66 protein-coding genes and 2 tRNA genes are annotated in these 86,810 nt (G+C 35.6%); 28 read left to right on the top strand and 40 right to left on the bottom strand.

Annotation, left to right across the window (positions count from 1 at the left end):
• Nucleotides 1–337: 337 nt before the first annotated feature.
• On the top strand, nucleotides 338–1,387 hold the full coding sequence (gene thiL, locus M0051_RS15010) for a thiamine-phosphate kinase (protein WP_306742317.1): 1,050 nt from the start codon (nucleotides 338–340) through the stop codon (nucleotides 1,385–1,387).
• An 85-nt stretch (nucleotides 1,388–1,472) separates the two neighbouring features.
• Here the strand turns inward: thiL and M0051_RS15005 are convergent, their stop codons facing one another.
• The 5 genes from M0051_RS15005 to M0051_RS14985 form a co-directional block, all read right to left on the bottom strand.
• Nucleotides 1,473–2,447, bottom strand: coding sequence for a DUF5700 domain-containing putative Zn-dependent protease (locus M0051_RS15005; protein ID WP_306742316.1), 975 nt, complete (start codon nucleotides 2,445–2,447; stop codon nucleotides 1,473–1,475).
• A gap of 129 nt (nucleotides 2,448–2,576) precedes the next feature.
• On the bottom strand, nucleotides 2,577–3,359 hold the full coding sequence (gene lpxA / locus M0051_RS15000) for an acyl-ACP--UDP-N-acetylglucosamine O-acyltransferase (protein ID WP_306742315.1): 783 nt from the start codon (nucleotides 3,357–3,359) through the stop codon (nucleotides 2,577–2,579).
• A gap of 67 nt (nucleotides 3,360–3,426) precedes the next feature.
• Entirely contained in the window at nucleotides 3,427–4,818 is a 1,392-nt protein-coding gene (locus tag M0051_RS14995) for a bifunctional UDP-3-O-[3-hydroxymyristoyl] N-acetylglucosamine deacetylase/3-hydroxyacyl-ACP dehydratase (protein ID WP_306742314.1), read from the bottom strand.
• 41 nt (nucleotides 4,819–4,859) lie between these two features.
• Nucleotides 4,860–5,900 carry a UDP-3-O-(3-hydroxymyristoyl)glucosamine N-acyltransferase gene (gene lpxD / locus M0051_RS14990; RefSeq protein WP_306742313.1) on the bottom strand — a complete coding sequence of 347 codons (1,041 nt, stop codon included), beginning with the start codon at nucleotides 5,898–5,900 and terminating at the stop codon, nucleotides 4,860–4,862.
• A gap of 216 nt (nucleotides 5,901–6,116) precedes the next feature.
• On the bottom strand, nucleotides 6,117–7,376 hold the full coding sequence (locus M0051_RS14985) for an HD domain-containing protein (protein WP_306742312.1): 1,260 nt from the start codon (nucleotides 7,374–7,376) through the stop codon (nucleotides 6,117–6,119).
• A gap of 345 nt (nucleotides 7,377–7,721) precedes the next feature.
• Here M0051_RS14985 and rimP point away from each other — a divergent pair, with 345 nt between their 5' ends.
• The 6 genes from rimP to M0051_RS14955 all read left to right on the top strand — a co-directional run bounded on the left by rimP (nucleotide 7,722) and on the right by M0051_RS14955 (nucleotide 15,283).
• Nucleotides 7,722–8,186 carry a ribosome assembly cofactor RimP gene (gene rimP / locus M0051_RS14980; RefSeq protein ID WP_306742311.1) on the top strand — a complete coding sequence of 155 codons (465 nt, stop codon included), beginning with the start codon at nucleotides 7,722–7,724 and terminating at the stop codon, nucleotides 8,184–8,186.
• A gap of 11 nt (nucleotides 8,187–8,197) precedes the next feature.
• Entirely contained in the window at nucleotides 8,198–9,439 is a 1,242-nt protein-coding gene (nusA, locus tag M0051_RS14975) for a transcription termination factor NusA (protein ID WP_306742318.1), read from the top strand.
• Nucleotides 9,440–9,507: 68 nt separating this feature from the next.
• Nucleotides 9,508–12,507: a translation initiation factor IF-2 gene (gene infB, locus M0051_RS14970; RefSeq protein WP_306742310.1), complete on the top strand. Its 3,000-nt coding sequence runs from the start codon at nucleotides 9,508–9,510 to the stop codon at nucleotides 12,505–12,507.
• A gap of 446 nt (nucleotides 12,508–12,953) precedes the next feature.
• Entirely contained in the window at nucleotides 12,954–13,493 is a 540-nt protein-coding gene (locus M0051_RS14965; RefSeq protein WP_306742309.1) for an RNA polymerase sigma factor, read from the top strand.
• Nucleotides 13,471–14,073, top strand: a complete 603-nt coding sequence (locus tag M0051_RS14960; protein WP_306742308.1) for a hypothetical protein — start codon at nucleotides 13,471–13,473, stop codon at nucleotides 14,071–14,073. Before M0051_RS14965 ends, M0051_RS14960 begins: the two co-directional genes overlap by 23 nt.
• Nucleotides 14,074–14,077: 4 nt before the next feature.
• Nucleotides 14,078–15,283, top strand: coding sequence for a hypothetical protein (locus M0051_RS14955; RefSeq protein WP_306742307.1), 1,206 nt, complete (start codon nucleotides 14,078–14,080; stop codon nucleotides 15,281–15,283).
• 61 nt (nucleotides 15,284–15,344) lie between these two features.
• Here the strand turns inward: M0051_RS14955 and gcvH are convergent, their stop codons facing one another.
• The 15 genes from gcvH to M0051_RS14880 form a co-directional block, all read right to left on the bottom strand.
• On the bottom strand, nucleotides 15,345–15,719 hold the full coding sequence (gene gcvH / locus M0051_RS14950; RefSeq protein ID WP_306742306.1) for a glycine cleavage system protein GcvH: 375 nt from the start codon (nucleotides 15,717–15,719) through the stop codon (nucleotides 15,345–15,347).
• Nucleotides 15,720–15,924: 205 nt separating this feature from the next.
• Nucleotides 15,925–23,397, bottom strand: a complete 7,473-nt coding sequence (gene sprA, locus M0051_RS14945; protein WP_306742305.1) for a cell surface protein SprA — start codon at nucleotides 23,395–23,397, stop codon at nucleotides 15,925–15,927.
• 99 nt (nucleotides 23,398–23,496) lie between these two features.
• Entirely contained in the window at nucleotides 23,497–24,078 is a 582-nt protein-coding gene (gene ruvA, locus M0051_RS14940; protein WP_306742304.1) for a Holliday junction branch migration protein RuvA, read from the bottom strand.
• 143 nt (nucleotides 24,079–24,221) lie between these two features.
• A complete protein-coding gene (pdxA, locus tag M0051_RS14935; RefSeq protein WP_306742303.1) occupies nucleotides 24,222–25,280 on the bottom strand; it encodes a 4-hydroxythreonine-4-phosphate dehydrogenase PdxA in 1,059 nt (352 codons plus the stop codon).
• A 180-nt stretch (nucleotides 25,281–25,460) separates the two neighbouring features.
• Entirely contained in the window at nucleotides 25,461–26,900 is a 1,440-nt protein-coding gene (locus tag M0051_RS14930; protein WP_306742302.1) for a M17 family metallopeptidase, read from the bottom strand.
• A 133-nt stretch (nucleotides 26,901–27,033) separates the two neighbouring features.
• The gene (locus M0051_RS14925) at nucleotides 27,034–27,414 is read right to left on the bottom strand and encodes a hypothetical protein (protein WP_306742301.1); all 381 of its coding nucleotides are present in this window, start codon (nucleotides 27,412–27,414) and stop codon (nucleotides 27,034–27,036) included.
• A gap of 4 nt (nucleotides 27,415–27,418) precedes the next feature.
• Complete coding sequence (locus tag M0051_RS14920) at nucleotides 27,419–28,414, bottom strand: DUF4837 family protein (RefSeq protein ID WP_306742300.1); 996 nt, start codon at nucleotides 28,412–28,414, stop codon at nucleotides 27,419–27,421.
• A 28-nt stretch (nucleotides 28,415–28,442) separates the two neighbouring features.
• Nucleotides 28,443–29,888, bottom strand: coding sequence for a lytic transglycosylase domain-containing protein (locus M0051_RS14915; protein ID WP_306742299.1), 1,446 nt, complete (start codon nucleotides 29,886–29,888; stop codon nucleotides 28,443–28,445).
• Between the two features lie 165 nt (nucleotides 29,889–30,053).
• Nucleotides 30,054–30,254, bottom strand: a complete 201-nt coding sequence (locus M0051_RS14910; protein ID WP_306742298.1) for a twin-arginine translocase TatA/TatE family subunit — start codon at nucleotides 30,252–30,254, stop codon at nucleotides 30,054–30,056.
• A gap of 53 nt (nucleotides 30,255–30,307) precedes the next feature.
• Entirely contained in the window at nucleotides 30,308–31,660 is a 1,353-nt protein-coding gene (rseP, locus tag M0051_RS14905; RefSeq protein ID WP_306742297.1) for an RIP metalloprotease RseP, read from the bottom strand.
• 131 nt (nucleotides 31,661–31,791) lie between these two features.
• A complete protein-coding gene (locus tag M0051_RS14900; RefSeq protein ID WP_306742296.1) occupies nucleotides 31,792–32,940 on the bottom strand; it encodes a 1-deoxy-D-xylulose-5-phosphate reductoisomerase in 1,149 nt (382 codons plus the stop codon).
• Nucleotides 32,941–32,960: 20 nt separating this feature from the next.
• Nucleotides 32,961–33,833, bottom strand: a complete 873-nt coding sequence (locus tag M0051_RS14895) for a M23 family metallopeptidase (protein WP_306742295.1) — start codon at nucleotides 33,831–33,833, stop codon at nucleotides 32,961–32,963.
• Between the two features lie 120 nt (nucleotides 33,834–33,953).
• Nucleotides 33,954–34,026: transfer RNA gene (locus M0051_RS14890), tRNA-Met, on the bottom strand.
• An 83-nt stretch (nucleotides 34,027–34,109) separates the two neighbouring features.
• A tRNA-Met gene (locus tag M0051_RS14885) sits at nucleotides 34,110–34,182 on the bottom strand.
• A 161-nt stretch (nucleotides 34,183–34,343) separates the two neighbouring features.
• Nucleotides 34,344–34,793: a DUF4268 domain-containing protein gene (locus M0051_RS14880; protein ID WP_306742294.1), complete on the bottom strand. Its 450-nt coding sequence runs from the start codon at nucleotides 34,791–34,793 to the stop codon at nucleotides 34,344–34,346.
• A 130-nt stretch (nucleotides 34,794–34,923) separates the two neighbouring features.
• On the opposite strand from M0051_RS14880, the gene M0051_RS14875 reads away from it, so the two are divergent.
• From M0051_RS14875 to rnhA, 6 genes are all read left to right on the top strand, one after another.
• Complete coding sequence (locus tag M0051_RS14875) at nucleotides 34,924–36,069, top strand: metallophosphoesterase (RefSeq protein WP_306742293.1); 1,146 nt, start codon at nucleotides 34,924–34,926, stop codon at nucleotides 36,067–36,069.
• Between the two features lie 12 nt (nucleotides 36,070–36,081).
• Nucleotides 36,082–36,759, top strand: a complete 678-nt coding sequence (locus tag M0051_RS14870) for a DUF4956 domain-containing protein (protein WP_306742292.1) — start codon at nucleotides 36,082–36,084, stop codon at nucleotides 36,757–36,759.
• A 33-nt stretch (nucleotides 36,760–36,792) separates the two neighbouring features.
• Nucleotides 36,793–37,875: a hypothetical protein gene (locus M0051_RS14865; RefSeq protein ID WP_306742291.1), complete on the top strand. Its 1,083-nt coding sequence runs from the start codon at nucleotides 36,793–36,795 to the stop codon at nucleotides 37,873–37,875.
• 62 nt (nucleotides 37,876–37,937) lie between these two features.
• Nucleotides 37,938–38,537: a ribonuclease HII gene (locus M0051_RS14860; RefSeq protein WP_306742290.1), complete on the top strand. Its 600-nt coding sequence runs from the start codon at nucleotides 37,938–37,940 to the stop codon at nucleotides 38,535–38,537.
• Nucleotides 38,538–38,803: 266 nt separating this feature from the next.
• Entirely contained in the window at nucleotides 38,804–40,981 is a 2,178-nt protein-coding gene (locus M0051_RS14855; protein WP_306742289.1) for a S46 family peptidase, read from the top strand.
• A 168-nt stretch (nucleotides 40,982–41,149) separates the two neighbouring features.
• Nucleotides 41,150–41,608: a ribonuclease HI gene (gene rnhA / locus M0051_RS14850; protein ID WP_306742288.1), complete on the top strand. Its 459-nt coding sequence runs from the start codon at nucleotides 41,150–41,152 to the stop codon at nucleotides 41,606–41,608.
• Between the two features lie 7 nt (nucleotides 41,609–41,615).
• Here the strand turns inward: rnhA and M0051_RS14845 are convergent, their stop codons facing one another.
• From M0051_RS14845 to M0051_RS14795, 11 genes are all read right to left on the bottom strand, one after another.
• Nucleotides 41,616–42,014, bottom strand: coding sequence for a hypothetical protein (locus M0051_RS14845; RefSeq protein WP_306742287.1), 399 nt, complete (start codon nucleotides 42,012–42,014; stop codon nucleotides 41,616–41,618).
• Nucleotides 42,015–42,148: 134 nt separating this feature from the next.
• Entirely contained in the window at nucleotides 42,149–43,174 is a 1,026-nt protein-coding gene (locus M0051_RS14840; protein ID WP_306742286.1) for a TrkA family potassium uptake protein, read from the bottom strand.
• A gap of 16 nt (nucleotides 43,175–43,190) precedes the next feature.
• Nucleotides 43,191–43,547 (bottom strand): S-adenosylmethionine decarboxylase, encoded by a 357-nt coding sequence (locus M0051_RS14835; protein WP_306742285.1) that lies wholly within the window; start codon nucleotides 43,545–43,547, stop codon nucleotides 43,191–43,193.
• Complete coding sequence (locus M0051_RS14830; protein ID WP_306742284.1) at nucleotides 43,547–45,085, bottom strand: polyamine aminopropyltransferase; 1,539 nt, start codon at nucleotides 45,083–45,085, stop codon at nucleotides 43,547–43,549. The genes M0051_RS14835 and M0051_RS14830 overlap by 1 nt, the downstream gene beginning before the upstream one ends.
• 82 nt (nucleotides 45,086–45,167) lie before the next feature.
• Nucleotides 45,168–46,040 (bottom strand): DUF350 domain-containing protein, encoded by an 873-nt coding sequence (locus M0051_RS14825; protein WP_306742283.1) that lies wholly within the window; start codon nucleotides 46,038–46,040, stop codon nucleotides 45,168–45,170.
• Between the two features lie 31 nt (nucleotides 46,041–46,071).
• Nucleotides 46,072–46,914 carry a hypothetical protein gene (locus M0051_RS14820; RefSeq protein WP_306742282.1) on the bottom strand — a complete coding sequence of 281 codons (843 nt, stop codon included), beginning with the start codon at nucleotides 46,912–46,914 and terminating at the stop codon, nucleotides 46,072–46,074.
• Between the two features lie 87 nt (nucleotides 46,915–47,001).
• Nucleotides 47,002–47,541 (bottom strand): DUF4178 domain-containing protein, encoded by a 540-nt coding sequence (locus M0051_RS14815; protein WP_306742281.1) that lies wholly within the window; start codon nucleotides 47,539–47,541, stop codon nucleotides 47,002–47,004.
• A 133-nt stretch (nucleotides 47,542–47,674) separates the two neighbouring features.
• On the bottom strand, nucleotides 47,675–48,379 hold the full coding sequence (locus M0051_RS14810; protein WP_110362140.1) for a PspA/IM30 family protein: 705 nt from the start codon (nucleotides 48,377–48,379) through the stop codon (nucleotides 47,675–47,677).
• A gap of 21 nt (nucleotides 48,380–48,400) precedes the next feature.
• Nucleotides 48,401–48,796 (bottom strand): molecular chaperone Tir, encoded by a 396-nt coding sequence (locus M0051_RS14805; protein WP_110362139.1) that lies wholly within the window; start codon nucleotides 48,794–48,796, stop codon nucleotides 48,401–48,403.
• A gap of 321 nt (nucleotides 48,797–49,117) precedes the next feature.
• The gene (locus tag M0051_RS14800) at nucleotides 49,118–50,269 is read right to left on the bottom strand and encodes an acyltransferase (RefSeq protein WP_306742280.1); all 1,152 of its coding nucleotides are present in this window, start codon (nucleotides 50,267–50,269) and stop codon (nucleotides 49,118–49,120) included.
• A gap of 136 nt (nucleotides 50,270–50,405) precedes the next feature.
• Nucleotides 50,406–51,281, bottom strand: coding sequence for an AraC family transcriptional regulator (locus tag M0051_RS14795; RefSeq protein WP_306742279.1), 876 nt, complete (start codon nucleotides 51,279–51,281; stop codon nucleotides 50,406–50,408).
• A gap of 631 nt (nucleotides 51,282–51,912) precedes the next feature.
• Here M0051_RS14795 and sucC point away from each other — a divergent pair.
• The gene (gene sucC / locus M0051_RS14790; protein WP_306742278.1) at nucleotides 51,913–53,082 is read left to right on the top strand and encodes an ADP-forming succinate--CoA ligase subunit beta; all 1,170 of its coding nucleotides are present in this window, start codon (nucleotides 51,913–51,915) and stop codon (nucleotides 53,080–53,082) included.
• On the top strand, nucleotides 53,082–53,957 hold the full coding sequence (gene sucD, locus M0051_RS14785; protein ID WP_306742277.1) for a succinate--CoA ligase subunit alpha: 876 nt from the start codon (nucleotides 53,082–53,084) through the stop codon (nucleotides 53,955–53,957). Before sucC ends, sucD begins: the two co-directional genes overlap by 1 nt.
• Before the next feature lie 47 nt (nucleotides 53,958–54,004).
• On the opposite strand, the gene M0051_RS14780 is transcribed toward sucD, so the two are convergent.
• Nucleotides 54,005–55,267, bottom strand: a complete 1,263-nt coding sequence (locus M0051_RS14780) for a Fic family protein (RefSeq protein ID WP_306742276.1) — start codon at nucleotides 55,265–55,267, stop codon at nucleotides 54,005–54,007.
• A 112-nt stretch (nucleotides 55,268–55,379) separates the two neighbouring features.
• On the opposite strand from M0051_RS14780, the gene M0051_RS14775 reads away from it, so the two are divergent.
• The 3 genes from M0051_RS14775 (at nucleotide 55,380) to M0051_RS14765 (ending at nucleotide 60,625) form a co-directional block, all read left to right on the top strand.
• A complete protein-coding gene (locus tag M0051_RS14775) occupies nucleotides 55,380–56,654 on the top strand; it encodes an OmpP1/FadL family transporter (RefSeq protein ID WP_306742275.1) in 1,275 nt (424 codons plus the stop codon).
• A 140-nt stretch (nucleotides 56,655–56,794) separates the two neighbouring features.
• The gene (locus M0051_RS14770) at nucleotides 56,795–58,693 is read left to right on the top strand and encodes a tetratricopeptide repeat protein (protein ID WP_306742274.1); all 1,899 of its coding nucleotides are present in this window, start codon (nucleotides 56,795–56,797) and stop codon (nucleotides 58,691–58,693) included.
• 12 nt (nucleotides 58,694–58,705) lie between these two features.
• Nucleotides 58,706–60,625, top strand: a complete 1,920-nt coding sequence (locus M0051_RS14765; protein ID WP_306742273.1) for a tetratricopeptide repeat protein — start codon at nucleotides 58,706–58,708, stop codon at nucleotides 60,623–60,625.
• On the opposite strand, the gene M0051_RS14760 is transcribed toward M0051_RS14765, so the two are convergent.
• The 5 genes from M0051_RS14760 to M0051_RS14740 all read right to left on the bottom strand — a co-directional run bounded on the left by M0051_RS14760 (nucleotide 60,609) and on the right by M0051_RS14740 (nucleotide 65,965).
• Nucleotides 60,609–61,550: a mevalonate kinase gene (locus M0051_RS14760; protein ID WP_306742272.1), complete on the bottom strand. Its 942-nt coding sequence runs from the start codon at nucleotides 61,548–61,550 to the stop codon at nucleotides 60,609–60,611. The two genes, M0051_RS14765 and M0051_RS14760, sit on opposite strands and share 17 nt — an antisense overlap.
• Nucleotides 61,543–62,592: a diphosphomevalonate/mevalonate 3,5-bisphosphate decarboxylase family protein gene (locus tag M0051_RS14755; protein WP_306742271.1), complete on the bottom strand. Its 1,050-nt coding sequence runs from the start codon at nucleotides 62,590–62,592 to the stop codon at nucleotides 61,543–61,545. Before M0051_RS14755 ends, M0051_RS14760 begins: the two co-directional genes overlap by 8 nt.
• 14 nt (nucleotides 62,593–62,606) lie before the next feature.
• Nucleotides 62,607–63,527 carry a GYDIA family GHMP kinase gene (locus M0051_RS14750; protein ID WP_306742269.1) on the bottom strand — a complete coding sequence of 307 codons (921 nt, stop codon included), beginning with the start codon at nucleotides 63,525–63,527 and terminating at the stop codon, nucleotides 62,607–62,609.
• A gap of 1 nt (nucleotide 63,528) precedes the next feature.
• Nucleotides 63,529–64,851 (bottom strand): hydroxymethylglutaryl-CoA reductase, degradative, encoded by a 1,323-nt coding sequence (locus M0051_RS14745; protein WP_306742268.1) that lies wholly within the window; start codon nucleotides 64,849–64,851, stop codon nucleotides 63,529–63,531.
• A gap of 121 nt (nucleotides 64,852–64,972) precedes the next feature.
• Nucleotides 64,973–65,965 (bottom strand): isopentenyl-diphosphate delta-isomerase, encoded by a 993-nt coding sequence (locus tag M0051_RS14740; protein ID WP_306742267.1) that lies wholly within the window; start codon nucleotides 65,963–65,965, stop codon nucleotides 64,973–64,975.
• A gap of 290 nt (nucleotides 65,966–66,255) precedes the next feature.
• On the opposite strand from M0051_RS14740, the gene M0051_RS14735 reads away from it, so the two are divergent.
• On the top strand, nucleotides 66,256–66,696 hold the full coding sequence (locus M0051_RS14735) for an NfeD family protein (protein ID WP_306742266.1): 441 nt from the start codon (nucleotides 66,256–66,258) through the stop codon (nucleotides 66,694–66,696).
• Between the two features lie 142 nt (nucleotides 66,697–66,838).
• Here the strand turns inward: M0051_RS14735 and M0051_RS14730 are convergent, their stop codons facing one another.
• Both M0051_RS14730 and M0051_RS14725 read right to left on the bottom strand, forming a co-directional pair.
• Nucleotides 66,839–67,186, bottom strand: coding sequence for a rhodanese-like domain-containing protein (locus M0051_RS14730; protein ID WP_306742265.1), 348 nt, complete (start codon nucleotides 67,184–67,186; stop codon nucleotides 66,839–66,841).
• A 104-nt stretch (nucleotides 67,187–67,290) separates the two neighbouring features.
• Nucleotides 67,291–67,683: a carboxymuconolactone decarboxylase family protein gene (locus tag M0051_RS14725; RefSeq protein WP_306742264.1), complete on the bottom strand. Its 393-nt coding sequence runs from the start codon at nucleotides 67,681–67,683 to the stop codon at nucleotides 67,291–67,293.
• Between the two features lie 499 nt (nucleotides 67,684–68,182).
• On the opposite strand from M0051_RS14725, the gene M0051_RS14720 reads away from it, so the two are divergent.
• The 9 genes from M0051_RS14720 (at nucleotide 68,183) to M0051_RS14680 (ending at nucleotide 86,233) form a co-directional block, all read left to right on the top strand.
• Nucleotides 68,183–69,046, top strand: a complete 864-nt coding sequence (locus tag M0051_RS14720; RefSeq protein ID WP_306742263.1) for an ABC transporter ATP-binding protein — start codon at nucleotides 68,183–68,185, stop codon at nucleotides 69,044–69,046.
• 7 nt (nucleotides 69,047–69,053) lie between these two features.
• Entirely contained in the window at nucleotides 69,054–72,401 is a 3,348-nt protein-coding gene (locus tag M0051_RS14715; protein WP_306742262.1) for a hypothetical protein, read from the top strand.
• Nucleotides 72,402–72,418: 17 nt separating this feature from the next.
• On the top strand, nucleotides 72,419–73,912 hold the full coding sequence (locus M0051_RS14710; RefSeq protein ID WP_306742261.1) for a TolC family protein: 1,494 nt from the start codon (nucleotides 72,419–72,421) through the stop codon (nucleotides 73,910–73,912).
• Between the two features lie 41 nt (nucleotides 73,913–73,953).
• The gene (locus M0051_RS14705) at nucleotides 73,954–75,003 is read left to right on the top strand and encodes an efflux RND transporter periplasmic adaptor subunit (protein ID WP_306742260.1); all 1,050 of its coding nucleotides are present in this window, start codon (nucleotides 73,954–73,956) and stop codon (nucleotides 75,001–75,003) included.
• A gap of 6 nt (nucleotides 75,004–75,009) precedes the next feature.
• Nucleotides 75,010–78,150 carry an efflux RND transporter permease subunit gene (locus tag M0051_RS14700; RefSeq protein ID WP_306742259.1) on the top strand — a complete coding sequence of 1,047 codons (3,141 nt, stop codon included), beginning with the start codon at nucleotides 75,010–75,012 and terminating at the stop codon, nucleotides 78,148–78,150.
• A gap of 112 nt (nucleotides 78,151–78,262) precedes the next feature.
• The gene (locus M0051_RS14695) at nucleotides 78,263–83,005 is read left to right on the top strand and encodes an efflux RND transporter permease subunit (protein WP_306742258.1); all 4,743 of its coding nucleotides are present in this window, start codon (nucleotides 78,263–78,265) and stop codon (nucleotides 83,003–83,005) included.
• An 85-nt stretch (nucleotides 83,006–83,090) separates the two neighbouring features.
• Nucleotides 83,091–83,798 (top strand): hypothetical protein, encoded by a 708-nt coding sequence (locus M0051_RS14690; RefSeq protein WP_306742257.1) that lies wholly within the window; start codon nucleotides 83,091–83,093, stop codon nucleotides 83,796–83,798.
• Nucleotides 83,799–84,149: 351 nt separating this feature from the next.
• Nucleotides 84,150–84,515, top strand: a complete 366-nt coding sequence (locus M0051_RS14685; RefSeq protein ID WP_306742256.1) for a BlaI/MecI/CopY family transcriptional regulator — start codon at nucleotides 84,150–84,152, stop codon at nucleotides 84,513–84,515.
• A gap of 23 nt (nucleotides 84,516–84,538) precedes the next feature.
• Nucleotides 84,539–86,233: a M56 family metallopeptidase gene (locus M0051_RS14680; RefSeq protein ID WP_306742255.1), complete on the top strand. Its 1,695-nt coding sequence runs from the start codon at nucleotides 84,539–84,541 to the stop codon at nucleotides 86,231–86,233.
• Nucleotides 86,234–86,295: 62 nt separating this feature from the next.
• On the opposite strand, the gene M0051_RS14675 is transcribed toward M0051_RS14680, so the two are convergent.
• Nucleotides 86,296–86,649, bottom strand: coding sequence for a rhodanese-like domain-containing protein (locus M0051_RS14675; protein WP_306742254.1), 354 nt, complete (start codon nucleotides 86,647–86,649; stop codon nucleotides 86,296–86,298).
• Between the last annotated feature and the right edge of the window lie 161 nt (nucleotides 86,650–86,810).

Genomic DNA, 86,810 nt, shown 5'->3' with positions numbered 1-86,810 from the left:
GATATACTATCTACAAAAAGTGGCACAACTTAGACCGAAATCAGTGGCACACTTTGCTCCGATATGAGTGGCATAAGTTCGAGCGATTTATCCACTAAAATTTTGGGTTTGAGGTCAAAAAATTATTGTTAACATTAAACAGCACTTGATAAGCCATAGAAACCTTTCAGGTCTGATCTAATATTTTTTCTACCTTTGCAAGCAAATTCTAAATTTAGAAATCAGCATATCATACCGATTATTAAATGAATATAGCCTTAAGTTCATTTCATTCCTTCACGCTTATCATTTATATATCGGCATGCTATCACAATAAATTTACCTTACAGGCAATATCATGCAGGAAAACAAAGCACAAGGAACCGATATCTCAACATTGGGAGAGTTTGGTTTAATCAAGCAATTGACAAAGGGCATCGAGATAAAAAATAGCAGTACAAAAGTTGGTGTTGGCGACGACGCTGCAGTACTGGATTATCAGAACAAAAAGACAGTTGTGACTACCGATTTGTTGGTAGAGGGAATCCATTTCGATTTAATGTACACGCCATTAAAACACTTGGGATACAAGAGTATTGCCGTAAATGTTTCTGACGTGTATGCCATGAATGCTTGCCCAAAGCAGGTTACTGTTTCCATTGCCATTTCGAAGCGCTTTACCGTTGAAGCCATTGAAGAAATTTACGATGGCATTCGTTTGGCCTGCGAAAATTACAATGTCGACCTGGTTGGTGGCGATACTACATCTTCTTTAACTGGTTTGTGCATTTCTGTAACAGCCATTGGCGAAGCTGAAGAAAATGAATTGACTTACCGAAGTGGTGCTAAAGTGAACGACCTAATCTGCGTAAGCGGAAATTTAGGTGCTGCCTATGCTGGCTTGCAATTGTTGGAGCGCGAAAAAGCAATTTTCGAAAATAATCCAAACATGCAGCCTGATTTATCGGGTCACGATTACATTTTGGAACGCCAGCTGAAACCTGAGGCCAGAAAAGACATCTACGAAAGATTAAAAGAAGCCCAAATTGTTCCAACTTCTATGATTGATGTTTCCGATGGATTGTCATCGGAATTGATGCACATTTGTGAGGAATCGAAAGTGGGCTGCCAGATTTACGAAGAGAAAATTCCTGTAGATTACGAAACTCATAAAATGGCCGAAGAGCTAAATATGAACTACAGTACTTTCTCGCTAAATGGAGGTGAAGATTACGAGCTGCTATTTACGGTTCCGTTGGATAAATTCGATGATGTTGAGAAAATTGAAGATGTAAAAGTAATCGGCCACATTACCGAAGCATCGAAAGGCATTTATTTGATGACTCGCGATAATACTGAGATTGCTTTACAGGCTCAAGGTTGGAATCCTTTGAAGGAGGAGAAATAAATAAAAGTAACAACACATAAATGTAGCCCCAAGTAAATATCTTGGGGTTGCTTTTTCCATATCCTTTAATCGCAAAGGCAAGCTTTTATTGTTTTTTTAAGCTCAAATAACTATTGATAAAATCCTTAGGATCTTTTTTTATCAAATTCACCAACTCTTTCCTGCCCAGTTCTTCGTCTATGGTTCTTGCCATCAAGGCACCTACTCTATACCACAACCTCTTCCCATTTGAAAGAGATGCAATCAATTTCCAATCACTGTCTTTAAAATCTCTATCAGGTTGATTAAAAAAGTGGTAATAGATTTGAAAATACTCCTTTTCTAAATTCTGCATCATCAAGGAATCATTCAAACAAACATAGTCAGCATCGGATTTCATGGCATTTTCTTTTAATCTTACTTTTAGTGGAACATAGGTAGCCATACCCTCTAATTGTGTTGCCAAAGCTATAAAATCAATTGCATCTGAATATTTCTTTAAATCTAAATGAGGCATGGGTTTATTGCTACATTCAAAAAAACCTGCATGATGCAGCTCATGTAGCATATAATATCGAATTTCACCAGTTTGACTTAAGTAGTGTGAATGAGCAAGATTGACACTTGCATTTTTACCGTATACAACCCCCAAATCGTAACCGTAAGTAAAAAACAAGCTCCCTGTAAATTGGAATTCATCTGGCAAAAACTCTTTACATCGCTCATAAATGAAATTATCATGCAATACCTGTTCTTTTGCATTCTTCAGATTTCGTTTAAATCGATCCAGCTTTAATCTTTCTTTATCCAAAGGATGGAGTAAATATTCAACCAACTCCCTATTCGAAGATTTAGGCACATTATAATTGAACTTCTTGGCATGATTCATAATATGATCTACAGCCTCTAATCGAGATATTTTAGCTAAAATACATGTGTCGCCAGTTTCGAGATATCGAATCGCCATCTCAGCAAAAGAGAAATCATATTTTAACTGTCCTTTCTGAATAATGGAATTCTTATCACAAAATGCATTTGAACATACAATCAATAGCAGTGTTAGAATTAAAAATTTTCTCATTCTGTTTATCTGATTTTTTCATTTTAAGACGCCCCGTAAAATAAATCGGTTACACATATTCAGAACAAAAAAAGGTGAGACCCTCATACGAAGATCTCACCTTTTTAAATATCCTAGCTGTTGTATAATTTACTCAGGGAAGTATCCTCTCATGATACCACGCTTAGAGTTCTTCACAAACAGAATAATTTCGTCACGCTCTGGTGAAGCAGGCATTTCAGCTTCGATAGCTTCCAATGCTGTAAAGTTGTTCATACCTTTTTGGTACAAGTAACGGTATACATCCTGAATTTCGCGGATCTTTTCGTTACCAAACTCGCGACGACGCAAACCAATTGAGTTTACACCGATGTATGAAACCGGCTCGCGACCAGCTTTTACATATGGAGGAATATCTTTACGTACCAAAGATCCACCCGATACCATAACGTGAGAACCAATGTGCACAAACTGGTGAACAGCTACCAAACCACTTAAAATTGCAAAGTCGTCGATTACAACCTCACCTGCAATCTGAGTTGCATTACCAATGATACAGTTGTTACCCACAATACTATCGTGTGCAATGTGTACGTAAGCCATTAAAAGACAGTTGCTACCAACAATGGTTTTGCCTTTAGCTGCAGTACCACGGTTAATGGTCACACACTCACGAATGGTTGTGTTATCTCCAATTTCAACAGTAGTTTTCTCACCACGGAATTTTAAATCCTGTGGAGTAGCACCAATTACTGCTCCAGGAAATACATTACAGTTTTTACCAATTCTGGTTCCTTCCATAATGGTTGCATTAGAACCAATTCTGGTACCCTCTTCAATTACTACATCCTTATCGATAGTTACGAATGGCTCAATCACTACATTATCAGCGATTTTTGCCTCGGGATGTACATATGCTAACGGTTGCTTCATTTTTTTATTTGTTACGTGTTACACAAACTTCGACCACACCCGAAGTTTGCCTTGTAGTAGTTAAATTTTATTTGTTCTTTGCGATTTGAGCCATAAACTCACCTTCAGCAACAACTGTATCGCCAACAAATGCTAAACCGCGCATGTTAGCAACTCCCCTACGAATTGGTGACAAAAATTGCAATTTAAAAATCAGAGTATCTCCAGGAACAACTTTCTTTCTAAACTTGATGTTGTTCTGAGTTAAGAAGTAAGTAGAATAGTTTTCAGGGTCTTCTACCTGACTTAACACCAGGATACCACCACATTGCGCCATCGCCTCTACCATAAGAACACCTGGCATTACTGGTTCTCCTGGGAAGTGTCCTACGAAGAAAGGTTCGTTCATAGAAACATTCTTTACACCTACAATTGTATCATCCTGGATGTCGATAATTTTATCAACCAATAAGAATGGAGGACGGTGAGGTAACAATTTCATTACCCCGTTAATGTCTAAAACAGGCTCTTTGTTTGGATCATAAGCCGGAACTGAATCTTTTCCCATTTCTTTTTTTATTCGTTTGATTAATAATTTTGCCATTTGGGTATTTGGGCCGTGACCAGGACAAGAAGCAATTACTTTTCCTTTGATGAACTTACCACACAAAGCAAGGTCACCAATCACGTCTAATAGTTTGTGTCGAGCACATTCATTTTGAAAGTAAAGTTCCAGATTACTTAAAATCCCCTCCTTTACTTCTACACGCTGATGGTCAAATAGGTCGGCAATACGATCCAACTCTTTTTGTTCCATCATTTGGTCCATAATAACAATCGCGTTATCAAGATCTCCTCCTTTAACCAAATTGTTATTCAATAAAAATTCCAATTCGCGTACAAAAACAAAGGTACGACACATCGAAATTTCATCTTTATAATCATTCAATGATGTCAATCGTGCATACTGATTACTCAACACTTTCGAGTCGAATGAAATCATGGTATCCACACTATATTCACTATCTGGAAGGATTGTTAATTCCGAACCACGAGCTTCATCTTTGTAAACAATTGGTTCTTTAACAACATAGTATTCACGCTTCGCCTCCTGCTCAACAATTCCTACACTTTCAATTCCTTCTACATAGAATTTTGCACTTCCGTCTAAAATTGGAGGCTCTGGAGAATTCATCTCAATCATACAGTTGTCAACCCCCATTCCGTACAATGCCGATAAAGCATGCTCGATGGTTTGTACTTTGCATTCTCCTTTTTCAAGAACAGTTCCTCTTGATGTATCCCCTACGTATTCAGCACTTGCATCAATTACAGGTTCTCCTTCAAGGTCCACTCTCTTGAACTTGTATCCATGATTTTCAGGAGCAGGTACAAACTTGATTGATACTTCCAATCCAGTATGCAGTCCTTTTCCTGTTAAAGTAAATTCTTTCGCTAATGTTCTCTGCTTATCAGCCATAAACTTTCAATATTTTTTCTGTTTCCGGAAAATGGAATCTCCTATTTTTCCTCTTCCAGCTTCTTTACTTGCTTCTCTAGATCCATAATCTGCTCTCTCATCTTGGGCAGATTTTTAAACAGCACATATGATTTTTGATATGGTCCGAATTCAAAAGCAGGTGATCCCTGAAGAACCTCTCCTTTTTTCTTGATATTTCTTCCAATACCCGATTGTGCAGCAATCTTCACTTCATCAGCAATCGACAAGTGACCAGCAATTCCAACCTGACCACCAAACATACAATGTTCGCCAACCTTAGAACTTCCTGCAATACCTGTTTGCGATGCAATTACAGTATTTTCACCAATCTCAACATTATGAGCAACCTGAATCAGGTTATCCAACTTCACTCCTTTACGGATAATAGTTGATCCCATGGTTGCACGGTCAACACAAGTGTTAGCACCAATCTCAACATGATCTTCTAAAATCACATTACCAACCTGTGGAACTTTCTTGTAATCATTCGCTGATGAAGGTGCAAAACCGAAACCATCAGCTCCAATTACCGAACCTGAATGAACGATACAATCTTTACCGATTTTACAGTTTTCATACACCTTAACTCCTGAGTTCAGAATGGTATTGTCACCAATAATTACATTATCACCTATATATGTGTGCGGATAAATTTTTACGTTATCACCAATTTTTACATTGCTGCCAATGTATGCAAATGCACCAACATAAATTTTATCTCCAATGGTAGCAGATTTACTTACAAAAGAAGGCTCTTCGATACCCACTTTTTGCGGTTTGCTCTGCTCATACATTTCCAACAACTGGGCCAAAGCCTGGTAAGCATCTTCTACGCGAATTAAAGTAGCTTTTACTTCTTGAGCTGCTTTAAAATCTTTGTTCACTAAAACAATAGAAGAGTTTGTTGTGTAGATATGATGTTCGTACTTGGGATTTGCCAAAAAAGAAAGAGTTCCCGGTTTACCTTCCTCAATACGAGATACATTGTTTACGGCAACTGACCCGTCACCATCAACTTCACCGTTTAGAAACTCTGCAATATCTTGCGCTGTAAAATTCATTTGTTCTGGTTTTATATCAGATAACAAGCTCTTTTTATTAATAAGAAAACTCGTTTTTTATTGAGCACACATCGTCCAATATATCTGATTAATACGAAAAAAATTTCTGCAAATCTAACAATTATTTCATGCACATAAAATTTTTTTGCTTTTCAGACCCCATCACAAATTTACTTTCTTTTGATTATCTAACAGTTATAAGGTTCAAATTAAACATTACAGAATCTTAATTTTTGGGTAACACAAGTAGAACTTTTTAACCGTTTTCGAAAGCACATCAATGTTCATCATATCCGATGCTTCTGCAATATCGCAAACTGATCCATCCTTATGAAGGATGTTGATGTGATCTTCAGAAGTATAAGCATTGTTGCTGATCATCCCATTAATCACAATAAAATCCAGAGCATGTTCAGAGCAACCGAAATATTCCTTAATCCCTGATCTTACTTTATGGATATAGGCCTGCGAAAATGGTTTTTTCTGTATTTCAATTTTAAACAACTGACGATCTCGTATGCACCTGCATAAATAAGCTAGAACTTTATCCGAATGATTCGACCACACCTTAATTGATACCATGATATCATCATCATCCAAAGCTGCAAAAATATCTAATGCATTTTTTCCATCGAGCAAAGGAGCTTCACTTTCGAAGGCCTTAATTCCTATTTTGTTGTAAAGAAAATATCGTAAGGCTGGGGTTGCAAATAAATCCTCGCCTCGCTCAGCCAAATATTTTGCACGCTTTAATATATATACCAACATCTCTTCCGCAGCAATTACTGTTTTGTGCAAATAAACCTGCCAATACATCAACCTGCGAGCAATTAAAAATTTCTCAATAGAATAAATTCCCTTCTCCTCCACTACCAAATTATCACTCCGAACATCCAACATTTTAATGATCCTGGCCGAGCCAACAACCCCTTCGGTAACTCCTGAGAAAAAACTATCTCTCCTCAAGTAATCCAGGCGATCCATATCAAGCTGGCTAGAAACCAACTGATTTAGAAACCTTTTGGGATACTCGTTTTTAAAAATTTGAATTGCTGTATCCAATTCTCCTTCGAACTGTTTATTTAAACGACTCATAAACAGCTCCGAAAGTTTTTCATGAGTTATGCCATTTACAATACTGTATTCTAAAGCATGCGAGAAAGGACCATGACCAATATCGTGCAATAAAATGGCTGCATGAACGGCTTCTGCTTCCTTTTCTGTAATTTCGTTGCCTTTTGATCGCAATACCTCAATGGCCATACCCATTAAATGGGTAGCGCCCAAAGCATGCTGAAAACGATTTTGAAAAGCTCCAGGAAAAACCAAATAAGTCAACCCCAATTGTTTAATTCTTCTCAGTCGCTGAAAATAGTGGTGCTCCACCAACTCGTGTGATATCCCTATAGGGATATGAATAAAACCATGCACTGGATCGTTTACAATCTTTTTCTTAGGAGTAAATTGTTCTGACATAAACAGATGGATATTGGTTGTAAACAAATGTATAAAAACCCATTATAAAAGCCTATACATGAGAAATTCAATAATTAGTTTTCTTTTTTGAAATACCAATCACAGAATCTCTTCAATTTGATAATTATTTATCGGACTGTTCATTATAGATTTTTAATCCGTTGGATTTGATAATAATTAGCAATAAAATATCAAAAAAATTTTCTTTAGCAGTTAGAATACAATAATTTAGAGGAATGTCATTTGTTTTTTAAAACATTTATCTCTAATTTTGCATCGAAAAGTAAGAATAACGTGTACTTTAGGGGGCAGGAAGTCCCCTATTTTATTGACATTAACCGATATATGATTGATAAAAGAATTGTACTTGAAATTGTTGAGAAAGAAATTGCCGACACAGATTTGTTCGTCGTGGAGGTTACTGTTTCTACAAGTAATGCAATTTCAGTAATGATTGATAGTATGAAAGGTGTGCCAATTAACACCTGTATTGAGTTAAGTCGTGCAATCGAAAAGAACTTTGACCGCGATGTTGAAGACTTTGAACTTCAGGTAGCTTCAGCAGGAATTGGTCAACCCTTTCAAGTAATTCAACAATACCACAAAAACATTGGGAAAGAAGTTGAAGTACTTACCACCGAAGGTGTAAAACACAAAGGAAATTTAATCACCGTAGGTGAAAACGAGATAGAAATTGAAGTTGAAGAGAAAGTAAAAGTTGAAGGTAAAAAGAAAAAACAAATTGTTGTTAATACCTACCGTTTTGCTTTTGATCAAATTAAATCAACAAAAGATATCATTACTTTTTAACAAGTAAACAGCTGAATAACATGAATCTTATTGAGACTTTTTCAGAATTTAAAGAATTGAAAAACATCGATCGTGCTACCATGATGAGTGTTTTGGAAGATGTATTTAGAAATCTTCTTTTAAAGAACTATGGTACCGATGAAAATTTCGATATTATTATCAACCCAGACAAAGGTGACCTTGAAATCTGGAGAAACCGTGAAGTAGTTGCGGATGGAGAAGTAGAAGATTCAAATCTTCAGATTTCTCTTTCGGAAGCTAAGAAGATTGATGAAGATTATGAACTTGGCGAAGAGGTAACCGACGAGGTGAAATTCCTTGACTTTGGAAGACGTTCTATTTTAACATTGCGTCAGAACCTTTCGGCTAGAATTTTAGAATTAGAGAAAGATAATATCTTTAATAATTATAAGGACAGAATTGGTGAAATTGTAACTGGTGAAGTTTACCAAATCTGGAAAAAGGAAATCTTGATTTTGGATGACGAAGGAAATGAATTGATCCTTCCAAAAACAGAACAAATCCCTTCTGACTACTTCCGTAAAGGAGAGTCAATTAGAGCTGTTGTAATTCGTGTAGAGGTGAAAAACAATAGTCCTCTAATTATTATTTCAAGAACTTCTCCAGTATTCCTTGAGAGATTATTTGAGCTTGAGGTTCCTGAAATCTTTGATGGATTGATTACCATCAAGAAAATCGTTCGCATACCTGGTGAAAGAGCAAAAGTTGCTGTTGAATCGTATGACGAAAGAATTGATCCGGTTGGAGCATGTGTTGGTATGAAAGGTTCAAGAATTCACGGTATCGTTCGTGAGTTAAGAAACGAAAATATTGACGTGATCAACTTCACTGCCAATAAGCAATTATATATCACAAGAGCTCTTAACCCTGCAAAAATATCTTCTATCCAAATTAATGAAGAAGATGCTCGCGCAGATGTTTATCTGAATCCAGAAGAAGTATCATTGGCAATTGGTAAAGGAGGTTTAAATATTAAACTTGCGAGTCAATTAACAGGATACGAAATTGATGTATATCGTGAGAAAACAGAGGAAGAAGCTGAGGAAGATGTAAATCTTTCAGAATTTACCGACGAAATCGAAGCTTGGATTATCGATGAGTTAAAGAAAATTGGTTGCGATACCGCAAGAAGCGTATTGGAACTATCAGCTGAAGAACTAGAGAAAAGAACTGATCTTGAAATAGAGACTATTAACGAAATTTTAGATATTTTTAGATCCGAATTTGAATAGTCGGATTTTTAAGGACAGTTCCTCACAAATTATTGAAAACGGCACATTTTAACAGTTAACTTCAAAATATGGCAAAAGTCAATAAAAATAAAAGACTTAGTAAACTAGCAAGAGAATTCAATGTTGGGATATCTACTATTGTCGATTTTCTGAATAAAAAAGGTATTGAGATTGATTCAAATCCAAATACCAAAGTTTCAGATGACGCTTATGATATTCTGGCAAAAGAGTATAGCTCTGATTTGAACCTTAAGAAAGAATCGGAGAAAGTAAATTTGAAAAGTACCCGAGAAAAGAAAGAAACTGTTTCTATCGATCCGAAATCGGAAGAAGGTACAAAAGAAGCAACTGTTGAAAAAACTGAAGAAGAAGCTCCGGCAAAAAAACCTGTTAAAGTTGTAGGTAAAATCGATTTAGATGCATTGAAACCGAAAGCAAAACAGGAAAAGCCAGAAAAAACAGAAGATAAAGCTCCTTCGAAACCTGAAGAGAAGCCTGCCAAAGCAGAAGCTCCTAAGGTTGAGGAAAAACCTCAGACCGTTAAAAAAGAAGTAACTGAAAAACCATCAGAGCCGGCTACGCCTGCTAAAGATGCTCAAACTGTTAAAATGGAAAGCCCTAAAAAAGAGGAAGCAGCTCAAACCGAAAAACAAGAAAATAAGGAAGAGCTTAAAGTAGTAGGGAAAATTGATTTAGATTCTTTAAATCAGAAAACAAGACCTGCTAAAAAGACAAAAGCGGAGAAAGAAGTGGAGAGAAGAGAAAAGCAAAAGTCAGCTCCTCAACAAAAGCAACCTGCTAAGGAACAATCTACTGAGCCAGAAGCTCAAGAAAAAACAGTAGAAAAAGAAGAAATTTTTAAATCTTCTACTCAGAAACTTTCTGGTCCTACTGTTATTGGAAAAATTGAATTGCCTGTAGAGAAAAAGTCTACCAACAAAGACAAGCAAGGTAACCAACAACGTAAGAAACGCAAAAGAATTAAAAAGGATAGCGAAAAAGTTAACGTTGGAAATCAGCAAGGCGGTCAACAAGGAAGACAGCAAGGTGGCCAGCAAGGAAAACAACAAGGTGGTCAGCAAGGCAGACAACAAGGAAAACAGCAAGGAGCTCAAGCTAACAAGTTCAAAAAACTGAAGAAGAAAAAAGCAGTTAAGAAAGAGGTTAGCGAAGAAGATGTACAAAAGCAAATTAAAGATACACTTGCAAGATTAACTTCGAAAGGTGGTAAGTCGAAAGGTTCGAAGCACCGTCGTGAGAAGAGAGAACAGGCAAGTGCTAAGCAAGCTGAATTGGCTGAACAGGCTGCAGCAGAAAAGAATGTATTGAAGTTGACCGAGTTCGTTACTGTAAACGAATTGGCAACAATGATGGAAGTTCCTGTAACCAATATTATTGCAACTTGTATGGGACTTGGTTTATTCGTGTCGATCAACCAGAGATTGGATGCTGAAACCATTGCCATTGTTGCGGATGAATTTGGATACAAAGCAGAATTCGTAAGTGTTGAACTTCAAGAATCTATTGAAGAAGAAGAAGACAAAGAGGAAGATTTGGTTGAACGTCCACCGATTGTAACAGTAATGGGTCACGTTGACCACGGTAAAACTTCCCTTTTGGACTACATTCGTCATGCTAACGTAATTGCCGGAGAGGCCGGAGGTATTACTCAGCACATTGGTGCATACAATGTATCATTGGACGATGGAAGAAAGATTACTTTCCTTGATACTCCAGGTCACGAAGCCTTTACGGCGATGCGTGCTCGTGGTGCTCAAGTAACCGATATTGCAATTATTATTGTTGCTGCTGATGATAACGTGATGCCACAGACAATTGAGGCAATCAACCACGCAAGTGCAGCAGGTGTACCAATTGTATTTGCAATCAACAAAATTGATAAGCCGGGAGCTGATCCTGAGAGAATCAAAGGTGAATTGGCTAACATGAACTATTTGGTTGAAGACTGGGGTGGTAAATATCAGTGTCAGGAAATTTCAGCAAAGAACGGTATCAATATTGAAGACTTATTGGAAAAAGTATTGCTTGAAGCTGAGTTATTGGAAGCTAAAGCAAATCCAAATAAACGTGCAGTTGGTTCTGTAATCGAATCATCTCTTGATAAAGGTCGTGGTTACGTTACAACTTTATTGGTACAAGCAGGTACTTTGAAAGTTGGTGATGTATTACTTGCAGGTAGCTACACAGGTCACGTTAAAGCTATGTTTAACGAACGTGGCAACAAGATTGACGCTGTTGGGCCATCAGAACCAGCATTGATTCTTGGTTTGAATGGTGCTCCACAGGCTGGTGACAACTTCAACGTAATGGAAAGTGAGAAGGAAGCTCGTAACATTGCTAACAAACGTGAGCAATTACAGCGTGAGCAAGGTCTTCGTACTCAGAAGCACATTACTCTTGACGAGATTGGTCGTCGTATTGCAATCGGAAACTTCCAGGAGTTGAACGTGATTGTGAAAGGTGACGTGGATGGATCTATCGAAGCACTTTCTGACTCATTGATCAAGCTTTCTACTGAAGAAATTCAGGTGAATGTAATTCACAAGGCTGTAGGTCAGATCTCAGAATCTGATGTAATGCTTGCAACTGCTTCGAACGCAATTATTGTTGGTTTCCAGGTACGTCCTTCAGTTGGAGCACGTAGATTGGCAGAGAAAGAAGAGATCGATATCCGTCTGTACTCAATTATCTACGATGCAATCGAAGAGTTGAAATCAGCAATGGAAGGTATGCTTTCTCCTGAAATTAAAGAAGAAATTGTAGCAACTGTTGAGGTACTTGAAACATTCAAAATCTCTAAGGTTGGTACCATTGCCGGATGTATCGTTCGTGATGGTAAGATCAAGCGTAGCTCTAAGATCCGCCTGATTCGCGACGGTATTGTAATCTATACCGGAGAACTTGGTTCGTTGAAACGTTTCAAAGACGATGCGAAAGAAGTTGTGAAAGGTTACGAATGTGGTTTGAATATCGACAAGTACAACGATATCAAAGTTGGCGATATGGTTGAAGCATTCGAAGAAGTAGAGGTTAAGAAGAAATTGTAAAAAACAATTCCTATCATATAGAAAAGCAGTCCAAATTGGACTGCTTTTTTTGTTTAAGTATTCTCCTCAATTGGTTGAAGAGGTCATTTACTCAACAAAGTTCCTCCTCAACTGACTGATCAGATCGTTTTCCCAAAAAAGAAGCTCCTCAAATGGCTGAGCATATCATTTTCCAAAAAAATTAGTTCCTCAATTGGCTGAGCATATCTTTTTCCGAAAAAAGAAGTCCCTCAACTGGCTGAGGAAATCCTTTTTTCAAAAAAGTAACTCCTCAATTGACTGAGCAGATCGTTTTCTAAAAAATGTAGTTCCTCAGTTGGTAAAAGAGATAAGCATTTCAAAAAAAATAATATCCGTGCAGCGTTTTGCATTTCTTATGTATTCTATATGTAAATTGCAAAAACTTATCATATCCTCAATATTGGTAAGATGCTAAATGAGCACGAATGAAGAAACTTTTTCTAAAAAATAAGAAGACCATTTTCAATAAGATTTATGAGAATCATTCTCAACCATTGTTTTTATTGATTCTTCGATATGTTGTATCTCAATTCGATGCTGAAGAAGTCCTACAAAGGGGATTTATTAAAATATACGATGCTTTAGATGATTTTACCTATGAAAATGATAAAGCTAGCTTAGGATGGTTAAAACGCATCATGGTAAACGAAAGTTTACTTTTTTTAAGGGAACAAAAGCGCTTGACATTATCTGAGAATATTTCTTTTATTGAAAATTTCCCCAACCAATCGCCCGAAGTGGAAAACAAACTTGGTATGGACGATTGCTTAAATCTCGTAAGAAATTTACCTGATGGATACCGTACTGTATTCAATCTTTATGTTATTGAAGGATATGCACACAAAGAAATTGCAGATATTCTTCATATTAGTGAAAGTGCCTCACGATCGCAACTCACCAGGGCACGAAACATTTTAAAAACACAATTAAAAACATTGAATTATGCAACCGAACTCGTTGGATAGTATCATTAAAAATAATTTGGAAAACCAGTCGGAATTGCCCTCAAATGTACATTTCGACAAGGAGAGACTACGTTCTTCAATCGATAAACGAATCAATCAGCAACCGAAGGAGCGAAAGTGGAAACTTGCAGCGGCTGTATTGATCCTATTGCTAGGATCCTCTATCTACCTGCATTATCAGCAATACAACACGATAAAAATACAAAATCAAAATATACGCAATCAAGAGCAGCTAATTTCCTCGCTACAAAGCGAAAATGAGAATATTAAAAGTAAAAATTATTTACTGATCGATTCCATTTCAAAATCGAATATTGCCCAATTGGAAAAACCAAAGCACATTGCTTTACCACAACTTCCTACGATAGTTATCAATCAGCCTATCGTATTTCAAAATAAGGTTGAAGACAAACTATATATACAAATTGTCGAACGAATAAAAATAAAGGAAACAGAGAGCGAGATTCCGGAACTCGACCTGCCTGTTTACTATGAAAGTGATCGTTTGGCAAGCAACACAAATAACCAATCGAAAAGCAAATCATTTGCTAAAAAGATTGGCAAACTATTTAAAAATTAAGGTCATGAGAAAAATAATAATTGCATTCTTTCTAATCATATTAATCATTCCTTCTGTTCAATCACAAGGAAAGTGGCTTAATGCTCCAAAAAATTATCAATATGGATTTTCAAACAAAAGAGATACTCTTTACATAGATTATGGTAATGGAAAGAAAATTGAATTCAGCTATTCTTGGCACAATATTTTTGGTTCCATAGATAATGACTTTTCCACCAAACATTTTTGGAATCCGTTAAATCTGGAATTAAAGATCCTGAAGGAGAAGATTAAAGAAATCCCTTTAAAAGAGGATAAAAAATACCATATAACACTTCACTCACAGAGACCTAATCTATACTCTGCTGAATTTTTTGAAGCGATAAAACTTAACAATAAAGAAGCAAAAGAATCAGGTCTGTCGAAAGAAAAAAGAGACAGCTTATTACAAGTTACTTTTAAAAACTATTACAAAGGTAAAATCAAGAAAAAACATAAACTTACGGTTAATGAAAGAAAAACTTCGGAAGAGAATCGAGAGTATATAATTGTGCAAAACAAACTCTACAACAAAGCACAATGGCAACATATCATAGAAATTAAAGAATTGCTTTGGAGTGTAAAGTTTTACATAACCAACCTTAACGAACTTAAAGAATTCGATATTAACGAAATTCAAACTTTTATGGCAAGTGAGAAAGACAGATTCCTAAAAAGAAGATATTACCAGTATTTCTCAAAGCTACATTATAAGAAAGAAAATGGTGAATTTAGATATGAGCGAACTCTTGGAGAAAAAAGAGAGAAAAGACCACGATTTCTAAAGCTAGGTTTTGATGCAGGCTTCGGTAGTTCTGTAATTAAAAGTAAATTATCGGCAGACGTAAGTGCAGGCATCAATCTCTACTTTAATGAAAATTTACAGTATGCTGCCAAACTAGGTATAAGAACTCAAGCCAAATCTTTTGGAATTGATAATAAAATCCGAAACAATGTTTTTATTGATGCTTTAATGGATATTAATATTGCTGAAAGCTTTAAAAAAGAACAGTGGATCGGTGCCGGATTTGGTTACCTGGTAAAGAGAGAAGGAGATATTTATGGAAAAGATACGGCCAGGGCATTTTTTAAGTATGGTTTCACAAATGGAATTGCAATCCAGCCCGAATTAAACTACTCATTTCATGATGAAAAATTTCTTTTAGGAATTGGTGTTTCCTTCAACTTCTAATACACAAACAAAAAACCCTCACACATTAGTGCGAGGGTTTCTCTATATTTTCAGAATACTCTTAAAGTAATTCTTTGTAAGCTTCAGCAGAAAGTAATTCTTCAAGCTCAGCAGCATCATCTAATTTAATTTTGATGATCCAACCTTCACCATAAGGATCAGAGTTGATTAGATCTGGAGCATCTTCCAACTTCTCGTTGAATTCCAATACTTCACCACCAACTGGCATAAACATGTCAGATACAGTTTTTACAGCTTCGATAGTTCCGAAAACTTCTTCCTTATCTAATTCTTCGCCTTCAGTTTCTACTTCAACAAAAACGATGTCTCCTAGTTCTCCCTGAGCGAAATCAGTAACACCAATAAAAGCTTCTTCGCCTTCTACACGTACCCATTCGTGATCTTTAGTGTACTTCAAATTTTCTGGTACATTCATGATAGTATGTTGTTTTAAAAGAGGTTTATAAACTGCTCCAAATTTACAGTTTTTTTTCAATAATAAAATATTAGTAATTGAGTAAATCAACTAATGATTGTATGATCTTTATCACATTATAGATCAATATTATACAAGAAACCTATTGAATATTAACACTTCTAAAAAAAATATTCTTGTTTTCAACCTGCTCTTAAACACTTTATTAATTTGCCAATGTAAATCGGATACTTGCACCAAATTCAGTTGTTGTAGTTGGGTAAGATAACGACACATATGGAGTATTTACAATTCTATCGTAATACAATCGCAAGTTGAATCTGTTACTTAAAACATAGTCTGCACTAAACTTTAAAGTAACCACCTTTTGACCAGATGTTAACTGATCCACTTCATCAACAATTTTTCGGATAATGGTACTATTTTTTCGAACCGATAAATCTGCTCTTAAATTCAAGTCTGAATTGTACTTCTTCTGGCGAGAACCAGATCCAATTATCATTCCGAAATTATCAAATCGATATCCCATACCAAAAATCATTTCGTTTGAAGCTACTTCGGTTAACTGAGTGTTCGAAAGACTCAAAATCAAATTTCGGGTACGCTTGATTTCAAAACTCGTTGAGAAATTGTTTTTCCAAATCATATCAACATTAATCAATGGATTAAATTGCTCATTTATAGATATTGAATTCACATCGTACAAATTGTAAAAATTACCCGTAATCTTATTGATTTCAAGAAATCCATCCTCATCTACTTCGGCTGCTAAATTTGTGGTATAGGAACCCACATCATAAGTTGACGTGTATGCATGACTTAAGTTAATGGATTTGAAATAACGTCTGATAAATGGAATTTTAGACAAGCCTTCAAATGACACTCTCCAGTTTGGTTTCATTTTAGCAATACCAGGGAACAATTTGTTGAACCCACTTCCTACATTTCCATATGCTTTAAGGAAAGCTGGAATTAGCACTTCCTGAGAAGTTGAAGTAAATCCTTTGTAATATCCTGTACCTTCATTATTATCATCCAAAATTTCTTCATTCTCATATGATGCACCATAACGCTGTTGAGCTAACCTTAAAGATTCAGATTTGCGATTTTCCAGAAACTTGGTGAAATATTCCGATGAATAATCTCCAGTATTTCCTATGGTAAAAAATGCCGATTTTAAACTTAAGAAACTCATGCTAAAGTTTCCTGATTTTACCAGATTCTCATTGTTAAATCTATCGCTTTCCTTATCGTAGATGTAATACTCACTTCTATTTCTAGAATAATTTCTATTGGCAGTCAGATCAATTTTCAAGCCTTTAAAAGGTTCAATTGTACTGCGAATTGAGAAATTCTGGGTATGACTCATCACATACGGATCATTCATCGTAGGATCTTTTGTCATCCAACCTTTATCGGCAGCTTCACGTGCAAAGTTTTTATCTTGCTGACCTGTTAAGAAACTAAATCCAGGAGCTTTTGTTCCATTGTATGATTCTCCACCAAAATAATTTGTTTGTGGTAAATATCCAGGCAGAGTTGTAGAGTTAATTTCAGAATAATTAACACTGATATTTCTCACGCTCATTAAAGTTCTCAGAAAGTTTTCTCCAATAACAACAAATACGTTATCCTTTTCTGTAACTTTTCCAGTAACTCTAACCCTTACATCTTTAACAGTTCGAGATGCTGTTATTTTAGCACGATTTCCGGTAACAGGTTTGACCTTAATTTTCACCTCTTTCCCTAACTTATCGTATGCTCTAATGGTAATATCCTCGGTCATTAATTTGTGATAAATGGAAACAGGCACTCCTGCTTTCAATTCATCAACTTTACCATCATAATTCACCCTCTTATATGATTTGCTTTTCTTTTTATATTTACGGTTCGAATTGTATTTTCGATTGATCTTCTTTAAAACGCCAACTTTATTATATAAACTGGTCATTTTTAATTGACCATTCAGCTGAATATTATTTGAATTTCGAATGGTGTTACCCAACTCAATGGTATCGGCAGTAATTGCTCCTGCATTCCAATCATAAGCACCAGAATAACGTGCGTTAAGTGAAGTCCAGTTAAACAAAGGAATCTTATTAATCGGAACTGTATAGGTCACATTAAACTTATGGTGGTATTTAATGTTTCGACCACCATCCATTAAATTATTCCAAATCGAATCTTTCCAAATTTCATAAGCATCACGATCTCTGTGTCTGTCAACAATACCATCTGGTTCATCGATACGGGAGGTATTTGTTGCAGAAAAATCAAACTTTAAACCTTTCGTCAGGTTGTATTTTAAGTCGTAATATCTATACCAAATAAAATCTTTATCGTATGATGGATCAATCATTAATCCTGGCTCTTCAATATTTCTTTTTTCTATTTCATGATAATAACGTTGAATATCTGAGCGGAAAGACAATTGTGTCGGCATATAATAGAAGTTAAAATCCTTTAACAACCTAAACATAGGCTTTTGGAAAGCCTTTACCTTTTTAAATGGCTGAACAATTTTCGGACGCTCAGTGTAATTATAGCTAAGTACTCCACGATAATTTTTCTCTAAATCTCGAACGGTATTTACATCTCGCGAATAAGTTTCATTGTATGAGTAGGTCATCGACAAGTTCGAAACATCCAGCAACTTTGCTTTACCTTCCTTCTTTTCGATTCGAACATTGGTAAGATTAAAACTTTTGCGCTTGGTATACTCCTGCGAAATGTGTTTGATAGAGTCTCTTTCAGACTTCGAATCGGCATTCTCTAAGGCAACATCCAAAGGAATATCCGGATCTAACGGATTATATTCTGGACTTACTGTTTCTTCCGAAATTGCATAGTACATTGGAATTCGAACTCCAGATTTTTCTGGGAAAAATTTTCCTAATTCTAAACTCGCAGAAAAATCATATTGAAAAATATCATCTTTATATCGCTCATTTACTCCATCCTCTATGCCTCCAAAACCTGAGGTAATTTGACTTCCAGACCAAGTTACTGTACCTAAGTCAGCCAATTTGGTAGTTACTCTTAAATTTGCAGCCCAACCTCCATCTTCATCAAAATCAGACAAACGCAATTCGTTCATCCAAACTTCTACTGATTTTGGCTGATCATCATCACTTCCTGTAATATCTTCAAGTGGGTTTTTAATCCCTATCATTATGGTTCTCACATTGGCAAGATTCGGATTACCCTTTATTCTAACCCTGTGTCCTTCTTTTATAGGATCATTATCATTGGATAAATCATTTACAGCAGCATCATAAACAGTAAGGTAATCAACACTTGACCCAGCAGATCTCATAGCATCATTACGTAATTGTTTAATAGTTTGGAATAATCTAAGTTTAAAATCAAACCTATTCTCATCTGGCCAAACTGCTAACCTATCATTTTCATTATCCCCATTATAAACACCTGGAGCAGTTAATTTCAGAGGTATTTCATATTCATAGTAGTTATCCTGATAATCTGATCCTAATCGAATAAAGGCTGTAACTTCATTATCCCTTAAAGGCAAACCACTAATTTCTTCGGCATGAACATCCATTTTAAGTTTTCCATACTTACGAACGTCCATATTAAGTGTTTTGTAAGCTCCTTTTCCTTTTCCATTTTCAAGGTCAGTAACTTTTAATAGAATGGCTTGCTCATTCAACTGGATCAATTGTGGATTACTAGGATCTACAACTCTATCTATACCTGGAGGAAGCACATAATTTACTGGTTCTTTTGAGGCATTTTCTTCAATATTAATTGCAGTAATATCAAAGTTCGCATCTGAAACAACAGCATCATCTTTATCCTCATTTAAAGCTTGTTCATACTTTCTCCAATCATCACGAACTAAATCCAAAGTTGCAAAACGCATAATAACATCCTCTTCGAACCCTTTCAGAAACATTCTCATAAAACGAATCGACGTGAAATCAGAAATATTTCCAAATTGATCCTCGAACTCATTTACAGGAATTTTGAATTGATACCAATCGACTGTTCCTTGCTCACCATTCGCCAAATCGACAGTACTGGTAATTTTATCGGTAATAAAATTCTTACCAACTTCCATTCCTGTTGGTTCAAGACGTACACGATACTGATAATAAGCTTCTGTTTCACTTAAAGTTTGGTCATTATTAATATCTTCAACATTAGGTAATGTTGTTGCTGAAGTTGGATAAGGTTCAGTTGACAATTCAGAAGTTGGTGAATTTCCTTCTGGTCCATTATATCTCTTGTATCTTTCCAGGATACCAACTTTATCAGCATCATAGTCGCTTCCTCTAAAATAGTGATAATCATCTCCAGAAGGGTCATTTATCGCATTTACATAAGCACCAGAACCAACTCCTAAATTGGCAGATAATTCAATTTGCTGAATATACTCATCAAAAAAACTGATTTCTTCTTCAGAGTTAAGCCCATCCAGACCAACATCCTGATACTTCCTGGAATTCGTATTATTATCAAATGCAATCACTTGTGATTGTATTTTAGGAACACGTCCCCAAACTGTAGAATCAACCAAGGTAACATCCTCATCTGTAGGCAATCCATTCTCAAATGATTTTCTTGAATCTCTAAGGATATCCTCCGAAACATTACCCAAATTGAAATATAAATCTCCCCCTTTATGAGCCTTATCATATACAAATGGATCCATCATCCAGAATTCGATATATGCAATATTTGCAGCTTCGAAATCGTTGGTTTCTATTCTTCTCATGATCCCTCCCCAACGTGTTTCCGGAGCTTCTAATGTTCCATCAGGATTCATACCCTGTGAAACGCCTGCTTGTCCATCTACATCATAATTATAGGGTCCCTTTTCGTCAGGGTAATATGCAAGGTTTAAAACTGAAATATTCGTTGGTACACCTGATGCCCTTTCTTTATTGGGCCAAATTTCTTCTTCAAAAATCTCACGTACAAAATGATTCGACTGTTGTTCCTTATCTGCTTTTATGTGCCCTGGAGTTGCCGAATTGTTACGCAAGAATAATGGATCAATTACATACCATGCCAATTTTGCACGATTAAAACCATATGCTAAATCACTGTTTAGGTTTCCCTCAGGGAAGAGCACATCGTTATTTTGCGGAGTACTAGCCAATACCCAAGAACTTAAACTCTTCATATCTATAGAGGTTTGAGCCCCTTCAAAATCGTCAATATATGCAGTTCCTGAGCTTCCAATTGATTTATTATGACCAGGTCTTAATTGTGCAAATTCACCTTCAACAGAAATTTTAGATGGTTCTTTCGTCTCAATAAATGGCAATTTGTCAACCATTCTGGTTAAGAACATCGATTCTGTTTCGTAACTTCCATTTAATCCCCAAATGGTATTCGATATTGGTTCATCTCCTATATTCACCTTCTGAGTTAATGGTTGTTCAGACAAATGCATTACAGTTGCTCCCAGATTGAAATTATCATGAACCTGATAGTCCATCTGAACTCCTAGAAGAGTTTTTGTTTGAATATTGAACAGTGAATTATTTTCAGAATCTATGCTAATTGGTGTGTTTGACTCCAATAACGCTTGATTGATAATTTTAACACGACCTAAAGTATAATCAACTGTATAATCGATATTTTCAACCAATTCTCTTCCTCCAGCCTTTACTCTTACTGAACCAGGCTGAACATTTAATGCGTTCAATGAAATTTCTGAACTTGAAGAAGATTGGTAACTACCTTTCAAAGAGTATTTATTCTTTTCTGCTAACTGTTGAGCTTCGTTTTGTGTCAATTCATAAAGATCTTCAAAGACATACTTATCAGCAATAGCATCATTCCCAATCTTCTCTCTTAAATAAGATCCAAATGGTTCAATGATCGGGAATATAACCCTACCATTATTACTGTAAATGGTAATACCATTAATAAAATCGAACATCCCATCGGCACCAGGATCCAGTTGAGAATTCAACCTATCCAAATTCATAACTTTCAGCAGTATTTCATTCTTGATATCTCCTTCAGGCAAAAAGTTAACCTTTGTTCCCGCCTGATCATTCTGATACATGATGTTTAAAACAAAATCTTCCTGATTTACCTGATAAGCTCCAATGTTGTAAATATTCTTCATCATCAGCTTCCATGTTGGCATTTTAGGACTAAGGTTAGTCCCTTTCAAAAGCTTCATTACCAAAGATTGTGGTGCACTAACACCATCTGAAGTAAATTCTCCAACACGATAAACTTGACCACGATTAGTATATTCATATGCCACCGCCAAAACTTCATCGGCATTCAGAGCTTGGTTTAGGGATATATATCCTAATTTCTCATTGATAGTATATTCAGAAGGCGAAAGTTTGCGAGCGTTTTCTACTTTTTCATAGTCATTACCACTTGAAAAACCTGGCGCTAAAGGTCCAAGAGTTTCAGTTACTTTATTAACATCCCTAATGTCTGAGTAGGTCTCAGTCATTTGCTGATAAACATCATTTAAATCATTATCTGGCAAAACTCCAGTCCCTGTCTGCGAAAAAAGTGTGTTACTAATATTCGTAGCACTTTCACCAAGATCTACAAAGGCGACAACATTTCTTGAATCCTGAAAATTCGAAGTTTTATTGGTAACCCAAACTTCAACCTTATTAATTGCTATCCCCGAGTTGATAACAGGTAAATTCTCCAATGTTTTATCATAGGTATCGTAAAAATACTTCGACAAGAAAAAGTGACGGTTTGCTTCGTATTGATCAACAGAGATCTCAAACTCATTTTTTTGCGCACCATTTTCCAAGTTAACTACTGCAGTTTCACCTTTTTGCTGAGAAAAAACAGAAGTAACACCTAACTTCCCAAATTGCATTTGGGTTTTTACACCAAACAGATTCTGACCACCAGTGATCAACGTATTAGAAATTGGCATAGAAACATTACCCGCCTCTACCTTTTTGATAATTTCATCTTCATCACCAGTATATTCTAAACGCATCTGGTTTTCGAAATCAAAAGTAGCCTCAGTGTTGTAATTCACATCCATCTTCAACTTTTCTCCAACTGTACCGGTAACGTTCATTTGGATTTTTTCATCAAAGTCAAAACTGGTTGTTTTCCTCAAATTTTCTGGTAAGGTTGGATTTTCAACATTGGTAGTACTAATTCCAAATGTCAATTCCGCCGATCCTTGAGGTTTTATTTTTATCGTATTGCTTCCAAATATCTTATCAATAAACTGTCCCCCAAAATTCATATCAGGTACCAATTCATTATTCCCTCCAGCTCCATCGTTTCTACTTCTTTGCATCCAATAATCCCGAATGGAGTTTTCCGCAACATATTGCTCATATTCTTCCGCTGTCATGGTAATTGCACGGCGATAAGTCATATCTCCAATGGTTTTTACCAAAATGTAATTGCCAGTTGCGGGATCGTACTTGATAGAAGTTTTAATATTACTAGGGTCCTTCAAATATAGCGGAGATTGCTGTTGCGAACCATATTCAAGGTTATCATTTTCATCATCAAAAGGATAACGTAGAGAATCATTCTTTGCGTTTGGATTATCTTTATTAAAAGGTGATCTTGAATTTATAATCCTTTTATTTTCATTTCCTGAACGAAGGGTTGTGTCTTGCTGTTGAAATGCACCAAATTCCGAATCAACCTGATAAGCATACGCATTAACCGATTGATTACTCTTTATCACAAAATAAAATATTACTACACAGAGACTTAGAGTATATTTGAATAGTTTTTTCAATTAAATTAGATTTCCTTAGGTTAGTAAAGCAAATACGTTCTTAGTTTATAATTGTTTCAGAGCCAATTTTATTAAATCCTCAACACTCGATGTTGGATTAGCAGTATAGATTTTATCAACCACTTTATATACAGCATTCTTTGCAAAGCCCAACATCACTAAAGCAGATAACGCTTCTTCTTTGTTGGTATTGTTCTGAGGAAGAGAAATTTCTAATATCTCCGAATCTTTTCCTAGTTTATCCTTTAATTCAATAATAATTCGTTGTGCAGATTTTGCTCCAATACCTTTTACTCCTTGCAAAGTTTTGGCATTATTCGACAAAATTGCCGTTTGAATTTCGGCCGGGCTTAAAGAAGAAAGCATCACTCTGGCAGTATTTACACCCACTCCCGATACAGAAATTAAATGACGGAAAATTTCTCTTTCTCTGGTATCTATAAAACCATATAACATATGAGCATCTTCACGAACCACCTGATGAAGGTACAGTTGAACAGTTTTATGCCCTGATAACTGACTGTATGTGTTTAACGAAATGTGAATGAAATATCCAATGCCATTATTTTCTATAATAGCTGATGTAGGTGTTAAATCGGCGAGTTCACCTTTAATGTACTCAAACATAAATTAAGAATTAGATTATTCTGGAATTTAAGGATTTTAAAATATGCAAAATTATGCAATTTTAATAATGAAAGATAGGCTTTTAACAAAAAAAGAAAGAGCGATTAACATTTAACCGCTCTTATTATAATTTTGTTAATTCTTTATTGTACGTTTTTCACATTCTCAGCAGGCTTAAGAGGATCTTTACTCATCTGCTTATACATGCGTCTATTTTTATAAACATCCAATGCCAAATACAATGCTTCACGGAAAGAAACTTCGGATGCAACATTAGTTCCAGCAATTGAATATGCTGTTCCATGAGCTGGTGAAGTTCTTACTCCTGAAAGCCCCGCTGTAAAGTTAACTCCTGAATCAAATGCTAATGCTTTAAATGGAGCTAATCCCTGATCATGATACATCGCTAAAATCGCATCGAACTTTGTATAGTCATCCGAACCAAAAAAGCCATCAGCAGGGAATGGACCTAAAGCCATGATTCCTTTCTCTCTTGCTGTATTTAAAACAGGAATAATGATCTCTTGCTCTTCGGTACCTATCAAACCATTATCACCAGCGTGTGGATTTAGACTTAGAACCGCAATTTTTGGTTTTTGAATGCCAAAATCTTTTAGCAGTGACTCATTCAAAATCTCAAGCTTCTCAAGAATTGCCTCTTTGGTAATTTTTTCAGAAACTTTTGAAATCGGCACATGACCAGCAACCACACCAACTCTCAATTTATCACTAAGCAATAACATTAATGATTTTCCAGATTCCAACTTCGCTTCCAAATATTCGGTATGACCAGGAAATTCAAAATCTTTCGACTGAATGTTCTTCTTGTTTATTGGTGCAGTAATCAAAACATCAATTGCTCCTTTTTTCAAATCCGCAACAGCTGATTCTAATGCTTGAAAAGCAGAAGTTCCAGCAGCATTTGTAGATTTTCCAAGCTCTACTTTAATATTCTCGTCAACACAATTAATGATATTTGCACGCTTTGGATGTGCTTCATGTGCTTCTTTAATATTATTTAAGCTAAAATTATCGATATTTAGTGCTTTACGATGGTATGCTGCAACTTTTGGAGAGCCATAAATAATAGGAGTACAAAGTTCAAACAATCTATTATCCATTAAGGTTTTAATGATTACTTCGTAACCAATTCCATTAATATCTCCGTGAGTTATTCCGACCTTTATTTTGGTATTCTTCATGAGTTTAAAGTATTTGGTTTGGTATGTGTTACTTGTCAAACTCAAGTTAATCACATCACAAACAGTATTAGAACTTAATCAGTTCACAAGTGCAAGATATTGTATTCCAAATAAAAACTTAGCTTGCGATTACAAAAATAGAAAGAATCCCTTAATCCTAACTATCTTTTTAATGATTCCTTATGATTGGTAATTTTTTATAAAATCGTACAACAAACGAACACCAACACCAGTGCCTCCTTTTCCTCGGTAATTATCAGTTGCACCAAGGAAAGCAGGGCCTGCAATATCGATATGAACCCAAGGATAGTCTGTAAAGTGTTCAAGAAATTTCCCAGCAGTTATAGCTCCTCCATCACGACCACCAATATTCTTCAAATCTGCAATATCTGATTTTATTAGCTCTCCGTATTCTTCCCAAAATGGAAACTCTACCACTCTTTCATAAGTCTTGTTTCCAGCATTTTTAAGTTGTTCCATCTTATCGACACTTTCTTCATTCCCCATGGCTACAACACCATATTTTCCAATTGCAACCGCAGCAGCTCCTGTTAAAGTTGCCAAATCAACCACAAATTCAGGATTATATTTTTTTGCATAACTCAAAGCATCAGCAAGAATTAATCTTCCTTCGGCATCGGTATTTAAAACCTCAACATTTAGCCCATTGTGCATTTTAATAATATCTCCTGGTGCATAGGCATTTCCTCCCGGACGATTGTCTGTAGCAGGAATTAAACCAATTACATGAACGGGAAGTTTTGCTTTTGCAATTGCATACAAAGCACCAGCTACCGATGCAGCTCCTCCCATATCAGATTTCATTAAATCCATACTGTCCTTGGTTGGCTTTAAACTCAAACCTCCTGTATCATAAACAATTCCTTTACCAACAAAGACAATTGGGTTTGTATTCTTTGCATTTTCAGGCTTCCATTCTAAAATCGAAAAAGTTGGATCATCAATACTTCCCTTATTTACAGCCAAAAGACCTCCCATTTTCAAGCTTTGAATTTTAGTCTTTTCAAAAACTTCAACACAAAAGCCTGATTCATCAGCCATTCTTTTGATCTCCTCGCTTAATTTTTGCGCCGTTAAATAACTTAATGGTTCATTTACCAGATTGCGTGCATGTTTTACCGCTTCGCATACTGCCTGCAATTCTTCAATGTCTTTTTCTTCCAACACATCGCTTTGAACATGAACTTCGCTTAAATAATGCTTTACTTTTTTAGTTTCCTTTAAATATTTTATAAACTGATAGTTACTTAAAGACAAGCCTTCAAGAATTGGTAAAATCAATTCTTTGTTCAAAGAAAAATCAACAACTACAAGTTCTGAGATTTTACTTTCCTGAACTTTTGAATGAAGAGAATTACCAAGCTTTCTCATCTTCTCATAATCTTTGTACTTCGGCTCTTCTGTTGAACTTACATGCACAAAAATCTTTCTAGTATATTGATTGAGTTCTATCAATAAAACTTCATTCTCAACCTGTTTCGTAAGATATTGAATTTCATTTTCGGCAAGAGGAAGGTTTTTGTAGTTGTTTATGCTTGTCAAGTAGAATACATTCTTTTTTTCTACTGAAATATTCGGTGAAAGTATATCTATATTCATGTGCTAAAATTTAAGGTGAAAATGGTTTTGTATCAAAACCATTTTTGAAGTTAAGTAAAAATACTAAAAATCTTTTCTTTGCTTCATATCTATTCAAAAGAAAAACCGCAGCTTCAGAGCTGCGGTTTCTAATTTATAATTTATCAGGATTCTCTTTAAAGTAATTTCTTATCAGAACTTTTTTCAACTCACGAAGAATCACCAATTCGGCGAGCAGATCTGATTTTGGTACATCAGGATATTGAGCTTCGGCTTGCATAACTTGCTTTTCACTCAAATCAATCTGGTATAGCAATAAAACCAAACGATGATAATCACGATCCAAGAGCCAAATTAAATGTTCTTTCAATTGAGAAAACAATTCTTCATATGCATAATCCACTTCGCCCGAAAATTGTACCTCTAAACCAAACTGAGCGAAATCTTTCTCAATTTGTGCGGCAACTTGTCGAATTATTTCTTCGCGATTGCGATATGGTTCGATGCTTAAATTTTTATAATCGGGCAAACTCATTTTTTTACTTATTAGTGTTATCGTATGAATACATAATTGCTTCCAACTCACGCAGCATCTCACGTTTATTATTATTAGGATAATAAACATAGGAATCCATACAAATTACTCTATTATTCTTTTCATCAAGAAAGGTCACACTTACAAATGGTCCACCCATAAAGTCATTTTCAACTTTCCAAAGTCCACGAGTCTCATAAGCGTAATTCCCTTCAAAATCAAATTGTCTGGAAATAATTGGGTAAGACATTTCAGTTGCCATATAACTTCCTTCAGTAGGTCCAGGAACATATTTTTTCAATAAATTGTTTCTTCTTTTAATAAACTGATCTTTTGAGAACATATCTTCCGAAAGATAGTCGTATGAGTAGATAAACATTCCCTGACTAGTTGTTGGAGTTTCATTGCTTATCCAAAGAAAATCCGGCTCATCTTTATTGATTTTATATCCAGATGGAAACGAAAGCGTAAATTGATATTTTGATTTTACTTTTTCGAAGATTTCCTGAACTACATTTCTTCTAAAGGTTTTGATTTTTCTATTTCTCTCTCCCAAAAGGAAATAAGCAACAATTTTATTTCTATTCTCTTGCAATAATTCAATCATTGCTTTATTGTTTTTTGCTTCAATTTTCATGAATGACTGAGTCTTGGCATACAGTTCATCCTTAACAGCAAGATTGCTTTTTTCTACTTTAGCAGAAACTCTAAGATCTAGGATACTACGATGCGTTTTAAACATGCTGCTAAAAGCGTTGTGATTGATATGAATGACATCCAAAACCGGCTCATCTTGTGGCAACCCCAATTGAGTGTCATTAAGAATTGATTTTAGTGTATCGCCAACTGAACTTTCCCACAATGCGTCATTGATCAAAACCAAAATCTCGCCAGATCCTCCTGTCACAACTGGCCTTAAACCTTTTGTTGTCTTTTTACACGACACTGCACTTACTATAACAAGCGCACAAAGAAGCGTTATATTTATTATTTTCTTCATAATTAGATGTTTATTAGGAATTCACTTATTATTCGTATTGAACTATTTTTAATACCATACCTGGCTCAACTGCATTAGATTGACTCATGTTATTTACCTTAACCAAATCTTTGACAGACTCTACTTCAAACCTATTGGCAATTGATTGCAAACTGTCTCCTTCTTGTACCTCATAAAGTAAAAATTTACTCTTTTTTAACATCGGATCTCTTTTAGGCTTCTGAGAAATCTGCTCCGATGGTTTTACCCAAATTTTTAATCGTTGACCAATGTAAATATCATGATTATTCATGTTATTCCACTCCATAATATTGTGTGTAGTACAAGAATAATTCATAGCTATCTTATGAAAGTACTCTCCAGCTTTAACAAGATGATAAATCATATATTTCCCTTTGGTAGAAGAAAGTTCCTTTTGCAATTCAAGGTACTTTTTAGGCTCCTCTTTCATCGCATAAATTTCTTCTTCATTGTCGATAAACAAACCAATTTTTTCAACAGGAAGAATCAATTGTGCAGGCAATTCTCCTGCAGGAATTATACCTCGCTTGTAGACCGGGTTTAATTTTTTAATTTCTTCTATTGGAACATCAATTACTGTTGCAATATGTTTAAACAAGACACTTTTCTTCACATTCACCGGTGATACCCTAAAATAAGGATATTGATTAGGCGCAGCCACTATATTGTGTTCTCTGCTATAATTCAAAATATAATTTGCAGCTATAAAAATGGGCACATAGTTTCTGGTTTGCTGTGGCAAATATGGTGATATTTCCCAAAAATCAGTTTTACCTCCAGAACGCTGAATTGCTTCTCGTACAACACCAGGCCCTCCATTATAAGCAGCAATTGCCAATTGCCAATCCCCAAAAATACGATGCAAATACTGTAAATACTTGCAAGCTGCTTCGGTCGACTTCTCAGGATCCATTCTCTCATCAACATAGGAAGTAACCTTTAAATCGAACATTTTGCATGAGTTATACATAAACTGCCATAGGCCCATTGCTCCTGATCTAGATCTTGCTTTTGGATCCAAAGCCGATTCAATAACCGACAGGTATTTTAGCTCCAATGGTAAATCATATTTGTCTAAATACTCTTCAAATATTGGGAAGTATAATTCCGAACGCTCAATTATTTTTCCGGTTTTTTCGCGATGACGAACTGCATATGCCTCAATAAATCGGCGCACAACAGGTTTATAATCCAACTGTATTGGTGTTAGATCATTTAAACGTTTCATTCTTTCTTTGTATATCTCATCTGAAAAAACAGGAATATAGTTCGCATCTAAAATTTCATTCTCCGGAAGTGCCTCTTTTAATATCTCATCCGTAAAATACATCAGTCTTTGGTTAACTTCTTGTGTACTTTCTGGTTTCTCTTTTTGCAAAATACTAAATAAAGACTGAGCAGAGACTGCAGAACTTATAAGAGACATTAACAAAACAAGTATGAAATTCTTCATTCAAGTGGGCAGTTTAAGGTTTAGGCATTTTTAAATTCGAATTGAAAATAATTAATTTACAACTAGCATCCAAATGATTTTATAAGTTTTAAACTAATTTTTTAGTTGGTTTTGTTTTCAGAAATTTAGACATTAAAAAAGGCAGGTAAATTACCTGCCTCTCATCTATTTTTCTAAAGACTCTTTATCTTTGTTATTGTCCTTATCCTGGTCTTGATCTGTAGCCTTTTTAAACTCTTTCATTCCTTGACCAAGTCCCTTCATTAATTCTGGTATTTTTTTGCCTCCAAAAAGAAGTAAGATTACAAATACAATTATTACAATTTGCCAAGGACCAATCATTCCCGCTATTACAAAAAGATTCATATCAGTTGAGTTTTAGTATTTACAGTGCTAATATAGTATTTTTAATGTAATAATTACCAATTGGATACCCATTTCACCACATCATTGGCATTTGCAAAAATAAGCAATCCAAAAAGTAAAACCATTCCTGTAACCTGAGCATACTCCATAAACTTATCACCTGGTTTTCTTCCTGTAATTATTTCATACATCAAGAATAACACATGACCTCCATCCAAAGCAGGAATTGGGAGAATGTTCATAATAGCCAAGATAATAGAAAGAAATGCAGTTAACTCCCAGAATGCATGCCAATCCCAAACCGAAGGAAAAATGCTTCCAATGGTACCAAATCCTCCAATTGACTTGTATCCCTTGATATCTTTATCGAAGATTAAACCAAATTGTTTCAGGTACTCATTTAGTTTTTTAAATCCTTTTCCAATACCAGCAGGAATAGCTTGAGCAAAAGTATACTCTACCGCCTCGTATTTAAATTCGCTAAGATCTAATAAAGGCTGAAAACCTATTAAACCTTTATCGGTAGTAGTCAATTTTAAATTTAATTCCTGATTGTTTCTCGAAATTAAAACATTAATCTCTTTGCCTGCCTGAGTAGCTAAATATTCTTTATACTCATCGAAGTAGTTAAAATTCACTCCATTTACACTTACAATCTCATCATCTTTTTGCAATCCTGCCAATTTAGCTGGTGAATCTTTAGCAACTTTTCCAACTTTCATTGGGTGAAATGGATAACGAAGACTAATGGTTGGATCAACACCAAACTTTTTACTGCTTCGTTCAATTAATGCTGGAATATATGTTGTTGGAATTGAAACATCCACAGTTGCTTCATCACGAATTACTTGAATTGATGAAGGACGATTAAGAATAATTTCTGGCATAATTTGAGAGAACCTCTCTACTTTTTGATTATCCAGAGCAACAATAATGTCACCATCCTTCAAGCCTATACTTTCCGACAAAGAATCACAAACAATACCATACTTTGCATTTTCAGCAGGCAAATACTGTTCTCCCCAAGCAAACAATACAGCTGTATATATTATAAACGCCAAGACGAAGTTTACCAATACTCCTCCAATCATGATCAACAAACGCTGCCATGCTGGCTTTGATCTAAATTCATATGGTTTTGGAGGCAATGCCATTTGATCCTTATCCATCGATTCATCGATCATCCCTGATATTTTCACATATCCTCCTAGAGGAATCCAGCCAATTCCATATTCTGTCTCTCCTTTTTTAAATTTAAAAAGGGAAAATCCAGGATTAAAGAACATATAAAATTTCTCAACCCTTGTTTTGAACAATTTTGCAAATACAAAGTGTCCTAACTCATGCAAAACCACAAGAATAGACAAACTCAATAAAAACTGTCCTATTTTAACCAATACATCCATTCAAATATTTATTTGTAACAAGCAAGAAATCAAGAGTGAATCATTCACACTGCACTATACGAAATTTTTCTACTTGCTAATTATTAATTACTAATTGTTAATTTCAAAAGGTTGCCTAAGATAATTATTTTTTACAACATGGTCTCTGTTAATCTTCTCGCTTCTGAGTCAGATAAAACATAGTCTTCGTAGCTTGGTTTCTGAATAAAACTTGTTTTATTCATTACTTCTTCGATGATTTCGCTCATTTGTAAGAAACCAACTTGATTTTTAAGAAAAGCGTCTACCACAACTTCATTGGCAGCATTAATTATACAAGGCAAATTGCCTCCTTTATTCATGGCTTCGTATGCAAGAGCCAGGTTTCTAAAATTCTCTGTATCGGCAGGAGCAAAATTCAATTCTGGATAATCTAAAAAATTAAAACGTGGAAAATCAGTTTTCAATCTCTTTGGATAAGTAAGTGCAAATTGAATTGGCAATTTCATATCAGGTAATCCCATTTGTGCTTTCATCGATCCATCCTGAAACTGCACAATGGAATGAACAATTGATTGATGATGTACTATCACATCCACCTGATCAGGACGAAGATCAAACAACCATTTCGCCTCAATTGCTTCAAAACCTTTGTTCATCATACTTGCCGAATCGATTGTAATTTTAGCTCCCATATCCCAATTCGGATGCTTTAAAGCTTGCTTGGCCGTAACATTTTCAAGGAATTTTTTATCCTTTCCTCTAAACGGACCTCCCGAAGCAGTCAGATAAATTTTCTCAATCGGATTATCGAATTCTCCTAGCAAACATTGAAAAATTGCCGAATGTTCCGAATCAACAGGGTAAATACTCACACCATATTCCAATGCTAATCTCTGTATGATATCACCAGCAACCACCAATGTTTCCTTGTTTGCCAAGGCAATATTTTTTCTGGCTTTAATGGCATTTATTGTAGGTAATAATCCCGAGTATCCAACCATTGCAGTAACTACCACATCAATAGCACCCATTTGAACTACCTGAGCAATAGCTTCATGACCAGCATAAACCTTTATTGGTTCATCTTTTAAAGCTTCAACAAGCTGAGGGTATTTCTCTTCTTTGGCTATAACAACAACATCAGGCTTAAATTTCTTTGCTTGCTCTATTAGTAATTCTACTTGATTGTTTGCAGTTAAAACATCTACGACAAATTCTTCGGGATTTGCTTCTACCACTTCCAATGTTTGGGTTCCAATGGAACCCGTCGATCCCAGAATAGCAATATGCTTACTCATTAATAATTAGAGTTTTGTTTTTAAAATTTTATATAGTCTTCGGGATTTAAAGGTTGTCCGTTATGCCACAATTCGAAATGCAAATGCGGACCAGAAGTTAACTCTCCAGAATTTCCCAACAGCGCAATTGCCTCTCCAGCTTTAACATGCTCTCCTGCTTTTTTTAATAGCTCGGAATTGTGCTTATACACGGATAGTAAGTTATTTGAATGTTGAATCTGAATAACATATCCTGTATTCAAAGTCCACTCCGAAAAAATAACAGTTCCATCTAAAACGGAAGATATACGTTCATTTACACCTCCTACAATATCAGTTCCATAATGTTGCGATTTACTATCAAAATGATTTGAAATCATTCCCTTTATAGGTGAAAAGAAATGTGTATTTGACAATCCCCTTGATTTTGGAGCATCTTCAAGAGTTAAGTTGTATTTTTCATCCTCCTCATGGTCAAGACGGAATAGAGAATCAGATTCTGTTCTTGTAAAACTCAAATTCTTATACTTTGGATCGACAATGGAATCGGAAGCACTTTGAACCACATTATCAAAATCATTTCCTTCCACTATGTTTCGAACGCCTTGAAAAAAACGATCTCGTTTCTCCAATTCCAGAATCAATGAATCCACCAAAATGTCATTATTCTCAATATTTCTTCGCATTTCTCCATCAGGATAGCCTGGAATGTACTCTCGTAAAGGTGTAAAAGCAATCAATAAGGTTACTAATACTATTAATAGAACCGAAAACAAGCCTGTTACGGTAAATACATTTAATCGTGATAGTCGAATAGACAATACTTCATCAAACGTGGCTTCGTTGGATATTGTTAGTCTGTATTTATTCTTTAATTTTTTAATTAAAGGCTTTTTCTCATTTAAACTACTCATACTTACTGATAGTATCTGAAAAGATTTACGCAAAGGTAACAGAAATCAACGAAATTGTATGTTTTTTAAATCAGAAGGAATAAAAAAAGGCTTTGGAATAATCCAAAGCCTTAAACTTAGTAGCGGGGGCCAGACTCGAACTGACGACCTTTGGGTTATGAGCCCAACGAGCTACCAACTGCTCCACCCCGCAATATATTTTTAGAAATTATCTGTCTTAATCACTTGCCTTTCGGCGAAAAAATAAGCTTTGACTAAATCAAAGCTCAACCTTAGTAGCGGGGGCCAGACTCGAACTGACGACCTTTGGGTTATGAGCCCAACGAGCTACCAACTGCTCCACCCCGCAATATATCTTAAGACTTATCTCTTTCGTTTTGCGGTTGCAAAGATAAGAGCCTTTTATTCCAAAACAAAATTTTAGTGATATTTTTTTAATAATTCCAATAAAAACAAGGCTTACAAAAGCTTTTATACCTGTTAATCAGACCAATCTGTATTGAAAAAAAATTAATCATTCTGGACCACTTCTTTAATATCAAGGAAGGATTCCTCCAATAAACTCATTTTCTGAAATAAAAATTGATAATACTCCTCCCAGTTCTCCTTTTTATAAACCGAAGCTTCTTTCAACTGAAAATAGACAACACTTACCTCTTTAAAGCCTTTAATAAAGTAATTCTTATCCCAAACCAGATCATCACCACAAGTATCTTCCACAACTGGGCGGTACTTCATAAATTTATCAAACACAGAATAACGCTTACCATCTGACTTGCTATCAATTTGCAGCATTACAAATGCTCCATCTTCATTTAAATCAAATTTTAATTGTGCTTCCTTTATTTGTGTTCCTTTCAAAACCCAGGAAGTCATTTTTCGACCTTTCTTCTTCGAATATCGTTTGAAACCATCCCAAAACTGAATCCTAAACTCTCTCTTTTCCTCTTTCGTGTACATTCAAAAATCTATTTTACTGCAAAACTAATAGTTCTTTCTCACACTATAAGAAACTAACAATTAATTTGCAGCAAATTTTCAGAATAAAAAATAATCTTATCTTTAACTACTCTAAATTAGTTTGATTTTAATGAGATTATTCAATATATATTTTTCTTTTATTTCTCTATTTGTAATGATTTCTTGTAGTTTGGATGGATATTCCCAACAAGAAACTATGCCTGATAGCCTGTTGGTTTCTTCCTATGTTGAAGGACCTCATATCAGACAAACCTCAAGTAACCGAGTTGATGTTTTTTACATTCAACACGATAGTATTAAAAACAAAACCAAGAAAATATCCAGATCATATCGATACAAAAATGACACCTTAATATTTAAAGGTTTTGCAGGTGGCGATACATTAACCTATGTCATTCCTAAAACAATCAGACCAAGATCAGGAATTTTTGAAAAAGCCGATAAAATAATTGTTTTGGGTGATGTTCATGGAGAATTGGATGCTTTAACCAGTATTCTTCGTTACAACAAGGTAATAGATAATAGAAATCGTTGGATTTTTGGGGATGGACACATAGTGTTCACCGGTGATGTATTTGATCGTGGCAATAAAGTAACCGAATGTCTTTGGTTAATTTTTCAGTTGGAAATTCAGGCTAAAAAAGCTGGAGGAAGGGTTCATTATATAATTGGCAATCACGAAATGATGGCCTTATTGTTTGATGACCGATACGTAAATAAAAAATACAAGCATGCAGCACGTCATTTAAAATATCATTACTCTCATTTTTTCGACAAGTTCACGGTTCTCGGAAGCTGGTTGCGTTCTAAAAACACTCTGATGCGAATCGGTGATCAGCTCTTTGTTCACGGAGGAATTTCGCCTAAATTTCTCGAGAAAAAAATGAAAATTGACGATGTGAATATAAAAATGCGATATCATTTAAACAATTATACTCAACTTGAAGATACTACATTAGTCGATTTATTCTTATATTCATATAGTCCTTTATGGTATAGAGGATATTTGTCAAGAACACCAAGTTACGATAGAATTTCTCTTGCCGAAGTAATTAAGACACTAGATTTTTATGAATCAATGGTAATAATATTTGGTCATACGCCGGTTGCGAGAGTTTATCCATTTTATTCTTTTAAACTCATTGCCATGGATGTTCCTATTGGCGATCCAAACTTCATTGACCAAGCCTTACTGATTGAGAATCAAAAATATTATCGGATATTTGCACACAAAGAGAAAGAAAGATTACGTTAAAGCTTACAAACAATGGAACTACTCAATAGTCTAAATACTGTAAATGTACCAAGCACTGTTATCCTTTCCAATAACATGGTTGAACTTTTGCTAAGGTTTCTACTAAACATGGTTGTAACCATTTTTGTTGTCAACTATGTATATTTTAAGACAACAGGAAAAAGAACTTACGTTTTTACTTATATCATGATAAGTACAACGGTATTTTTCCTATGTTTCTTATTAGGAAACATAGACTTACAACTTGGTTTTGCTCTTGGTCTTTTTGCAATCTTCGGTATTATTCGTTATCGTACTGATACCATTCCAATTCGGGAAATGACATACCTGTTTTTGGTAATTACCATTTCTATTATCAATGCTTTAGCAAGAAGAGATGTTAGTTTGGGGGAAATATTAGTTACCAATGTAGCATTCATGCTTACTACCTATATCATGGAAAGAATTTGGATGCGCAGACACATGGCTCGAAGAACCATCATTTACAATCGAATGGATTTAATCCATCCAGATAAACATGATTTATTAAGAAAAGATGTAGAGGAAAGAACTGGTCTGATAATCAAAAAATTTAAAATTGGTCAGATTGACTTAGCTAAAAATAGCATCAGATTAACTGTTTTTTATAATGAAGTGGCAGGCAATAATATCTTAACCGATGCTGAATTAAGCGATAAAGGCATGGAATAAAAAGCAATTCAAACCAACAAACCCACTGTATATATGAATTCGAAAATCCGTTATATCGTGTTTTCATTTCTACTAATGCTCTTTAGTAGTATAAATTCACTTTGCCTATCTCAAAACAACCAAGATAGTGTTAGCATATTCAAAGCACCGAATCTATTTGAATCAGATACTTTAATAAAATTATCGATCACTACAGACTTAAGAACTTTGGTAAGAGATATAGGTAAAAAAAATAAATATCATAAAGGACGACTTTCTTACCACTTGGGAGATTCAATTGTTTCAATGAGTGTACAATTAAAAACCAGAGGTAATTTTAGAAAGGATAGAAGTATTTGCCCTTTTCCTCCAATCCGCATAAAGTTTAACAAAGCTGAATCGAGCTATTCTCTTTTCCATGGACAAGGAAAACTTAAAATGGTTACCCACTGCCATAACAAAAGCGAAAAGTATCAGCAAATGCTCATTCAGGAATACCTGATCTATAAAGCCTACAATTTATTTTCGCCAGAAAGTTTCAATGTGCGCCTTGCCGAGATAACATACAAAGACAGTAAAAATCAAATGGGTCCATTGAAAAAATATGCCTTTTTCATCGAAGATTTTGAAGATATGGCTGGCAGAAATGGTAAAATTCCCAGATATGAGAAAAAAATTCATCAAGACCACACACTTATTGGTAAAGTAACCAAGTTAGCCGTATTTCAATACATGGTAGGCAATACCGATTGGGGAGTTCCAACCCTTCACAATATCAAACTTATTGCCAGAACTCCAACATCCAGACCTGTACCGGTTCCTTATGATTTTGATTGGGCAAGTTTGGTAAATGCTCCTTACGCTGTACCTAATCAAAAACTGAATATCAAATCCATTCATGAAAGGTTGTATCGTGGATACAAAAGAACTGCCGAGGATTTGGAATATATTTTTAGGGAGTTCCGAATGAAAAAAGAAGCGCTTTATGAAATATATACAAGCTGTCCTTACCTAAATGACAAGGAGAAAGAGCGTGTACTAAATTATTTCGATGAATTTTATGAAATCATAAATGATCCTAGGAGAGTTAAAAGAGAGTTTATTGATAATGCACGCACCATTAAGTATAAGGAATAACTTAACTGACTTACTAAATTGTATTTGAACTATATTTGTCGAAATTTTAATTTTCAACAGATATGCTTGATTCATTTTTACATGACAATACCATTGAAGCTGGTTGCGACGAAGCTGGCCGAGGTTGCCTTGCAGGCCCGGTTTTTGCTGCAGCTGTAATTCTTCCTACCAATTTCAGCAATGAAATGTTGAATGATTCGAAGAAATTATCAGAAAAGAAACGATATCTCTTAAGAGAAACCATAGAAAAGGAAGCTATTGCATGGGCAGTAGGAATTGTTGATCATGAAGAGATTGACAAAATTAATATCCTTAATGCTTCTTTTCTTGCAATGCACAGAGCTGTTGATCAATTAAAAACCAAACCTGAGCATCTTCTTATTGATGGCAATCGATTTAATCCATACAAGAATATCAAACATACTTGTGTAATAAAAGGAGATGGAAAATACGCATCAATTGCTGCAGCTTCAATACTTGCAAAAACCTACCGTGATGATTTCATGATGAAAATACATGAGGATTTTCCGTATTACGACTGGAATAGCAACAAGGGATATCCTACAAAAAAACATCGAATTGCAATTCGTGAACATGGAATTAGTCCATTTCATCGTAAGAGTTTTGGTTTACTACCTGATCAAATGGAACTAAAATTCTAACAAACACATGATTAACAGTCTATTATAGCGCAATTTTAACGAGAAAATCCATGTGTTCATCTAATTTTATCGAAACCACATGAGAATATATAGCTGATTTTCTGACAAATACACAACAAGCTTTAATTGGGATTTTCTATAGGATTTATAAAATACATAGAATAATACTAACTTTGCTTGCCAACAAAATAATTGGACACAACAAACGCTCCAAGTGCTTACTTATTAGCAACAACTTGGGGCATATTTAAAATTATTCAACTAAAATGAGAAACTTAAGATCATTAGTATTGGGATTAAGTCTTTTGCTTTGCTTCTCTACTGTAAGAGCAGACGAAGGAATGTGGCTTTTATCTCTTTTAAAAAAGAACACTGCAGAAATGCAGGAAAAAGGCTTTAAGCTTACAGCTGAAGATATTTATAAAGTAAACGAATCTTGTTTAAAAGATGCAATTGTTGGTTTAGGAAGCGAAGGAAGACCATTCCGCCATTTCTGTACTGGTGAGATTATTTCTGATCAAGGTTTATTCTTAACCAATCACCACTGTGGATTCGGAGCAATTCAATCTCACTCAACTCCTGAGCATGATTATTTATCAGACGGATTTTGGGCTTACAGCAAAAAAGAAGAGCTAACCAATCCTGGTATTACTGCTTCTATTTTGGTAAGAATGGAAGATGTAACAAAAGATGTTTTAAAAGGAGTAAAAGACGATATGTCGGAAGAAGATCGTTACAAAGCGATTGAAGAAGCTGCAACAGCTATTGAGAAAAAAGCTGAAGAAGGTACTCACTTGAGAGCTAATGTTAAAAGCATGTTCAATGGCAACCAATACTTTGTTTTCATTTATGAGATTTACAAAGATGTTCGTTTGGTAGGTGCTCCTCCGCAATCAATGGGTAAATTTGGTGGTGATACTGACAACTGGATGTGGCCTCGTCATACTGCTGACTTCTCAATGTTCCGTATTTATACTGGTGCTGATGGCAAACCTGCTTCTTACTCAGAAAACAACGTACCTTTGAAGCCTAAGCATCACTTACCTATCTCTATTAAAGGAGTTGAAGAAGGTGATTTCGCTATGATTATGGGATTCCCTGGAACTACAAATCGTTACCTAACTTCTTATGGTTTGGAAGAAACCATGAAGATTACCAACAAGAACCGTTACGATATCCGCACAGTAAAATTGGATATCATGATGAATGATATGTTGAAAGATCCTAAGGTAAGAATTCAATACGCTTCGAAACATGCTAGCAGTGCGAACTATTGGAAATACTCAAATGAGCAAAACAAAGCATTGAAAAAGCTGAACACAATGGGTCACAAAAAAGAAATCGAAAAAGAATTCTTGGAGTGGGCTAACGCTAAACCAAAACGTGCAGCGAAGTATGGCGAAGCTTTAAATATGATTAAAAAAGTTTATGCTGAAAGAAAAGATGCAGCTTACCAAGCTTCATACATTGGCGAAGCTTTGGATAGAGGTGCCGAAGCTCCTGGTTTTGCTTCAAGAGCAGGTAAGTTATTAAAACTTCTGAAAGCAGAAACTCAAGATGCTGAAGCAATTGAAAAAGCGATTGCTGCATTAAAAGCTTCAGGTAAGAGATTCTATAAAGATTATAACGCTCCTACCGATCAAAAATTAATGGCTGGTTTATTTGCATTCTATGCAGATCATATCGCAATGGAAAACCGTCCATCAATTTTTGAAACAATCGAAAAAGAATACAACAACGATTTCAAAAAATTTGCTGAAAACGTGTATGCAAATTCAGTATTCGCAACAGAAGCTAAATTCGACAAATTCCTTGAAGCTCCTGAAGCTGAAGTATTGGAAAATGACTTCTTATACAAAACTGGTGCATCTATTCAGGAAGCATACTACAAAATTTACAAAGCTGCATACAATGGTTCTGAAGATTTGAACAAAGGAAGACGTTTGTTCGTTGATGGTTTGCTACAAATCAACAAAAAGAAATTAATGGCTCCAGATGCAAACTCAACAATTCGTTTAACTTACGGTAATGTTGGTGGCTATGAGCCAAGAGATGGTGCTTACTACTACCACTACACCACTTTAAAAGGTGTAATGGAGAAAGAAGATCCAACAAGTCACGAATTCCAGGTTCCTGCAAAATTGAAAGAGCTTTATGAAGCTAAAGATTACGGACAGTATGCAGATAAGAATGGTAAATTACCTACTTGTTTCCTAACAAACAATGACATTACAGGTGGTAACTCAGGTTCTCCGGTAATTAACGGAAATGGTGAATTAATTGGTACTGCTTTCGATGGTAACTCAGAAGCTATGTCTGGTGATATCGACTTCGAAGAAAACCTTCAAAGATGTATCAACCTTGATGTACGTTACACCCTATTCATCATCGATAAATTTGCTGGTGCTAAAAACATCATTGACGAATTGACCATTGTGAAGTAATAAACCACTCACAAAATAATATCAAAGGATGCTCGAATTTTTGGGCATCCTTTTTTTATAAAAAAGCTTTGAACAGTTTAAAAGTTATAGAGTCGAAAAGTCCAATTCTTTGCGTAAACCCGTTTTTATTTTTTTTACTTTTGATCTATAAAACCTAAACAAAACAAGATGTCAACAAAAATTACAATGTTTACCGATGGTGCAGCAAGTGGAAATCCAGGTCCGGGAGGATACGGAGTTGTTTTAATATCGGGAAAACATCGTAAGGATTTGAATCAGGGATACAAACTAACTACCAACAACCGAATGGAATTGATGGCCGTTATCGTAGGATTGGAAGCTCTTAAGACCCCAGGTTGTGACGTTACCATCTACTCCGACTCAAAATATGTAATTGACTCAGTAGAGAAAAAATGGGTATTTGGTTGGGTAAAGAAGCGTTTCAAGGGAAAAAAAAATGCTGATTTATGGATGCGTTTTCTTGAAATATACAAGAAGCACAATGTGAAATTTGTTTGGGTAAAAGGACATGCCAACATTCCAGGCAACGAACGTGCCGATGAACTAGCCGTATTGGCCTCACAAGCTCCGAATTTACTTGATGATGTAGGTTATCAACCTGAATAAAACTATGTTAGTCAGGCAAAGTTCTACCTGAAATTTCTACTCTTCCATCTTTGATAAGTATAATATTAGGCTCGTCATTAGTTAGCGCATCAGTTTCCGATTGCTCTGCACCTCCTTCAGGCGTCCAAGTTGCCGTGATACTTAATGACCCTTTATAAGGAACATCACCATAGGCTGCCGCCTCCAATCCAAGACCTGCTCTTACTCTAATGTCAATCGTCCAAGGTGAAGTTACATCAAGTAACTCTACGAGTTCACCTTTACCATCTCTGTATTCCACTTTATTAATCGTAGCTCCATTTGAAGCCACAACTGTATAGGTAATGTCATACATTAATCGATTAGGTTCATCCTTCGAACAAGAGAACAATAAAATAATGGATGCAATAAATAATATTCTTTTCATATTCTTGCGTTGATATATTACTTGCAAAAGTACTCATACAAGCATTAAAAATCAACACTTCTGCTAGTAACACTTTTACATTCATTTAATGCAAAAACATGTTTAATCACTTTAAATACTTAGAAAATATGCCTCTACTCCCCCTCTTTTACGCCAAAAAAGTTTTCCAAGGCTTTTTTACTGTCTCCGCTCGATATTAAAATCAGGTAATTATTAGTTTGCACATTGGTTCCTTTAACAGGATTTTTGATGATTTTACCATCTTGTACCAAACCAATCAATATGGCATTAAAGTCTACTTTCAATTTCAGGAAAGCATCCATATAATCCGATCCGGAGAACTGGCATTCTTCGGTAATCAGGTATTGTTGGATATCCGAATCCTCATCGGAAACACTAGTTGCAATTAAATCTTCGGTGTAAGTGGCAACATGTGGCTCGAACAGATAGGATGCAACCAGTTTGGAAGCTACCTCGTTTTGTGCAATCACATGATCGATTCCAGCATTTAAAAAGGTTTCTTTCAAACTAGGATTTGCACAACGCACAACCACATTCGACTGTGGATATTGCTTTTTCAGGTTGATCACAAAAACTAAAGTCTCAGAGTCACTCTCAAAATTGACAAATACTCGTTTCGATTGTGATACATTCACTTTTTGGTAAGCTTCAATATTAGAATAATCAGCAAAAAGAAAAAACACATCTTTCGATGAATAAAGATCAGCAATTAAATCCAAATCTGCTTTAGAGTTGGTAACAACGGCAACTTTTTGCCCTGCATTAATAATTTCATTTGCCACTTTTTGAGCAAATTCATTCCAACCAATAATCACATAATGATTCTCGAAATCGGTTCCCCAAAAACCACTTTTTTTCTTTTCCATATACTGATTAAATCTTACCGTTATTTCACCAATTAAAAATCCCAATATTCCTAAGCTACCTATAATTACAAGCAAACCGATAATCTTACCCGGTAACGTTACGGGATAAAAATCGCCATAACCAACCGTGGTTAGCGTAACAATTGCATACCAAAATGCATCGCCAATGGTCTTAATGTTCGAATCGGGCGATTGACTTTCAAACCACTGTATCGACAATATTGCCAATACATATACCAGAAATGCCGCCAGATATACCAGTTTTTTTTTCATGCCTTTTTATCCGCTTTTAATTCTCCGTTGGCTTACAAATTTCTATCCCTTCACCATTCCAATTCACTTGCAAATCGCTCTCTTCAATCAATTTCTTAAAATGCTCCGATTTACCCTGATTGCAAGAACTTAACTCCACATAGGTATATCCTTTATCTGGGAATGTGTGAATGGCCAAATGCGATTCGGCCAACATCCATAAAGCGGTATATCCCTGTACAGGAAAATGATGATCAGAACAATTCAAAATCACAAAACCCACCTTTTTCAGATAGTTCTGAAACCTCACCTTTAAAAGCATTGGATCACAATCAGTAACCCAAAACCTTAAATTGTGAATTCTTGCGTCAAGTATTTTTGTTTTCTCTTCCATTAGTACAAATCCCAATTTCCTTTTAAATAATACTTATAAAGTACTGGCTCATGAATTCTATTAACTAAAACTGTATCTTTTTCCCAAGGATAATAATCCTTTCCAAAAGATGTGATCAAAGCCATTGCCTCATTGTTGATCCAACGAGTTGGTATCTCAAACTCGAGTTTTCTTAAACTCTTCTTCACATCACCATTAGCTTGTTTAACGCCCAAACTCCATCCCCATTCGCCAAGTGTAATCACCTGGTTGTGCATTGGAACCGTTTCGAATCCTGCACTTTTCATGGTTTCCACAATACATGAAAAAGCACGCGTAGCGAAATATGGACTTCCTGCCTGAGTAACAATCACACCACCCGGTCGCATGTGTCGGTAACATTGTTTGTAAAATTCATAGGAATACAAACGACCCAACTCTACCGAGCGAGGATCGGGAAGATCGATAATTACCACATCATAGTAATCTTCATTCTCTTGCAAAAAAGTAAACCCATCGGCATTATTTACATCAACCTTCTCGTGATGAAGCGAATTCTCATTCAGTTTGGTTAAAATCGAATGTGTTTTTCCCAATTCTGTCATGGCAGGGTCTAAATCAACCAAAGTAATCTTCTCAACTTTCGGATACTTTAAGATTTCGCGAACCGCACAGCCATCACCACCACCCAATACCAAAATATTTACAGGGTTTGGATGCAAACTCATGGCCGGATGCACCAAAGGTTCATGATACATCACCTCATCGCGAGTACACAATTGCTGGTTTCCATTCAGATATAACCAATAATCATTTTTCCACTGGGTAATTACAATCCGTTGATATTTGGTTTGCTCGGCATAAACTACCTTATCGGCATATTTTAGTTGCTCTCCATAACTAATCACCCTGTCGGCAATGGCTGTTCCAGAAGTAAGAAATACCAAAATAAAAACTGCTATCCCTGATAATTTTCTTCGTTCACCTGCTTTAAAAAGATCCCATAAGAAAATCATAACAACAATTGAAACTGTAAAATTTACAAACCCAAGAATAAATGGTGTATAAATTAAACCAAAGAAAGGCAAACCAATAAAAGCGAAAAATATTCCACCTAGTAAACTACCGTAATAATCGTTCTCCAGAATATTAGAAATATTGAATCGTAATTTCTCGTACTCATCATTGATTCGAATCACCAAAGGGATTTCCATTCCGATCAGCAAACCAACCAATACTGCCAACGAATAGATTATTATTCCAATTGCTTGAGTATATGCTGATGCCGTATAAACCAGTAAAGGTGCGAATGAAACCAGAATTGACAGTGTAAACTCAAGAAGCAAAAACACTTTCAATAAGTTTTTCTCGAAAATCTTACTGAAACGAGCACCAAGTCCCATTGAAAATAGCATCAGCGAGATGGTCATCACCCATTGCAGGGTTGAATCACCCAAAAAATAGGTTGCCAGTGTAGATAGAATATACTCTGCTACTACTCCAGAAAATCCGGTAGCAAAAATTGCTGCCTTTAATAATGTTGATTTACTCTTAAACAAAACCTCTTAATTATAAATTATAAATGATGAATTATGAATGAAATCACCCTAACTCATAATTTATAATGCTGAATTCATAATTCTATAAACACCATGTAATCAATACCGATCCGCCAATATATGCAAAAGCCTCTACCAAGGCAGCCCCTACATTTGGTCTCTCCTGATTGATAATTTCATCCGTTAATTTTTCTCCTGGAAGCAAAATCTTATCAGTAATTAAACGCATTACCGGAAGAAGAATTAAACCTACCACCAATTCAAATCCCGTCTCGGTAAAGGAAGGAAGCCATCCTTCAAAATCTCCTACTAGTCCGAATCTGATCAAGTTACCAATGGCAATAATTGCTCCTGCAAAACCAATCCCTACAGCAACATTGTCTTTTTCTATATGATCATGAATATTGTAAGGTGTAATCCAATTGTAGAAACGTGTTGTAAGAATTAAGGCCAACTGACCAAATGCCCAAAACACCACTGCTGTTAGAATTCCGAAAAGCATATCGCCACTTTCGCCTGAAACAGCGCCAAAAATGATTAAACCTGATGCAACAGAAACAGCACCTTCGATAATTCCTGTTCCGGCATTTTGATCTTCAATAATCTCTTTTCGAATAGAGAAATTACGAAGCATTAAATAATCCGAAAGGAAGATGGAACAGTTTAAAAGAACAATTGCCAACAATCCGTAAACTGCAATATCAATAATGTCGTTAACCAAGCCATTTGAAGGACCAACAATGGCACTACCAATAGCCAATAACAAGCCAACATAGTAACCAACATGTGCAATGGCAAAAGCAAAGTTGTCTTTTTTTACCAATTCTTCTTTTACCTTAAAGGATGGATGAAGTAACTGATAAACAAATTTTCCAATTAGGAAAATGGCAAATGCCACGGCGATATAAACCACAGCATCGTAAATGATATAAGAAATCTCTGATAATGAAATCATATTTTTTAATTCTATGAATTATACACCAATTTTATTTACCAAATCCACCACTGCGTGAGCGAGTAGAACGACTGGACTTGTATCTTGAAGAACTTCTGCTCGTTCTTTTAGAGTATGAACTTGACGATTTTGAGCGAGACGAACTAAATCGGCTAGATTGACTCGACGAGCGACTTACCTTGCTTCTTACGCGATCTTTAAAAGTATTAGGCTTGCTTGCCCAAGTGCTGCTCTTTCCTGTTGTTGAGGATGTATAACTTTTGGTGCCATAAACAGGACTTCCACCTCGTGGTCCGTAATATCCTCTTGATCCACCATAATAACCACCTCGGTTGTAATCGTCCCAATATGATCGACGGTAAGTCATCATATTAAACATCGACGACATAAAGGCATATTGTCCATAGAATGCCCAAAAAGATGAACCTCCACGATTTTCCCATCGTCCGTACTTCTCATTGCCCACATAATGATTATAACCTGCCGGAACAGCTTGCTTGGTTAGCTTGCCATCTTTTTTTGAGGCAATTTCCATTCCCATATCATTAATGTGCTGCGAGAAAAAAGTCTCACTAACTTCTCTCCATCCGGTTTTCTTCTCAAGAATTGTATCTGGTTTTTCTATCAATACCTGATACTGATGTCTGTAATCTTTTCCCGATTCACTTGCATCCATATCAAATAGAATGATGGAAAAATTTTGCTCTCCATTCAATTCCTTAATCAACTCATCAACCGGTGATTTTTGCCATGTTTTTGATACTTGAGAACTTGATGATCGCTGGCGAGATGTGGAAGAATCGCAACTTCCACATGTTTTCACAATAAAAAACAATACGATGATCCCAAGTACAACTTTTGCTGTGCTATTCATAAAATCTAATTTTGAATTATAAATTATGAGTTATGAATTAAACGACTGCATTCATCATTTATAATTCATAATCCACAATTCCTTTTTCTATTTTGGTAAGATATTAGAGATTTCGAATTCTTTGATTCGTTTTCCTGCAGAGGCTTCGAATTCCTGTTCATCCCATTGTTCGATGCAAACAATGTATTCGCCCGTTTCATCTTCGTAATCCCATGAGATAAACTCAACCCATTCATCACCTTTGGCTACATCATTATAGAAACCAGGTGATTCTTTCTCCATGAAATACTTTCTACCATCGTATTCAAATGATGCAGGAGCTTTCTGATTGCCCAGTAATGACTCATGAACATCAGCTCCGAGCTGACGAGTTTTTATTTTTTCTGAAACAGATAAATACAACTCATCATCATCTTCAACCGACAAAAATCTTGTTTTTGTTCCGTTAAAAATCTTGAACTCCTGGGTAAAGAAATTATCTCCCCAATCGTACTCATAACAAGCCTGTACTTCCCAACTTTCAAGATCGTATTCAAAAACAAAACCAACATCCAGGTCGGTTACCCGGATGTTGGTGCTATCGTACGAGGGCTGTTTTTTTCTTTTAAAAAAATCGGCTAATCCCATTTTTAATTTCGTTCAATTTGTAATACCGATTAGTAGCTAAATATCCACTCATTTCACTACGTTCATGATTGCATTATAGCTATCTATTGGCGTTACTTGCGTTAATTTTGCATTTATTAGTCAAATAAAACAGCTATTCCTTATTCTTCATCTTAGCCTTTAACTCTTCCAAGGCATTCGAAGCTTTAACGTTTGTTTCATTTAAAGTTGCATCAATCTCATCATCCAAACTTCTGTTTTCAACAGAAATTTCGCCATAAGCTTCAGCCATTGCTTCTTGTTGAGCAACTTTGTCTTTCATTTTTTCCAACATCGATACGGTTCCCGAACTGTCAATTCCAGAAAGTTGTTTGTTGATTTTTTGAGTTGCAGAACTTACACGAGCACGAGCCTTTAAAGTACGCAATTCATTCTCATAGCGAGTAATCGTTGATTTCAACTTCTTCACATTGGCATCAAGCTGACTAATGTTTTGATCAAATCGAGTCACCTCTTCTTGAGCGCGAGCTGCATTTGCAACTGCTTCTTCTTTTCTTGCCAATGCTTCTGTTGCCAAACGTTCTGCTTCTGCAACATCTAAATCACCCTTTTCAGCCTTTTGCAACAGAAGAATCGCTTTTTGCTCGTAATTCTGTCCCATCGACTTTTGTTCGTTCAATTCTCTCTTGCTTCTAATTGCCAAAGCCTTTACTTCAGCCAAAGCTTGTAAGCTTTTATCCAAATCCTTTTTAAGATCTCTGATCCCTTGTTCTGTCATCTTAATAGGATCCTCTAATTTATCTATAGCGGCGTGAGCTTCTGCTTTACCCACATTAAATAGTCTGCTAAAAATTCCCATTTTATTTTAATCTTTTATCGTTTACAATTTTGAAAATGAAATAATCTCTTCTGAGTATTCACTCAGCAATAATTCCAATGAATTTAAAGTTGCTTCCAATTCATTTTGGTCCAGATTTTCCAACTGAAGAGTATCGCGGAACAACACCTTAGTTCCAGTTTCGTCTAAAGTAAAAGCACCATGTACTATTTCTCTGTTCTTCATTAGTAATGATTTAAAAATATCATCCTTATCACCACTAATTTCGAAAAGTAAACCTTCAATAATTAGAATTGGATCCTCACAATCAACAACCAGATTTGCAATTCCTCCTTCAGGATTTTCAACTACAAATAGTTCCTCTGCTAAATCTTCCTGTACAATGTTGTATTCTAAGTTCAATAGGTAATCTTTTACCTTGTTAAAGTATGCGCTCATTTTTTTTATCAGTTTTAAAATTGAATTAATTAAAATTAGAACAATTTATTGGCTCTGAGAAAAATCCAGAATTGTATTTAAAACTTCTGAATTAAAATTTATCATCTATGGCCACTAAATGATAAAATGGTTCTCATTTTTTCTGTTTGAGTTTGAAATTACAAAATAGAATGCGTTCAATCTCTATTTAATCGGGAGAATATTCAAAAAAATCGATAAATGGGAGTTTTTACATGTTTTCCTTTTTTAATGTGATAAATCATTCCTTAAAAAGAAAAAGTCCACCCATTGGGTGAACTTTATTCTGATTATTAAATTATTCTATTTAGTTTTAACCGCCTCTAATTGCAATTGTTCTTTCTTTCGCGCTTTAAGTCCAAATACAACTCTCATAAAATTAAACGGACGAATTAATAACAAATAAATACCCACACTTGCTGCAAAGGAGGATACTGTAAGATAAAGAGCTTTAACAACAATGTTCATCTCTATATCCTTAATGTAGAATCCGAATAATAAGATAATTGGTTGATGTAGCAAATAAAAAGGATAAATGGCCTCGTTTGCAAATTTGCGAAATGGTGAATTGAATCGCATATATCTACAGAAAAAACCCAAAACTGTAATCCCAGTAGACCAAGCAAGCATGATATCCATTGTGGCATGAAAATATTTATATACTGTATCATCAACAATCAATTCGCCTCCAACCCTATAGCAAATATAAACAGAGGTGGCAACCAAAACATTCAGGTATCTCTGAGAGATAACACTTTTAGTCATTTCTTTACTATTTGCAAATAAGTATCCATAGATAAAATAAAAGAAATACATGAACATATAAGCCCAATCATCAATAAAGCCATGGGTACTATTGGGCCAGAATTGACGCAATATTAATTGAGAAATGAGAATTGGAACAACGAATAGTAGCATTCCTCCCTTTTTACATGCGATTCGATTAATAAAACTTAGAAAGTTCTGAGATCGATTACTTCGTAACCATTTAATAATTGGAATTGCAACCATTGATAGAAAAAAGAGATATAAAATAAACCACAAATGATGCCAGCTCATATTTCCCTCAGGATATACACCATCAAACACATGCATATAAAAATTCCAAAGAGATGAATACTCTGTAAATTTTTCGAGGTAAACCTGTATGGGAACCAGGGTAAATAATCCGAAGAAAAAGGGTAGCATCAATCGCTTGTTTCTTTCTTTCACATATTCCCATATAGATCTTTTGCCCAAGGCCAAAAATGTTCCCGCCCCAGATACAAAAAACAAGAGAGGCATTCGCCAACAATGAAGGAAGCCCATTAATTCGACCAACTGTGGATATTGAACACTGTTTTTCACATGCCAGTGCCAAGGGTTAAAAAACATCCCAATATGGAAAAGAAATACACTTGCAATAAGTACAATTCTTAACCAATCAATTTCGTATCTTCTTTCTGATTTTTCCATTTTAATTCGATTTTACGATTTGTCCTTAGCTTTGAAACAAAGATCTTACAGAAGGAATAAAAATGACGAATCTGATTATAGGCAAGCCGTGTTTCCTTATCGGGAAACACATAATACATCCATTTTTACAATTGATTTACAGCGAATTCTTAAATTGGGTAGGCGTTTGGGAGGTGTACTTCTTAAATGCCTTATTGAATGAAGATTTTGAATTGTATCCTACCCTTTCGGCCAACTCCTCAATGGTGATATTATGGTTCTCATTCTGTGAAAGCAGCTCCTTGGCCTTTTCAACTCTCAACTCAGCCATCCATTCAAAGAAACTTTTTCCCAATCGCTCATTAATGACTTGCGAAACATGATGAGAAACGCATCCAATCTTTTTGGAAAGGTGTGGCAGGGAGGCCATATTGTTGGTAAAATATTGCTCTGTTTGCATCACTTGCTGCAATTGATCTAAAATTTTATCTTTTTGAGATTCATTCAATGAAGACTTGGAGTATTTCTCTGGAATCTTTGCAGTATTACTTTTCTTAAAAAAAAGAGAATCATTTACAACCTTGATACTGGCCAGGTAGATAATTAAGGTAATATAAGATGCAATAAAATGATCTCCCAAATCACGCCCCAGCGTAGTTTTGGTGACGATAAAAATGATAATCACCACAAAAAAATGAAGGCATAAATTTCGCAACCATCTTAATTGTTGATTTTTTAATTTCCAGAATTGCAACTTTTTGCTTTTTACCTCTTTTATGATTTCGCGAATAGAAAATCCCAAATAAACTACGAAGTGCAGCAATGTTAACTGATTAATATGGGCTCGCAGTTGCAAAGGGTCATCACTAAATGTTTGCACGGCTTGGATTCTTTCCCAATCGGGATGATTTACCCATACAAATGAGTTGAATTTGAATTCATCGGTCTGTAAATAATAAAAGAAGGAGTAAAACACATAAAAGGCAAAAAATGCAAAGTGCCAATAATCCCGTCGCTTAAAATTGGGCTTCAAACTATATTTTATATATAAGTAGCAAATGGGTGCAATAGCAAAATTTAAGGGTTCAGAAAAATTATCGATGAAAATTACCCGAGTCATATAGCCCGTATAATTCAACCAATGATCAAAAATCAAAAGGGAAAGACTGATTAATAAAAATCCATAAATACGATTAGATAAAAGTTTGCGATTTTCTTTGTTCAGGAAAAAATAGGTTAGAAAAAGTCCTTGAAAGATTCCCAACAAGATCAGAAGTGAAAAAATATCTAAACGAAGTTCAACTGGATACATACAAATTTGAATTTGCTATGAAGTTACTCTATTATTAATAAATTTAGAAAGATTTACTTCGATCAAAACATATTGTCACAATCTATAAACTCATCGAAAAAGAATAACACTTCGCATTACAGATGAATTACAACCACTTACACGATAATGTAAATTAAAGATGCGAAAATCTTTAAATTTATGAGAAATCACCTTTTTATTCCATGCAGATATTTATATATTTAGGTTCATCTAAAAATTAAACATTTGTATTATTATTAACCGACTTGCCTAAATCTGTTCAAAATCAAGTAAAACAATACCAGCAGAACTTTTGCAGGTCATTCCAAGCCTAACAAAAAATTTTTATAGAATGAAGATTCACGAATATCAAGCAAAAGAAATCTTACGCTCGTTTGGTGTTCCTGTTCCGGAAAGCAAAATTGCATTCTCGGTAAAGGAAGCTGAAGAGGCCGCAGCCGAAATTGGCTTGCCGGTAGTTGTTAAAGCCCAAATTCACGCCGGTGGTAGAGGAAAAGGTGGTGGAGTTAAATTTGCTCCAACTGCACAAGATGTTTCTCAATATGCCAACGACATCCTAGGTATGACTTTGGTGACACATCAAACTGGTCCTGAGGGAAAACTAGTAAAGAAAGTGCTTATTGAAGCTGCTTCAAACATTGATAGAGAATTGTATGCAGGTATTGTAATGGACCGTACTACTTCTGCAGTTACTTTCATGGTATCCACTGAGGGTGGTATGGAAATTGAAAAAGTAGCTGAAGAAACCCCTGAAAAAATTGTAAAAGTAGTGGTTGATACTGCTGTAGGTCTTCAACCATTTCAAGCCAGACAAATGGCATTCGCTCTAAACTTAACGGGTGATGCCTTTAAAAATGGTGTGAAGTTTTTGATGGCACTTTACAAAGCCTATATGGGAACCGATGCATCTATTTTTGAAATCAACCCGTTGGTTGTTACCAAAGAAGGCGCTGTAATTGCTCTTGATGCCAAAGCGAATTTCGACGAGAATGCATTGTATCGTCATAAAGACATTGTTGCGCTTCGTGATTTAGACGAAGAAGAACCTCTTGAAATTGAAGCAGGAAGGTCAGGCCTTAACTATATTAAACTAGAAGGTAATATTGGTTGTATGGTAAACGGTGCCGGTTTGGCAATGGGAACCATGGATATCATTAAACTTACGGGTGGAGAACCTGCCAATTTCCTTGATGTAGGAGGTGGTGCATCTGCCGAAACTGTAGAAAAAGGCTTTAGAATTATTCTTTCCGATAAAAATGTAAAAGCAGTGCTTATTAATATTTTTGGTGGTATTGTTCGTTGCGACCGTGTTGCCAAAGGAGTTATCGAAGCCATTAAGAATATTGACACCAAAGTACCAATTGTGGTTCGACTACAAGGAACCAATGCCGAAGAAGGTAAAAAACTTTTAGAGGAATCAGGAATGAATATTATTGCTGCTACAGAGTTGAAAGATGCAGCTGAAAAAGTAGTAGGAACCCTTAAAACAATTGAAGCATAATGAGTGTATTAGTAGATAAAAATACAAAACTAGTGGTTCAGGGAATCACTGGTTCCGAAGGTGCGTTCCACACCCAACAAATGATTGACTATGGAACCAATGTAGTTGCTGGTGTTACTCCAGGTAAAGGAGGTCAGCTATTTATGGATAAAATTCCGATTTACAACACCATGAAAGGTGCTGTTGAAAAAACCGGAGCCAATGCTTCTGTTATTTTCGTTCCACCTCCATTCGCTGCCGATGCCATTATGGAAGCGGCTGAAGCTGGTGTTGATCTGGTAATTTGTATTACCGAAGGAATTCCAACTTTTGATATGCTTAAGGTTCATGAGTTCCTTAAAAAATATCCAAAAACAACTTTGGTAGGTCCTAACTGTCCTGGTGTAATTACTCCTGGCGAAGCAAAAATCGGTATCATGCCTGGATTTATTCATAAACCTGGTACCATTGGTATTGTTTCTCGTTCGGGTACATTAACCTACGAAGCAGTTCATCAATTGGGCGAAGCTGGATTTGGACAATCAACAGCAATTGGTATTGGTGGAGATCCAATTATTGGAACCAAGCATATCGATGCAGTTAAATTGCTAAACGAAGATCCTAAAACAGAAGCCATTGTTTTAATTGGTGAAATTGGTGGATCGGATGAAGAGACAGCTGCAGCTTACATTGCTGAAAATGTTGACAAGCCGGTTGTTGCATTTATTGCTGGTCAAACCGCACCTCCTGGTAAACGTATGGGGCATGCCGGAGCTATTATTGCTGGTGGTAAAGGTACAGCCGAGGAGAAAATGAAAGCATTGGCTGCTGCTGGAATTCATGTAGTAAAATCGCCTGCTGAAATAGGCAAGAAGATGAAAGAAGTATTGGGGTAAATCCTTATAAATAACAAAAAGCCGATTCAAAAATGAATCGGCTTTTTTTATAATTCAAATAGCTGTAAATATTCCCACAAATAAAAAAGTCTATTCCTTCTTGCACCAACCAATTCTTTTACCAATCCAAACTTCTCTAATTCTTTTATCAGCAAATTGGCTGATTGAAAACTTAGTCCCAACTTTTCTTTAATATCATTTACCGATAAAAATGGTGAGGAATAGAACTCTGTAATCAATTGCTTGGCAGATTGATGCCTCTTCTTTCCCATATGTTCCTCAATCAACTTCTCATTTCTTTCAACCATTGAGTTGATATTACCCAATATCTCTTTACTATATCGAGCTGATTCTTTAATTCCAGTTAAGAAAAAACGAATCCATTGTTCTATATCATTTTTCGATCGAATTAAATTTAATCGATGATAATACTCCAGCCTATTACGCTCAAAAAACACCGATAAACAAAAAACGGGCTTGTGCACAAAACTTAACTCCATCATTTCAAAAAGAATAAGGGTTCGTGCCGTTCTTCCATTACCATCTAGAAATGGGAGGATATTTTCGAATTGATATAAGGAAATTGCCATTTTGATTAACAATGGAAGCTCCAAATTGTCGTTACGCCAAAACTTCTTTGCATCGTTTATCAAAATTTTTAACTCATGCTTATTGGGTGGAGAATATTTAAATCCAACATCGAACTTGTTGTCTTTTGAATTTACAAAAGGCCGAATTTTTCCACCAAAATCTTCCAATTGAGGCAAATCAGAACATAGAATTCTATGAGATTCTTTGACCAATCGAATACTTAAAGGAAAGCGCCTTAATTCTTTCACTCCCCACTTTATTGCAGCGATATGATTGGTAATTTCCTTCTGCTCGTAAATGCGTTTGAAACTCTTTGAGTTCTCAGGCACAAAAGCTTGCGATAAACTACATTTACTCCCTTCAATCATATTAGAGGCAACTGCCTCTTGCGCTATAAATAGAGGAATGTATCGATTTATGTTTGGAAAGAATTTAGAGAATGCATTTAGCTCACCCAATTCCAACATCGCTCTCTCTAACAAAATATTAATCTGCTTATCCTGCCATTCAAAGGAACGATTAATTAAAGAAGGAGTTACGCTTCGGTAACCTTCTTTAAAACTCTGATAAGTATAATTTCCGGCTGTATTTTTATTCAAGTTTCTAGTCATATAATTGAATAAAGGTATCTTATTCAGGATAAAAGTATTAAAATTTAATAAAAGACCATTCAAAATTACACACTCCTTTTTCTTATCGATAGATCTAAATATTTGCATTGTTTTGATTATCTGACATTTACACACGGTAACTTTCTGATCTTAATTGTTTTACTCTTGCAAGACAAAGTTTTTAATTTATATTCAGATCGAAATTTTAAAACATCAACTTATGATTAAAAGAATTTGTTTAGCCATCGCTGTAATTGCAATGGCATACAATGTAAAAGCGGAAGGTTATGCTGTTAATCTTCAGGGAGCTAAGCAAACTGGGATGGGCCATGTTGGTACTGCATTAAACTTTGATGCAAGTAGTATGCAATGGAATCCTGGAGCTTTGGCAACATTGAGCAATAAATATAGCTTCTCATTAGGTGGATTTGGCACTTTCACTAAAGCAGAATATACAGGATTAAACGGTACTGAATCAACCGATAATCCTACCAATACTCCTTTCTATTTTTATGGATCAATGAAAGTAAGTGATAAACTTGCGATTGGTATCGGGGCTTATACTCCTTTTGGAAACACTATGGATTGGGGGAATGACTGGTCTGGGAATCAATTAATTCAAGACATTACCTTAAAAGCAATTTATATTCAGCCAACAGTATCATATAAAATTAATGACTGGTTAAGTGTTGGTGCCGGACTAAATATTGTTTACGGAGAAGAAGATTTAAACAGAGCGGTAAATGTAGGACCTCTTGTAGGATCAGCTGATCCGGTTTTTGGCTCAGTAAATATTTCAGGAAACAACATTCAGTATGGTTATAACCTTGGAGTTTTCTTGCAACCTACTGAAAAATTAAACATTGGTATTTCATACAGATCGCAAGTAGATGTTGATCTTGAATATTCTGATGCAGATGCTGATTTTACTGTTCCTGAAGGTATTTCTGCACTTTTCCCTGATGGAGGAGTTGCAGCATCATTACCACTTCCTGCAAGTTTAAATATTGGTTTTGCATACCAGATCAACGATAAGTGGTTGGTTTCTGCTGATGCAAACTTTATTAAATGGAATGCATACAAATCATTGAATTTTGATTTTGAAAAAAATACTTCTATTCCTCATCCTAGCATCCCTAATGTAATGATTCCTGTTCTTGCTGATTCTGAAAGTACAAGAGACTGGGACAATACAATGACTTGGAGATTCGGTGCAAGATACACTGCTAATGAAAAATTAGATCTTTATGCTGGTTTATATTTCGACGAAACACCAACAAATGATATGTACTATACTCCTGAAACTCCAGGAGCGAACAAAGTAGGCGTTTCATTAGGTTTTTCTTATAAACTTAACAACAAGCTTAGCTTAGATGCTTCATTACTATACAATGAAGGAGAAAAAGTGGACAGAGTAGATAGCAACTCAGGTTTTGCAGGAGAATACAAATACAGAGCTTGGTTACCAGGTGTTGGTATTACATACAATTTTTAAATCCATTTAAGCATGGATATTGAAAGCCTGATCGTTGATCAGGCTTTTTTATTACCATAAATCTATTTTTTGCTAAGCAGTTATCTGTTTTTCATTGAATATTCATATTTTGCAGTGATTTTCTAATAACACTCTTAAACATGAAACGCTTAGTTTTACTACTTCTTTTTACAATATCATCAATTTATTTACAGGCCGGAATCATTCTCAATGATATTCCACAATCTCAAATTGAAAAGGAGGTAGACAACCTTCTTAATCAAGCTAAAAGTTTAAGAAATTCCTCATATGATAGCTGTGCCTACATCGGAAGGAAAACGATAAAATTAGCCAATTCTACTAAAAAACCAGAACTTATTGGATTTGCTCATAAATCACAGGGAACAACATTTTTGTATCAAGGATTATTTGACTCTGCATTTTTTCATTACGACAAAGCAATAAAAGAATTTGAATCAATTAATGACAGCTTAAATGTTGCCATGTTGATTTCAAACGAAGGCATAATATATAGAAGAACGAATAAATATGATAAAGGTCTACAACAATATTTAAAAGCACTAGAGATATATGAAGCTTTAAATTATCCCAAAGGAATTGCATCTGCTTTTACAAATATTGGAGGAGTGTATCAAACACTAGGAGATCTTAACAAAGCTTTAAAATTTTATCTTAAAGCAAAAGAGATGTACTCCAAAATGAACGAAACGCAACGTTATTCAAGAGTTCTAACAAATATTGGCGTTATTAAATTCCAACAAGATTTATTTGAAGAATCCTTGAACTACCAACTTGAAGCTTTAAAATTGAATGAAAAGGATGGGATGTTGCAGCATAAGGCAATTATTCAATTAAATATTGGAGAGTGCTATCAAGCAATGGATAAACCGCTTAGGGCTTTAGAGTATTTTAATAAGTGTGAAGATATTAGACTACAGCTTAACGACATTTGGGGAATTGGGAAATTATATATAAAAAAGGCCATTGTATTGCAAGAATTGGGGCAATTCACAAATGCTGAAACTTACTTTAAAAAGGCAGAAACATTTTGCAAGAAACAGAATTTATCTGAAGATTTAAGCGTGACATATTTATACTATTCTGACCTTCTTGAAGAATTAGAACGTCCAGAAATGGTCATCTCCTATTTAAAAAAATATCACTCCCTTAAAGATTCACTGCAAGCAATAGTTAGAGATGAGCAATTAGCAGAAATAACAGCAAAATTCGAATCGGAACAGAAAAAGAAAGAATTTGAGTTGCTAGAACAGCGCACCCAGATTCAAAAACTTGAATTGGGTCAGAAAAATGCCTGGATTATTGTTTTATTGGTTGTTATGATTCTTGGAGTTATGGCAGTTTTGGTTTCATTAAGAATTAACCGTTTGAGTGCAGATCATAAAATCATGGATCTACGTCAAAAAGTATTACTCTCACAAATGAATCCACACTTTTTATTCAATTCTTTAACTGCAATTCAGAGTTTTATTTTAGATGAAAAAAATGATGATGCGAACAACTACCTTTCAAAATTGGCCAGTTTGGTACGTAGAATTCTTGAAAATTCAAGAGAGGAATTTGTTTCATTGCGTACAGAATTGAGAACCTTAGAGGAATATATCGGACTACAGAAACTAAGATTTGAAAATGATATTGCCTACAATTTTGAGATCGATGCAAGTTTGGATCAAGATGAAGTAATGATTCCTCCAATGCTAGCTCAACCATTTATCGAAAATGCTCTTATTCATGGAAAACTTAGGAATAATCCTGAAGCTTGTATTAATGTAAAAGTCTCTAAAACAGATGATGAAGAATCAATAAGATTTAGTATTATTGACAATGGAATTGGAATTGAAGAGGCCAAAAAAGAATCCGAACAAAAAAATCATAAATCGTTGGCTACTTCAATTGCTCTAGATCGTGTGAAGATTTACAATTTTAGATCTTCGAAAAAAATGAATTTTGAAATCGTTGACTTAATTAATCATGGTGAAAATGGAACTAAGGTTACCTACTCTATTCCATTAATCACATAAGCTGAATTAATCATGTTAAAAACAATATCAACAGTTGTACTTTTATTAATATCCTATACATCATTTGGTTATTTTAATAATGATGATAAGGAAAGTAACAAAAACTTACAGGAGCGAATAACAACTTACCTCGATTCATCATCGTCTCTATTAAGAAATAATTCGTTAACCAAAAGCATAGAAGTCTGTAACGAAGCGATATTGTTAGCTGAAGAAACAGAAGATCCTGTTTTCTTATCAAAAGCTTATAAACGTCAAGGCATAAATTATTTTTATTCAGGCAATACAGACTCTTCCTTTTATTACTACAATAAGGCCATCCCTCAATTCGAGGCGCTTGGTTCTAAAGTAGATGTAGGAAAGGTTACTGGGAATATTGGGCTCCTATATAAAAGCCAAGGACAATACGATAAAGCGCTTGAATTTTACCTTGAAAATCTTCAGATATACAAAGAAGTAAAATATGACAAAGGATTAGGTAGTGTTTACAATAATTTAGGTAATCTGCATCAGTTAATTAAGAATTTAGAATATGCAGAGGATTACTACATGTTGGCATTAAAAAGCTTTCAAAAACATAATAATTCATTAGAAGTTGCTAAAGCTTATTGCAATTTAGGTGCTGTTTGTGAAAAACTAGAAGAATATTCGAAAGGACTTGAATACTATGAAATGGCACTTAAGGAAAATGCTAAAATCAACAATAAACTTCTTGATTCTAAGTTGTATTTCAACATTGGATATTTGTATCAATCCAATAAACAACTTGATTCTGCATTGGTATATTTAAAGAAATCTGAAAAACTTCGAACTGAACTTGAAAATTTTTCAGGGCTTGTAAATGTAAAGTTACAACTTGGCTCTACCTATTTCGAATTGAGAAATTATGCCTTAAGCGAAAAATACTTGCTGGAGGCACTTGATCTTGCAAAAAGATTAGAAAATCATCTTCTATTACCAGATATTCTTTTTCAGCTATCATCATTGTATAAAGATAAGAAGCAATATAAACAAGCTTATGATTACCAGTTTAAGGGAGTTCAGTTAAAAGACTCCCTTAATATAATAAGCATTGAAAATAAATTTGCTGAATTGGCTGCTGCCTATGAAAATGAAAAGAAAAAGCAGGAATTTGAATTGTTACAACAACGTACTCAAATTCAAAATCTTGAATTAGGGCAGAAAAATGCCTGGATTATTGTCTTATTGGTTGTAATGATACTTGGAGTTGTTGCAGTTTTGGTTTCGCTTAGAATTAACCGTATGAGAGCAGATCATAAAATCATGGATCTGCGTCAGAAAGTATTACTAACACAAATGAATCCACACTTTTTATTCAACTCCTTAACTGCAATTCAAAGTTTTATATTAGACGAAAAAAATGATGATGCCAACAATTACCTCTCCAGATTGGCCAGTTTGGTACGTGGTATTTTAGAGAATTCGAGAGAGGAATTTGTCTCCTTGCGAAAAGAAATACAAACTTTAGAAGATTATATAAGACTACAGAAACTAAGATTCGAAAATGACATTTGTTATAATTTTGAAATTGATGCTACACTGAATCAAGATGAAGTAATGATTCCTCCAATGCTGGCACAACCATTCATCGAAAATGCTCTTATTCATGGAAAACTTCGCAATAATCCTGAAGCATGCATAAATGTTCAAATAAGTAAAACAAAAGATGAACAGTCCATAAAATTTGATATTATTGACAATGGAATTGGAATAGAAGAAGCTAAGAAACAATCCTCTCAAACGAATCATAAATCATTGGCAACTTCTATTGCTTTAGATAGAGTAAAAATTTACAATTTTAAATCATCGAAAAAGATGAATTTTGAAATTTTGGATCTGAAAAGTATTGATCCTAACAAATCGGGAACTAAGGTAAGTTATAGTATTCCAATAATTATTTCATCGAAGTAGACGTAATTTGGAGATAAGAAAACTCCATTTTCGATAAGAATTTTTCAGTCTCATTCATATTTCTGGTAAAACCAAGAAGATAACCACCACCTCCTGAACCACATAATTTTAACCAGAATTTGTTGGAATCGAGACCTGTTTTCCACAGTGTCCTGTAACCAGATGGGATTTTATTTGTAAAGTTTTGATATTGAAACGATGAAACACTTTGTATTGATTCAAAAAAATTGTCAATATCATTATTGCACAAGCTATTAATACATTGTTGAGTAACTGGTATTAATTTTTCAACAATTTTATTTCTAAAATCAACCGATTCACACTGCAATAGAAAATCATTCACCAAAGGTGCTGTATCACCTTTTTGTTGGGTATCAATTAAAAAAACTGCAGCATTCTCAAGAAACTTATCAAACTTTAAATTCACAAGTTCAAGTTGATCATTACCAGAAACCAATACTGGTTTGTTAACATACGAAATCAATGGATCTAAGCCAGAACTTTTACCATGAAATCCTGATTCAAGCAAGGATAACCTTTGCTTTAAATCTCTTAAGTTTATTTCATTGTGTTCGCTTATTTTCCCATAATGCTTGTAGATTGCAGCACACAATGCGCCTGAGCTTCCTACTCCATAACTTACTGGTATAGAAGAATCGAAAAATAAGCCAGAATTGATATCTTTTTCAAGATCTGTTAAGTTCAATATAGAATCAAAAACATTTGAATTGGAAAGCAGGTATTTAAAATACTTCTTTAACTCTGAATTCGATTTTTTTTCTTTATCAGATTTATTTGAGCTCATGAAATCAAAATTGGCCTTAAACATTTTGAAAGGTATGCTTAATGCCATAGAACCCAACAAAACAGAATATTCTCCAAACAGAAGAAGTTTGCCATGAAACAATTCACTCTTTTTATTCACCACCAGAAATATTTATTTGTTTGGGACCTAAACCTGTTTCATCCTTAAGATATCTCCCATCTTCAAGTAATTCCTTTAATTGTTCATTTACAAATGCATCAACTTTTAAACTGTCTTTTTTAGGAAACATTAAGTGAATATTTGGACCTGCATCCAAGGTAAATCCTACAGGAATTTTAGTCGTATTTCTAAAATCACGAATTAATTCAATTGCTTCCAAAGTATTAGGTTTCATCAAAGTAAATGAAGGTGTAGAATTCATCATTAAACCATGCAAACTTAATGCTTCATTTTCAAGAACCTCTATAAAAGTATCCAAATCGCCACTACGTAATATCCCAAGCATTCGCTCGAAATTTGAATTGGCCTGATTATATCTGGCTTGAGCAAATGGATGATTCTTCATCAACCCATGCCCTGCTGTACTTGAAACTTTTTTCTTTTTAGAACTTACCAATAAAATATAATCCTGATAATCTTTAAATATTGGATGAATGTATTTTGAAAAAGGAGTTGCAAAATCATTGGAGGCTTTCGAGAATGCACTGCTCTCACCCCATGTTGCATAGGATTCATAAATAGATCGTGATGCACTACCCGATCCCAAACGAGCAAGAAAACTGGCTTTCTGTAAAAATTCATCACGCTCCAATTTATTTCCTGTAATCAATTCTTCCATACTACAAATGCACAAAGCAAGAGCACTCATGGCCGACGCCGAGCTAGCAATTCCTGTAGAATGAGGAAAGGTGTTTTCTGATGTGATAGAGTACGAATATTGGCTTAAAAATGGCAATTCCTCATTTAAACCTTTAAAAAGTGTTTCTATTCTTTTGGCAAAATCAAGATTTTCTTTTCCCTCAAATTCAAAGTTTATCCACTTCTCATTTCTTTCCGAAAATGACAATTGAGTTCTACTTAGCGCATTCTTCAATGTCATACTTACAGATGGATTACAAGGGTGCTGTCTGCCTATTTTTCCCCAATATTTTATCAATGCAATATTTGAAGGGCTCTCCCAAGCCACAAGTTGTTTCTTCATTCGCTTATCAATTGTTAACTCAAGATAATATCATCCCAAGCAAATATTGTAGTTAATCCTTTCTCATAAAAATAGCGATGCACCTCTCTCTTTCCCAAATCTGATCGAACCAAAATAAAGTCTCCGCCCCAAGCTCCTAATGACTTTATACTTCCTTCAAAATCAGGAAATTTTTCTTTCTTTACAGGATCTGTATGAAGTACTTCTGCAATAAATCTTTCATGTTCAGAAATCAAAGCATCAAACTCCATGGAATTTTCACTCTGTAATAACTTTTTACTCAGCAGTGAGATGCTTTCAACCTGTGTTTTGGTTACTGGATTTCCATTCAGATATTTTTTCACACTTTCCTCACTATTCTGCTTATTTCCCAGATATACAAAGAAAAGCTGATCTGAGAAACCAGGTTCAAACTTTATTGGATATATCATGGGATGAGATTCATTTTTACGAAACAGAATAGGCAAACAATAATTTGCACAAGCAATATCATAACCCGAACCATTTGACACCAAAGCATGCAATTCGTAAGGATTCACATCTGCCCACTGTGCAATATTGTTAATCAAACTTGAACTACTTCCTAATCCCCAATTTCTGTCAAAATTGATTTCCGTTTTAACCTTTAATGAAAAATTTGGTAAAAATTCAGGGTTTAACTTCTTTGCCTGATTCAAAATGAAACACACAAAATCCTTCTCAGAATTCCCCTTGTTTTCCACACTTAGAATATCTTTTTCAGAGATTGAGAATTGCAACCAAGGCTGGGCTCTATCTAGTGCAATCCATTCCAATACATTCGTATCTGATTCATAAATTTCCATCAATTGACCAAATCGAAGTGGGATCGCCAATGACAAAGCACCATGCAAAACCAAATACTCTCCGGTAATTAGAAATTTAGCATTTGAGTAATATTTTTTTAATGGAGTCAAACTATCGCAACTTAGTTCTAATTGATTTGATAAATGATTCTACTTCGCTATAAGATACTGTTTTGTGAGCAAAATACTCCAAAGCTTGTCTCTTTTCCTCATAATCGGCTTTCAATGCATTTAAAAGATTCGATAAATGCATTTTCATATGTCCATATTGTATCCCTGTTGTAACCAAGGACCTTAAGGCGCCAAAATTATTCGCCAATCCAGCTGTAGCCGTAATCATCATTAACTCTTTTGCGGATGGTTTTCCAAGTAATTCCAAACCAAATTTAGCCAAAGGATGTAAACTTGTAAGTCCACCAACCGTTCCTAATGAAAGAGGTATAGTTAGTTTGTATTTAAATCGATTATTTGAAACAGAAGCATGGGTAAGGCTTTTGTATTTACCTGATTTTGCTGCCCAAACATGACCGTTAGCTTCAATTGCTCTGAAATCATTCCCGGTTGCTAATGCCACAGCATCAATTCCATTAAATATTCCTTTATTGTGCGTTGCAGCTCTAAAAACATCCACTTCAGCAATTTTTGAAGCCTTTGAAAATTTCTCAGCAAACTCTCTTCCACTCATTCCTGGCTCAATATTATCAAGCTCCTGTATATCACACTCCACCCAACTTTCAACCAAACAATCTGGGGTGTAATTGGATAAGATGGACATGATAATTTCACATTCACGCTCAATATCTTCTAGCCCCTGATAATATCTAAAGAATTTCTTCATGGTCTGCGCCATCTGTTCAAGGCATGAATTTATAAAGTTCGCTCCCATGGAATCTACAGTATCAAAATCAACATGCAATTGGTAATAATTTTCCATCTCATGCGATAAATCTACCAATCGTATACTTTGAATACCTCCTCCACGCTGGCGCATATTTCGCGTCAACTCCTTTGTTGTACGATAGAGTTCATATTTCAACTCAGGCAATAAGTCTAACAACCTTACTTTTTCACCTTTCCACAAGAAATGCACCTGACCAGACTTTACCACCGAAATAACTCTTGCATGAAAACCTCCATGATTTGCCCAAAACTTGGCAGATCGAGAAGCAGCAGCAATTACAGAACTCTCCTCAATAACCATAGGAATATGATACAAATTCTTATTAATCAGAAAATTTGGCGCAACACCAAAAGGCAAATAAAAATTAGAAAGTGTATTTTCGCTTATCTCATCCAACAGATCTTGTTGTTCCTTATTCTGTAGTCGAAAACTATCTAGCTTTGATTTGATCTTATCAGCACTATCCGTAAGAGCAGCTACTTTTTCTTCGCGAGATAATTTTGAAAAACCTGATATTATCGATTTTCGCTTCATAAATTAATATTTAATTCCTGCAATAAAGGAAAATTCGGCAAATAATAAAATACTTACAGGTCCTAATTTACATTTTTTATTCAGCGAAGCCAAATCAGTGCAGAAAAATACCTACCTGGAATTACTTTAGTTTTAAAAATGCATTCGCGATTTTTAAACCTTCAACTTGAGATTGAATGTAATTTTGTAGATTGGAATATGAATCTTGTGCATATTTTAATAATTCTGAGGCTTGACCATATATGGCAGGTAGTTTACTTTTCTCAGTTAAAAAATAACCATCAATAAAACTATGAATCCCACCTGAGATAATTAGTTCATTGCATTTTATTTGCTTGTTACTCTCAACAATGGTATTGGTCCAATCCACCATCTGATCAGCAGTATGACCAATTTTTGCCAAAGGATCATACAATTGTATCTGATTATCAGGATTTCTCATCATTTCAATCTTGGCAAAATTGGTTCCTCCAAACGCACCAAATTCAATAGCTTGCAAAGGCAATTGTAAAAGTTGATTTAAACTATCAGGTCCAAATCCTTGTCCAACTTCCTTTACAATCACTGGGTAATCAGCATGTTTTAGCAAATCCATTATGGTTTGTATCGGTGATCTTAAAATTAAATCACCCTCAGGTTGAAGCCATTCTTGCATCGGATTTACATGAATGATTATGCCATCTGCCTGAAGTTTTGCAACCAGATTAGAAATTTTAGATAGTTCATTATTTTGTATCAACTCCTCAAGTTGACAAATGCCTAAGTTAGCATATAATGGCAATTCGGGTCCCATTATATGTCTTACATTGAAATCTGCAAGATATTTATCATCCTCCAACAACAACCTACAAGATCCTAATCCCATTCCCATACCAAATTCAGCACAAGCTTTTGCCAGATTGGAATTGATTTTTCCTGCAAGCTTAGTGCCTCCTGTCATACTCGAAACCCAAATTGGTGTGCGAATTTCCTTTCCCAAAAAAGTAAACGGTTTCAGTTCCTTTTGGGGATGAGCATTTAAGAATGGTTCATAGTAAAACCTATCATCAACAAAACTTTTTTCAATTTGAGAGCGAAATGCCAATTCTATATGATCCTTTTTTCTATCGGTCATTATTTGTTAAATATTATAGTTGTTAATCCTATCGATATTGTTCACCCTACCGAATCTTAGTTATACTAAGTTAACACATAATTTTATATATCAATTAAAGGTAAATCTACACAAAATTAACTCAAATATAAATCTATTTTGAATCATTCTTAATAATACACAAACCAAAACCTTCCTTTCTGTCTGATTTTAAGAAGATTAACTCCACCTTTCTAAACTTGACAGTTTTGGCACTAGGATCATATTTAAAGTTGTCATAATTTTACCTTTCGATGTAAAGACTTATCGCTATGGAACTAGAAATTTGGCATTTATGGATGCTACTGTCAATAGGTTTGTTTGTTGTTGAAATTGTTACTTCCACATTTTCATCTCTGTGCTTTGGCATTGGTTCACTTAGTGCTGGAGTAATTGCTTACGCTAATTTCTCCATCTCGATTCAATTGGTGGTATTCATAACCCTTTCTATAATCAGTCTACTGATTCTTAAGCCATTTCTCAAGCAAAAATTAATCAGTAAAAAAGGAGTCCACCTTTCTATCGATACAGATTATATTGGAAGAGAAGCTTATGTTATGGAAGAAATTAATCCACATAAGAAAAAAGGAAAGGTCATTATTGCAGGAACAGGTAAAAAAGCCACAACCACATCTGGAGAAATAATTCCTGAAGGTGCTTTTGTTGAAATATTAGATTCAAGCGAAATAGAATTAACCGTAAAAGAAATATAAAAACTAATCCTAAAACCAAAGGCTTGAACAATTCAGGCTAATATATTCATCTCTCCGCTTAAATACATTAAAATGCAATTATACATGTCGGTTCAATTTTCACAATTGTTTTTTAGTTAAGGAGAGATGAAATCTACTTAAATCATCTATACCTCTGAACTTTGGGATCGACTTCCACTGACCAGCGGTCGATTCCACCTTTTAAATTATAAACTCGGGAGAATCCATTTTTTCGAAGATAATTCATAACCTGTTTGCTACGCACTCCCATGTGACAAAACACAACCAAATCTTTGTCTTTTGGTAACTCATCTATTTTTGCTGGAATTTCACCCATTGGTATATGTCTGGCACTTTCGATGTGACAGATTTTAACTTCAACTGGTTCACGAACATCTATCATCATCATATCTCTTCTCTTCTCCATCTCCTGAATTATTTCAAGAGGAGTAAATTCGTTTTTCTTTACATGGTCATATTTAAATTTCATACTCACAAAATTCTAATTTAATGCTTAATACAAATATAATAAGATCAAAAAAAGGAAGCTAAAAAACTCCCTTCTCAAACTTCATGCATTCATCTTTGTAAAAATTAATCTTGCGGTTGCATATGTCTCACATGCTCACATGCAGCATCAATTTCATTTGTAAATTCATCATAATCAATCTGCATACCATTTACATATGTGCTCCAACCAGATGTAGCCTTGGCAAAATGAACTGCCTCTTCAATTTCTTCATCTGTAGCTCCAAATAGTCGAGCCATTTCGGTATGAAAATATGCACAATATTTGCATTTGGTTACTGCAGCTATTGATAAACCTATTAACTCACGATTTTTTGTTTCAATAGCTCCATCTTCAAGTTGTAACTTTTTAAAAAGGTTCCACTCTAATTCCAAAGTATTATCTGGAATTAGCTTAAACATTGTTGGAACTAGTCCAAATGTCTGTTCAATTTCTTCATAAATCTTCTTCCTCTTCATATCCTTCTCCATTTCCAAATTATGCTTAAATTAAGTAATTCAGCTATGGAAGTCAACCTTTTGACACATTCTAAATAGCAAACAATTGCAAAGTGCTATTTTCAATCCCATATACTTTAACATTAATGCTTACTATTAATTGTCTAAAGTATAGCATTTATCAACGAACATACTTTAATTTCATCCTGCAAATCATAAAATAACATTCAACTTTTGTTGTGGAAACGCTCTATTTAGATTTGGTAAAAATCAATTACACGTCATTTACCCATGCACAAATATTTATTTAAAGTTTGTAACCTTTCTTCCTTATTTCTTGTCTGATAAACTACATAAATCGAGTAAACAAGTAAGTTCATCGAATAATGAGTATAAGTCATGATAAAACTTAGCATAAATTGTAAATTTGATAGGCAGTTTCAATTAATTATGCGTATCAATCACACCACCAACAAGATTCACTAATTGAAGGCTACCCATGCAAATTAAAATAGACTCTTTGAGTAAAATTTATCCTAATGGAAAAAAAGCTCTTGACAATATCAATTTAGAAATTGGCAACGGCATGTTTGGCCTATTAGGTCCCAACGGTGCTGGTAAATCCAGTTTAATGAGAATATTAGTCACCCTAATGCAAGCTTCGGAAGGCAATGTGTATTACGATGAATACGACCTTGTTAAAGACCGAAAGGAAATTAGGAACATGCTTGGATACTTGCCACAGGATTTTCGATTTTTCACAAAATTAAAAACCTGGGAATTTCTAGACTATGCCGCATCATTAGCTGGAATTAGAAGCAAAAAAGTAAGAAGAGAAAAGGTAGATGAGTGGCTCGAAAAAGTGGGGCTGTTTGATGTAAGAGAACGTGATGCAAACAAACTCTCCGGAGGAATGAAAAGAAGATTGGGTATTGCCCAAACTTTAATTGGCGATCCTAAAATCATCATTGTTGATGAACCAACAACAGGCCTTGATCCAGAAGAACGAATCCGTTTCAGAAATATATTATCCGAAATTAGTCAGAAAGATGTTATCATCATTCTCTCCACACATATCGTAGGCGATATTTCAAGTGTTTGTAACAATTTGGCTCTTTTAAATACCGGAAAACTTGCCTTTAATGGTTCTCCACAGGAATTAATCGAACAAGCAAAAGGACATGTTTGGCAAGTAAATACTTCGGGTTATGAATACGATCTAATCAAAGAACAGTACGCTGTGGTGTCAACTATTCCAACCAAAGATGGATGGGAGGTTCAGTTAATTGGTGATGGCAGTAATTTTAAAAATGCCATCGAACTAGAACCCAACCTTGAACATGCCTATGTGTATTTTATGGAAAAATCAGCCACATTAATTTAGAATTTACATGCTTTCTCTACACACCATACAATCCGTAGCCAAATACGAAACCAAAACATTGCTTCGTTCATGGTTCTTTAGAATTTTCGCCATAATGGCTATCCTTTTTATAGGAGGTTTTAATATTGCAGCTTTTGTTGAAGGCAGCAATGCTCCTTGGATTTACCGGGCCTTACCTGCTGCAATTCCTTACGCCAACCTTATTATTCTTAATCTTGGACAAGCCATTGTTGCAGTTTTTTTAGCATCAGAATTTTTAAAACAAGACAGTAAAAATGATACTGTTGAAGTGATTTATGCCCGCTCAATGACCAATAGCGAATACATTTTAGGCAAATCCCTTGGCATCATCATGGTGTTTGTAATTCTGAATGTAATCATGCTGCTTATGGGGATCGGTTTTTCCTTTCTAAGTAACGAATCATCGCAAAGTATTTGGGTACTTTTATATTACCCTCTTTTAATATCAATACCCACACTTGTTTACATATTGGGATTGGCTTTCTTCATGATGATTTTACTAAAGAATCAAGCCATTACATTTATTGTTTTATTGGGTTATATAGCTTTAACCATCTTTTATTTAAACACAAAAGTTTACCAAATATTCGATTATATCGCCTACCAGATTCCCATGATGAATTCAACAATAGGCGGATTTGGAAACATATTTGAAGTGGCGATTCACAGAGGAATCTATCTGTTTTTAGGAATTGGTTTGATTCTATTTACCATTTGGAAACTACCACGTCTTCCTCAATCGAAAAGATTGGTTTCCTTACCTATTTATTTGGCACTAATAAGTTTTGCCATAGCAGGAGGCCTAAGCTATAAATATCTGGATATTAAGATAGGAAGTGAAAAATACAGAGACAAGCTGATTTCAATAAACAACCAGTATGTTGATTACGCAAAACTTGAAGTTAGCAAGTGTAACTTACACCTAACGCACCTTGGTGATAAAATTCAAGCTTCAGCAAAAATCATAGCCAAAAACAATTCTAAGCAAAGTATAGATACGCTAATATTTAGTTTAAACCCACAACTTAAAATCAACTCTGTATCAATCGAGAACAAGCCTGTTCAATTTATTCGAAACGAACAATTAATAAAAATTGTTCCGAAGAACAAAATTGCGATAAACAAAGACCTTAACATTCAATTCGATTATGCAGGTAAAATTGATGAAAGAACACACTTTTTGGATTCTGATCCTAACTTGATAAGGGACAACTTTACCGCAGAGATGTTCAGAATTAGAAAAAGATATTCATACCTAAAAGATGATTTTGTTTGCCTTACAAGCGAAGCACTTTGGTACCCAATTTCAGGAGTGGGTTATTCTTCTCTTTATCCAAGTTTATATTCTCCTGATTTTGCAGAATTCAAACTACATGTAAAGACTCAGAAAAACTTAACAGCAGTATCGCAAGGCAAGCCAAGCAAAACAAATGCTGGTGAATTTTCTTTTGAACCTGAATATGCTTTACCTCAGATCAGTTTATTAATAGGCGATTATCAAAAACAAAGTATTGATGTTGATTCGGTTGAATATTCAATTTATTCAATCAAGGGAAATCAGTTTTTCCTAAAGCACTTTGATGTCATTCAAGATAGTCTTCCATCTTTAATACGAGAGCTTAAAAATGAGTATGAAACTTCACATGGTTACTCCTATCCTTTTAAAAGATTGTCAATGGCCGAAGTACCAATTCAATTCTCGCTAGACAAACACAATTGGTCAATTGCCAGCAATGCCATACAGCCTGAAATTATTTTCTATCCTGAAAAGGGAGTTGTAATGGAAGAAACTGATTTTAAAAATCGCAGAAAGCGCTTTGAGAGACGAATGAAAAGGGATAATGAAGAAGTTTCTGAAGAAGAACTACAGGCGCGAATTTTTAAACGCTTCATTCGTGGTAATTTAATGCCATCACCAAATGAGTGGTATCAATTCGACCATGTTGATAGAAATACATTCTCTATTTTCCCAAATTACTTTTCTTATTCATCTGGTATATCATCGAAAGAAATACCTGCATTAAATACAGCATTAGGGGTTTATATCAAGGAAAATAACGAAGTATCACAAAACTTCTCACGTTGGCGCTGGCAAGGAATCAGCAAAGCCGAAAGAATTAATCTACTTCTTAAGAATTCTTCGCTTAAAGATATTGCTGATATAAAAATTCCTAAGGCAGATGATTTAGATGATCAAATCATATTAAACGATATTTTAAGAGTAAAAGGCAAGCATTTGTTCTCTCTTTTTAAAGCCAGATATGGCGAAGATAAATTCAACAAGGTGCTTAAAGAATTTATTGAATCAAATCGTCACCAAAAGTTCGATTTCTCTCAATTCGATAGCCTTTTGTTGGCCAACTTTAATTCATCTGTAAAATCGGAAATTGAAGATTGGTACACCACGACCAAATTGCCTGGCTTTTTATTAAAAGATCTTCAAACCTACAAGGTTAAAGATGGTGATCATATCAAATATCAAATTCGATTTAAAATTTCGAATCCAGAATCGGTTGATGGAATTGTAAGCGTTATTATTGAAACTGGTGGACAAAATAACCGATTCAGAAGAAGAGGAGGAGGAAACAAAAAACCTGATTTCACAAAATCCATATTTATTCCTGCTCATTCTGCTAAGGAAGTGGGCTTTGTATTTCCATCAGAACCAGGCAGAATGAATGTCTTCACTCACCTTTCTGAAAATCTTCCGAACAGTCTGGTTTATGATTTTAGCTCATTTGCCGAAACCAAAAGAAGCAAGTTCTTTAATGAGACCCAGGAGTGTGACTTATTTGAAGGTGTTTTAGATGCCAATGAATTTGTTGTTGATAATGAAGACAAAGGGTTTGAATACATTCAGGTTTCTAACAAGAGCCAATTAAAACAATGGGTTGATAGCCGAAGAGATGATATTGAAGAATATGCAAGGTTAAGAACCTGGAATCCACCAAATGAGTGGAAAAATGTACTAAGATCGGGCTTCTTTGGGAAGTATGTACGCTCAGCATTTTTTACAAAAACAGGTACTGGAGACAGAAGTGCCAGTTGGAAACCTGAATTAAAAAAACCTGGGTACTACGATGTGTTCTGTCACGTGAATAAGATTGAGCAATATTGGGGCCGAAGAAAAAAAACAAAAACCGATTACAACTTTAAGATCTATCATGAAGATGGATTTGAGGAGGTGAATAAATCCGATCAAGAACTGGAAAATGGTTGGAACTATTTGGGCAGTTACTATATCACTCCCGAAACCGCAAAAGTTGAATTAAATAACAAATCGGTTGGTGCATACTTATTCGCCGACGCAATTAAATGGGTAGAAAACAAATAGACAAACAATATAATAGCATGATTCTTAACAAGCTTACATTAAAAACATTCGCTTTAACAGGATTTTTATTCATCGGTTCGTTTTATGCTTCAGCACAAAAGGAACTCACTTTGGATGAAGCCCTTTTAATAGCGTTCGATAACAGTCCTGACATTATAAAATCAAGAATTAGTATGCAACAGGAAAAGGAACGATTGAATGCTCAATTGGCATCTTTGCGTTCTCGATTCTCATTTGATGTTACGCCAATTTCATACGAAAAAACCGAATCGTACAACGAGTATTTCTCTACTTGGAATACCTCAGAAAATAAAGGTGCCAGTGGAACTTTTACAGTTTCGCAGCCTATTAAACTAACCAATGGTAAACTTTCTCTTATGAATGAGTTTGGCTATCAGGACAATTCTTCGAAGGCAAGCAATTCTGAATATTCTGGCTACAACAACTACTTGTACATGAAATATGATCAACCAATCTTTACCTTCAATAAAACCAAAATGGACCTGACTCGAAACGAGTTGAATTTGGAAAATGCAACACTTTCCTACTCTATTCAAATGTTAGATATCGAGCGTCAGGTAAATCAGGCTTTTTACACCATTTATCAGAAGCAAATGGCATTAAAAATTTCTGAAGAGGAGTATGAAAATCAGAAGGTAAGTAAGGAAATCATTGTCAGCAAGGTAGAAGGTGGACTCTCAGCCAAAGAAGAATTGTACCAAGCCGAGTTGAATCTTGCAACTAGCAAATCAACTCTTGACAACAACAGAGTTGCACTGGAAAATGCCAAAGATGAATTTAAACTGCTATTAGGAATTTCTCTTTACGAAGATATAAGCGTATCCACAGACATTCAATATGTCCCAGTAATTGTAGATCTTGAAAAAGCCATTCAGAATGGATTAACTCAAAGATTGGAACTTACCAAAAGAGAAATTGATCTGAACAAGGCAAAATTCGATTTGATTGAGACCTCAGCAATCAATGAATTTAAAGGTAATATCAGCCTTTCGATGGGGATAATGGGAAACAATAAGAGACTAACTGATGTTTATGACAAACCAACCAAAAGCCCACGTGTTGGTGTTACTTTCTCTATTCCAATTTTTGATTGGGGGGAAAGAAGAGCAAGAATCAGAGCTGCAGAATTGGAAGTGGAAAGTAGACAGATCGATAAAAACAGTTTGAAAGACGATATTACCATCAACATCAGAAAAACTTATCGCAACCTGCAGAACCTGATACAAAGAATCGAAATTGAAAAACAAAACGAGAAAAATGCTCAACTAACCTACGAAATCAATCTGGAACGATACCGTAACGGTGATCTTACCAGTATTGATCTTGAGCGATTCCAGAATCAGCTTTCTGAGAAAAAAATGAATCTTGCTAACTCTTTAATTAACTACAAATTGGAATTATTGAATCTAAAAATTCAATCACTTTGGGATTTCGAAAAAGATCAATCATTTGTACCACTGGAGTTACAAGAGAACTTGAGAATGGACTAATTTAAAAATCAATACAAACACAAAATATAATGGCCTTAACAATGAAACGACTTTCACTTTTACTTTTGGGAGCTACCCTTTTCGCTTCTTGCGATGATAAAAAAGCTGATTTAAATAAAGATATCGCAATTCAGGTATCCGTAAAGGAAATTGCACCTAAAAGCATCGAAAAATACATCAGTACAACAGGTACAGTAGAACCAATCAAAACGGTTGAATTAAAATCGGAAGTTGCCGGTAAATACCAGCTTCAAACCAATCCACGTACCGGAAGAAAATTCCAATTGGGAGATTACGTAAAAGAAGGAACTGTTGTAATTCAGCTTGAAGACAAGGAATATGAAAATAATATCAAAATCAAATCCTTAGAGCTACGATTGGAAATTTCGAAGCAGACTTTCGAAAAGCAGCAGTCGCTTTACAAAAAAGGAGGTGTAACCCTTTCGGAATTAAAGAATGCTGAAATTGAATTGATTAATGCCAAATATTCATATGAGGATGCAATATTCCGATTGGAGAAACTAAAGGTAAAAGCTCCTTTTTCAGGAACGATTACCAATCTTAACTATTATACCGAAAACACAAGGATTGAAGCAGCTTCTCCAGTTCTAAGTATGATGGATTATAGCAAACTTCACATGGAAATTAATCTTGCCGAGAAAAACATTTCCATGATTAAAACTGGTCAGCCGGTTAATATCGTGAACTATACCATTCCTGGCGATACTTTAAATGGAGTACTTGCTCAACTTTCACCAGCCATTGATGCCGAAACACGTTCGTTCAAGGCGGTAATTAACATCAACAACTCAAAACTATTGTTGCGCCCCGGGATGTTTGCCAAGGGAGAAATTGTGGTTGCCAAGGCCGATTCTGCACTTGTAATTCCTAAAAATGTAATTCTAAACAAACAAAAAGGTAATGTTGTCTTTGTTGTTCACAAAGGACTGGCAGAAGAGCGTGTAATTGAATTTGGCTTAGAAAACCCTAATGAAGTGCAAATTGTTTCAGGATTGGAAAAGAAAGATCGATTGGTTGTTAAAGGTTTTGAAACGCTTCGAAATCGTTCAAAAATTAAGATTGTAAAGTAATTCCACATGAAGAAAATAACTCAATTTTCAGTTAATTACCCGGTAACTGTGTCCATGATTGTATTGGCCATTTTACTATTAGGCTACGTTTCGCTGGGTAAACTGAGTGTAGATCTGTTTCCGGAAATGAATGCGCCGCGCATTTTTGTGGAAATAAAAGCAGGTGAACGACCTCCTGAAGAGATAGAAAAGCAATTCATTGAAAGCATAGAATCCCAGGCTATCAGGCAGAAGGGCGTAAGTCAGGTATCATCGGTTTGTATGGTTGGTTCGGCTCGCGTTACCGTTGAATATACCTGGGGAAGCGATATGGATGAAGCTTTTCTCGATCTGCAAAAGGCTTTAACAACATACTCTCAAAATTCTGAGTTGGACGATTTCACAATCACCCAACACGATCCAAACGCATCTCCTATTCTAATTATGGGAATGCTTCATCCTGAAATAAAAGACATGGATGAGCTTCGTAAGATTGGTGAAAATTACATCCGAAATGAGTTGATCAGATTGGAAGGTATTGCTGAAGTTGAGCTAACTGGTGCACTTGAAAAAGAAATTCGAATTGAAACCAACCAATATCTTTTAGATGCTCATGATCTGACTGTTGATCAAATTGTTCAGAAAATTCAAAGTTTGAATCGAAATGTATCGGGCGGAAGCATCGTTGAAATGGGTACCAAGTACATTATTAAAGGTGCTGGTTTGATTCGTGATATTGAGGAAATAGAAAATGTAATTGTTGGTACCAAAAACCTGCAAACAAACCTTCCAACTCAAGCCGGTACAAATCAGGGCAACCAAGTTCCTGTAAAAAACAAAGTGCCAATTCGATTGAAAGATGTGGCACAGGTAAAGTTTGTTCCTAAACAAGCTCAAAATATTGTTCGAATAAATGGTGAACGCTGCGTAGGATTGTCTATTTACAAAGAAACCGGATCGAATACAGTAAAAGCTGTAGAAGATTTCGATACCGCAATGGAATCCATTAAAAAAGCTTTACCGGGATATCAATTTATCATTGTACAAAATCAGGGTCAGTTTATACAAAAAGCCATCGATGAAGTGGAAGAAACAGCTCTTCTTGGAGTTTTGATAGCGATTTTTGTATTGTTCATTTTCCTTCGCAGGTTTAAAGTTACAGCTATTGTAAGTTTCGCAATACCAGTTTCTATTATTGCCACCTTCAACCTGATGTACTTTAATGGACTTAGTCTGAACATTATGACCTTGGGTGGATTGGCACTTGGTGCAGGAATGTTGGTAGACAATGCCATTGTTGTGATTGAGAATATCTTCAGAAAAATGGAGCTTGGCTTATCGGTGAAAGATGCAGCCATTGAAGGAACCTCCGAGGTAGGTGGAGCCATTGTTGCTTCCACCCTAACCACCATTGTAGTATTTCTTCCTATTGTATATCTGCATGGTGCTTCCGGTGCTTTGTTCAAAGATCAGGCCTGGACTGTTGCGTTCTCATTAATCGCTTCACTTTTTGTAGCCATTCTATTTATTCCAATGCTTTTTAACTATGCCTACAAGGGAAGCAAGAAAAAGGTCCAGTTTAAATCTGTTAAGATTGGATGGTATGGCGATTTATTAGGAAATCTTTTAAATAAAAGAGGACTTGTAATGATTAGTGCTTGTGTTTTACTAATTGCAACCGGACTTATTCTACCAATGGTTGGTAATGAATATTTACCAAAAAGTGGTGTTGGTGAGTTTAGTTTAGATGTAAAGCTACAAGAAGGAACTCAACTGAAAAGAACTTCAAAAACGGTTGAAGCCATTGAATCGATGCTTTGGCAATCAATGGGCGATCAAATTGAAACGGTTTACAGCAAAATTGGTCCTGATACAGGAAGTGCAACTGACAAAGCTGTTTTCCAAAATGAGAATACTGCCAATATCAAAATCCGATTGAAGAAGGAATACATTTCTCTTTCCGAAGAGATTCTAAACAATGTTGGGACTTTAATCAGCAATGTTCCCAATGCCGAAATATCTATTGTTAGAGATGAAACCGCTTTACAATCGACAATTGGAACAGAAGATGCTCCTATTGAAGTTGAAGTAAAAGGAAAAGATATGGCAGTTTTAGAACGCTTATCGAATGAGATAAAGGAGAGTTTGATTTCAATTCCTGAATTGGCCAATGTGCAAACCAATATTGAAGAAGGAGCTCCTGAAGTTAATGTTGTGGTTGATCGCTATAAAGCTGGTATTTTCAACATGAGTACCGAAAGCATTGCGGGACAATTACAGGACATGCTCATGGGAAAACAAGCCGGCAAATACGAGCATGGTGGCGAAATGAGCGACATTACCGTTCAACTTCCCGAGATCAGCATCAACGAACTGAATTCTGTAATGCTTCAGAATGGCAATTCAGAAATTCCTCTTTACGAAGTTGCCCATATCGAAAAATCCTCATCGCCGAAACAAATGCTTCGCAGAAACCAAAACCGAATCGGAAAAATCAGTGCTGATATTCGTGGTGACATAGCATTCGACCAGGTGGTTGGAAAGATTAATGAGAAATTGGCAAATGTTGACTTGCCAACTGGTTACCAAATTGGATTAATTGGTGAAGAACAAAAAAGACAGGAAGCCATGTCGAACCTTAGCTTTGCCTTAATGCTTTCGGTAATTCTTGTGTATATGGTAATGGCATCTCAGTTTGAATCTTTAATTCATCCATTTACCATTTTACTTACCATTCCTTTGGCAGGTGTTGGAGCTGTTTGGGCTTTCTTCCTTCTCGGGATTCCTATGAACATTATGGCTTACATCGGAATTATCATGCTGGGAGGGATTGCGGTAAACGACTCCATAATTCTGGTAGATGCCATCAACCAGTTCAAGGAGCAAGGAAACTCATTACGCGATTCCATTATCATGGCTGGTGAGAATAGAATTCGACCAATTATCATGACCAGTGTAACAACCATTTTGGCTCTTCTTCCATTAACAATTGGATTTGGCGAAAGTGCTGCCCTTAGAGCTCCAATGGCTATTGCAGTAATTGCAGGTTTGATTACTTCTACCCTTCTTAGTTTGGTAGTAATTCCTTGTGTATACTTTGCCTTCGATAGAATTCAAAGTTTTATCACCAATTCAAGGGAAGAGAGAATTAAATATGTGAAAGAGTAAAATATTACAGATAAAGTCCCCCTTAAAAGGGGAATTTAGGGGGATGTCTGTCTCAAAACACTCCCCTTTGTCTCCTCTCAATAGGGGAATTGGAAGCTAAAATTTGAAATATATGAACTTCATTATAAAAAGAAAGGTTTTAATTGCCATGCTCTTCGCAGGATTAAGTATGCTGGGATATTTTTCCTACAAGCAGCTACCTGTCGAATTGATTCCCAATGCAAACCTTCCTATGCTCTTTGTTCAGGTTGGTACCGGTATCGAGGTGGATCCACGATATATGGAAAATCAGGCAATTATCCCTTTAGAAGGAGTTGCCGGAAGCCTTGAAGGAGTTGAGAAAATAGAATCAACTGCAGGACAGCAACGAGGAAGCATCCAAATTTCTTTTGAACAAGGCACAAACATCAAGTACGCCTATTTAAAACTTGCCGAAAAGGTGGAGGAAGTCAAAAAAGATCTTCCCCAGGAATTCCAGGTTCAGGTTTTAAAGTTTGATATGGAACAACTCAACAACATGTTCATGAACATTCAGGTTCGTGGAAGTGGAGGGGTTGACCGGGTGCGACAAATCACGGAAAATGATATCCTCGATAAAATCCAAAACATTGATGGCATTGCCAATGCTGCAATATTTGGTGGTCGTGAAAAATCAGTAGAAATATTGCTTCGCGATGACGTATGCAAGAGCTACGGCATTAGCCCTTCGGATGTTCGAACGGCACTGAATAACAATGGCAACATTCGACGTTTTGCAGGAAAAGTAATCGATAAAGATCAACTGAATTTTGTAAATGTGGTCTCCCAGTTCTCTGATATCAACGAGCTACATGAGTTGGTTGTACAGGAAAAGGGAGATATCCGTTTAAAGGATATCGCTTACATTCATTACGGGGTAAAAACTCAAACTTCCTACAGTCGTGTGAATGGTAAGGAAGCGGTAACCCTGCAATTGACCCGCGATGCTCAGTCAAACATCATTGAATTATCGGAGGTCACCCTTGCCAAAATTGATGATCTAAACAAAGAACTAAAGACCAAAGATGTAGAAATGGTTGTTCAGCTAAACATGGCTGAAACCATGAAAACCAATATCGACTTAATTATCGAACTGGCCTTGGTAGGAGGTATTCTGGCAATATTTATCCTTTGGATTTTCTTAAAAAACTTGCGATTGGTAACAGCAATTGCTTTGGCAATTCCAATCTCGGTTTACACAGCCTTCAACTTCTTTTATGCCTACGGAATTAGTATCAATACACTAACGCTGTTGGGGATGGCCCTGGCCATAGGTATGCTCCTCGACAACAGCATTGTCGTCCTCGAGAACATTTACCGACTGGCTGCACAAAAGAAAGATGCAAATACGGCAGTAATTCAGGGAACCATGGAGGTTTGGCGCTCAATCTTCGCAGCAACCCTAACCACCATAACGGTATTCCTGCCATTCGTATTTTCATCCAATTTCCTAATCGGATTAATGGGCAAGCACATTGGTGTTTCCATAATCTCCACCCTATTGGTATCCTTGGTAGTGGCTTTGCTGTTGATCCCCATGATTACGCACAGCTTTTTAAAACGTAAAGGAAAATTTCAGGAGATAAACTTCGAGAATATCTCCTATCATAACCGATTGGTGCAGGTGTACCTGGTATTGCTAAAATCTTGCATGCGTCACCCGGGAAGAACAGTTTTAGGTGCTTTAGGTTTGTTCTTTATCACACTACTAATCAGTTTAGGACTAAGCTTTATTTCTACCGAAGAAACCGAAACGAAAGATCTGAATCTGTATGTCAACCTTCCGGGAGGTACGACTCTTGAAAATACCGATTTATTTGTTCAGCAAGTAGAAGAAAAATTAGCCTCACTTGAGGAAAAGAAAGACATCACCAGTCAGATTTACGAAGAGGAAGCCATGCTTACCATTAGCCTTGTGGATGATTATCGCGAAAAGCAAAATTTAAACATTCCTGGCATCAAGAAAAACATCATGGAACGCCTGGACGGATTGCCTCGCTCCTCTTTTAGCTGGGAACCTCCGGCACGAGGAAGAAGATTTGGTGGCGGCGGAGGCGATGGCTTCGGTGGCGACGATCCATTCATGGAAATGCTGGGAATCGGTAGTCAAAAAGAAAAGCTGATTATCAAAGGTCAGAATTTCGATAAGATGCTTGACCTTTCGGAAGATTTGGACTATTACCTCAATCAGCTTACCTCCATTAAGAATGTGAATGTACGCATTCCTTCCAAGCGACCTGAATTGGTTTTGGAATTGGACAAGCAGGTGATGGCCTTGTATGATATACCTGTAAACTCAGTTCTATCGGAGCTGAATTCTTTCCAAAAGGAATTCTCGAGTAATGTTGTGTTTAAGGAAGGAAACGAAGAGTACGATATCGTTATTAAAACCATTGGTGAAAATCCTGAAATCACTCGAAATGCGCAAGATCTGCGAAAGCTAACCGTTCGTGGAACTCAAGGGGCAGAATTCGAATTGGAAAACATCAGTAAATTCAACTTTACCGATGGATTGTCTACCATTAAGCGAACCAATCAGGAAAAACAATTGGTGGTTTCTTATGAATTTATCGATGAAGTAAACGATGATAAAGACCTTCTTACAGCTGCACGAGTAGAAATCGACGAAATAATTGGAGGAATGACCTTGCCTTCGGGACTGGCTGTTGAAATTGTTCACGAGGAAAACAGTTTGGGCGAATTCGGCTTCCTATTCCTAATGGCATTTATTCTTATTTTCATGATTTTGGCATCGGTTTTCGAATCGTTTAATATGCCAATTGTAATGATGTTCTCGATACCAATGGCTGCCATTGGTTCGTTGGTTGCACTAATACTTACCGGAACCTCATTGATGAATGCCAATGTGTTTACAGGTCTTATTATTTTGCTGGGAATTGTGGTAAACAACGGAATCATCATGATCGATTATTCCAATGTGCTTCAAAAACGAGGTTATCGACAATCCAGAGCCTTAATGATGGCTGGATTGGCTCGTATACGTCCAATTTTAATTACTGCAATTACCACCATTATTGCCTTAATGCCATTGGCACTGGGACGAGCTGAATATGTAACTCAAATTGGCGTTCCGTTTGCCATTACAGTAATTGGAGGCTTGAGCTTAAGTACCATTTTAACTTTGGTATTCATTCCAACGCTTTACACCGGCTTACAAAACAGCTTAAACTGGATGCGCAATCAACCAGTATGGATTAAAGTGATACAATTTGGCATTTGGATAGCCGGAGCCTATTTCATATACACCGAGGTTGACAGTAAAATCTGGCAAATCATCGATCTATTGGTACTTCTGCTATCGGTACCTGCCTGCATTTATTTTATTCAGGCAAGTTTGCGCAAAGCCAACGAAGAGCTTATTGCTGCCGATGACGAATTGCAAATCCAGATCCGAAATCTTGTTAAAATATACGATTGGGATGGCAGATTTATGCGTGAATGGAAGTCGGGATTAAAAATAAGAGAACGTTTGGGATTAAAACACTCTTACACCCGCTTGCGCGATTTCTTGACCCTGATATGGCAGTTGCCACTAATCGCCTTCATGATTTATTTTATCTATTTCCATTTACAGAGCAAATTTTGGTTGATTCTACTATCCATCAATTTTCAAATTATGCTTTTGTATTTCATGGCGCCAATTATGGAGTACAAAAAACACTTAGTGGAAAAGGGCAAAAGCAAATTGGGCAGAATTGTAATCAACCTGTTCCATAAATTCATTTACTGGATTTTCCCATTGACTGTATTGGCTTATTTCAATAGCAAATACGAATTAATCGGATTGACCATTCCGGTTGCGGTACTGTGGTATTTTGCCTTGCTGATTAAGAAAACATCAGACAAAATTTATCGCGAAAAGATCAACATCAACCGCTTAACAGGAAGATTTAAAGGAATCCGCAAGTTTTTCTACCGATTCGTATTGATTATCCCAATCATCGGGAAACAGAAAGTTCCTTTCAAAGCAGTAAAGAGCGTTTCTTTCGACATTGGCAATGGTATGTTTGGCTTGTTGGGACCTAACGGTGCAGGTAAATCAACCCTAATGCGTATTGTTTGTGGAATACTGGAACAGAGTTACGGACAAATCACCATTAATGGCATTGACGTACGTGAAAAACGCGAAGAACTGCAAGGATTGATCGGTTACCTTCCTCAGGAATTTGGCATGTACGAGAACATGACCGCCTGGGATTTTCTGAACTACATGGCCATCCTGAAAAAGATTCACAATACCGAAATACGTACAGAGCGTGTTCGATACGTACTGGATGCAGTGCACATGCTCAAGAACAAAGATGAGAAAATTGGATCCTTCTCGGGTGGTATGAAACAGAGAATTGGGATTGCTCAAATCTTGCTTCACCTCCCAAGAATTCTTGTGGTAGATGAGCCAACAGCAGGTCTTGATCCTCGCGAACGAATCCGCTTCAGAAACCTTTTGGTAGAGTTGAGCAAGAAACGAATTGTAATCTTCTCTACTCATATTATTGAGGATGTAGCAAGTTCGTGTAACCGAGTGGCTGTAATGAAAAAAGGAGAATTGAAATATCTTGGTGAACCGGTTCACATGGCAGGAATTGCCAATGAAAAGGTTTGGATGTTGAAGATTTCGCCTGAAGAATTTGAACAGTTTAAGAAAGCACACGTGATTATTCATCACATGCGTGATAACGATCATATTCGGGTAAGATGCCTATCGGATGAAGATCCGGGATACGGAGCGGTTAACACCAAAGCAAATCTCGAAGATGCATATTTGTGCTTGCTGAATGATACCAGCGAGCAAAAAATAACCATGATGAATGTATAGAAATAAGCTCACAGCTGTCGGCTTTCAGCATTCAGTCTTATTTGAATATACACAGTAAATAAACTTGAGCATATAAATCATTTATATGAAAGCAATAGAACAAATAAAACTCATAACCGACTTTGTTCGCTACAATGTGAAAATCATATTTGCGAATAAATTCATCTATTTTCTGATAGCAGCCTTCGCCTTCTTTTTTATGGTGATGGGCATCATGCTATTTACAGATTCTAGTCCCGATGAGTCGGATATTTACACGAGCTTAATTTTCCCGGGAATATTGATCCTCTTTTATCCGGTAATCTATATCATTCAAAGCGATAAGGACACCCGAATGCTCGAAATTCTATTCGGAATTCCCAATTACCGATACAAAGTTTACCTGGTTCGTTTTGCATTAAGCGTTCTCTTACTGGTATCACTAATGTTTTTAATGTCGTGGTTAACGGTATTTCTGGTAATCAAGATTGATGTATTTCATATGGTTTACGAGCTGATGTATTGCCTGCTATTTTTGGCAAGTTTGGCATTTTTGCTCACCACTTTAATTAAAAATGCAAGTGGAGCAGCCGTAGTCATGGTGGTTTTAGGATTGGTATTTCTGATACTGGCCGAGCCTTTACAATACAGCAAGTGGAACATCTTTCTAAACCCTTTTAACGTTCCGGGCGACATGAGTTACACCATTTGGCAAAATGTATTGTATCAAAATAGAATGATGCTAATTATTGGTTCGCTGATTACCATTCTGTGGAGCTTAATCAACCTACAACGCAGAGAAAAGTTCGTATAAACAATAAACAGTTATCAGTAAACAGTTATCGGTTCATAGCTGCAAGTTTAAAGCATTAAATACCCGGGGGAAATGAGTAAAACGATTCTCGCCCCGGGGTAATAATTCTTCCAATTCATTGTCGCACTCAGCTCTGCTATTTATTCCTAAATAGTCTTTGCGACAATCTTGAACACAGTTCAGAAATATTTCCACAGAAATATCTAAAGTTTTCAACATCTTTTTTGCCAGTATTTTCGGTACTTTCAGCTCGCTTTTATTATTTTTCAACTATATTTTATAGTTTTTAAACTGTATTTATAGTTGTAAAACTAGATTTTATAGTTATATTTGATTAAAATATTTTGCGAAATGAAGAAGTTAACACAAAAAGAAGAGGAAATTATGAAGTTATTTTGGGCCGAAGGTCCGATGTTTGTAAAAGAACTTCAGAAAATCTTTCCCGATCAGAAATTACACTACAATACCCTATCGACCATGGTGAGAGCTTTGGAGGAAAAGTCATTCATCGCTCATGAGACCTTTGGAAAAACGCATCGTTACTATGCTGCCATTACCGAAGAAGATTATCACAAAAAAACCATGGGGAATGTGGTTAAAAAATACTTCGACAACTCATACAAAAGAGTAGTATCCATGTTTGTTGAAGAAGAGAAACTATCCATCGACGAGCTGAAAAGATTAATACAGGACATTGAAGACAATAAAGACAAATAATGCTGTTTAATTTTATTACATACATGATAAAAACAGGTATTGGTCTGGCATTTTTCTACTTTCTTTTCAAATTGTTATTGAGTAGAGATGGAAGACATGCCTACAAAAGGTTGGTACTTCTGCTATCGGTAGGTGCTGCATTTACAATACCGCTGCTGGCCAATATGATTCCCGCTAGCGAGATAAATTCTACCCAAATGGTAAAAGTTCGGGAATTTATTGAATTGCCATTGGTAGAAACTGGAATCAACGACAACACACCTCTCGAAACAACAGGCAAAATAAGCCATACACATCAAATAAATTGGTATGTGCTGATTTACCAATTGGTTCTGATTCTGCTGTTCCTGCGTTTCTTGCTATCCTACAAAAGCATTTTTAAATGGCTAAAACAAGCCAACATACAAGCCTATAAAAATTTACTACTGGCAATTGTACAAGATAACATAAAGGCATTCTCGTTTTGGAAATACATTGTACTCTCAAAACAAGATTACCAGAACAATAAAACTCCAATTCTTCTGCACGAAGAAGCTCACCTAAGGCTGCATCATTCATACGATGTAATCTTAATGGAACTGGTTTGTTTTCTGCAATGGTTCAATCCATTTGCATGGTTATTAAAAAAGGAGTTTAAACTGGTTCACGAATTTCAGGCCGATCAGGCCGTACTCAAATCTGGCATCGATGCAACACAATATCAACTGTTGATTTTGGAAAAAGCTGTAGGCAAAAGACGTTTTGCTTCAGCAAATCATTTCAAACAAGGTTCAATTTCAAAAAGAATTAAAATGATGAAAAAGAAACAATTTTTACGATGGAGCGTTGCAAAAACCCTACTCTTTTTACCTACAGGATTCCTGCTTTTACAAGCATTTGCCAATCCGAAAGTAAGTGAAAAGGTAAATACTCTGCCTGCGCTCATGATTCAGGCCAACGATAGTGATTCGTGGCTGAAAGAATGGCGATATGAAAATATCGAAAACCTAAATGCCGGCATTTTCTATGGCAAACAGCCTACACACAAACCCGATTTAAGCTGGAAGTTAAGCCCGATTAAACAAAGAAATGTTTTACAGGTATTGCAAAACAGACGTGGTGATATTCTTATAAACGGGCGATTGGTAGCCAAAAAAGATTTAAAAGCCATTGTAAAATCATTTATCAGTGGTAAAAACTATTGGAACAATGCCAATCCTGAAACGGCTGTAAGCCAATTGAGCAATAGCAAATCCGCAAAGGTAAACCAGCTTGCCATCAGTTATCAAATCTCCAGGGGCACACCAAAAGATGATGTTGCCAGTAGTATGCAATCCTTCGGGAAAGCTTACCTGGAGGTTCGATCAGAAAAAGCACAAAAGCTGTTCAACAAGGATTACTTTCAATTGTCGGATGCACAGCAACTGGAAATTGATGAAAGAGTTCCAATCCGCATTGCACCTTTTACAGCCGTTAAAACTTCTGCCAATGCAGTAGATATTCGAATTACCACGGAAGGAATCTTTATCGATCAGAAAAAATGTGCGCTAAGCCTTATTGAAGAGAGGGCAAAAGCTTTGGTACAAAACAAAAAACGATCGCTTGCCGAAATCCGGGTTCTCGATCCAACAATTAATAAGGAGACAATTGAAGAAATCAAAAGACAAGTCCGAAATGCGGGCATCAAAAGAATTAACTATTCCGGCGTAATGAGTGTAGTGGAAACTCCTGCCAAGTAGTTATAAATAATGCTGATAAAGAAAGCTCAATAAACTGAATTATTGAGCTTTCCTTTTATACATTAATAAGCATTTGCCTTCATTTTCTTTAGTTGGCGATTCCAACTGTACAAGCCTCCTTTTAGATGCGCCACCTTATGGAAGCCAATTTTGCGCAAGTAATTTCGCACCTGCTTGCTTCTAAATCCCAAATGGCAGAAAATAATGATATCCTTATCCTTAGACAGGGTAGGAATCTTATTTTGAATCTCACCCATCGGAATGTGAATGGAATTCTCGATCCCTTCTTTCGCCAATTCATGCGGCTCACGAATGTCAATCAGTAAAATATCCGCACCCTTTTCCAACTCCTCCATCAATTCTAAAGCGGTAAAACTTGTTTTGGGTCCATTATTATTATTTGTAAAAATACTCATATACAATAGTTTAATTAAATAGGGGAACAAAACTCTCGAAAGGCTCTGTTTTCGGCCTTTCTGAATAAGTACCAAATTAAAAAAAAATCACGAGCAAGCCATATGGAGCAGGAAGAGATGCCTCTGCTTTGGCTTATACAGATCAATTATAAAAAAAAAAA

Source organism: Marinifilum sp. D714 (assembly GCF_030851345.1).
Lineage (GTDB): Bacteria > Bacteroidota > Bacteroidia > Bacteroidales > Marinifilaceae > Marinifilum.
Note: the sequence above shows the minus strand (reverse complement) of the source record. Positions and strands in the feature narration are given on the sequence as shown.

What these genes read in the sequence shown, in the direction of transcription:
- M0051_RS14840 (WP_306742286.1), bottom strand. Translation starts at nt 43,174, where the DNA reads ATGAAAAAAAAACTGGTATATCTGGCGGCATTTCTGGTATATGTATTG.
- M0051_RS14865 (WP_306742291.1), top strand. Translation starts at nt 36,793, where the DNA reads ATGAATTCGAAAATCCGTTATATCGTGTTTTCATTTCTACTAATGCTC.
- lpxA (WP_306742315.1), bottom strand. Translation starts at nt 3,359, where the DNA reads ATGAAGCAACCGTTAGCATATGTACATCCCGAGGCAAAAATCGCTGAT.
- M0051_RS14855 (WP_306742289.1), top strand. Translation starts at nt 38,804, where the DNA reads ATGAGAAACTTAAGATCATTAGTATTGGGATTAAGTCTTTTGCTTTGC.
- M0051_RS14710 (WP_306742261.1), top strand. Translation starts at nt 72,419, where the DNA reads ATGATTCTTAACAAGCTTACATTAAAAACATTCGCTTTAACAGGATTT.
- M0051_RS15005 (WP_306742316.1), bottom strand. Translation starts at nt 2,447, where the DNA reads ATGAGAAAATTTTTAATTCTAACACTGCTATTGATTGTATGTTCAAAT.
- M0051_RS14690 (WP_306742257.1), top strand. Translation starts at nt 83,091, where the DNA reads ATGAAAGCAATAGAACAAATAAAACTCATAACCGACTTTGTTCGCTAC.
- M0051_RS14910 (WP_306742298.1), bottom strand. Translation starts at nt 30,254, where the DNA reads ATGAATCTTTTTGTAATAGCGGGAATGATTGGTCCTTGGCAAATTGTA.
- M0051_RS14815 (WP_306742281.1), bottom strand. Translation starts at nt 47,541, where the DNA reads ATGGGATTAGCCGATTTTTTTAAAAGAAAAAAACAGCCCTCGTACGAT.
- sucC (WP_306742278.1), top strand. Translation starts at nt 51,913, where the DNA reads ATGAAGATTCACGAATATCAAGCAAAAGAAATCTTACGCTCGTTTGGT.
- M0051_RS14675 (WP_306742254.1), bottom strand. Translation starts at nt 86,649, where the DNA reads ATGAGTATTTTTACAAATAATAATAATGGACCCAAAACAAGTTTTACC.
- lpxD (WP_306742313.1), bottom strand. Translation starts at nt 5,900, where the DNA reads ATGAATTTTACAGCGCAAGATATTGCAGAGTTTCTAAACGGTGAAGTT.
- M0051_RS14845 (WP_306742287.1), bottom strand. Translation starts at nt 42,014, where the DNA reads ATGAAAAGAATATTATTTATTGCATCCATTATTTTATTGTTCTCTTGT.
- M0051_RS14700 (WP_306742259.1), top strand. Translation starts at nt 75,010, where the DNA reads ATGAAGAAAATAACTCAATTTTCAGTTAATTACCCGGTAACTGTGTCC.
- M0051_RS14680 (WP_306742255.1), top strand. Translation starts at nt 84,539, where the DNA reads ATGATAAAAACAGGTATTGGTCTGGCATTTTTCTACTTTCTTTTCAAA.
- M0051_RS14870 (WP_306742292.1), top strand. Translation starts at nt 36,082, where the DNA reads ATGGAACTACTCAATAGTCTAAATACTGTAAATGTACCAAGCACTGTT.
- M0051_RS14725 (WP_306742264.1), bottom strand. Translation starts at nt 67,683, where the DNA reads ATGAAGAGGAAGAAGATTTATGAAGAAATTGAACAGACATTTGGACTA.
- M0051_RS14735 (WP_306742266.1), top strand. Translation starts at nt 66,256, where the DNA reads ATGGAACTAGAAATTTGGCATTTATGGATGCTACTGTCAATAGGTTTG.
- M0051_RS14875 (WP_306742293.1), top strand. Translation starts at nt 34,924, where the DNA reads ATGAGATTATTCAATATATATTTTTCTTTTATTTCTCTATTTGTAATG.
- M0051_RS14810 (WP_110362140.1), bottom strand. Translation starts at nt 48,379, where the DNA reads ATGGGAATTTTTAGCAGACTATTTAATGTGGGTAAAGCAGAAGCTCAC.
- thiL (WP_306742317.1), top strand. Translation starts at nt 338, where the DNA reads ATGCAGGAAAACAAAGCACAAGGAACCGATATCTCAACATTGGGAGAG.
- M0051_RS14955 (WP_306742307.1), top strand. Translation starts at nt 14,078, where the DNA reads ATGAGAAAAATAATAATTGCATTCTTTCTAATCATATTAATCATTCCT.
- gcvH (WP_306742306.1), bottom strand. Translation starts at nt 15,719, where the DNA reads ATGAATGTACCAGAAAATTTGAAGTACACTAAAGATCACGAATGGGTA.
- M0051_RS14705 (WP_306742260.1), top strand. Translation starts at nt 73,954, where the DNA reads ATGAAACGACTTTCACTTTTACTTTTGGGAGCTACCCTTTTCGCTTCT.
- M0051_RS14920 (WP_306742300.1), bottom strand. Translation starts at nt 28,414, where the DNA reads ATGAAGAAAATAATAAATATAACGCTTCTTTGTGCGCTTGTTATAGTA.
- M0051_RS14765 (WP_306742273.1), top strand. Translation starts at nt 58,706, where the DNA reads ATGTTAAAAACAATATCAACAGTTGTACTTTTATTAATATCCTATACA.
- M0051_RS14775 (WP_306742275.1), top strand. Translation starts at nt 55,380, where the DNA reads ATGATTAAAAGAATTTGTTTAGCCATCGCTGTAATTGCAATGGCATAC.
- M0051_RS14915 (WP_306742299.1), bottom strand. Translation starts at nt 29,888, where the DNA reads ATGAAGAATTTCATACTTGTTTTGTTAATGTCTCTTATAAGTTCTGCA.
- M0051_RS14995 (WP_306742314.1), bottom strand. Translation starts at nt 4,818, where the DNA reads ATGGCTGATAAGCAGAGAACATTAGCGAAAGAATTTACTTTAACAGGA.
- M0051_RS14825 (WP_306742283.1), bottom strand. Translation starts at nt 46,040, where the DNA reads ATGATTTCATTATCAGAGATTTCTTATATCATTTACGATGCTGTGGTT.
- M0051_RS14925 (WP_306742301.1), bottom strand. Translation starts at nt 27,414, where the DNA reads ATGAGTTTGCCCGATTATAAAAATTTAAGCATCGAACCATATCGCAAT.
- M0051_RS14805 (WP_110362139.1), bottom strand. Translation starts at nt 48,796, where the DNA reads ATGAGCGCATACTTTAACAAGGTAAAAGATTACCTATTGAACTTAGAA.
- M0051_RS14860 (WP_306742290.1), top strand. Translation starts at nt 37,938, where the DNA reads ATGCTTGATTCATTTTTACATGACAATACCATTGAAGCTGGTTGCGAC.
- M0051_RS14800 (WP_306742280.1), bottom strand. Translation starts at nt 50,269, where the DNA reads ATGGAAAAATCAGAAAGAAGATACGAAATTGATTGGTTAAGAATTGTA.
- rimP (WP_306742311.1), top strand. Translation starts at nt 7,722, where the DNA reads ATGATTGATAAAAGAATTGTACTTGAAATTGTTGAGAAAGAAATTGCC.
- M0051_RS14740 (WP_306742267.1), bottom strand. Translation starts at nt 65,965, where the DNA reads ATGACCGATAGAAAAAAGGATCATATAGAATTGGCATTTCGCTCTCAA.
- M0051_RS14685 (WP_306742256.1), top strand. Translation starts at nt 84,150, where the DNA reads ATGAAGAAGTTAACACAAAAAGAAGAGGAAATTATGAAGTTATTTTGG.
- M0051_RS14985 (WP_306742312.1), bottom strand. Translation starts at nt 7,376, where the DNA reads ATGTCAGAACAATTTACTCCTAAGAAAAAGATTGTAAACGATCCAGTG.
- M0051_RS14965 (WP_306742309.1), top strand. Translation starts at nt 12,954, where the DNA reads ATGAAGAAACTTTTTCTAAAAAATAAGAAGACCATTTTCAATAAGATT.
- M0051_RS14880 (WP_306742294.1), bottom strand. Translation starts at nt 34,793, where the DNA reads ATGTACACGAAAGAGGAAAAGAGAGAGTTTAGGATTCAGTTTTGGGAT.
- M0051_RS14780 (WP_306742276.1), bottom strand. Translation starts at nt 55,267, where the DNA reads ATGCAAATATTTAGATCTATCGATAAGAAAAAGGAGTGTGTAATTTTG.
- M0051_RS14960 (WP_306742308.1), top strand. Translation starts at nt 13,471, where the DNA reads ATGCAACCGAACTCGTTGGATAGTATCATTAAAAATAATTTGGAAAAC.
- pdxA (WP_306742303.1), bottom strand. Translation starts at nt 25,280, where the DNA reads ATGAAGAATACCAAAATAAAGGTCGGAATAACTCACGGAGATATTAAT.
- rseP (WP_306742297.1), bottom strand. Translation starts at nt 31,660, where the DNA reads ATGGATGTATTGGTTAAAATAGGACAGTTTTTATTGAGTTTGTCTATT.
- M0051_RS14835 (WP_306742285.1), bottom strand. Translation starts at nt 43,547, where the DNA reads ATGGAAGAGAAAACAAAAATACTTGACGCAAGAATTCACAATTTAAGG.
- infB (WP_306742310.1), top strand. Translation starts at nt 9,508, where the DNA reads ATGGCAAAAGTCAATAAAAATAAAAGACTTAGTAAACTAGCAAGAGAA.
- M0051_RS14695 (WP_306742258.1), top strand. Translation starts at nt 78,263, where the DNA reads ATGAACTTCATTATAAAAAGAAAGGTTTTAATTGCCATGCTCTTCGCA.
- M0051_RS14730 (WP_306742265.1), bottom strand. Translation starts at nt 67,186, where the DNA reads ATGAAATTTAAATATGACCATGTAAAGAAAAACGAATTTACTCCTCTT.
- M0051_RS14895 (WP_306742295.1), bottom strand. Translation starts at nt 33,833, where the DNA reads ATGAGTAGTTTAAATGAGAAAAAGCCTTTAATTAAAAAATTAAAGAAT.
- M0051_RS14715 (WP_306742262.1), top strand. Translation starts at nt 69,054, where the DNA reads ATGCTTTCTCTACACACCATACAATCCGTAGCCAAATACGAAACCAAA.
- M0051_RS14755 (WP_306742271.1), bottom strand. Translation starts at nt 62,592, where the DNA reads ATGAAGAAACAACTTGTGGCTTGGGAGAGCCCTTCAAATATTGCATTG.
- M0051_RS14900 (WP_306742296.1), bottom strand. Translation starts at nt 32,940, where the DNA reads ATGAGTAAGCATATTGCTATTCTGGGATCGACGGGTTCCATTGGAACC.
- M0051_RS14770 (WP_306742274.1), top strand. Translation starts at nt 56,795, where the DNA reads ATGAAACGCTTAGTTTTACTACTTCTTTTTACAATATCATCAATTTAT.
- ruvA (WP_306742304.1), bottom strand. Translation starts at nt 24,078, where the DNA reads ATGTTTGAGTACATTAAAGGTGAACTCGCCGATTTAACACCTACATCA.
- M0051_RS14820 (WP_306742282.1), bottom strand. Translation starts at nt 46,914, where the DNA reads ATGAATAGCACAGCAAAAGTTGTACTTGGGATCATCGTATTGTTTTTT.
- M0051_RS14930 (WP_306742302.1), bottom strand. Translation starts at nt 26,900, where the DNA reads ATGAATATAGATATACTTTCACCGAATATTTCAGTAGAAAAAAAGAAT.
- M0051_RS14745 (WP_306742268.1), bottom strand. Translation starts at nt 64,851, where the DNA reads ATGAAGCGAAAATCGATAATATCAGGTTTTTCAAAATTATCTCGCGAA.
- rnhA (WP_306742288.1), top strand. Translation starts at nt 41,150, where the DNA reads ATGTCAACAAAAATTACAATGTTTACCGATGGTGCAGCAAGTGGAAAT.
- sucD (WP_306742277.1), top strand. Translation starts at nt 53,082, where the DNA reads ATGAGTGTATTAGTAGATAAAAATACAAAACTAGTGGTTCAGGGAATC.